Source organism: Bradyrhizobium sp. SZCCHNRI1029 (assembly GCF_032487555.1).
Taxonomy (GTDB): Bacteria; Pseudomonadota; Alphaproteobacteria; order Rhizobiales; family Xanthobacteraceae; genus Bradyrhizobium.
This window is the reverse complement of sequence record NZ_JAUEUK010000002.1, coordinates 449,116-564,458: the sequence shown is the minus strand read 5'-3', so window position 1 is coordinate 564,458 and position 115,343 is coordinate 449,116. Positions and strand designations below refer to the sequence as shown.

The 115,343-nt window shown below is 64.2% G+C and carries 104 protein-coding genes and 1 pseudogene (2 of these 105 only partly in view); 53 read left to right on the top strand and 52 right to left on the bottom strand.

Features of this window, described 5'->3' with window-relative positions:
- The 3 genes from QW861_RS08385 to QW861_RS08375 all read left to right on the top strand — a co-directional run.
- Positions 1-2,289, top strand: the 3' portion of a protein-coding gene (locus QW861_RS08385; protein ID WP_316192906.1) for a TonB-dependent receptor. Its footprint begins 213 nt before the window's first position; 2,289 of the gene's 2,502 nt are visible here — the last part of the coding sequence; its start codon lies beyond the left edge, outside the window; its stop codon occupies positions 2,287-2,289.
- Positions 2,290-2,556: 267 nt separating this feature from the next.
- Positions 2,557-2,835 carry a PepSY domain-containing protein gene (locus tag QW861_RS08380; RefSeq protein WP_316173051.1) on the top strand — a complete coding sequence of 93 codons (279 nt, stop codon included), beginning with the start codon at positions 2,557-2,559 and terminating at the stop codon, positions 2,833-2,835.
- A 47-nt stretch (positions 2,836-2,882) separates the two neighbouring features.
- On the top strand, positions 2,883-3,458 hold the full coding sequence (locus QW861_RS08375) for a cytochrome b/b6 domain-containing protein (protein ID WP_316192905.1): 576 nt from the start codon (positions 2,883-2,885) through the stop codon (positions 3,456-3,458).
- Between the two features lie 9 nt (positions 3,459-3,467).
- Here QW861_RS08375 and QW861_RS08370 read toward each other — a convergent pair whose 3' ends face one another.
- Positions 3,468-3,647, bottom strand: coding sequence for a hypothetical protein (locus QW861_RS08370; protein WP_315712886.1), 180 nt, complete (start codon positions 3,645-3,647; stop codon positions 3,468-3,470).
- Positions 3,648-3,941: 294 nt separating this feature from the next.
- On the opposite strand from QW861_RS08370, the gene QW861_RS08365 reads away from it, so the two are divergent.
- Complete coding sequence (locus tag QW861_RS08365) at positions 3,942-4,964, top strand: hypothetical protein (protein ID WP_315712887.1); 1,023 nt, start codon at positions 3,942-3,944, stop codon at positions 4,962-4,964.
- Positions 4,965-5,246: 282 nt separating this feature from the next.
- Here QW861_RS08365 and ahcY read toward each other — a convergent pair whose 3' ends face one another.
- The 3 genes from ahcY to QW861_RS08350 form a co-directional block, all read right to left on the bottom strand.
- Positions 5,247-6,668, bottom strand: a complete 1,422-nt coding sequence (ahcY, locus tag QW861_RS08360; protein ID WP_315712889.1) for an adenosylhomocysteinase — start codon at positions 6,666-6,668, stop codon at positions 5,247-5,249.
- A 121-nt stretch (positions 6,669-6,789) separates the two neighbouring features.
- A complete protein-coding gene (gene metK, locus QW861_RS08355; protein WP_315712890.1) occupies positions 6,790-7,986 on the bottom strand; it encodes a methionine adenosyltransferase in 1,197 nt (398 codons plus the stop codon).
- 57 nt (positions 7,987-8,043) lie between these two features.
- Positions 8,044-9,393 (bottom strand): hypothetical protein, encoded by a 1,350-nt coding sequence (locus tag QW861_RS08350; RefSeq protein WP_316192904.1) that lies wholly within the window; start codon positions 9,391-9,393, stop codon positions 8,044-8,046.
- A 155-nt stretch (positions 9,394-9,548) separates the two neighbouring features.
- Here QW861_RS08350 and QW861_RS08345 point away from each other — a divergent pair, with 155 nt between their 5' ends.
- The 4 genes from QW861_RS08345 to QW861_RS08330 all read left to right on the top strand — a co-directional run bounded on the left by QW861_RS08345 (position 9,549) and on the right by QW861_RS08330 (position 13,743).
- Positions 9,549-11,216, top strand: coding sequence for a caspase family protein (locus tag QW861_RS08345; protein WP_316192903.1), 1,668 nt, complete (start codon positions 9,549-9,551; stop codon positions 11,214-11,216).
- 183 nt (positions 11,217-11,399) lie between these two features.
- Positions 11,400-11,777, top strand: coding sequence for a DUF2147 domain-containing protein (locus QW861_RS08340; RefSeq protein WP_315712895.1), 378 nt, complete (start codon positions 11,400-11,402; stop codon positions 11,775-11,777).
- A 57-nt stretch (positions 11,778-11,834) separates the two neighbouring features.
- Positions 11,835-12,527 (top strand): SGNH/GDSL hydrolase family protein, encoded by a 693-nt coding sequence (locus QW861_RS08335; RefSeq protein ID WP_316191402.1) that lies wholly within the window; start codon positions 11,835-11,837, stop codon positions 12,525-12,527.
- A gap of 85 nt (positions 12,528-12,612) precedes the next feature.
- On the top strand, positions 12,613-13,743 hold the full coding sequence (locus QW861_RS08330) for an acyltransferase (protein WP_316187624.1): 1,131 nt from the start codon (positions 12,613-12,615) through the stop codon (positions 13,741-13,743).
- Between the two features lie 42 nt (positions 13,744-13,785).
- Here QW861_RS08330 and QW861_RS08325 read toward each other — a convergent pair whose 3' ends face one another.
- The 6 genes from QW861_RS08325 to QW861_RS08300 all read right to left on the bottom strand — a co-directional run bounded on the left by QW861_RS08325 (position 13,786) and on the right by QW861_RS08300 (position 20,144).
- Entirely contained in the window at positions 13,786-14,904 is a 1,119-nt protein-coding gene (locus QW861_RS08325; protein ID WP_315712900.1) for a cobalamin-independent methionine synthase II family protein, read from the bottom strand.
- 448 nt (positions 14,905-15,352) lie between these two features.
- Positions 15,353-16,069 carry an ABC transporter ATP-binding protein gene (locus tag QW861_RS08320; RefSeq protein ID WP_316192902.1) on the bottom strand — a complete coding sequence of 239 codons (717 nt, stop codon included), beginning with the start codon at positions 16,067-16,069 and terminating at the stop codon, positions 15,353-15,355.
- Positions 16,069-16,815, bottom strand: a complete 747-nt coding sequence (locus tag QW861_RS08315; protein ID WP_315712902.1) for an ABC transporter ATP-binding protein — start codon at positions 16,813-16,815, stop codon at positions 16,069-16,071. Before QW861_RS08315 ends, QW861_RS08320 begins: the two co-directional genes overlap by 1 nt.
- Complete coding sequence (locus QW861_RS08310) at positions 16,812-17,849, bottom strand: branched-chain amino acid ABC transporter permease (RefSeq protein ID WP_315712904.1); 1,038 nt, start codon at positions 17,847-17,849, stop codon at positions 16,812-16,814. Before QW861_RS08310 ends, QW861_RS08315 begins: the two co-directional genes overlap by 4 nt.
- A 7-nt stretch (positions 17,850-17,856) precedes the next feature.
- Positions 17,857-18,726: a branched-chain amino acid ABC transporter permease gene (locus QW861_RS08305; protein ID WP_315712905.1), complete on the bottom strand. Its 870-nt coding sequence runs from the start codon at positions 18,724-18,726 to the stop codon at positions 17,857-17,859.
- A gap of 239 nt (positions 18,727-18,965) precedes the next feature.
- Positions 18,966-20,144 carry an ABC transporter substrate-binding protein gene (locus QW861_RS08300; RefSeq protein WP_316192901.1) on the bottom strand — a complete coding sequence of 393 codons (1,179 nt, stop codon included), beginning with the start codon at positions 20,142-20,144 and terminating at the stop codon, positions 18,966-18,968.
- A 344-nt stretch (positions 20,145-20,488) separates the two neighbouring features.
- Between QW861_RS08300 and QW861_RS08295 the strand changes: the two genes are divergently transcribed.
- Positions 20,489-20,728 (top strand): hypothetical protein, encoded by a 240-nt coding sequence (locus QW861_RS08295; protein ID WP_315753582.1) that lies wholly within the window; start codon positions 20,489-20,491, stop codon positions 20,726-20,728.
- A 15-nt stretch (positions 20,729-20,743) separates the two neighbouring features.
- Here QW861_RS08295 and purU read toward each other — a convergent pair whose 3' ends face one another.
- On the bottom strand, positions 20,744-21,607 hold the full coding sequence (gene purU, locus QW861_RS08290) for a formyltetrahydrofolate deformylase (protein ID WP_315738990.1): 864 nt from the start codon (positions 21,605-21,607) through the stop codon (positions 20,744-20,746).
- 155 nt (positions 21,608-21,762) lie between these two features.
- Between purU and QW861_RS08285 the strand changes: the two genes are divergently transcribed.
- Positions 21,763-22,605, top strand: coding sequence for a uroporphyrinogen-III synthase (locus QW861_RS08285; protein WP_315753580.1), 843 nt, complete (start codon positions 21,763-21,765; stop codon positions 22,603-22,605).
- Positions 22,606-22,735: 130 nt separating this feature from the next.
- Here the strand turns inward: QW861_RS08285 and QW861_RS08280 are convergent, their stop codons facing one another.
- The 3 genes from QW861_RS08280 to QW861_RS08270 form a co-directional block, all read right to left on the bottom strand.
- Entirely contained in the window at positions 22,736-23,689 is a 954-nt protein-coding gene (locus QW861_RS08280) for a GDP-L-fucose synthase (RefSeq protein WP_315753578.1), read from the bottom strand.
- Positions 23,673-24,755 carry a GDP-mannose 4,6-dehydratase gene (gmd, locus tag QW861_RS08275; RefSeq protein WP_315768775.1) on the bottom strand — a complete coding sequence of 361 codons (1,083 nt, stop codon included), beginning with the start codon at positions 24,753-24,755 and terminating at the stop codon, positions 23,673-23,675. Before gmd ends, QW861_RS08280 begins: the two co-directional genes overlap by 17 nt.
- Before the next feature lie 132 nt (positions 24,756-24,887).
- Complete coding sequence (locus QW861_RS08270; protein ID WP_315753574.1) at positions 24,888-25,562, bottom strand: Crp/Fnr family transcriptional regulator; 675 nt, start codon at positions 25,560-25,562, stop codon at positions 24,888-24,890.
- Between the two features lie 329 nt (positions 25,563-25,891).
- Here QW861_RS08270 and QW861_RS08265 point away from each other — a divergent pair, with 329 nt between their 5' ends.
- From QW861_RS08265 to QW861_RS08220, 10 genes are all read left to right on the top strand, one after another.
- Positions 25,892-26,713, top strand: coding sequence for an ABC transporter ATP-binding protein (locus tag QW861_RS08265; protein WP_315712912.1), 822 nt, complete (start codon positions 25,892-25,894; stop codon positions 26,711-26,713).
- Positions 26,710-28,641, top strand: a complete 1,932-nt coding sequence (locus QW861_RS08260) for a long-chain fatty acid--CoA ligase (protein WP_316174085.1) — start codon at positions 26,710-26,712, stop codon at positions 28,639-28,641. Before QW861_RS08265 ends, QW861_RS08260 begins: the two co-directional genes overlap by 4 nt.
- 121 nt (positions 28,642-28,762) lie before the next feature.
- On the top strand, positions 28,763-29,656 hold the full coding sequence (locus tag QW861_RS08255) for a branched-chain amino acid ABC transporter permease (RefSeq protein WP_316166153.1): 894 nt from the start codon (positions 28,763-28,765) through the stop codon (positions 29,654-29,656).
- Between the two features lie 3 nt (positions 29,657-29,659).
- The gene (locus tag QW861_RS08250) at positions 29,660-30,733 is read left to right on the top strand and encodes a branched-chain amino acid ABC transporter permease (protein ID WP_315712915.1); all 1,074 of its coding nucleotides are present in this window, start codon (positions 29,660-29,662) and stop codon (positions 30,731-30,733) included.
- A 58-nt stretch (positions 30,734-30,791) separates the two neighbouring features.
- Positions 30,792-32,078: an ABC transporter substrate-binding protein gene (locus tag QW861_RS08245; RefSeq protein ID WP_315712916.1), complete on the top strand. Its 1,287-nt coding sequence runs from the start codon at positions 30,792-30,794 to the stop codon at positions 32,076-32,078.
- Positions 32,079-32,244: 166 nt separating this feature from the next.
- Entirely contained in the window at positions 32,245-33,081 is an 837-nt protein-coding gene (locus tag QW861_RS08240) for an ABC transporter ATP-binding protein (protein WP_316192900.1), read from the top strand.
- Positions 33,082-33,207: 126 nt separating this feature from the next.
- Positions 33,208-34,428, top strand: coding sequence for a phenylacetate--CoA ligase family protein (locus QW861_RS08235; protein WP_316192949.1), 1,221 nt, complete (start codon positions 33,208-33,210; stop codon positions 34,426-34,428).
- A 137-nt stretch (positions 34,429-34,565) separates the two neighbouring features.
- Positions 34,566-35,756: a CaiB/BaiF CoA-transferase family protein gene (locus tag QW861_RS08230; RefSeq protein WP_315753562.1), complete on the top strand. Its 1,191-nt coding sequence runs from the start codon at positions 34,566-34,568 to the stop codon at positions 35,754-35,756.
- Positions 35,757-35,923: 167 nt separating this feature from the next.
- Positions 35,924-36,085 carry a hypothetical protein gene (locus tag QW861_RS08225; RefSeq protein ID WP_315712919.1) on the top strand — a complete coding sequence of 54 codons (162 nt, stop codon included), beginning with the start codon at positions 35,924-35,926 and terminating at the stop codon, positions 36,083-36,085.
- An 896-nt stretch (positions 36,086-36,981) separates the two neighbouring features.
- Complete coding sequence (locus tag QW861_RS08220; protein WP_315753560.1) at positions 36,982-40,041, top strand: autotransporter domain-containing protein; 3,060 nt, start codon at positions 36,982-36,984, stop codon at positions 40,039-40,041.
- Positions 40,042-40,107: 66 nt separating this feature from the next.
- Here QW861_RS08220 and QW861_RS08215 read toward each other — a convergent pair whose 3' ends face one another.
- The 6 genes from QW861_RS08215 to QW861_RS08190 all read right to left on the bottom strand — a co-directional run bounded on the left by QW861_RS08215 (position 40,108) and on the right by QW861_RS08190 (position 46,847).
- A complete protein-coding gene (locus QW861_RS08215) occupies positions 40,108-41,628 on the bottom strand; it encodes a tripartite tricarboxylate transporter permease (RefSeq protein WP_315712921.1) in 1,521 nt (506 codons plus the stop codon).
- A gap of 120 nt (positions 41,629-41,748) precedes the next feature.
- Positions 41,749-42,291 (bottom strand): tripartite tricarboxylate transporter TctB family protein, encoded by a 543-nt coding sequence (locus tag QW861_RS08210; protein ID WP_315753558.1) that lies wholly within the window; start codon positions 42,289-42,291, stop codon positions 41,749-41,751.
- 32 nt (positions 42,292-42,323) lie between these two features.
- Positions 42,324-43,310, bottom strand: a complete 987-nt coding sequence (locus QW861_RS08205) for a tripartite tricarboxylate transporter substrate binding protein (RefSeq protein ID WP_315825115.1) — start codon at positions 43,308-43,310, stop codon at positions 42,324-42,326.
- Between the two features lie 132 nt (positions 43,311-43,442).
- Entirely contained in the window at positions 43,443-44,240 is a 798-nt protein-coding gene (locus QW861_RS08200; protein WP_315753554.1) for an enoyl-CoA hydratase/isomerase family protein, read from the bottom strand.
- Positions 44,240-45,433 (bottom strand): pyridoxal-phosphate-dependent aminotransferase family protein, encoded by a 1,194-nt coding sequence (locus tag QW861_RS08195; protein ID WP_315753552.1) that lies wholly within the window; start codon positions 45,431-45,433, stop codon positions 44,240-44,242. Before QW861_RS08195 ends, QW861_RS08200 begins: the two co-directional genes overlap by 1 nt.
- Before the next feature lie 208 nt (positions 45,434-45,641).
- Positions 45,642-46,847, bottom strand: a complete 1,206-nt coding sequence (locus QW861_RS08190) for an alanine--glyoxylate aminotransferase family protein (protein WP_315753550.1) — start codon at positions 46,845-46,847, stop codon at positions 45,642-45,644.
- A gap of 127 nt (positions 46,848-46,974) precedes the next feature.
- On the opposite strand from QW861_RS08190, the gene QW861_RS08185 reads away from it, so the two are divergent.
- The 5 genes from QW861_RS08185 to QW861_RS08165 all read left to right on the top strand — a co-directional run bounded on the left by QW861_RS08185 (position 46,975) and on the right by QW861_RS08165 (position 53,061).
- Complete coding sequence (locus tag QW861_RS08185; RefSeq protein WP_315753548.1) at positions 46,975-47,733, top strand: GntR family transcriptional regulator; 759 nt, start codon at positions 46,975-46,977, stop codon at positions 47,731-47,733.
- A gap of 113 nt (positions 47,734-47,846) precedes the next feature.
- The gene (locus tag QW861_RS08180) at positions 47,847-50,804 is read left to right on the top strand and encodes an FAD-binding and (Fe-S)-binding domain-containing protein (RefSeq protein WP_315753546.1); all 2,958 of its coding nucleotides are present in this window, start codon (positions 47,847-47,849) and stop codon (positions 50,802-50,804) included.
- A 167-nt stretch (positions 50,805-50,971) separates the two neighbouring features.
- Positions 50,972-51,400, top strand: a complete 429-nt coding sequence (locus QW861_RS08175) for a GlcG/HbpS family heme-binding protein (RefSeq protein WP_315753544.1) — start codon at positions 50,972-50,974, stop codon at positions 51,398-51,400.
- A gap of 206 nt (positions 51,401-51,606) precedes the next feature.
- On the top strand, positions 51,607-52,611 hold the full coding sequence (locus QW861_RS08170; RefSeq protein ID WP_315753542.1) for an SDR family oxidoreductase: 1,005 nt from the start codon (positions 51,607-51,609) through the stop codon (positions 52,609-52,611).
- An 87-nt stretch (positions 52,612-52,698) separates the two neighbouring features.
- The gene (locus tag QW861_RS08165; protein WP_315753540.1) at positions 52,699-53,061 is read left to right on the top strand and encodes a VOC family protein; all 363 of its coding nucleotides are present in this window, start codon (positions 52,699-52,701) and stop codon (positions 53,059-53,061) included.
- Between the two features lies 1 nt (position 53,062).
- On the opposite strand, the gene QW861_RS08160 is transcribed toward QW861_RS08165, so the two are convergent.
- Positions 53,063-53,887 (bottom strand): GNAT family N-acetyltransferase, encoded by an 825-nt coding sequence (locus tag QW861_RS08160; protein WP_315753538.1) that lies wholly within the window; start codon positions 53,885-53,887, stop codon positions 53,063-53,065.
- Between the two features lie 211 nt (positions 53,888-54,098).
- Here QW861_RS08160 and QW861_RS08155 point away from each other — a divergent pair, with 211 nt between their 5' ends.
- Both QW861_RS08155 and QW861_RS08150 read left to right on the top strand, forming a co-directional pair.
- Positions 54,099-54,584 (top strand): hypothetical protein, encoded by a 486-nt coding sequence (locus QW861_RS08155; protein WP_315753536.1) that lies wholly within the window; start codon positions 54,099-54,101, stop codon positions 54,582-54,584.
- A gap of 145 nt (positions 54,585-54,729) precedes the next feature.
- Complete coding sequence (locus QW861_RS08150) at positions 54,730-55,839, top strand: DUF418 domain-containing protein (protein ID WP_315753534.1); 1,110 nt, start codon at positions 54,730-54,732, stop codon at positions 55,837-55,839.
- 698 nt (positions 55,840-56,537) lie between these two features.
- Here QW861_RS08150 and QW861_RS08145 read toward each other — a convergent pair.
- From QW861_RS08145 to QW861_RS08125, 5 genes are all read right to left on the bottom strand, one after another.
- A complete protein-coding gene (locus QW861_RS08145) occupies positions 56,538-57,317 on the bottom strand; it encodes an enoyl-CoA hydratase/isomerase family protein (RefSeq protein WP_315753532.1) in 780 nt (259 codons plus the stop codon).
- Positions 57,318-57,389: 72 nt separating this feature from the next.
- Positions 57,390-58,127, bottom strand: coding sequence for an esterase/lipase family protein (locus QW861_RS08140; protein ID WP_315753624.1), 738 nt, complete (start codon positions 58,125-58,127; stop codon positions 57,390-57,392).
- The gene (locus QW861_RS08135; protein WP_315753529.1) at positions 58,127-61,552 is read right to left on the bottom strand and encodes an acyl-[ACP]--phospholipid O-acyltransferase; all 3,426 of its coding nucleotides are present in this window, start codon (positions 61,550-61,552) and stop codon (positions 58,127-58,129) included. The genes QW861_RS08140 and QW861_RS08135 overlap by 1 nt, the downstream gene beginning before the upstream one ends.
- Positions 61,553-61,820: 268 nt before the next feature.
- Positions 61,821-62,087 carry a hypothetical protein gene (locus QW861_RS08130; protein ID WP_315753528.1) on the bottom strand — a complete coding sequence of 89 codons (267 nt, stop codon included), beginning with the start codon at positions 62,085-62,087 and terminating at the stop codon, positions 61,821-61,823.
- Between the two features lie 188 nt (positions 62,088-62,275).
- Positions 62,276-64,363, bottom strand: coding sequence for a molybdopterin oxidoreductase family protein (locus tag QW861_RS08125; protein ID WP_316192899.1), 2,088 nt, complete (start codon positions 64,361-64,363; stop codon positions 62,276-62,278).
- 361 nt (positions 64,364-64,724) lie between these two features.
- On the opposite strand from QW861_RS08125, the gene QW861_RS08120 reads away from it, so the two are divergent.
- From QW861_RS08120 to QW861_RS08110, 3 genes are all read left to right on the top strand, one after another.
- On the top strand, positions 64,725-65,411 hold the full coding sequence (locus QW861_RS08120; RefSeq protein WP_315713634.1) for a GntR family transcriptional regulator: 687 nt from the start codon (positions 64,725-64,727) through the stop codon (positions 65,409-65,411).
- A 55-nt stretch (positions 65,412-65,466) separates the two neighbouring features.
- Entirely contained in the window at positions 65,467-66,465 is a 999-nt protein-coding gene (locus QW861_RS08115; RefSeq protein WP_315753524.1) for a TRAP transporter substrate-binding protein, read from the top strand.
- A gap of 206 nt (positions 66,466-66,671) precedes the next feature.
- The gene (locus QW861_RS08110; protein ID WP_315753523.1) at positions 66,672-66,860 is read left to right on the top strand and encodes a TRAP transporter large permease subunit; all 189 of its coding nucleotides are present in this window, start codon (positions 66,672-66,674) and stop codon (positions 66,858-66,860) included.
- A gap of 29 nt (positions 66,861-66,889) precedes the next feature.
- On the opposite strand, the gene QW861_RS08105 is transcribed toward QW861_RS08110, so the two are convergent.
- Together QW861_RS08105 and QW861_RS08100 are read right to left on the bottom strand one after the other, a co-directional pair.
- A complete protein-coding gene (locus QW861_RS08105) occupies positions 66,890-67,621 on the bottom strand; it encodes a Crp/Fnr family transcriptional regulator (RefSeq protein ID WP_315753521.1) in 732 nt (243 codons plus the stop codon).
- A gap of 570 nt (positions 67,622-68,191) precedes the next feature.
- On the bottom strand, positions 68,192-68,905 hold the full coding sequence (locus QW861_RS08100) for a helix-turn-helix domain-containing protein (RefSeq protein WP_315712941.1): 714 nt from the start codon (positions 68,903-68,905) through the stop codon (positions 68,192-68,194).
- 138 nt (positions 68,906-69,043) lie between these two features.
- Between QW861_RS08100 and QW861_RS08095 the strand changes: the two genes are divergently transcribed.
- Positions 69,044-69,361, top strand: coding sequence for a cytochrome c (locus QW861_RS08095; protein ID WP_315712942.1), 318 nt, complete (start codon positions 69,044-69,046; stop codon positions 69,359-69,361).
- Positions 69,362-69,371: 10 nt separating this feature from the next.
- On the opposite strand, the gene QW861_RS08090 is transcribed toward QW861_RS08095, so the two are convergent.
- From QW861_RS08090 to QW861_RS08080, 3 genes are read right to left on the bottom strand one after another with little or no spacing between them, the layout of a single operon-like run.
- Positions 69,372-70,472, bottom strand: a complete 1,101-nt coding sequence (locus QW861_RS08090) for an ABC-type transport auxiliary lipoprotein family protein (RefSeq protein ID WP_315753519.1) — start codon at positions 70,470-70,472, stop codon at positions 69,372-69,374.
- 3 nt (positions 70,473-70,475) lie between these two features.
- On the bottom strand, positions 70,476-71,255 hold the full coding sequence (locus tag QW861_RS08085) for an ABC transporter ATP-binding protein (RefSeq protein ID WP_315712944.1): 780 nt from the start codon (positions 71,253-71,255) through the stop codon (positions 70,476-70,478).
- Between the two features lie 2 nt (positions 71,256-71,257).
- The gene (locus tag QW861_RS08080; RefSeq protein ID WP_315753517.1) at positions 71,258-72,394 is read right to left on the bottom strand and encodes an ABC transporter permease; all 1,137 of its coding nucleotides are present in this window, start codon (positions 72,392-72,394) and stop codon (positions 71,258-71,260) included.
- Between the two features lie 161 nt (positions 72,395-72,555).
- On the opposite strand from QW861_RS08080, the gene QW861_RS08075 reads away from it, so the two are divergent.
- On the top strand, positions 72,556-72,828 hold the full coding sequence (locus tag QW861_RS08075) for a hypothetical protein (RefSeq protein WP_315753516.1): 273 nt from the start codon (positions 72,556-72,558) through the stop codon (positions 72,826-72,828).
- Positions 72,829-73,335, top strand: coding sequence for a phage holin family protein (locus QW861_RS08070; RefSeq protein ID WP_315712946.1), 507 nt, complete (start codon positions 72,829-72,831; stop codon positions 73,333-73,335).
- 38 nt (positions 73,336-73,373) lie between these two features.
- Here QW861_RS08070 and QW861_RS08065 read toward each other — a convergent pair whose 3' ends face one another.
- Positions 73,374-76,067 carry a bifunctional acetate--CoA ligase family protein/GNAT family N-acetyltransferase gene (locus tag QW861_RS08065; protein WP_315712948.1) on the bottom strand — a complete coding sequence of 898 codons (2,694 nt, stop codon included), beginning with the start codon at positions 76,065-76,067 and terminating at the stop codon, positions 73,374-73,376.
- A 250-nt stretch (positions 76,068-76,317) separates the two neighbouring features.
- Between QW861_RS08065 and QW861_RS08060 the strand changes: the two genes are divergently transcribed.
- Positions 76,318-77,307, top strand: coding sequence for a zinc-dependent alcohol dehydrogenase family protein (locus QW861_RS08060; protein ID WP_315753513.1), 990 nt, complete (start codon positions 76,318-76,320; stop codon positions 77,305-77,307).
- 22 nt (positions 77,308-77,329) lie between these two features.
- Entirely contained in the window at positions 77,330-78,874 is a 1,545-nt protein-coding gene (locus QW861_RS08055) for an AAA family ATPase (RefSeq protein ID WP_315753511.1), read from the top strand.
- Positions 78,875-78,914: 40 nt separating this feature from the next.
- Here the strand turns inward: QW861_RS08055 and QW861_RS08050 are convergent, their stop codons facing one another.
- Both QW861_RS08050 and QW861_RS08045 read right to left on the bottom strand, forming a co-directional pair.
- A complete protein-coding gene (locus QW861_RS08050; protein ID WP_409998682.1) occupies positions 78,915-80,588 on the bottom strand; it encodes a PHA/PHB synthase family protein in 1,674 nt (557 codons plus the stop codon).
- A gap of 209 nt (positions 80,589-80,797) precedes the next feature.
- On the bottom strand, positions 80,798-81,160 hold the full coding sequence (locus QW861_RS08045; protein WP_315753508.1) for a hypothetical protein: 363 nt from the start codon (positions 81,158-81,160) through the stop codon (positions 80,798-80,800).
- A 162-nt stretch (positions 81,161-81,322) separates the two neighbouring features.
- Here QW861_RS08045 and QW861_RS08040 point away from each other — a divergent pair, with 162 nt between their 5' ends.
- Positions 81,323-82,051, top strand: a complete 729-nt coding sequence (locus tag QW861_RS08040; protein WP_315753506.1) for a CBS domain-containing protein — start codon at positions 81,323-81,325, stop codon at positions 82,049-82,051.
- 55 nt (positions 82,052-82,106) lie between these two features.
- Here QW861_RS08040 and QW861_RS08035 read toward each other — a convergent pair whose 3' ends face one another.
- From QW861_RS08035 to QW861_RS08020, 4 genes and pseudogenes are all read right to left on the bottom strand, one after another.
- A complete protein-coding gene (locus QW861_RS08035) occupies positions 82,107-83,369 on the bottom strand; it encodes a CoA transferase (protein WP_315712958.1) in 1,263 nt (420 codons plus the stop codon).
- Between the two features lie 193 nt (positions 83,370-83,562).
- Complete coding sequence (locus tag QW861_RS08030; RefSeq protein ID WP_315753505.1) at positions 83,563-84,024, bottom strand: GNAT family N-acetyltransferase; 462 nt, start codon at positions 84,022-84,024, stop codon at positions 83,563-83,565.
- A 412-nt stretch (positions 84,025-84,436) separates the two neighbouring features.
- Positions 84,437-84,961, bottom strand: a pseudogene (locus tag QW861_RS08025) (phage terminase large subunit); the annotation flags it as partial.
- A gap of 33 nt (positions 84,962-84,994) precedes the next feature.
- Entirely contained in the window at positions 84,995-85,846 is an 852-nt protein-coding gene (locus QW861_RS08020) for a hypothetical protein (protein ID WP_316192898.1), read from the bottom strand.
- Between the two features lie 95 nt (positions 85,847-85,941).
- Here QW861_RS08020 and QW861_RS08015 point away from each other — a divergent pair, with 95 nt between their 5' ends.
- Positions 85,942-86,343 carry a hypothetical protein gene (locus tag QW861_RS08015; RefSeq protein WP_316192897.1) on the top strand — a complete coding sequence of 134 codons (402 nt, stop codon included), beginning with the start codon at positions 85,942-85,944 and terminating at the stop codon, positions 86,341-86,343.
- Between the two features lie 289 nt (positions 86,344-86,632).
- Here the strand turns inward: QW861_RS08015 and QW861_RS08010 are convergent, their stop codons facing one another.
- Positions 86,633-87,058 (bottom strand): hypothetical protein, encoded by a 426-nt coding sequence (locus QW861_RS08010; RefSeq protein ID WP_316192896.1) that lies wholly within the window; start codon positions 87,056-87,058, stop codon positions 86,633-86,635.
- 337 nt (positions 87,059-87,395) lie between these two features.
- Positions 87,396-87,659: a hypothetical protein gene (locus QW861_RS08005; protein WP_316169731.1), complete on the bottom strand. Its 264-nt coding sequence runs from the start codon at positions 87,657-87,659 to the stop codon at positions 87,396-87,398.
- A 679-nt stretch (positions 87,660-88,338) separates the two neighbouring features.
- On the opposite strand from QW861_RS08005, the gene QW861_RS08000 reads away from it, so the two are divergent.
- The gene (locus tag QW861_RS08000) at positions 88,339-88,524 is read left to right on the top strand and encodes a hypothetical protein (protein ID WP_315753501.1); all 186 of its coding nucleotides are present in this window, start codon (positions 88,339-88,341) and stop codon (positions 88,522-88,524) included.
- 31 nt (positions 88,525-88,555) lie between these two features.
- On the opposite strand, the gene QW861_RS07995 is transcribed toward QW861_RS08000, so the two are convergent.
- Positions 88,556-89,494 carry a hypothetical protein gene (locus QW861_RS07995; protein ID WP_315753499.1) on the bottom strand — a complete coding sequence of 313 codons (939 nt, stop codon included), beginning with the start codon at positions 89,492-89,494 and terminating at the stop codon, positions 88,556-88,558.
- A 100-nt stretch (positions 89,495-89,594) separates the two neighbouring features.
- Positions 89,595-93,452, bottom strand: a complete 3,858-nt coding sequence (locus QW861_RS07990; protein ID WP_316192895.1) for an ATP-binding protein — start codon at positions 93,450-93,452, stop codon at positions 89,595-89,597.
- A 165-nt stretch (positions 93,453-93,617) separates the two neighbouring features.
- Between QW861_RS07990 and QW861_RS07985 the strand changes: the two genes are divergently transcribed.
- Positions 93,618-94,922 carry a divalent metal cation transporter gene (locus QW861_RS07985; protein WP_316192894.1) on the top strand — a complete coding sequence of 435 codons (1,305 nt, stop codon included), beginning with the start codon at positions 93,618-93,620 and terminating at the stop codon, positions 94,920-94,922.
- Between the two features lie 196 nt (positions 94,923-95,118).
- On the top strand, positions 95,119-96,750 hold the full coding sequence (locus QW861_RS07980; RefSeq protein ID WP_316192948.1) for an NAD-dependent malic enzyme: 1,632 nt from the start codon (positions 95,119-95,121) through the stop codon (positions 96,748-96,750).
- A gap of 55 nt (positions 96,751-96,805) precedes the next feature.
- On the opposite strand, the gene rocF is transcribed toward QW861_RS07980, so the two are convergent.
- Positions 96,806-97,780 carry an arginase gene (rocF, locus tag QW861_RS07975; protein ID WP_316192893.1) on the bottom strand — a complete coding sequence of 325 codons (975 nt, stop codon included), beginning with the start codon at positions 97,778-97,780 and terminating at the stop codon, positions 96,806-96,808.
- A gap of 194 nt (positions 97,781-97,974) precedes the next feature.
- Between rocF and QW861_RS07970 the strand changes: the two genes are divergently transcribed.
- The gene (locus QW861_RS07970; RefSeq protein ID WP_315712969.1) at positions 97,975-98,235 is read left to right on the top strand and encodes a hypothetical protein; all 261 of its coding nucleotides are present in this window, start codon (positions 97,975-97,977) and stop codon (positions 98,233-98,235) included.
- A gap of 10 nt (positions 98,236-98,245) precedes the next feature.
- On the opposite strand, the gene QW861_RS07965 is transcribed toward QW861_RS07970, so the two are convergent.
- On the bottom strand, positions 98,246-99,436 hold the full coding sequence (locus tag QW861_RS07965) for an OpgC domain-containing protein (RefSeq protein ID WP_409998681.1): 1,191 nt from the start codon (positions 99,434-99,436) through the stop codon (positions 98,246-98,248).
- Positions 99,437-100,301: 865 nt separating this feature from the next.
- Here QW861_RS07965 and QW861_RS07960 point away from each other — a divergent pair.
- Positions 100,302-100,454 carry a hypothetical protein gene (locus QW861_RS07960; RefSeq protein ID WP_315712972.1) on the top strand — a complete coding sequence of 51 codons (153 nt, stop codon included), beginning with the start codon at positions 100,302-100,304 and terminating at the stop codon, positions 100,452-100,454.
- Positions 100,455-100,605: 151 nt separating this feature from the next.
- Positions 100,606-100,920, top strand: a complete 315-nt coding sequence (locus QW861_RS07955; RefSeq protein ID WP_315712974.1) for a c-type cytochrome — start codon at positions 100,606-100,608, stop codon at positions 100,918-100,920.
- 108 nt (positions 100,921-101,028) lie between these two features.
- Here QW861_RS07955 and QW861_RS07950 read toward each other — a convergent pair whose 3' ends face one another.
- The 3 genes from QW861_RS07950 to QW861_RS07940 all read right to left on the bottom strand — a co-directional run bounded on the left by QW861_RS07950 (position 101,029) and on the right by QW861_RS07940 (position 102,990).
- On the bottom strand, positions 101,029-101,382 hold the full coding sequence (locus QW861_RS07950; protein WP_315713636.1) for a phasin: 354 nt from the start codon (positions 101,380-101,382) through the stop codon (positions 101,029-101,031).
- Between the two features lie 100 nt (positions 101,383-101,482).
- Positions 101,483-101,773 carry a hypothetical protein gene (locus tag QW861_RS07945; protein WP_315712976.1) on the bottom strand — a complete coding sequence of 97 codons (291 nt, stop codon included), beginning with the start codon at positions 101,771-101,773 and terminating at the stop codon, positions 101,483-101,485.
- A 197-nt stretch (positions 101,774-101,970) separates the two neighbouring features.
- The gene (locus QW861_RS07940; RefSeq protein WP_315753489.1) at positions 101,971-102,990 is read right to left on the bottom strand and encodes a GlxA family transcriptional regulator; all 1,020 of its coding nucleotides are present in this window, start codon (positions 102,988-102,990) and stop codon (positions 101,971-101,973) included.
- A gap of 65 nt (positions 102,991-103,055) precedes the next feature.
- Between QW861_RS07940 and QW861_RS07935 the strand changes: the two genes are divergently transcribed.
- The 4 genes from QW861_RS07935 (at position 103,056) to QW861_RS07920 (ending at position 106,160) form a co-directional block, all read left to right on the top strand.
- Positions 103,056-103,766, top strand: a complete 711-nt coding sequence (locus QW861_RS07935; protein WP_315825136.1) for a hypothetical protein — start codon at positions 103,056-103,058, stop codon at positions 103,764-103,766.
- A complete protein-coding gene (locus tag QW861_RS07930; RefSeq protein WP_316192892.1) occupies positions 103,766-105,058 on the top strand; it encodes an MFS transporter in 1,293 nt (430 codons plus the stop codon). Before QW861_RS07935 ends, QW861_RS07930 begins: the two co-directional genes overlap by 1 nt.
- Positions 105,059-105,174: 116 nt before the next feature.
- Positions 105,175-105,837 (top strand): YqcI/YcgG family protein, encoded by a 663-nt coding sequence (locus QW861_RS07925; RefSeq protein WP_409977957.1) that lies wholly within the window; start codon positions 105,175-105,177, stop codon positions 105,835-105,837.
- Positions 105,834-106,160 (top strand): cupin domain-containing protein, encoded by a 327-nt coding sequence (locus tag QW861_RS07920; RefSeq protein ID WP_316166115.1) that lies wholly within the window; start codon positions 105,834-105,836, stop codon positions 106,158-106,160. Before QW861_RS07925 ends, QW861_RS07920 begins: the two co-directional genes overlap by 4 nt.
- 2 nt (positions 106,161-106,162) lie before the next feature.
- On the opposite strand, the gene QW861_RS07915 is transcribed toward QW861_RS07920, so the two are convergent.
- Positions 106,163-106,351, bottom strand: a complete 189-nt coding sequence (locus QW861_RS07915) for a hypothetical protein (RefSeq protein WP_315712988.1) — start codon at positions 106,349-106,351, stop codon at positions 106,163-106,165.
- On the opposite strand from QW861_RS07915, the gene QW861_RS07910 reads away from it, so the two are divergent.
- Together QW861_RS07910 and QW861_RS07905 are read left to right on the top strand one after the other, a co-directional pair.
- Positions 106,332-106,562 (top strand): hypothetical protein, encoded by a 231-nt coding sequence (locus QW861_RS07910; RefSeq protein ID WP_315712990.1) that lies wholly within the window; start codon positions 106,332-106,334, stop codon positions 106,560-106,562. The genes QW861_RS07915 and QW861_RS07910 overlap by 20 nt on opposite strands.
- 223 nt (positions 106,563-106,785) lie before the next feature.
- Positions 106,786-107,019 (top strand): DUF6894 family protein, encoded by a 234-nt coding sequence (locus QW861_RS07905; protein ID WP_316174114.1) that lies wholly within the window; start codon positions 106,786-106,788, stop codon positions 107,017-107,019.
- A gap of 223 nt (positions 107,020-107,242) precedes the next feature.
- On the opposite strand, the gene QW861_RS07900 is transcribed toward QW861_RS07905, so the two are convergent.
- The gene (locus tag QW861_RS07900; RefSeq protein WP_315825140.1) at positions 107,243-108,298 is read right to left on the bottom strand and encodes a hypothetical protein; all 1,056 of its coding nucleotides are present in this window, start codon (positions 108,296-108,298) and stop codon (positions 107,243-107,245) included.
- 231 nt (positions 108,299-108,529) lie between these two features.
- Between QW861_RS07900 and bamA the strand changes: the two genes are divergently transcribed.
- Positions 108,530-110,851 (top strand): outer membrane protein assembly factor BamA, encoded by a 2,322-nt coding sequence (bamA, locus tag QW861_RS07895; RefSeq protein WP_316192891.1) that lies wholly within the window; start codon positions 108,530-108,532, stop codon positions 110,849-110,851.
- Positions 110,852-110,887: 36 nt separating this feature from the next.
- Here the strand turns inward: bamA and QW861_RS07890 are convergent, their stop codons facing one another.
- Positions 110,888-111,304, bottom strand: coding sequence for a hypothetical protein (locus QW861_RS07890; protein ID WP_316192890.1), 417 nt, complete (start codon positions 111,302-111,304; stop codon positions 110,888-110,890).
- A 249-nt stretch (positions 111,305-111,553) separates the two neighbouring features.
- Here QW861_RS07890 and QW861_RS07885 point away from each other — a divergent pair, with 249 nt between their 5' ends.
- Entirely contained in the window at positions 111,554-111,910 is a 357-nt protein-coding gene (locus tag QW861_RS07885; protein ID WP_315825142.1) for a hypothetical protein, read from the top strand.
- A 68-nt stretch (positions 111,911-111,978) separates the two neighbouring features.
- On the opposite strand, the gene QW861_RS07880 is transcribed toward QW861_RS07885, so the two are convergent.
- Both QW861_RS07880 and QW861_RS07875 read right to left on the bottom strand, forming a co-directional pair.
- Positions 111,979-112,578: a DUF6456 domain-containing protein gene (locus QW861_RS07880; protein WP_315825143.1), complete on the bottom strand. Its 600-nt coding sequence runs from the start codon at positions 112,576-112,578 to the stop codon at positions 111,979-111,981.
- A gap of 52 nt (positions 112,579-112,630) precedes the next feature.
- Positions 112,631-113,161, bottom strand: a complete 531-nt coding sequence (locus tag QW861_RS07875) for a GcrA family cell cycle regulator (protein ID WP_315825144.1) — start codon at positions 113,159-113,161, stop codon at positions 112,631-112,633.
- Positions 113,162-113,311: 150 nt separating this feature from the next.
- On the opposite strand from QW861_RS07875, the gene QW861_RS07870 reads away from it, so the two are divergent.
- Both QW861_RS07870 and QW861_RS07865 read left to right on the top strand, forming a co-directional pair.
- Entirely contained in the window at positions 113,312-113,929 is a 618-nt protein-coding gene (locus QW861_RS07870) for a helix-turn-helix transcriptional regulator (RefSeq protein ID WP_315713004.1), read from the top strand.
- Positions 113,930-114,874: 945 nt separating this feature from the next.
- Positions 114,875-115,343, top strand: the 5' end (the start) of a protein-coding gene (locus tag QW861_RS07865; RefSeq protein ID WP_316192889.1) for a hypothetical protein. It continues 521 nt past the right edge of the window; 469 of the gene's 990 nt are visible here — the first part of the coding sequence; the start codon lies at positions 114,875-114,877; its stop codon lies beyond the right edge, outside the window.

Here is a 115,343-nt window from a genome sequence, read left to right as displayed (position 1 = left end):
GCGGCGGCGACCAATCCGGCAGTTGCGCCACCGCCGCAGGCGGCCTCATCCGACGCCGTCGACGCGCCTCCCGGCGCCACTTCGGTTGCGCCGGGTGACATCCTGGCGAAGCGCGCCATCACGAACGACACCGCTGCGCTGTTTGCCGATGTGCCCGGCGTCAGCCTCTATTCGGCCGGCGGGGCCTCGAGCCTGCCGGCGATCCATGGCCTCGCCGACGACCGCCTGCGCGTCAAGGTCGACGGCATGGACACCATCGCCTCATGTCCCAATCACATGAATCCGGCGCTGTCCTACATCGATCCGGCCCAGGTCGCCGCGGCCAAGGTCTGGGCGGGCATCACGCCCGTGAGCGTCGGCGGCGATTCGATCGGCGGCACCGTCGCCGTCAGCTCGCCGGCGGCTCTGTTCGCGGCGCCGGGGCAGAGCCTGCTGACCAAAGGCAGCGTCGGCACCTTCTACCGCAGCAACGGCAACGTGCGCGGCGTCAACCTGTCGGCCACCATGGCCACCGAGAACTACAGCGTCAGCTACAGCGGCGCTGCGGTCAAGGCCGACAACTATACGGCCGGCGGCAACTTCAAGAACTTCACCCTGAGGAGCTCCATCACGCCGGTGCTTCCCCTCGATCAGGTCGGCTCATCCGCCTACGAGACCAGGAATCATCTGATGGGCATCGCCTGGAGCAAGGACGGCCAGCTCATCGAGCTGAAGGCGGGAGTGCAGGAGGTGCCCTATCAGCTCTACCCGAACCAGCGCATGGACATGCTGGGCAACGATGCCTACAGCTTCAACCTGCACCATCTCGGCCGGTTCGACTGGGGCGATCTGGACACCCGCCTCTATCACCAGTCCGTCGATCACTACATGAACTTCGGCGGTGATCGGCTGTTCTCGTATGGCACGCTGAGCCCGCCGAACACGACGGGTGCGCGCTATCCGGTCAACGGCATGCCGATGTATACGCGCACCAAGACCAACGGCCTGACCTCCAAGGCCGACATCACGCTGTCGCCCCGCGACGTGGTCCGCGTCGGCGTCGACCTGCAGACCTACCGTCTCGACGACTGGTGGCCGCCGGCCCCCGATTGCGGCGTCGGCAACTGCATCGGCGGCATGGCGCCGCTGACGTTCTGGAACATCAACGGCGGCAAGCGCGACCGGGCCGGCGTGTTCAGCGAGTGGGAGGCGAAGTGGAGCCCGTCCTGGCTGTCGCTGCTGGGCGTGCGGTTCGAACGCGTCGAGACCGACACCGGACCGGTCGTCGGCTACAACACCAGCACCACGCCGCTGACATCGGGGTTCATGTCCGGCATGTACGAGACGAGTTCGGTCGGCTCCCGCGCGGCGTTCAACGCCATGGATCGCTCGCGAAAGGACAACAATGTCGATCTGACGGCGCTGTTCCGAAACACGCCGAGCGCCCATCTCACCTTCGAGTTCGGCGCGATGCAGAAGACCCGCTCGCCGAATCTCTACGAGCGCTATTCCTGGTCGCGCAACACCATGGCGCTGGAGATGAACAACTTCGTCGGCGACGGCAACGGCTATCTCGGAAACCCCAATCTGAGACCCGAGGTCGCCCATACCGTGAGCTTCACCGGCGCCTGGCACAGCGCCGACCATGAGGCCGAGATCCGGCTCACGCCCTACTACACCCATGTACGCGACTACATCGATGCGGTGCAGTGGAAGGCCGCCACCAACACCGCCGCCGTGCCTGCCGTCGCCAACCAGTTCGTGATCATGAAATACATGAACCAGCAGGCGCGGCTGTACGGGTTCGATCTGTCCGGCAAAGTGCCGCTGGGCACGACGTCGATCGGCGATTTCGGCCTGAAGGGAGTCCTGAGCTATACCAACGGCCGGAATCTCGACACCGGAAGCGGTCTCTACAACATCATGCCGATCAACGGCAGACTGACGCTCACGCACCGGCTCGACGGCTGGGACAGCGGCCTCGAGCTGGTGATGGTGGGCCGCAAGTCCGACGTCTCCGTCGCGCGCAACGAGCTCAAGACCCCGGGCTACAGCCTGGTGAACCTGCGCAGCAACTACACCTGGCAGAGGCTGCGCATCAGCTTCGGCGTCGAGAACCTGTTCAACAAGCTCTACTACCTGCCGCTCGGCGGCGCCTATATCGGCGAGGGCGCATCGATGTCGTTCAACAAGGAGGCCGGCACCGTCGCGGCCACCGGCGGCGGCGTATCGGGCACCGCGACGATGTGGGGCACCGCCGTTCCCGGCCCCGGACGTTCGTTCTATCTGGGTGCGAACCTGGAATTCTGACGCCGGCATTCGCATCTCGCCCTGTCCCGCCAGCGGGACAGGGCGAGAGCGGGCGCCAGACGACACGGCGTCGCGACGAGCGGCACGAGCGAGACGTAACGTCGCGCATCACGCCGTCTGCGATTCTCGGCCGAAATCGCCGCTCTCACGAACTTGGAAAAGCTCTAAGAGCGATTCCAGCCGCCGCTCCGTTGACACATCGGGGCGGTTGCCGTCTCCACTGATCCCACGATGCATCGTATTTGAATTTGCTCATTGGAGGGATTGATGAGACTGACCATCGCGGCCGTGATCGGTGCCGCACTCGCCGGCTTCGCCATCTCGCCGGCCATGGCCGACGGCTACAAGGATTGCACCAAGCTCGACAAGGCCCAGTGGAAGCCGGCCGCCGAGGCGGAAGCCAAGGCCAAGGAAGCGGGCTACGAGGTGCGCCGCTCGAAGGTCGAAGGCTCCTGCTACGAGGTCTACGGCGTTAAGGGCGGCAAGCTGTATGAGCTGTTCTACAGCCCGGAGGATCTCAGCCTGAAGCACACGATCGCCAAGTAGTTGGCGCAAGTGTCGTCCAGCGTGCTGGATGACGTGACGTGAGAGCCATGCACGGCACAGCCCCCCGAGCCAGCCTGAAACGCCAGGACACCGCCGACACCGTGCAGGTCTGGGACCTGCCGCTGCGGCTGTGGCACTGGATGCTGGTCGTGCTGGTGCTCATCGCCTGGGTGACGCCGAACGTCCATGACGGCCTGCACCGGATCGCGGGCTACGCGATCCTCGGCTTGCTCGCCTTTCGCCTGATCTGGGGCATCATGGGTACGCGCCATTCGCGCTTCCGCAGTCTCAAGCCCCGGCTGCGCGCGACGCCGGCCTACCTGTGGAATCTGCGGCGCGGCAAGACCGGGCGCTATCTCGGGCTGAATCCCGCGGGCACGGCGATGCAACTCGCACTGCTGCTTCTGCTCATCGTCTCCGCGATGACCGGCGCGATGCAGGTGACCGTGCGCTTCTTCGGCATCTGGTGGGTCGAGGACACCCACGAGGTGACGTCATATCTCCTGATCCCGCTGGTGGTGCTGCATGTCGCCGGCGTCGTGCTGGTGAGCCGCCTGCAGCGCGAGAATCTCGCCCGCGCCATGCTGACGGGGCGCAAGCTGCTGCGGCGCGGCTCGCGCTGACCGGGCGGCTCAGCCGCGCACGGCGTAGGGCGTCTGCGCCAGATGGTCGGCCCCCACGGCGAGATCGCGCTGCGCATCGGCCAGCGCCTTGCGTTCGCGCTTTTCCTCGGGCAGCGACCAGATCGAGTCCTCGGGCGCGTAGTCCCGGATCAACCTCGTGCCACCGACGATGATCTCGATGGTGCTCATGTAGCCAGCTCCACGAACGAGTTCCAAGAGAGTACGCGGCGCGGCTGGCGTTGGCAACCGAGCGTCGGCCGAAGGCCCTGCGGTCTCCGCCACCTGTCATCGCTGAACGATCGTTCGCAGCGAGTCGCGCCACACACGGAACTCACGATCGTTGCACGCAGGCCACAGTTCTCGCAAAAGCTGCGCGGGCGCGGAGATGCGTTATTGCGCCGGGCCGTCTTGCGCCGAACAATCGCAGGTCTCGGATGCCTGACCGCCCCTCACCAGCAGGGGCTCGGATTTTGGGGAGGCCGGATGATGAGCTCGCAGCAGCTTTTGGCGCGTGCGTTGTGTCGGTCCGTTGTCCTGGTAGCTTGTGCGGCGGCATGGCCCGCGGCCGCCGCCGAGATCGAGGCAGCGACGCCGCCCGTCGCCGCGGAGCCGATCGCGACGTCGCCGCAGCCGACCGCAGCCGAGACTGCGCTGACGACCGCGTCGATCACTCCATCGGCTGTCCTGCCGGCGGACGAACAGGCCGCGCCCGGCGCGGCGACCGAACCGCCCCGGCCCACTGTCGCCAGCGCCGACCGCATCGAGATCCTCGACGAGTGCCCCGACATCGATGCCTGCATCGATCGCTATCTGTGGGCGCTGTACGAGCGCGCGCCGAAGCTCGACAAGATCCGCGAGACCGAGCGCCGCGTCGTCACGGTCAAGCGCAAGGGACGCATGGTGAAGGTGACGCGCAGCTTCACCAAGCTCGTCGACAACGACTTCACCTGGAAGGATCCGAAGGCGGCCGAGCGCATCGGCCGCAGCATGATGGAGTATGTGATCGGCGGCATGGACCGCGGCTTCAAGCTGAAGCTGTTCCACACCTTGCATGCCGCCGAGGCCGCAGGGCTCGCGCCCGGCATCACCAGCGGCTTCCGCGACGACTACCGGCAGGAGATCGCGAGCGGCCTGAAGGCCGCCAGCAACCGCTCCTATCACGGCGGCAGCCTGCGCGGCGGCTACGGCCACGGACTCGCGGCCGACATCGTCAGCGTCAACGGCGCGACGCGCGCACAGCGCTGGGTGGCGACCGAGGCGCTGTGGAAATGGGTCGATGCCAACGGCAAGACGTTCGGCATCGGCCGGCCCTATCTCGATCACGACCCGCCGCATGTCGGCCCGGTCGACGGCGAGGAATATGCCAAGCATCGCGCGCCGGCCGTGAAGGTGGCAGCGGCGGAGACGAAGAAGCACAAGCGGATCGCGGCACGGCCTGAGCATCATGCGGCGAAGCGTACGAAGGCGATCCGCGCGTCGGCGCTGGCCTCGCGGCGAACGAGCTGATTGTCACGTTCACCGCAGGTCGCGGCGTTCCGCTGATTTCATAGAGCGCGCCGCGATCTCCGTCATTGCGAGGAGCAAAGCGACGAAGCAATCCAGAGTCCCGTCCACGACTCTGGATTGCTTCGCGGAGCTTGTCATCGGGCCGCGCACCTGCGGGGACAAGGTGGCTCGCAATGCCGATCGGAGGCAGGCGCAGATTCAACTCACAACTACGCCGAAGCAAGCAAAAGGCCGGGGCAATGCCCCGGCCTTCGCCATGTCAGCCGCGCGGTGCGCCGGATATCAGTAGCGGTAGTGGTCCGACTTGAACGGGCCTTCCGGCTTGACGCCGATGTAGGAGGCCTGGTCGGGGCGCAGCTTGGTGAGATTCACGCCGATCTTGGCGAGATGCAGCATCGCCACCTTCTCGTCCAGCGACTTCGGCAGCACGTAGACTTCCTTCTTGTACTTGCCGTCCTTGTTGTTGGCGTAGAGCTCGATCTGGGCCAAGGTCTGGTTGGTGAAGGACGCCGACATCACGAAGGACGGGTGGCCCATCGCATTGCCGAGGTTCACGAGGCGGCCTTCGGACAGCAGGATCATGCGCTTGCCGTCGGGGAAGGTGATCTCGTCGACCTGCGGCTTGATGTTGGTCCACTTCAGGTTCTTCAGCGAGGCGACCTGGATCTCGTTGTCGAAGTGGCCGATGTTGCAGACGATGGCGCGATCCTTCATCGCGCGCATGTGCTCGATGGTGATGATGTCCTTGTTGCCGGTGGCGGTCACGAAGATGTCGGCGCGCGGCGCGGCGTCCTCCATCGTCACCACCTCATAGCCCTCCATTGCCGCCTGCAGCGCACAGATCGGGTCGATCTCGGACACCATGACGCGGCAGCCGGCCTGGCGCAGCGAGGCGGCCGAGCCCTTGCCGACGTCGCCGAAGCCGGCGACCATCGCGACCTTGCCCGACATCATCACGTCGGTACCGCGGCGGATGCCGTCGACCAGCGACTCGCGGCAGCCATAGAGGTTGTCGAACTTCGACTTGGTGACGCTGTCGTTGACGTTGATCGCGGGCCACAGCAGCGTGCCGGCCTTCTGCATGTCGTACAGGCGGTGCACGCCCGTGGTGGTCTCTTCCGAGACGCCCTTGATCGACTTGGCGATCTCGGCGAAGTAGCCCTTCGGCTTCTCCTTGAGCTGCTTCTTCAGCAGCGCGAAGAACACCTCCTCTTCCTCGGACGCCGGCTTGTCGAGGAACGCCGTGTCGCCGTTCTCGGCGCGCAGGCCGAGATGGACATACATGGTGGCGTCGCCACCGTCATCGAGGATCATGTTGGGATGGCCGCCGCCGTGCCAGTCGAACAGCTTGGCGGTGTAGTCCCAATAGTCGACAAGCGTCTCGCCCTTGACGGCGAACACCGGAATTCCGGCGGCGGCGATCGCGGCCGCCGCGTGGTCCTGGGTCGAATAGATGTTGCAGGAGACCCAGCGGATGTCGGCGCCGAGCGCCTTCAGCGTCTCGATCAGCACCGCGGTCTGGATGGTCATGTGCAGCGAGCCTGCGATGCGCGCGCCCTTCAGCGGCTGCTTCGGGCCATACTCCTCGCGCGTCGCCATCAGGCCGGGCATCTCGGTCTCAGCGAGCGAGATCTCCTTGCGTCCGAACTCGGCGAGCGAAATGTCCTTGACGATGTAGTCGTTGAAACCTGGCTTGGCGGTCATGTGGGGTTCCTGTCTGTAAAAGGCGTCATTCCGGGCGCGCGTCAGCGCGAACCCGGAATCCATCACTTCGAGATTCCGGGTTCAGCGCTGTCGCGCGGCCCCGGAATGACGGCACTAAGAGCTACACCGCACGCTTGAGCGCCTCGACGAGGTCGGTCTTCTCCCAGGAGAAGCCGCCCTCATTGTCCGGCGTACGGCCGAAATGGCCGTAGGACGAGGTGCGCGCATAGATCGGGCGATTGAGGTCGAGGTGGGTGCGAATGCCGCGCGGGGTCAGGTCCATCGCCTGAGCGGCCGCCTTCTCGAGCACCTCCTCCGGCACCTTGCCGGTGCCGTGGGTGTCGATATAGATCGACAGCGGCCGCGCCACGCCGATCGCATAGGCGAGCTGCAGGGTGCAGCGGTCGGCGAGACCAGCGGCGACGATGTTCTTTGCGACGTAGCGCGCGGCATAGGCGGCGGAGCGGTCGACCTTGGTCGGATCCTTGCCGGAGAACGCGCCGCCGCCATGCGGGGCAGCACCGCCATAGGTATCGACGATGATCTTGCGGCCGGTCAGACCAGCGTCGCCATCGGGACCGCCGATGTAGAACTTGCCGGTCGGGTTGATGTGCCAGATCGTCTTCGGCGTGATCCAGCCTTCCGGCAGCGCCTTGCGCACATAGGGCTCGACGCGCTCGCGGACCTGCGCCGAAGTCATGTCCTCGACCAGATGCTGGTGCGACACCACGATCTCGCGCACGCCGACCGGCTTGCCGTTCTCATACTGCACGGTGACCTGGCTCTTGGAATCCGGACCGAGCACCTTCTCGACACCGGCGTGGCGGGCTTCCGAGATCAGCCGCAGGATCTTGTGGGCATAGAAGATCGGCGCCGGCATCAAATCCGGCGTTTCATTGGTCGCGTAACCGAACATGATGCCCTGGTCGCCGGCGCCCTCTTCCTTGACTTCGCCGGGCTGCAGCGCGTCGACGCCCTGGGCGATGTCGGCCGACTGCGGATGCAGCAGGATCTCGATGTCGCAGGTCTTCCAGTGAAAACCTTCCTGCTCGTAGCCGATGTCCTTGATGGCCTCGCGGACGACGTGCTCGATGTGCTCGTTGGTGACCGAAGCCGGGCCGCGGGTCTCACCGGCGATCACGACCTTGTTGGTGGTGGCGAGCGTCTCGCAGGCGGCGCGGATCTGCCAGGGGTCGATGCCGGCCTTCGGCCCTTCACGGTAGAACAGGTCGACGATCTCGTCGGAAATACGGTCGCAGACCTTGTCCGGGTGGCCTTCGGACACCGACTCCGAGGTGAACAGATATGACGCGCGCATCAAGCAACCCCTTCTTCGCCGCCCACGGCGGTCGTTTGTATTGATCCCTAAGGAATGTCAGTCGCGACGCCGCGAGATGACGTAGGATTCATCGTAGAACCACAGCCCGTTGTGCTTTCGCAGAACCTCTCTGGCGGCGTCGAGCGCGCGGGACGAGTGGGCCACCTCGGTCAGGCGGTCTTCCTCGATCTGCGCGACATACACCGCCGCGTTCCAGGCTGCAAAGGCCGTCGAGGTTCCGATCGCACCGGTGACCTCGTTGGGCAGAGCCTCCATCTCATACCTGAAAATCGAGCGATTGTCCGCATAGGCGTTAAAATTTAAGTCCCGCCCACTGGAGCCGAGCTCGTATTTCACGGCGCGCAATAGCTCATGGCGGCTGACCGAGAAAGGATTTTCTCCCGGCCAGACCGCCTGGATGATGTCCAGGCCCGGATCCTGGCCGTGGGAGTGGATTCCGATCAGCCGGCCGCCCGGCTTCAGCGCCCGCGCCAGCGGTGCGATGATGCGCTTGGCGCGGAAATTGACCGAGGACCGGGCCCGGTAGGGCTGCGAGGCGATGATCAGGTCGAAATTGGCCTCGACCCGACCGGCCCGCGGGATGATGCCGTCGAGCAGGAAGCGGTGATCCTCGCGATACAGCACCAGGGCGATCGGCCGCTCATAGACCGGCATGCCGGTGCGCGGGGAGACGTTGGCGCGCCAGTTCTGCTCCAGAAACGGCTTCAGCGCCGTGATCTGGGCCTCGAAATCCCCGGACGAATCGCCCTGCAGCACGACCTCGTGCCAGATCATCGAGGCGGCCACCGCCGGCGACGCCGGGGTCAGCCACGGCGCCTCGGCATAGTTCATGTTGGTGAACACGAACACGCTGGCGGGATGCTCGAACAGCCGGTCCGGCACCTTCTCGAGCGTCAGCCGGACATCCTCCAGGCTCAGCTCCTTGCCGGCGACATAGAACGGGATGTGCGGAAAGCGGCCGTGCATGGTCCGCAGCACCTTCGACAGCACGGTGCCGTCGCCGACGCCGGCATCGAACAGGCGCAGCGCCGGCGGCCGCGGATGGATGCTGGCGAGCTCGAGGCCGACGCGTTCCGCCACCACCCGCTTCTCGCTGCAGGTATGCACGAACAGGAGATATTTCTGGCGGTTCTCGAAGAAACGGAAATTGCTCTTAGGGTCGCGCTTCTCGGGAACGACATCGAGCCGCGGCGGCGGCAGCGTGCCGGTGGATGCCGCGATATAGGCCTGGATGCGGTCGAGCGTGTCGATCGTGATGCGCTTGCCCTCGCGCAGCCGCTGCACCAGCTTGCCGTCGTTGACCGCGCGCCGGCCGAACGTCGACTCCGCCATGTCCGACTGGCGGCAGAACTCCGTGATCTGGGCGAGCAGCTGGTCGTTCTTCATTCGGCCCGACGGGTGGGAAATAGGAGTGGGCAACGCGCCCTTGGCCCAACCTCCTAGCACCATCTGCCCACCATTGGAAAGAGCCTGAACCCGGAACCTTCCGGACGCAACAAACCGGATAGGTTCCCGCCTCTCGTCCCCCACGGTCCGTGCCGATGCGCCGCTCCCTCCTGCTGCTGATACCGCTGCTGGCTGCCCTCTGGGCGTCTCCCGGCCTCGCCCAGTCGAAGTCCCAGCTTGGCCCCCTCTGTACCACCGAGACGACGCCGGCCGACCAGATGATCGCCGCCTGCACCAAGATCATCGCGCTGAAGGTGTTCTCCGGCAGCCAGCTCGCCACGATCTATTTCTGGCACGCGGTCGGCTGGAACAAGAAGGGCGACTACACCCACGTCATCGCCGATGCCACCGAGGCGCTGCGGCTGCAGCCGGCGCAGGCGATCTACAATCTGCGCGGCTCGGCCTATTACGACAAGGGCGAGTACGAGATCGCGATCGCCGACTTCAACGACGCCATCAAGAGCGGCGCGCCGAGCGGCACGCTCTTCCACAACCGCGGCAACGCCTATCGCGGCACCGGCGACTACGCCAGGGCGATTGCCGACTATGACCAGGCGATCAGGCTGACGCCGAAATCCGCGCTGTCCTGGCAGAATCGCGGCATTTCCAAGGAAGCGACCGGCGACCTCGACGGCGCGCTCGGCGACATCAACGAGGCGATCCGGCTCGATCCGGCGCTGGCCTCGCCGCTGATCAACCGCAGCGTGATCTGGCGCGCCAAGGGCCATCTCGACCGCGCCGTTGCCGACGCCTCCGAGGCGGTCCGGCTGGCGCAGAATCCGCCGGCCAACGTGATGACACCGCCGGGCAGCGTCGTCATCTCAGCCCACGTGCATCGCGCGCTGGCCTATGAGGCCAAGGGCGAGTTCGATGCGGCCAAGGCGGATTACGCCGCGGCGCTGAAGCCCACCGCATCCGATGCCGGCAGCAAGGCCAGCCAGGCCACCGCCAGGGTGCGGCTGTCGCTGCTGTCGGAGCCGGCGGCGCGCCCCCAGCAGCGGCCGGAATCCCCGGCCCCCTCCTCGGCCGCAGCGGTGCCGACCGGGCAGCGCATGGCGCTGGTCATCGGCAACGGCGCCTACACGCACGTGCAGCCGCTGCCCAATCCGCCGCGCGACGCGCGAGCCATCGCCAGGAGCCTGCGCGACATCGGCTTCACGGTGACGGAGGGCCTCGATCTCGACCGCGCGGCGATGCAGGCGAAGACGCGCGACTTCCTGCGCGAGGCGGCGCGGGCGCAGGTCGCCGTGGTGTTCTATGCCGGCCACGGCGTGCAGATCGACGGCCGCAACTATCTCGTCCCCACCGACATTGCGCCGTCTGCAGGCAGCGACGTGGTCACGGCGATGGTCGACATGGACCAGATCCTGGCCGGGCTCGACGACCAGGTCCGCACCAACATCCTGATCCTCGATGCCTGCCGCAACAATCCGTTCGCCCCGCCGGAGACGGCAGGCGCCGGCCCCGGCCGGGGTCTCAGCGCCAGCGGGCTCGCCGCACCAACGTCGCTCGGTACCGGCGCGACGTCCGGGGCCGGCACGCTGATCGCGTTCGCGACGGCGCCGGGCAAGGTCGCGCTCGACGGCGACGGCGACAACAGCCCGTTCTCGGCGGCGCTGACCCGCCACATCGGCACGCCCGGTCTCGAGGTACAGCAGATGCTGACGCGCGTTCGCGCCGAGGTCGTGGCCGGCACCAAGAACAAGCAGGTGCCGTGGTCGAACTCCTCGCTGCTCGGTGAGGTCTATCTGGCGGCGAGATAGATCTGCGGCTGGGCAGGCGCTGCTCCAGCCCGACCGTCACGGCCCTCGGGGAGTCAGGTGCAGCATGCCCGAATCCTGATATGCTGCCGCACAATGGAGACGAAGCGTATCGCCGTCGGCCCGCCCAATCGCCGACACGATCCGCCGGCAACAAGCTCGTCTCGAAGGATCAGGGAGGCTCGCATGATCGGTCGTTTCGTTGTTGGACTTGGTCTGTCAGTCGTGCTGGCCGCAGGCCCGGCGCTCGCCGACGATGTCACCGGCGTCTGGCTGCGCGAAAGCGGCGCCTCCAAGGTCAAATTCGCGCCCTGCGGCGGCGCCGTCTGCGGCACGCTGGTCTGGATCAAGGAAGGCACCGACACTCCCGCCAAGGTCGGACAGCGGCTGTTCTCCGGGATGAAGCCGACCGGCCCCAATGCCTGGGCCGGCAGCTACAGCAATCCCGATGACGGCAAGACCTATGATGCCAAGATGACGCTCACCGGCGGCACCCTGACGACCGCCGGTTGCGCCTTTGGCGGCGTCATCTGCCGTTCCTCGACCTGGACGCGGGCGAATTAGAGCTCCGTTTGCGAATTCAGACTACGGTCGGGTCGCATCAAGGCATCGATCGTCCATATGGCAGCAAAGACGCAGGCGCGGCTGGGATTCGTGCTGTTTGCGGTGATTGCCGCAGCAGCCGCGACGTTCGTGCTGGCGCGCCGCTCCGCGACGCCGTCGGGCAGCGACCACCGCACGGTTCGCCAGCTCATCGTCCACTACAACCTGATGGCGCGCTCCGATGACCCGATCGTCGTGCTCGGCGACAGCATCGTCGAGGCGGCGACGCTGCCGGCCAGCGCCTGCGGACATCCGATCGTCAACGCCGGTCTCGCCGGCGCCGGGACGCGCAGCGACCTGGCCGGCTGGCTCAAGCCCGCACTCGGCCCGAAACGGCCGTTCGCGATCATCGTCTCCCTCGGCGTGAACGATGCGCTGACCGCCAAGTCCGACTCCGGCGAGGCCTTCGCCGGGCGCTACGAGGCCCTGCTGCGCGAGCTATCAAACCTCACCACGCGCATCTTCGTCACCGAGTTTCCCTCCGTCGAGGCGCGCGGGCCATTCACGCCGGCCATGGAGAAGGCCGCCATGGCGAACATCACCGGCTATCGCGCCATGCTGCCGGACCTCGCGAGGCGCACCGGCGCGACCTTCCTGCCCCTGCCGCCGATGGAATCGCCGTTCACGCTCGAAGGCATCCACCTGAATGCCATGGGCTATCGGTCCTGGGACCAGGCGATCCTGCAGGGAACCGAGCTCGCCTGCCGCTGATCCCGCAGGCTGCGAAAACAATCCTTCACTTCGCGCCGGCTAGGATGGGGGCGCACATCCCGTCGAGACGGTTAACGATCACCGCATGGCCCCGCTTCACACATCGACATCGCCTGGGACTCACAAGCTGCTCGGACTGGAGCTGCTGCGTTTCCTCGCCACGATCTCGGTGCTGCTGTGGCACTACCCGCACTTCGCCTACATCGCCGATGCCCCTGTCGATCTCGTCCGCAGCGAGCTGCCGTTCTACAATGTCCTGTTTCCGTTCTATGAGCTCGGCGAATACGGCGTGGTGATCTTCTGGTGCATCTCGGGCTTCATCTTCTTCTGGAAGTACAGCGCGATCATCCCGGATGGCACGGTCGATGGCTGGACCTTCTTCGTCAACCGGGTGTCGCGGCTCTATCCGCTGCATCTCGCAACGCTGCTGCTGGTCGCGGGGCTGCAGGCCCTCTATGCCGCGCAGCACGGCGTCTTCTTCGTCTACCAGAGCAACGATCTCGCTCATTTCGTCACCCAGCTTTTCATGGCGAGCGACTGGCTGCCGCCGACCGGGGTCAGCTTCAACGGCCCGATCTGGTCGGTCTCGATCGAGGTTCTGGTCTATGCGGCCTTCTTCCTGGCGCTGCGTTTCGTCACCACATCACCGCTGTTGAACCTGGCGATGATCCTGGCCGGCATCGCGAGCGGGACACTGGTCGGCAAGTGTTTCGTGTTCTTCTATGCCGGCGGACTGGCCGCCATGGTGCGGCAGAGCGTCGCCGATGCCCCGTACCGCGCGCGGCTGGAAGCGTTCGCCGCGTGCGCCGTCGTTACAATTCCGCCGGCCCTCTGGCTCTCCGGCGTTGAGCTTGCCGAGCGCTCCGCAGCGCTCCTGCTCGTTTATACACCCATCCTCTTGTTCGTCTGCGCGACGCCCATCACGCTGCCGCGGCGCACCGAAGTCCTGCTGCAGGCCGCCGGCAACATGACTTATTCGTGCTACCTGTTGCACTTCCCGATCCAGCTCACGATCGCGCTGGCTTTCGGCGCGCTTGGACGAGCGATCCCCTACGGCAGCCCCTCGTTCTGGGTCGGCTTCATGGGGCTGACCCTGACCGCGGCGTATCTCACCTATTCCGGGTTCGAGGCCCCGGCACAGCGGCTGATCCGCCGCGCGCTGCTGCGCAAAAAAGAAGCGGAGCGGATTGCTCCGGCCCCGCTTCCGCATCACTGATCAGCACGCCCCATGTCGAGGCGTGCAGTGTTCACGGCGCGCTTACTTCCCCCAGATCTCCTCGGCAAGCTCGACGCAGAGGCGCAGCTTGGCCCACTGCTCTTCCTCGGAGAGGATGTTGCCTTCCTCGGTCGAGGCGAAGCCGCATTGCGGCGACAGCGCGAGCTGGTCGAGCGGGGCGAACTTCGAGGCCTCTTCCAGGCGGCGCTTGATGTCGTCCTTCTTCTCGAGCTCGCCGACCTTCGAGGTCACGAGACCGACGACGACGACCTTGTTGCCCTTGGGCAGGAAGCGCAGCGGCTCGAAGCCGCCAGCGCGCTCGCTGTCATACTCCAGGAAATAGCCGTCGTAATTGGTATTGGCGAGCATGGTCTCGGCGACCGGCTCGTAGCCGCCCGAGGAAATCCAGGTCGAACGGAAATTGCCGCGGCAGACATGCGTGGTGATCGTCATGTCGGCGGGCCGCTCGGCGATCGCGTAGTTGATGATGCGCGAATAGATCTGCTGCAGACCGTCGGGATTGTCGCCGCGCTCGCGCGCCTTCTTGAGCTCGTCCTGCGAGCACAGATAAGCCCAGACCGTATCGTCGAACTGCAGGTAGCGGCAGCCGGCGTCGTAGAAGGCCTTCACGGCCTTGCGATAGGTCTTGCCGAGATCCTCGTAGAAGGCGTCGAGATCGGGATAGACGTCCTTGGAGATCGACTTGCGGCCGCCACGGAAGTGCAGCACCGCCGGTGACGGGATCGTCATCTTCGCCGTGACATGCGCGGTGTCGGCGTGCTTCTTGAGGAAGCGGAAGTGGTCGAGCATCGGATGACTATCCGGGAAGTCGAGCTTGCCGATCACGCGCACCGCGTCATGACGGGTCTGCACGCCGGTGAACTGGATGCCGGTGTCCGGGTGAAACAGCTCGCATCCGGTCAGCTTGGCGAGAAAGTCGAAGTGCCACCAGGAGCGACGGAACTCTCCGTCGGTGGCGAGCTTGAGACCGGTCGAGGCCTGGCGATGCACGACCTTCTCAATCTCCATGTCCTCGATCTTTCGGAGATCGTCGGCCGAGATCTCGCCCTTCTCGAGCTTGGCGCGGGCTTCCTTGATCTTCTGCGGCCGCAAGAGGCTGCCGACTTCGTCGGCGCGGAATGGGGGCTTGGTGCGTTGCATGTGCTCACTCCTTGGAAGGCGTCGATTCGTTGGATAGGGTTGTTGGACCGGCTGCGATCTGTCCTGGCTGGTTACCTGGGCAAAGCGTGATGGACTGGGTCCATCCCCTACCCCGTATCCGGTCGGTATACAATTCTATCGAGGAGAGATCGTGGAGGGGCATGGCGCAATCCATGGCCCGTGCAATGGGCTGACCTACCCTGACCTCGTTCAATGGGGCATCCTGAGGTGAACCCATCAAATCCGCCTCCAGGTGAAGTGCCATCGCGACAACGGCGCTGGCCAGCCTTCCTGCTGTAACGACCGGATCCTGCATACCGGTGTCCACGGCGGCCGCACCATACCGCCGGATCTTCCGGCATGGCCTTCACGCTGACTGCGCGAGCCACACCGTCCCTGCAACCAAGGATGACGCTTCGCCCCGTAGCGTTCAAGCCCGACGATCAGGTCAATGCGCGGCCGCGCTCGCGACGCCGAGGTGCCGCTCCAATGGCGCCGGATCGGCCTTCAAGGCGCTCGACGGCGCGTCATGCACGATGGTGCCACGCTCCAGGATGACGACGCGGTCAGCCAGCGCGAGCAGCTTCTGCGCGTGCTGCTCGACGATCACGGAGCACAGGCCGCCGGCGCGGCTGATGGTGCCGATCGCGACCAGCAGCTCCTCGACGATGATCGGCGCGAGGCCCTCGGTCGGCTCGTCGAGCAGCAGCACCTTGGGATTCAGGGTGAGCGCGCGGCCGATCGCCAGCATCTGCTGCTCGCCGCCGGAGAGCTGATTGCCGAAATTGTTGCGTCGCTCCTTGAGCCGCGGAAACATCTGGTAGACGCGCTCGATCGACCAGGGTCCCGGCTGCGCCACCGCCGTCATGTTCTCCTCCACCGTGAGCGAGCGGAAGATGTTGCGCTCCTGCGGCACCCAGCCGATGCCGGCGCGGGCGCGCTGGTCGGCGCGAAGAGCCGTGATGTCGGTGCCGGCGAGCGCAAGCTTGCCGGAGAAGCGGCGGGTGACGCCGACGATGGAGTTGATCAACGTGGTCTTGCCAGTGCCGTTGCGGCCGAGCAGCGCCAGCACCTGGCCCTCGGGCAGCTTGAGCGACATGTTCGGCAGCACGACCGCCTGGCCGTAGCCGGCGCGAAGATTTTCAATCGCGAGCAGATCGGTCATCACGCAGCCTCGCCGAGGTAGACCGCCTTGACCTGCGGATCACGCGCAACCTCGTCGGGCGTGCCTTCAACCAGCAGAGCGCCGGAGACCAGGACCGAGATGCGGTCGGCAAAGGAGAAGACGAGGTCCATGTCGTGCTCGATCAGCAGCACCGTGACGTCGCGCGGCAGCGCGGCGACGGCGGCGAGGATGTCCTTGCGCTCGCCCTCGGGCACGCCGGCGGCGGGCTCGTCGAGCAGCAGCACGCGCGGGCGCGCGGCGATCGCGACCGCGATCTCCAGCAGGCGCTGCTTGCCATAGGGCAAGGTCGAGGTGCGGTCGTTCATCACGTCGAGCAGCCGGAAGCGCTCGAGCGTCTCGGCGATCTCGGCATTGATGTCGTCGCGCGTGCCCATGCGCCGCCACCAATTGCCGCCGCCGCCGAGCCGCTCGGAGACCGCAAGCCCGATGGTCTCCAACGGCGTCAGGTCGGGATACAGCTGGTTGATCTGGAAGGTGCGCGACAGGCCGCGCAGCACGCGCTTGTGCACCGGCAGATCGGTGATGTCCTGGCCTTCGAGCAGGATGCGGCCGGCGCTCGGCTCCAGCACGCCGGTGAGCTGATTGATGACCGTGGTCTTGCCGGCGCCGTTCGGACCGATCAGCGCGTGGCGCGCGCCGGGCGCGATCTGCAGCGACAGATCGCGGGTGACGTGAAGGCCGCCGAAATGCTTGTCGAGGCCGCGGGTTTCCAATGCGTAGGTCATGGCGCCTCGTTATCGGTGAGGGCCACCGCGGCCTTGCGGCCGGCGATCTGGCGCAGGACGAGGTTGGGCAACCACAGCGCATAGGCGTGGATGCGGTGGCGGCCGACCAGCACGATGACGACCAGCACCAGGCCGATCCAGAACATCCAGTACTGCGGCGTGATCCACTGGAACAGTTCCTGCAACATCCGGAACACGGCGGCGCCGATCAGCCCGCCATAGAGATAGCCGGAGCCGCCGATGACCAGCATCAGCACCAGATCAGCAGAGCGCTCGAACGCGAACACGTCGAGCGAGGCGAGCGCCGTGGTCTGGGTGAACAGTGCCCCCGCAATGCCGGCATAGAACGCCGCGACGGTGTAGATCGCGATCAGGCGCTTGTTGACGGGAATGCCGACGGCGGCGGCGCGCAAAGGATTGTTCTTGATCGCGCGCAGCGACAGGCCGAACGGCGAGTGGACGATGGTCCGCGCCAACAGGAACAGCACGAACAGCACCGCAAGCGAATAGAAGAAGCCGGTCCTGCCGAACATGTCGAAGGCGAACACGCCGAAGATCGGCTGGATGTCGATGCCCTGGAGACCGTCGGTACCGCCGGTGATGTTGGAGAAGCGCTCCGCCAGCGCCTCCATCAACAGCGCGATGCCGAGCGTCACCATCAGCCGCGTCAGGTCGACGCCGCGGATGACCAGGAAGCTGGTGGCGAAGCCAAGCACGGTGGCGGCGAGGCCGGCCACGATCAGCGCCAGCACCGGCTCGTTGATGATGCCGTGCACCGAGAGCAGGCCCGCGCAATAGGCTCCGACGCCGAAGAAGGCGGCGTGGCCGAGCGAGACGATGCCGGCATAGCCGAGGATCAGGTCGAGCGAGAGCGCGAACAGCGCCAGCCGCAGGATCTCGGTCATGATCAGGTAGCGCGAGGGAAACGCCAGTCCGACCGCCAGCACGACGATCCAGAAGGCGAACTCGCTCCAGTGCCAGCGGCCATGCTGCCTGGCGTGAAATCCGACCTCGGCTTGTGCGTTCGTGGTCATGCGATCCTCACCGCGTCGCCGTGCGACCGAACAGGCCGTTCGGACGCCAGATCAGGATCACGATCATGATGGTGTAGATGACGAAGGGGCCGAGCTTCGGCACGTAGTATTTGCCGGCGACGTCGCCGATGCCGAGCAGCAGCGAGGCCAGGAACGGCCCGGTGATCGAGGACGAGCCGCCCACGGTGACCACGATCAGGAAGTAGATCATGAACTTCAGCGGGAAGTACGGATCGAGGCCGAGGATCTCGGCGCTGAGCGCGCCGCCCAGGCCAGCGAGCCCGCAGCCGAACGCGAAGGTGAAGGCGAACACCTGCGGCACGTTGATGCCGAGGCCGCTCGCCGCGCGGGGATCATCGACGGCGGCGCGCAGTCGGCTGCCGAACCGGGTCTTGGAGAGCACCAGCTGCAGCCCCACCGTGAGCAGCCCGCAGATCACGATGATCATCAGCCGATAGCGGCCGATGCCGACGCCGAAGACGTCGAACTGGCCCTGCAGCACGTCGGGCAGATTGATGAAGATTCGCGAGGAGCCCATGATGTAGTCGACCGCGGCCACCGTCATGAAGACGAGCCCGATCGAGAACAGCACCTGGTCGAGATGGCTGCGCGCATAGAGATGCTGATAGAGCGTCCGCTCCAGCAGCGCGCCGATCATGGCGCTCGCGACGAAGGCCAGCGGCAGCGCCGCGAAGAACGGCCATCCCATCCGGTTGACGAGCACGGCGCAGACATAGCCGCCGGCCATGGCGAAGGCGCCATGGGCGAGGTTGACGAAGTTCATCAGGCCGAGCGTCACGGCGAGCCCGCAGGCCAGCACGAACAGCAGCATGCCGTAGGCGACGCCGTCGAACAGGTTGGTGAGGATGGCGGTCATGGAGTCTAGTTTCAGTCCCCGGTCATCCCTTCATCCGAAGGGCATGCATACAACGCTTGCTCGGTCTGCGCCTCTCCCGCTTGCGGGGGAGGTCGGATCGCATCGGAACGATGTGATCCGGGTGGGGGAAATCTCTCCACATGACGCGTGTGCCGTGGGGTGCCCCCTCCCCAGCCCTCCCCCGCGGGCGGGGGAGGGAGCGCACGGTCCTTGCGCGTCCCTCGATGACGCCTATCGCGTCACTTCTTCGCCTTGCCCGGATCCTTGACGGCCTCGAAGGTCTGGAATTCGACGTTGTAGAGCTCGCCGTCGACCTTCTCGACCTTGCGGATGTAGACGTTCTGAACGATGTCGCGCGTCTCCGGATCGATCGAGATGGGACCGCGCGGGCTCTCCCACGCCATGCCCTTCATCGCAGCAATCAGGGAATCGCCGTCGGTCTTGCCACCGGTCTTCTTCAGCGCCTCGTAGATCAGATGGATGCCGTCATAGCCGCCGACCGCCATGAAGCCTGGACGGCTGTTGAACGCCTTCTTGTAGGCCGCGACGAACTCCTTGTTCTTCGCCGACGGATGCGCCGCCGAATAGATGTGCGCGGTGACGGCGCCGAGCACGGCGTCGCCCATGTCGTTGAGCAGGTCGTCGTCGGTGACGTCACCCGGTCCGATCACCTTGATGCCGCTCTTGTCGAGGCCGCGCTCGGCATATTGTTTCATGAAGTTGCCGCCCTGGCCGGCCGGCACGAACACGAACATGGCGTCCGGCTTGGCGTCCTTCATGCGCTGCAGGAAGGGAGCGAAGTCGGGGTTCGCCAGCGGAACCTTGATTTCCTCGACGATCTCGCCACCGCCAGCGGTGAAATGCTCCTTGAACGAGGCCAGCGCGTCGTTGCCGGGCGCGTAGTCCGAGGTCAGCGTGGCGACCTTCTTGATGCCGTTCTTGACCGCCCAGTCGCCGATGATGGTGGAGGACTGCGGCAGCGTGAAGCTGGTGCGGACGATGTAGGGCGACTTCTCGGTGATGATGGAGGTGCCGGCCGCCATGACGACTTCCGGGATCTTGCCCTGGGTGGCGAGCGGCGCGGCGGCGAAGGCCGCCGGCGTCACGCCAAAGCCGGCGATCACGTTGACCTTGTCGTTGACGATCAGCTCCTGCGCCAGACGCTTGGTGTTGTCGGGCAGCGCCGCGTCGTCCTTGAGGATGACCTGGATCTTCTTGCCGGCGACGGTGTCGCCGTTCTGCTGCATGTACAGCTTGATCGCATTGTCGATCTGCTTGCCGGTCGACGCCTGGCCGCCGGTCATCGGCACGATCAGGCCGATCTTGAACACGTCTTCGGCCCGCGCCGCACCCGACGCGAGCGCAGCCGCGGCAAGAGCCGCACTGGCGAGCGTCAGTGTCTTGTTTCGCACGAACATTGAAACTACCTCCCTGGTCGGATCAGGACCGCAGCCCCCGGCCATTGTTGTCTTAACCGTGCGATCTCGTTCGCGATATCGCGGGCGCATCGCTGCGGACTCGGGACCCCGTTGTCAATGGCGATCATGGGAGGCTTCGTGAACGGTAGGTTTCCGCAACGGACCACCAATCCGTGATAGGTATATTAATACCCCAATCATCGAACGGCCAAATTTTGCCAATTGATGGCAAGTCGTTAGGGTCCGGGCCGCGGATCTCCCGCAGCACGAAAGGTCCCCCGTCAATGCCGGCCAGACACCCCCACCGGACCAGACTGTTTCCGGCCGCGATGATGCTTCTGGCCATGGCTGGGCCGATCCTCGCCGGCTGCTCGTCGATCAATGAGAAGGTCGGCGCGGGGATGGGCGACCTGATGCCGCAATGGGCCGGCGGCCTGCCGGCCGGTGCGCCGCCCCGTCCAGGAACCCCGGAATACGACCGTTTCATGCAGGAGCGCGAGCGGCAGCGGCAGATGCCGGCCGCCGAACGCGACAAGGAGACGCAGTCGAACGCCAACGCGCAGGCGACCGTCCCCGGCCGCTGACGGGCGGTCGCGACATCAATCCATGAAGACGACGGTCTTGCGCCCGTTGAGGATGACGCGATCCTCGAGGTGATAACGGATCGCCCGCGCCAGCACGCGCCGCTCGATGTCGCGGCCCTTGCGCACGAGGTCCTCCGGCGTGTCGCGATGGCTGATGCGCTCGACATCCTGGTCGATGATCGGACCCTCGTCGAGATCCCGGGTCACGTAATGAGCTGTGGCGCCGATCAGCTTGACGCCGCGCTCATAGGCCTGGTGATAGGGTTTTGCGCCCTTGAAGCCCGGCAGGAACGAATGATGGATGTTGATGCAGCGGCCCGACAAGCTCGCCGACATCTCGTCCGACAGGATCTGCATATAGCGCGCCAGCACGACGAGATCGGTCTTCGTCTCATCGACCAGCTTCAGGATCGCCTGTTCCTGGTCGCGCTTGGTGTCCTTGGTCACCGGCATGTGGTGGAACGGGATGTCGCCGAAATCGAGCCCGGCATAGGTCTCGCGCGGATGGTTGGAGACGATGGCGGTCGGAATCATCGCGAGGTCGCGGGTGCGCCAGCGATAGAGGATGTCGACCAGACAATGGTCGAACTTCGACACCAGCAGCATCACCCGGCGCTGCCCGGCGCGGTCGCGCATCTGCCAGTCCATCGCAAAGCGCTCGGCGATCGCGGCGAAGCCGGTCTGCAGCGCCGGCAGGTTGACGGCGAGATCGGCGGCCGTGAACACCACCCGCATGAAGAAGTGACCCGTCTCGAAGTCGCCGAACTGCTGGGCATCGAGAATGTTCTGGCCATTGTGGGCGAGGAAGGTCGAAACGGCCGAGACGATCCCGGGACGATCCGGGCAGGACAGGGTCAGGACATATTGGTGGTCGGACATGGCGATGACGTACCGGGCGGATGATATGAGGGGAATGATGCGGCAGGCTTGGCGCCCGTTCGGGCCCTGCTCTACCACCCTCCGCGCGCTTGCGCCAACGCCCGGCGCGGGGGCAGGATGAACAAAACATCAACTCTCAAACTTCGAGCATCGCCATGGCTGACAGGCTGACCGGCAACCGCATCCTGATCCTGGAAACCCGCGAGGAGGCGCAGTTCTCGCGACTGCTCGCCGAGCAGGGCGCCGACGTGCTGCAATGTCCGATGTTCACGATCGAGGATGCGCCGGACCCGGTGCCGATCGAGGCCTGGATCCGCCGCTGCATCGAGCGGCCGTTCGATGACGTGGTGCTGATGACCGGCGAAGGCCTGCGGCGGCTGATGACCGTGGTGCGCCGGATCGGCCTCCAAGCGGAGTTCATCGCCGCGCTCGGCAAAACACGCAAGTTCACCCGTGGCCCGAAGCCGGGTCGCGCTTTGCGCGAGCTCGGGCTCGAGCCGCAGGTCACGACCGAGAAGCCGACATCCGAAGGCGTGGCTGAGCTGCTGTCGCGCTACGATCTCCAGGGTCATCGGCTCGGCCTGCAGCTCTATCCCGACAAGGACCATTCGGCACTGATCGGCGCCATCAAGGCCGCGGGCGCCGAGGTCGATCCCGTGCTGCCCTACGTCTATGACGCCAAGGCGGCGGATGCGAACATCCTCACCGCGATCGACGAGATGATCGCCGGCAAGGTCGATGCGATCGCGCTGACGAGCTCCGGCCAGCCGCGGCGGCTGTTCGACGTGGCCAGGGCGCACGGCGTCGAGGCACGCCTGCGCGAGGGGCTGGCACGCACGCAGATCGCCTCGGTCGGGCCCGTGGTGACGGAGGAGCTGGCTGCGCATGGGCTGGCGCCGTCGATCACGCCGGCGGGCGAGGCCTATTTCATGAAGCCGCTGATTTCGGCGATGGCCACGGCGCTGGGCGTGAAAGTGCCACGCGCTTCACCAAACTAATGGTGTCGTCCCGGCGAACGCCGGGACCCGTACCGCGTGATGTCTGACATGGGCAAACGGCACATTCCGCGCGTCTCACAGCATTCGGTGGTTATGGGTCGCGGCTCAAGGCCGGGACGACAGCGGAGGGTTACGCTTGCGCGTGCCCCCTCTCCTGCAGGAACGCTTGATACGCGCGCGCGATGCCGTCCTTCAGCGACGTCGTCGCGCGCCAGCCGAGCGCGGCGAGGCGCGACACGTCGAGCAGCTTGCGCGGCGTGCCGTCTGGCCGCGAGGTGTCGAAGCTGATCCGTCCCTGATAGCCGACCGTTGCCGCGACCACACGGGCGAAATCGGCAATCGTGATGTCCTCGCCGGTGCCGATGTTGACCAGCCCGGCGTCGGAATAGGTCTTCATCAGGTGCACGCAGGCATCCGCCATGTCGTCGACATAGAGGAATTCGCGCCGCGGCGTTCCCGTGCCCCAGACGACCACCTCGGGCGCATCGGCGAGCCGGGCCTCGTGGAAACGGCGGATCAGCGCCGCGACGACGTGGCTGTATTCAGGATGGTAGTTGTCGCCGGGACCGTAGAGATTGGTCGGCATCACGTTGATGAAGTCGGCGCCGTACTGGCTGCGATAGGCCTCGACCATCTTGATGCCGGCGATCTTGGCGATCGCATAGGGCTCGTTGGTCGGCTCCAGCGGCCCGGTCAGCATGGCGTCCTCGCGCAGTGGCTGCGCGGCAAGCTTCGGATAGATGCAGGAGGAACCGAGAAACATCAGCTTCTCGGCGCCATTCACATGCGCGGCGTGGATGACATTGGCAGCAATGGCAATGTTGTCGTAGATGAACTCGGCGCGCAGCGTGTTGTTGGCGACGATGCCGCCGACCTTCGCCGCAGCAAGGAACACGACCTGCGGCCTGGCGCGCGCGAACCATGCGAACACCGCCGCCTGGTCGCGCAGATCGACCTCGCCACGCGGCACCGTGAGCAACTCGACGCCTTCGCTCGCCAACCGCCGCACCAGCGCGCTGCCGACCATCCCGCGATGGCCGGCGACGAAGACACGCTTGCCGCGGAGATCAAACGGCGTGGCCACTGCTCGCCTCCCGCCGCGCGGCGCACAGATCGCTGGCGACCATCTCCTTGACCAGTTGGGCGAAGCTCGTCCTTGGTTTCCATCCGAGCTTGTCGCGCGCCTTGCTGCAATCGCCGATCAAGAGGTCGACCTCGGTCGGTCGGAAATAGGTCGGGTCGATCCGCACCACCGCCTTGCCGGACTTGGCGTCGATCCCGGTCTCCTCGACCCCCTCGCCGCGCCATTCGATGCGGCGACCGACCTCGGCGAAGGCGAGTTCGACCAGTTCGCGCACCGAATGGGTCTCACCGGTCGCCAGCACGAAATCGTCGGGCGTATCGGCCTGCAGGATGCGATGCATGCCCTCGACATAGTCGCGCGCATGGCCCCAGTCGCGTTTGGCCTCGAGATTGCCGAGATAGATCGTCTCCTCCAGGCCGGTTTCGATGCGGGCGACGCCGCGGGTGATCTTGCGGGTCACGAAGGTCTCGCCACGGATCGGGCTCTCGTGGTTGAACAGGATGCCGTTGCAGGCGAACATCCCGTAGGCCTCGCGATAGTTCACCGTGATCCAGTAGCCGTAGAGCTTGGCGCAGCCATAGGGCGAGCGCGGATAGAACGGCGTGGTCTCCCGTTGCGGGATCTCCTGCACCAGGCCGTACAGCTCCGAGGTCGAGGCCTGGTAGAAGCGCGTCTGCTTCTCCATGCCGAGAATGCGAATGGCTTCCAACAAGCGCAGGACCCCGAGCGCGTCGGCATTGGCGGTGTATTCCGGACTCTCGAAGCTGACGCCGACGTGGCTCTGGGCGGCGAGATTGTAGATCTCGTCGGGGCGGATCTGCTGCACCAGCCGGATCAGGTTGGTGGAATCGGTCATGTCGCCGTAGTGCAGCAGGAACGGCACGTTGCCTTCGTGCGGATCCTGGTAGAGATGGTCGATCCGCGCGGTATTGAAGGACGATGACCGCCGCTTGATCCCGTGCACGGTGTAGCCGAGACCGAGCAGATATTCGGCCAGATACGCGCCGTCCTGGCCCGTGACGCCCGTGATCAGCGCCACGCGGCCGCTGCAATCCTTCCCCGCCATGCTCACTCCAACACCGTCGCGCCCCCTCGGGCCGAAGTTCCCGGCGAGCAGTCCACAGCCGAAGCCGCCGGTCAAGCTCAACGGAAAACAGGCGTTGGATCAATCCCGTATCGGCGCAACGAAAAGCAGGACCTAATCCCCGTAGCAGCGCAGGCGGTCGAGATCGAGCACCGTCACCCCGCCATACTCCACCCGCAGCAGGCCCTCGCGCTCCAGCGTCTTGAGACACTGATTGGCGTTCTGCCGCGACAGGCCCGACAGCGCGCCGATCTCCTCCTGGGTGATCTCCAGATGGCGGGTCGTATTCGGGTAGAGGATCGGATTGAACAGCGAGGCAATGCTGCGGGCGAGCCGCGCCGTCGCATCCAGCGTGCGGCCGACCTCGACGAGGCCAATGAACTGGCCGAGCCGCTCGTTGAGCTGGGTGACGAGGAAGCGGTTGAAGCCGACGCTGTTCTCGAACAGCCGCATGAAGGTCGGCCGCTCCATCAGCGCGACGCGCGTATCGCGCAGCGCCACGACGTCATAGCGGCGCAGCTCGTTCTTCAGCACGCTGCCCTCGCCGAACCAGGCGCCCGCCGACATGCCGGCGAATGTCGTCGCCTTGCCGCCGCGCGACACCGTGCTCATCCGCGCGAGACCGGTGACGATCCCGGTCCAGTAGTCGAATTGATCGCCGCGAAGGAAGATGTGCTCGTTGGCCGCAAACGACCGCTCGACGATGCCGGCCGCAGCCGTGTCGATTTCCTCGGGCTTCAGATGGCGGGACCAGGGCGCGATGCGCAGAAGGGTATCGGGAGAGATCAAGCCGGCATCTCGTCTCGTCGAAGCTCGCGGCGACCATATTGCATCGCAACAATCCTGCAGTGAATATTGCCTGGGAATTGTCAGGCGCAAGACAATTCCTGATAGCGCTTTCCCCTATCGAGGACCACCGTCTTCGACTCGCGCCTCTGGACACGGACGAGGCGCATCGAGATGCGGCAAAATGCGCCCGCCCGGGTGGCCCGTCATTCGTCGGATGGCGCGGAACCGATGCCCGGGATAGGATTGCACCCAATGCGACGAACTCAACGTCGCGCGACACGATGCCTTGAAGAGCGCGCCAAGCGCCGAAGACAGTTCGGGAGGACGACTTGGACTATACGTTGGAAGCGCGCGGAGTGTCGCTGCGTTTCGGTGGGGTGCGAGCCCTGACCGACGTCAGCTTCGGCGTGCGCGAGGGCGAGTTGTTCTCGATCATCGGCCCGAACGGCGCCGGCAAGACCTCGATCGTCAACTGCATCTCCGGCCGCTACAAGCCGACCGAGGGCCGCCTGTTCCATCGCGGCCGCGACATCACCGGCCTGCCACCGAGCGCGCGCGCCAACATCGGCATCGGCCGCACCTTCCAGAACCTCGCGCTGTTCCACCACATGAGCGTGCTCGACAATATCATGGTCGGGCGCCATCACCTGCTGAAGAACAATTTCCTCACCGGCTCTCTGTATTGGCTCACCGGCGCGCGGCGCGAGGAGCTGAAGCATCGCGAGAAGGTCGAGCAGATCATCGACTTCCTCGACCTGCAGTCGGTGCGCAAGGCGCCCGCCGGCACCCTCTCCTACGGTTTGCGCAAGCGCGTCGAACTGGCGCGCGCCATGGCGCTGGAGCCGCATCTGATCCTCCTCGACGAGCCGATGGCCGGCATGAACTTCGAGGAGAAAGAGGACATGGCGCGCTACATCGTCGACCTCAACGAGGAATTCGGCATGACGGTCGTGATGATCGAACACGACATGGGCGTGGTCATGGACATCTCCCATCGCGTCATGGTGCTCGATTTCGGCCGCAAGATCGCCGAGGGCGACCCGGCCGCCGTGCTCGCCGATCCTCACGTCAAGCGTGCCTATCTCGGCGAGGAGGACGAACTGCTGGTCGATCCCGACGAGGCGCCGTCCATCGCGGAGGACGCGGCATGATGGACTATGCGGGTCGCGTCAAGCAGGCCGACACCTATCCGAAGCTGCTACGGCTGAACGCGAAAGAGCACGGGACGGAGATCGCGCTGCGCGAGAAGAATCTCGGGCTGTGGCGCACCTTCACCTGGGCCGACTACCAGGCGCGCGTGCGCGATTTCGCGCTCGGCATGGTGGAGCTCGGCCTCGGCAAGGACGACGTGATCGGCATCATCGGCGACAACCGGCCGGACTGGGTTGCCGCGGAGGTCGCGACGCATGCGATCCGGGCCATGAGCCTCGGGCTCTATCGGGACGTGCTCGACGACGAGGCCGCCTACCTGCTCAATTACGGCGAGGCGCGACTGGTGTTCGCTGAGGATGAGGAGCAGGTCGACAAGCTGCTCAACCTCGCCGAGCGCGTGCCGGCGCTCAAGCACATCGTCTATTCCGATCCGCGCGGCATGCGCAAATATGACGATCCCAGGCTGCTGCCGGCGGACAAGCTCGCCGAGCTCGGCCGCAACCGGGCGGCGCGCGAGCCCGATCTCTACGACCGCATGGTCGATGCAACCGTCGGCGACGACGTCGCCATCCTCTGCACCACCTCGGGCACGACCTCGCATCCAAAGCTCGCGATGCTCTCGGCCGCGCGCGTGCTCAAGCATTGCGCCACCTATCTCGCCTTCGATCCCAAGGGACCGGAGGACGAATACGTCTCGGTGCTGCCGCTGCCCTGGATCATGGAACAGGTCTATGTGCTCGGCAAAGGTCTGCTCTGCCGGATGAAGGTCAACTTCGTCGAAGAGCCCGATACGATGATGAACGACTTCCGCGAGATCGCGCCGACCTTCGTGCTGTTCGCACCGAGGGTGTGGGAGCAGATCGCGGCCGACGTCCGTGCCGCCGTCATGGACGCCTCGCCGCTGAAGCAGCGGCTGTATCATCTGGGCATGTCGACCGGCCTTGCCGCGCTGGAGAGGGGCCAGCATTCGAGCCTTGCCGACATGCTGCTGTTCCGGGCACTGCGCGACCGGCTCGGCTTCACCCGGTTGCGCTCGGCCGCCACCGGCGGCGCCGCGCTCGGGCCCGACACGTTCAAGTTCTTCCGCGCCATGGGCGTGCCCTTGCGCACGCTCTACGGCCAGACCGAGCTGCTCGGGGCCTACACGCTGCACCCGGCCGACAAGGTCGATCCGGACACGACGGGCGTGCCGATGGCTGAGGACATCGAGATCAAGATCGACCAGCCCGACAGCCAGGGGATCGGCGAGATCCTGGTACGCCATCCGAACATGTTCCTGGGCTACTACAAGGCCCCGGAAGCCTCGGCCGCCGACGTCAAGGACGGCTGGATGCATTCGGGCGACGCCGGCTATTTCAACGAGGCGAAGCAGCTCGTCGTCATCGACCGCATCAAGGATCTCGCCGAGACCGCGCGCGGCGAACGCTTCTCGCCGCAATATATCGAGAACAAGCTGAAGTTCTCGCCGTATATTGCCGAGGCCGTCGTGCTCGGCGCCGGCCGCGAGCATCTCGCCGCGATGATCTGCATCCGCTACTCGATCATCTCGAAATGGGCGGAGAAGAACCGCATCGCGTTCACCACCTACTCCGATCTCGCCTCGCGCAACGAGGTCTACGCGCTGTTGCAGAAGGAGGTCGAGACCGTCAACGCCCACCTGCCGCCGGCGCAGCGCATCGCCCGCTTCCTCCTGCTCTACAAGGAGCTCGACGCCGACGACGGCGAGCTCACACGTACGCGCAAGGTGCGTCGCAGCGTCATCAACGAGAAGTACGCCGATATCATCGACGGCATCTATGGCGGCAAGCCTGCCATCCCCGTCGATACCGTCATCCGCTTCCAGGACGGCACCACCCAGCGCATCCGCACGACGCTGAAGGTGGTGGATCTGGGTGGACATGGCGCCATGGCGGAGGCCGCGGAGTGATGCGCCTTCTGCCACATGAGGTCGTCATGCGCGGGCTTGACCCGCGCATCCATCCTCTTCCGAAAATCTCCTTCGCGATGGATCGCCGGGTCAAGCCCGGCGGTGACGAGTGAGAACGATCATGAACACCGCCTTCCTCATCCAGCTCCTGGTCAACGGCCTCGTCGTCGGAACGCTCTATGGCGTGGTCGCGATGTCGTTCGTGCTGATCTACAAGGCGACCCAGGTCGTCAATTTCGCGCAAGGCGAGCTGCTGCTGATCGGCGCCTGGGTGTGCTGGGCATTGCTGACGAAATATCAGGTGCCGTTCTGGGTCGGCATGCCGCTGACGCTGGTCTTCATGTTCGCGTTCGGCATCGCGATCCAGGTCGTGATCCTCCGTCCGATGATCGGGGAGCCGATCATCTCCGTCATCATGGTCACGATCGGCCTTTCGACCGTGTTTCAGGCGGCGCTGAAATGGATGTTCGGCGTCAACCCCCAGCCGTTCCCGCCAGTGTTCGCCAGCACGTCCGTCGACCTGTTCGGACTTCAAATCCAGACGGTCTACGTCATGAGCCTCGTGGTATCGGTCCTGATGATGCTCGGCATGGCTTGGTTCTTCAAGGCCTCCAAATATGGCCTGGCGATGCGGGCGACCGCCTTCAACCAGCAGGTCGCGCAGTCGCTCGGCATCTCCGTCAAGAACGTGTTCGCGATGGCCTGGGCCATCTCGGCAACGGTCTCGGCCGTGGCCGGTGTTGTCGTCGCCGTGGTCAACGGCGTCTCCTCCGGCCTGTCGGCCTACGGCATCAAGGTTTTTCCGGCGGCGATCCTCGGCGGCCTCGACTCGGTCGGTGGCGCCGTGCTCGGCGGCATCATCATCGGCCTCCTCGAGAACATCGCGCAGTATGTCGACAGCCAGTATCTGCACTGGGGCAATCTGTACGAGATCGCGCCATTCTACGTGCTGATCATCATCCTGATGATCAAGCCCTACGGCCTGTTCGGCACCAAAGACATCGAGCGGATCTGAATCATGGTTGCGCGCTCCACGATACCCGCCGGCGACTTCCGCACCTCTTACGCGGCCGACACCACGATCTTCCCGACCAGAACCAGCCGCAATTTCGCGATCGCCGGCGTGATCCTCCTGTGCTTCGCGCCGCAGGTGTTCTCCGAATACTGGCTGTCGGTCTCGATCCAGATCGGCATCTTCGCCATCGCCGCACTAGGCCTCAACATCCTGGTCGGCTTCACCGGCCAGATCTCGATCGGACAGGCCGGCTTCTTCCTGCTCGGCGCCTTCACCTCGGCCTATATCAACAACACCTACGCGATCCCGGTGTTCTTCGCGATCCCGCTCGCCGGGGTGATCACAGCACTCGTCGGGCTGATTTTCGGACTTCCGGCGGCGCGGCTGAAGGGTCTCTATCTCGTCATCGCCACCCTCGCCGCGCAATACATCCTGCTCGACTTCTTCTCCCGCGCCGAGTGGTTCTCCGGCGGCTCGGTGCCGGCCTCCGCCAATCCGTTCTCGATTTTCGGCTATACGCTGCGCGGCGACCGGCAATATTTCTACGTCGTGCTGGCCTATGTCGTGGTGTGCTACCTCCTGGTCACCAACCTGATGCGCACCCGCGACGGCCGCGCGCTGATCGCAATCCGCGACCACTATCTCTCGGCCGAGATCATGGGCATCAACCTGACGAAGTACCGGACGCTGTCGTTCGGCCTCGCCGCGTTCTTCGCCGGCATTGCCGGCGCGCTCTACGCGCACTACCAGCTGGTGATCTCGCAGGAAGGCTTTGGCATCGAGCGCTCGATCCTGTTTCTCGCCATGATCATCATCGGCGGCACCGGTTCGATCATGGGCACCCTGATGGGGACAGCATTCGTCGTTCTGCTGCCGGAATCGATGGAATGGCTGAGCCACCACCTCAAGGGCGGCGCGATCGACAAGGCGCTCGCGCTCAACAACAACATCACTTTTTTGCGCGAGATCGCGATCGGCCTGATCATCATCGCCTTCCTGATGTTCGAGCCCGACGGGCTGGCGCATCGCTGGCGCCAGATCAAGACATACTGGAAGCTCTATCCGTTCTCACATTGAACTCAACCAACAGGGACCGGCGACAATCCGGCCCGAACGCATCACAGGAGGAAGCACTATGACGATGAAATCATTGCTCGGCTCGGCGGCGCTGGCGCTGCTCGCAGGCGCCTTCGCCTCAACGGCGCAGGCGCAGCAGATCGCAATCGGACATCTGCAGGATCTCTCGGGCGGCACGTCCGACGTCGGCACGCCCTATGGCCAGGCCGTGATGGACACCTTCGCCTGGGTCAACAAGAACGGCGGCATCGGCGGCAAGCAGCTCGCGGTCGACAGCAACGACTACGGCTACCAGGTGCCGCGCGCGATCGCGCTGTACAAGAAGTGGTCGGCCCCGGACAACAAGGTCGCGGCGATCATGGGCTGGGGCACCGCGGACACCGAGGCGCTGACCGGCTTCCTCGCCAACGACAAGATCCCTGACATGTCCGGCTCCTACGCCGCCGCGCTGACCGACCCTGAAGGCACCAGCGGCAAGGCCAAGGCCGCGCCGTACAACTTCTTCTACGGCCCAAGCTACTCGGACGCACTGCGCGCCGAGCTGACCTGGGCGGCCGAGGACTGGAAGGCCAAGGGCAAGCCCGGCAAGCCGAAATTCGTGCACATGGGCGCCAACCATCCCTATCCCAACGCGCCGAAGGCCGCGGGCGAAGCGCTCGCCACCGAGCTCGGCTTCGAGGTGCTGCCGCCGCTGGTGTTCGCGCTGGCGCCCGGCGACTACAGCGCGCAGTGCCTGAGCCTGAAGAGCTCCGGCGCCAACTACGCCTATCTGGGCAACACCGCGGCCTCCAACATCTCGGTGATGAAGGCCTGCAAGAATGCCGGCGTCGACGTCCAATTCCTGTCCAACGTCTGGGGCATGGACGAGAACGCCGCCAAGACCGCGGGCGATGCCGCCGACGGCGTCGTCTTTCCGCTGCGCACCTCGGTGGCCTGGGGCGGCGATGCGCCGGGCATGAAGACGGTGCAGGAGATCTCCAAGATGTCCGACCCGACCGGCAAGGTCTATCGACCGGTGCACTATGTCGCCGCGGTCTGCTCGTCGCTCTACATGAAGGAGGCGATCGAGTGGGCTGCGAAGAATGGCGGCGCCACCGGCGAGAACGTCGCCAAGGGCTTCTACCAGAAGAAGGACTGGGTGCCCGCAGGGATGGAAGGCGTCTGCAGCCCCTCGACCTGGACCGACAAGGATCACCGCGGCACGATGAAGGTCGACCTCTATCGCGCCAAGGTGACCGGCCCGACCGATGGCGACCTCAACGATCTCATGGCCAAGGGCACGATCAAGCTCGAGAAGGTCAAGACCATCGAGCTGCCGCGCAAGGCGGAATGGGCGGGTTGGTAGGTTGCCAGGCGGCCGCTGAATCAACTCAGCAGCCGCTCCGCACGCCATCGTCATCCCCCGCGAAAGCGGGGGATCCGGTACGCCGCGGCTTCTCCACCGAGCATCGGCGGCTCTGGAATACTGGGCCCCCCGCCTCCCGCGGGGGACGACAGTGAGGTGAACGGATATGGTTGAGACCCTCGATAAGCCCAATGCAAATGCGACCGCGAGCGCAGCCCCCCTGCTCTCCGTCCGCAACATCGAGGTCGTCTATGACGACGTCATCCTGGTGCTGCGCGGCCTCAGCCTCGACGTGTCCAAGGGCGCGATCGTTGCGCTGCTCGGCGCCAACGGCGCCGGCAAGTCGACGACGCTGAAGGCGATCTCCGGCCTGTTGAAGACCGAGGACGGCGAGGTCACGCGCGGCGAGATCATGTTCGACGGCACGCGCATCGACGGCATCGATCCGGAGAAGATCGTCCGCCGCGGCATCTTCCAGGTCATGGAGGGCCGCCGCATCGTCTCCGACATGACGTCGCTGGAGAACCTCAAGCTCGGGGCGTTCACGCGATCCGATCGCGAGGTCAACAGTGACATCGAGATGGTGTTCAACTATTTCCCGCGGCTGAAGGAACGCACCGGCCTTGCGGGTTATCTTTCCGGCGGCGAACAGCAGATGCTGGCGATCGGACGGGCGCTGATGGCGCGGCCGAAGATGATCCTGATGGATGAGCCGTCGATGGGCCTGTCGCCGCTGCTGGTGAAGGAAGTGTTCGCGATCATCAAGGAGATCAACAGGGATCTCGGCGTCACCATCCTGCTGGTCGAACAGAATGCGCGCGCGGCGCTGTCGGTGGCCAGCCACGGCTACATCATGGAACAGGGAAAGGTGGTGCTCGACGGCACCGCCGACAGCTTGCGCGACAACGAGGACGTCAAGGAATTCTACCTCGGCGGCGCCGGCGACCAGCGCAAGAGCTTCAAGAACCTGAAGAGCTTCAAGCGGCGGAAGCGGTGGCTGTAGCCGAACTCTCTCCTCGTCATGGCCGGGCTTGACCCGGCCATCCACGCACGAGCCGCAACGATGAACGACGTGGATGCCCAGGACAAGCCCGGGCATGACGACCGCAAGATTCAAGGACTGGGTACGATGACCCACTACGACGCCCTCGAAACCCGTGATCCCGCAGCCCGCGAGCAGGATCTGTTCGGCCGCCTGCCCGACGTGCTGCACGCGGCGATGAAGGCGCCGGCCTATGCCGCGCTGCTGCAGGGCATCGATCCCCAGGACATCACGACGCGCGCTGCGCTCGCGCAACTGCCGGTGCTGCGCAAATCCGAGCTGCCTGCCCTGCACAAGGCGGCCCCGCCATTCGGCGGCTTCGTCGCGCAGGCGCCCGGCGCGTTCTCGCGTCTGTTCACGTCGCCCGGGCCGATCTTCGAACCGGAGGCGGCGCACAGCGATCCCTGGCGCGGCGCCCGCGCCCTGTTCGCCTCGGGCTTCCGCAGCGGCGATATCGTGCTCAATACCTTCAGCTATCACCTCACGCCCGGCGGCTTCATCTTCGACGCCTCGGCGCGCGCGCTCGGCTGCGCGGTGATCCCGGCTGGCCCCGGCAACACCGAGGCGCAGTTCGAGTTGATCGAGGCCTATCGCCCGATCGGCTACAGCGGCACGCCCGACTTCCTGAAGATCCTGCTCGACAGCGCCGCCAGCGCCGGCCGCGACGTGTCCTCGCTCAAGCGCGCGCTGGTGTCGGGCGCGGCGTTCCCGCCGTCACTGCAGGCCGAGATGAAGGCGCGCGGCATCGATGCCTATCAGGCGTTCGGCACCGCCGATCTCGGCATCGTCGCCTATGAGACCGCAGCGCGCGACGGCATGGTCGTCAACGAGGACCTGATCTTGGAGATCGTCCGCCCCGGCACCGGCGATCCGGTGGCGCCAGGCGATGTCGGCGAGATCGTCGTCACCTCGCTCGATCGCCACCATCCCTGGATTCGCCTTGCCCTCGGCGACCTCACCGCCGCCCTGCCCGGCACCAGCGCCTGCGGCCGCACCAACATGCGCATCAAGGGCTGGATGGGCCGCGCCGACCAGACGACCAAGATCAAGGGCATGTTCGTGCGCCCCGAGCAGGTCGCCGAGATCGGCAAGCGCCACCCGGAGCTCGGCCGCCTCCGCCTAGTCGTCACCCGCGCCGGCGAGACCGATGCGATGACGCTGAAGGCGGAATGCGCCTCGCCATCAGATGGCCTGCAGGACGCGCTCGCCGCCAGCCTGCGCAACATCACCAAGCTCGGCGGCAGCATCGAGCTGATCGCACCAGGCACGCTGCCCAACGACGGCAAGGTGATCGCCGACGAGCGGTGAATTCCTCGTGTTGTTCCCGTAGCAGGAAGCCCTGCGCCAGCGGCATGAGCGGGGCGGCCCGCACCGCCCGCACGCAATTGTCGCCTCCCGCGCGCTCTCCTATACAACCATGTCACGTTCTCTCGGAGTTCGTCCGCATGGCCTTTCCGCGCGCGTCCAAAGCCCTGTCCCGCTTCACTGTCCTCGATTTGACGCGGGTGCGCGCCGGCCCGACCTGCGCACGGCAGTTCGCCGATTGGGGCGCCAACGTCATCAAGATCGACGCCATGATGGAGGATGGTGGCGAGGCCCTGGGCGGCCCGCGCCGCGGTTCCGACTTCCAGAACCTGCATCGCAACAAGCGCGCGATGACGCTCAACTTGAAAGACCCAAAGGGCGTCGAGGTGTTCATGCGGCTGGCCAAGCGGGCCGATGTCGTCATCGAGAACTATCGCCCTGATGTGAAGACCAAGCTCGGCATCGACTACGAGGCCGTGCGCAACGTCAATCCGCGCATCGTCTATGGCAGCATCTCCGGTTTCGGCCAGGACGGCCCCTATGCGAAGCGGCCGGGCTTCGATCAGATCGCGCAGGGCATGGGCGGGCTGATGTCGATCACCGGCGCGCCTGGCGAGGGCCCGATGCGCGCGGGCATCCCGATCGCCGATCTCTCCGCAGGCCTGTCCTGCGCGATGGGCATCCTCACCGCACTGCTCGAGCGCGAGGTCTCCGGTGAGGGCCAGTGGGTGCAGACGTCGTTGTTGCAGGCGCAGATCTTCATGCTCGACTTCCAGGCCGCACGCTGGCTGATGGAGAAGGAGGTCGCCCCTCAAGCCGGCAACAACCATCCGACCAGCATTCCGACCGGCGTGTTCAAGACTTCCGACGGCTACATCAACATCGCCGCCACGGGGGGACGGATCTGGGAGCGGCTGTGCCAGACGCTCGGCGCGCCCGAATGGATCGACAATCCGGACTACGCGACCGCGCCGGCGCGCTCCAAGAACCGCGATGCGCTCAACGCCGAGATCAATGCGCGCACGCTGGCGAAGACGAGCGAGCAATGGGTCGCCGAGCTCAATGCCGCCGGCGTGCCCTGCGGGCCGATCTACGCGATCGATCAGATGTTCGAGGACCCGCAGGTGAAGCATCTCGGCATGGCGCAGCAGGTCGCCAGCGACGACGGCCGCGACATCACGCTGGTGGCGCAGCCCTTCACCTTGTCGCGCACGCCGAGCCGGATGGCGGCACGGCCGCCGGAGTTCGGCGAGCAGACCGAGGAGATCCTCTCCGAGTTCGGCTTCACCGATGGCGAGATCGCCGATCTCCGGCTGCACCGCGTCGTGTGAGCAGGTGCAATATGACCAAGCTGCGGCATCCCGCCGCTGTGGCCCAGATGTCACCACGTTGGAACTTCGACCTGGGCGGGATTGAGGCCAGAGGGAGACCGCGTTAATCTCTTCGCATCAGTTGATCGCGGACCCCTTCGGCCCGCGCGTGTGAGGAGTAGCCTTCCATGAGCGCGACGGAATTGAACGAGTTTCTGACGGCGATGGACATGGTGCGCGACGTCAACGCGGCCGCTCTGAATCACGTCGGCGTTCTGCCGTTCGACGAAACGATGCTCGACAACGAGTCCGACTGGTACCACATGCCGGTTGCGGAGAAGGCCCACTGAGGCTGACTCGCCTCGGGTCCGCGCGCCCGCTGACCTGCATCATCTTTGCTCGAAGCCTTCGTTCCGAAAGCCGGACGGAGGCTTTTTCTTTTCGAGGGCGACGGGATGAGCTGCGAACTCTGATCCACCGAACGCAAAAAAAAGCCCGACGCACGCGCCGGGCAAGGTGATCGTCTCGGGAGGAAACATCAGGGCGCGATGACCAGAGATCAGGCACCGCGCGTGAGCAGAACGATATCTGCCCATGAATGGAGCCTATCACCGCTCTGCCTAAAATGCTGTCATCGCAAAGACACAACCTCTGGAGAAGCACCGGACGGCTTCGAACATCGGTACGATTGTTTTGGTGTTCCCAGCCAAGTCCTATCCACCACAATCCGCGAACCAATTACGGCATGGTCCCAATCAGAAACTCGCAACTGATGCCGATGGTCGTGGGAGCCTCAGCGTGTGGCCTGTTCACCCGCCGCGTTTGGTCTGCTCGGTCCGCGAGGCTGACGCGCAGGGAGAATCTGGGCAATTCAGGTGCTCGTCGCGGTCTATCCGCAGCGTTTGAGGCAGGATCGCTGATGCCACAGCCCATGCTGCACAAGCCCGCCGCATGCGCGCCATTCGGTTGCGGAACGACCACGCACAACCGGAGGCGGAGGCTGGTTCGTATCGAATGTTGCACGACGGTCACAGGCAGCGACGAACTTAGGCCGTCTCGAAATCCACCCAAAAAATCACAGTACCCGCCGAGGCGATCTTGGCTGCGATATGCCGTCTGGCACGATTGGAGGCGCCTGACGGCGCCTGCACGACATGGATTCAATCGCGAAGATGCAAAGGCTGACGTGCTGATCGCAAACCGATCCGGTCCCCATACGGTCTCGCGCTCGAGGCGGTTGTGCTGGTTGTCAGCGGCCGCGCTGGTCACCCCGGTGCTTGCGGCGGCGCCAGCCGTTGCGCAGGCCACCAGAGGCGGCGCCGGCGGCAGCAGCCAGGACACCTTCGCCAATGGCGGTGCCAGCTCGGCCACGGCCGTTGGAAATGTCGGCGCCAATGCACCTATTCCTACCCGAGGCGGCGGCGGTGGCGGCGCCGGCACACTCGGCGGGGCCGGCGGCAGCGATTCGACCGGTGCCGCACCGGGTGGCAGCGGCGGGATCGGTCCGGGCGCCAACGGACTAAGCGGTCAAAGCGGCTTCTCGATTCACAGCGGAGGCGGAGGTGGCGGTGGCGCACATGGCGCCGTCGTAACCACGGACACGAGCAACTCCGCAGCGCTGTCCGGCGGCAATGGTGGACGTGGCGGCGCCACCACCGGGGATTTCGGCGGTGGCGGCGGCGGCGCCGGCGGATACGGGGTGGTCGTCGATGGCAACGGGCTCACCTACAGCAATGGCAGCAGCATCACGGGAGGCAAGGGCGGCAATGGCGGCGCGGCTGCCTCGCTAAATGTCGTCGTGAATGGCTGGGGCGGCAATGGCGGCCAGGGCGGTTACGGTATCTTTCTGACGGGAAGCAGCGTCGTGCTGAACAACGCCGGCACCATCAAAGGCGGTGGCGGCGGAAATGGTGGTGACGCGCCATCCAGCACCCAACCGAATGCGAGTGGCGACGGTGGTAGTGGTGCCGCCGGCGTCGCCTTCGCCGCGGGCGGCACGCTGATCAACTCCGGCACCATCACCGGCGGCGACGCAGGCGTGGCCGGCGCGACGGATACCAGTCACTCCGGCACGGCTGGAACGGCCGGTGCGGGCGTCATCGGCGCCAATCTCGCGATCATCAACAGCGGCACGATCTCGCGCGGTAACGGCTTCGGATTGTTCGCAGCCCCCGCCGCCATCAGCTTCACCGGCGGCAGCAACGTGCTGGAGATCTGGGCGAGCTCGATCATCAATGGCAACGTCGTCGGCACCGGCACCGATACGTTCCGGCTCGGTGGCGCCGCGAACGGCAGCTTCGACGTTTCCACGATCGGCGCGACCGCACAATTCCAGGGCTTCTCGAGTTTCGTGAAGACGGGCACCGCGACCTGGACGCTGGCCGGCACGACGACCGCGGTTACGCCGTGGAGCATCAACCAGGGCGCGCTCGCGGTGTCATCAGATGCCAATCTCGGCGATGCTTCCGGCAGCATGTCGTTCGGTGGCGGCACGCTGCAATATCTCGCCGGCTTCAGCTCCAGCCGGACCGTGACCCTCAATGCCGGCGGCGGCACGTTCGATACCAACGGCAACAACGCGACACTCAGCGGGACGATTTCGGGCACGGGGGGGCTCACCAAGGTCGGCGTAGGCATCCTGACCTTGTCAGGCACCAGCAGCTACACCGGGGCGACGACCATCGACGGCGGCGTGCTCGACGTCGAAGGTGCGATCACGAACACCTCTGGGGTGACCGTGAATGCCGGCGGCACCCTGACGGGTGCGGGTCTCGTCGATCCGCCGATGACGGTCGGCATCAATGCCGGCGGCACGCTGGCGCCGGGCAATGGCACCGCCGGCTCGTCGATGACCATCGTCGGCAATCTCGCCTTCCAGTCCGGTGCGTACTATCTGGTGCAGCTCGATCCGACCACGGCCTCATTCGCGAGCGTCACCGGAACGGCCACCCTCGGCGGCGCCACCGTCAACGCCGTGTTCGGCACCGGCGGCGGCTATATCGACAAGCGCTACACCATCCTGACCACGAGCGGCGGCATCTCGGGCGGCTTCGGATCGGTGGTGAAGACCAACCTGCCCTCCGGCTTCAAGACCAGCCTGAGCTACGACGCCAACAACGTCTATCTCGATCTGATCCTCGCCTTCGCCGTGCCCGGCGGACTCAACGGCAATCAGAAGACGGTCGGCGATACGCTGTCGGCGTTCTTCGATCGCACCGGCGATATTCCCGTCGTGTTCGGCAAGTTGAACCAGGCGGGCCTCACGCAAGCGTCCGGCGAGAGCGCCACCGGCGTGCAACAGACCACGTTCAACGCCATGAGCCAGTTCGCCAGCCTGCTGACCGATCCCTTCGCACAAGGTCAAGCCAGCGGCGGGGGCGCGATCAGCTATGCTGACACATCCCGCAAGCGCACCGATGCTTTCGCGATGCTGACTGACGACAGGCCGGCCGAGTTTGCGCAGCGCTGGAATGTCTGGGCGGCGGGCTTCGGCGGCTCGCAAACGACCAGCGGCAATGCAGTCGTCGGCTCCAACGATACCACCAGCCGCATCGCCGGCACCGCCGTCGGCGCCGACTACCGGATCGCACCGCGCACGATTGCGGGCTTCGCGCTCGGCGGCGGCGGCACCAGCTTCAGCGTCAACGGCCTCGGCTCCGGCCGCTCCGATCTGTTCCAGGCCGGCGCCTATCTGCATCATCATATCGGCCCGAGCTATCTGAGAGCGGCCCTGGCCTATGGCTGGCAGGACGTCACCGCGGATCGCACCGTCACCATCTCCGGTGTCGACCGGCTGCGCGCGACCTATCAAGCCAATGCCTGGATCGGCCGCATCGAGGGCGGCACGCGCTTCGTCGCTCCCATAGGCGGCATCGGCCTGACGCCTTACGCGGCTGCGCAGGTGACGAGCCTGCGCCTACCGGCCTATGTGGAGCAGGCCATCTCCGGCACGTCGACCTTCGCACTGAGCTACACCGGCAAGACCGTCACCGACACACGCACCGAGTTCGGCCTGCGCACCGACAAGTCCTACGCGCTGGCAGACGGCGCCCTCACCTTGCGCGGCCGCCTCGCCTGGGCGCACGACTTCAATCCCGATCGTTCGGTCGCGGCGACGTTCCAGACGCTGCAGGGCGCAAGCTTCGTCGTCAACGGCGCCGCGCAGGCGCGCGACTCCGCGCTGACGACGACCTCGGTCGAGATGAGCTGGCAGAACGGCTGGAGCGCCATGGCGACGTTCGAAGGCGAGTTCTCGAGCGTCACCCGTTCCTATGCCGGCAAGGGCAGCGTGCGCTACTCGTGGTAGGAGCGGCGTAGCCGATCGAGCGCAGGCGTCCAGCTGGCAGGGCACGGGTGATCAGCGACAACCGTACTAAGCCTCGGCCTTCGCGGCCGGCGCTCCCGACTTGCTGAAGGTCGCGATCACACGATCGATCAGCGGCCAGAACAGCAGCACGATCGCCAGCGTCGTGATGGTGCCCACCAGCCCGTTCGCCCAGAACACCTTCATGTTGCCGCCGGAGATGATCATCGACTGCCGGAACGCGTCCTCGGCACGGCTGCCGAGCACCAGCGCCAAGGTGAACGGCGCCAGCGGGATCTTGATCTTCTTGAAGACATAGCCGACGACGCCGAAGCCGAGCATCAGCCAGACGTCGAACATCGCGTTCTGGATCGCGTAGGCGCCGATGGCGCAGGACACCACGATCATCGGCGCCACGGCCGCGAACGGCACGCGCAGGATCGAGGCGAAGATCGGCACGGTGGAAAGCACGAGCACGAGGCCGACGACATTGCCGAGATACATCGACGCGATCAGGCCCCAGACGAAGTCCTTGTGCTCCACGAACAGCAGCGGGCCGGGATTGAGGCCCCACACCATCAGGCCTCCGAGCAGGATCGCCGCGGTGCCCGAGCCGGGGATGCCGAGCGCCAGCATCGGCAGCAGCGCCGCGGTGCCCGAGGCATGCGCGGCCGTCTCAGGCGCGAACACGCCCTCGATGCGTCCCTTGCCAAAACTGTCCGGATTCTTGGAGAAGCGCTTGGCGAGGTTGTAGCCCATGAAGGAGGCTGCGATCGCGCCGCCCGGCGTGATGCCGAGCCAGCAGCCGATCACCGAGGAACGCAGCAGGGTCATCCAGTATTTCGGCAGGTCCTTCCAGACGGCGAGCACCGTGCGCAAGGAGATCGCTGCGGCGTGACCGCGCAGCGCCAGGCGTTCCTCCATCGTCAGCAGGATCTCGCTGATGCCGAACAGGCCGATGACCGCGACCAGGAAGTTGATGCCGCGCAACAGATCGGTCGAGCCGAAGGTCATCCGCAACTGACCGGACACGGTGTCCATGCCGACGCCGGCAAGCAGCAGACCGAGCGCCATCGCAATGACCGTCTTGTGCTTGTCCTCGCGTCCCAAGCCCACGAACGAGCAGAAGGTCAGGAGATACACGGCGAAGAATTCAGGCGGACCGAACTTCAGCGCAAACGACGAGATCCAGGGCGCCAGGAAGGTGATCAGCATCACCGCGACCAGCGAGCCGATGAACGACGAGGTGAAGGCGGCCGTCAGCGCCTCCGCTGCCTTGCCCTGCTGCGCCATGGGATAGCCGTCGAAAGTAGTCGCCACCGACCACGCCTCGCCGGGAATGTTGAACAGGATCGAGGTGATGGCGCCGCCGAACAGCGCGCCCCAGTAGATGCAGGACAGCATCACGATGGCCGAGGTCGGGTCCATCGAGAAGGTCAGCGGCAGCAGGATGGCGACGCCGTTGGGCCCCCCCAGCCCGGGCAGCACGCCGACGAAGACGCCGAGCACGAGCCCAACCATCATCAGCAGCAGCGTCTTCCAGGTCAGGAGGACCGCGAACCCGTGCAGCAGCAGACCCAAGGCTTCCATGATTTCATTCCAACTGTTTCCTCGTCATTGCGAGCGCAGCGAAGCAATCCAGAGTCGAGTGCGCAGCCCTGGATTGCGTCGTCGCGTTGCTCCTCGCAATGACGGGGGGAGAGACCGGTGTCAGTACCCGAACGCCGCTTCGAGCGGGCCCTTCGGCATGATCACGTCGAACACGACATCGAACGTCACGAACATCACAGCGCTGAACAGGAACGCCGTGAGCAGCGATTTCCAGATCGCGATCTTGCCGACGAGACGCATGAACCCGGCGATGAGCAGGAAGCTCGCGACATAGATGCCGAGAAACTGCATCGCGATGCAGAACAACAAGGTCGGCACGAACACGGCCATCACGCGCCGCAGCTGCGCGCGCGTCACGAAGGTCTCGACCGCTTCCTTGCTCGACAGGAAGGCGGCACCGATCCCGTAAAGGCTGGCGCCGCCGAGGATCACCGACAGATAGAACGGAAAGTAGCCGGGCTCCGGACCGGTCGAGTCCCAGGACGCGCCGGTCCGCCAATTGTCCCAGGCGAGTACGGACGCGAGCGCGAGCAGCAGCAGCGACACCGCGACGTCGACGGTCCGGGTAGAGGTGACGGCCGGAGAATTCTCCTCCGGCGCGGTCGGATCGTCGACGGCAATCTCGAGCTCAGCGTTGGACATCGATCCTCCTCATCCCCTCGCCCCGCCCAGCCTCACTTGGCGACGAAGCCGGCTTCCGTCATCAGCTGCTTGTTGAGCGAGCCGTCCTCTTCGAGGAACTGCAGCATGTCCTTGCCGGTGAGGAAGATCGGCTTCAGCGCCTGCTTCTCCATGTAGTCCTTGTACTCCGGTGTCTGCACCAGCTTGCTGAACAGGTCGACGTAGAACTCCTGCTGTTCCTGCGTCACCTTGCCCGGCAGGAACATCGCGCGCAGCATCAGGTATTGCACGTCCAGCCCCTCCTCCTTGCAGGTCGGAATGTCGTTCCAGGACTGCGTCTCCGTGACCTTGGTCGTGTAGGAGATGCGCTCCTTGTCGAACACGCAGAGCGGACGCACCTGGCCGGCGCGCCAGACTTCGAGATTCTCGGAAGGATTGTTGACGTTCGCTTCGGTGTGCCCGCCGACCAGTTGGGTCGCAGCCTCGCCGCCCGACTTGTAGGGCAGATAGGAGAACTTGGCTCCGGTCTTCTTCTCCATGAAGACCGTGAGCACGTGATCTTCGCGCTTGGAGCCGGTGCCGCCCAACTTGAACGGCGAGCTCGACGCCTTGGCAGCCTCGATGAACTCCTTCACCGTCTTGGGGCCGTTGACGTTGTCCCACAGCACGAACTGATCGAGTGCGATCACCGCGACCGGCGACAGCTCGTGCCAGTCGAACGGCAGCTTGGCCGACAGCGGCAGCATGTAGATCAGCGAATAGGCGATCAGGATCTTGTTCGGATCGCCGTCGCTGGACTTCATGTACATCAGGGCTTCGGCGCCCGACGCGCCGCCCTTCAGCGACACGACAACCGGCTGCTTCAGAAGATTGTTCTTCTGAATGGCAGCCTGCATCATCCGCGCCATCTGGTCTGATGCACCGCCGGCGCCTGCGGCGACGACAATCTCGACCGGCTTGGTCGGCTCCCAGCCGGCAAAGGCGGGCGCAGTTGCGAAAAAGGCCGCCGTTGCGGCCGCGATCTTGATGAGTTTGCGCACGTGTTTCTTCCCCGTTCGAAGCGCCAGCTTGCATCCTACCAGGATACTGCTGGCTTATTGTGGTCAGTTCAAGAACACAAGCATGATGCGGCCTCATGTTCCTCGGCATAAGGTCGCAAGCACGGCATTGGACTACTTGCCTTTCCAGTTCGGCGTCCGCTTGTTGAGGAACGCCTCCATGCCCTCGCGGAAATCCTCACTCATATAGGCGCGCAGGATCAAATCCTCGCCCTCGTCCCGCGACAGGGTCCGGCGAATGCGGCGCACCGCCTCCTTGGTCACCTCGAGGGTGATCGGCGCGTGCGAGGCGATGAGCCTCGCGGTCTCCAGCGCGCGTGTCTGCAGCGTCTCGACGTCAGGCACGATCTCGTTGAGCAGACCGAGCGCGAGCGCCTCCGGCGCCTCGACCAACCGTGCCTTGAAGATCAGATCCTTGGTGCGCGCCGGTCCGATCAAGGAGACCACGCGCGAGATGTTCGACATCGACAGGCAGTTGCCGAGCGTGCGCGCGATCGGAAAACCGATACGTGCCGTCTCGGTGCCGATGCGAATGTCGCAGCAGGCGGCAATGCCGGCGCCGCCGCCGGTGCAGGCGCCCGCAATCGCCGCAATCACCGGCACACGGCACAGCTCCAGCGTGCCGAGCACGCGGTCGATCCGCGCCTCGTAGTCGAGCGCATCCTGCGCGGTCTTGAAGGCGCGGAATTGCGAGATATCGGTGCCGGAGGCAAACGCCTTGTCGCCCGCACCGGTCAGGATCAGCGCCTTGATCGACCGATCGGCGTTGATGGCCTCGCAGATCGAGGCCATCCGGTCGTACATCGCGAAGGTCATCGCGTTGCGCGCCTGCGGCCGGTTGAAGGTGATCTTGGCGATGCCGTCGTCGACGGCATAGATCAGATCGTCGGAGCCGGTCACAGGCGCGGTCATCAGGCCACCTTCGGGATTGGCGCCGCCTCGCGCGCCTTCAGGACGTCCATTGCCGCGAGCACGCCACCGGCACGATGCGGCACATTGGCGAGCGCAAGGCCCATCTCGACGCCGGCGAGCGTCCCCATCAGCATCAGGTCGTTGAAATGACCGATGTGGCCGATGCGGAACACCTTGCCCTTGATCTTGTTGAGGCCGGTGCCGAGCGACATGTCGAAGTTTTCCAGCACGGTCTTGCGGAACTGATCGGCGTCATGGCCTTCGGGCATGACCACGCCGGTCAGCGCCGGCGAATGCGCCTGCGGATCGGCGCATTGCGTGTCGAGGCCCCACGCCTTCACGGCGGCGCGCGTCGCAAGGCTGTGGCGGCGGTGGCGGGCGAACACGTTCTCGTGCCCCTCCTCCTCCAGCATCTTCAGCGCCTCGTTGAGGCCCATCAGCAGATTGCAGGCCGGCGTGTACGGGAAGGTGCCGAGCTTGTTGAAGGTGATGATCTCCTGCCAGTCCCAGTAGGAGCGCATGCCGGGATTGGCCTTGGCGGCGGCGAGCGCCTTCTCCGAGACGGCGTTGAAGCCGAGGCCCGGCGGCAGCATCAGGCCCTTCTGCGAGCCCGCAACGGAGACGTCGATGCCCCACGCGTCGTGCTCATACTCCATCGAGCCGAGGCCGGAGATGGTGTCGACCATCAGGAGTGCCGGGTGGCCGGACCGGTCGAGCGCCTTGCGCACCTCGAGCGGCGGCGTTAGGCAGCCGGTCGAGGTCTCGTTGTGCACGACGCAGACGGCCTTGATCTTGTGCGCCTTGTCGTCGACCAGACGCTGCTCGATCGCCGCGATGTCGGCGCCATGACGCCAGTCGCCGGGGATGAAGTCGACGTCGAGCTTGAACTTGTCGGCGATGCCCCGCCACAGCACAGCGAACTGGCCGGTCTCAACCATCAGCACCCTGTCGCCGGGCGCGAGCGCGTTGACGATCGCGGCTTCCCACGCGCCGGTGCCCGACGACGGATAGATGATCACCGGCTGCTTGGTGCGGAAGATGCGCTGGCTGGCCGCCAGCACGGCGAAGCCGAGCTCCGCGAACTCCGGACCGCGATGGTCCAAGGTCGGCATGTCCATCGCGCGCAGCACGCGGTCGGGCACGTTGGTCGGTCCCGGAATCTGAAGAAAATGCCGTCCCGTGTGCACAGTCATTGGCGTCCATCCCCGGTCATTTGGTTGGTGCGCGGACGTGGCATCCCACGCGCTGGCCGCGCTTTTCTCCCGCCAGACCGCTGGCGTCAATAAAGAAGACGCAAGCACCGATCGCTCCGGGCTGACATCCCTCAGATGCACACAAATCCCCTTCTTCTGTGCAGTGCGGCATAGCGGGACGCCCCAGCTTGCTGCACGCGGTTTGGCCTCATTTCACCGCCGCAAGCTGGCGCGGCGCATTGCCCTGCGATGGCTCATCCAGCAGCACCATCGCGGCATCGACACCGCCCGCGCGATGCGGCACGCCGACCGCACGCAGCCCCATCTCGACTCCACTCAGCGCCGCCATCAGGGTCAGCGCATTGCACTCGCCGAGATGGCCGATGCGAAACACCTTGCCCGCGACCTTGGACAGGCCCGAGCCGAGCGACATGTTGTAATTGTCGAGCACGACCTGGCGGAACTGATCGGCGTCATGGCCCGGCGGCATCAGCACGGCGGTCAGCACCGGGGAAAAATCCTTCGGCTCCTGGCACAGCACCTCGAGACCCCAATGCTCGACCGCGGCGCGGGTCGCGGCCGCAAGCCGCTGGTGGCGCGCGAACACCTGGTCGAGTCCCTCCTCGAGCAGCATGGCAATCGCTTCGCGCAGGCCATAGAGCAGGTTCGTCGCCGGGGTATAGGGGAAGAAGCCGTTCGCGTTCAGCTTCAGCATGTCCTCCCAATCCCAGAACGAGCGCGGCATCTTGTTGGCCTTGGCAACAAGGCGCGCCTTGTCCGAGACGGCGTTGAAGCCGAGCCCCGGCGGCAGCATGAAGCCCTTCTGCGAGCAGGACACGGCGACATCGACCTTCCACTCGTCGAAGCGGAAGTCGGCCGAGGCGAGACCGGAGATGGTGTCGACCATCAGCAGCGCCGGATGCTTGGCGCGGTCCATCGCGGCGCGCACCTCACCGATCCGGCTGGTCGCGCCGGTCGAGGTTTCGTTGTGCACGACCATCACCGCCTTGAGCCGATGACCGGCGTCGGCGACCAACGCCTCCTCGATGACGGCAGGGTCGACGCCACGGCGCCAGTCGCCGGGAATGAAGTCGACCTCGATTCCCCACCGCGCCGCCATCTGCCGCCACAGCGTGGCGAAGTGGCCGGTCTCGACCATCAGCACCTTGTCGCCCGGCGACAACGTGTTGACGATGGCAGCCTCCCAGGCGCCGGTGCCCGAAGACGGATAGATGATCACCGGGCTCGTGGTCTTGAAGATCGCCTGCGAGCCGCCGAGCACGGCCTTGCCGAGTTCGGCGAACTCGGCGCTGCGGTGATCGATCACCGGCATGTCCATCGCCCGCAGCACCCGCTCGGGCACCGGACTCGGGCCCGGAATATGCAAGAAATGACGGCCTTGGGGACGGGTCACGACAGAGCTCCGGGCGACGACGGCATTCTGGCACCCATGATTGCATTCAATTCTTCAGCATGCAAGAGCTCAATCGCATGCACGCACGAGGTCGACCACATCTGTAACTACCGCTACAATGCGTAAGATGAATTCCACGATTCCCGATATCGAGACGCCACCCTTGGCAGGGCCAAGCGGTCGATCCGTGCCTGCGCGGGACGAGACCTCGCTGCATGACGAGATCCTGGCGCGGCTGCGCGACTACATCGTCGAGGGCCATGTCGCCGACGGCGGACGCCTGTCCGAGCGGCAGCTTTGCGAAATGCTGGGGGTGTCCCGCACCCCCTTGCGCGAAGCGCTCAAGGTGCTCGCAGCCGAGGGGCTGGTCGAGCTGCTGCCCAATCGCGGCGCCCGGGTGCGCCCGCTCAGCGCCGCCGACATCCACGAACTGTTCGACCTGATGGGAGGCCTGGAAGGCCTCGCCGGACGCCTCGCCTGCGAGAAGATTTCAGATGAAGCGATCGCGGAAATCGAGCAATTTCATCATGATATGTACGGATTCTACATGCGGCAGGACATGCAGGGCTATTTCCGCATGAACCAGTTGATCCACCGGGCGATCGTCGACGCCGCCGCCAACGCCACCCTTCATGCGACCTATGAGAGCCTGGCGGGCCGCATCCGCCGGGTGCGCTTCTCGGCCAATTTCGCCCGCAAGCGCGAACGCTGGAGCGAGGCCATGCGCGAGCATGAGCTGATCCTCGATGCCCTGCGCCGGCGCGCCGGAAGCGAGCTGTCCGACATCCTGTTCCAGCATCTGCGCAACAAGGGCGCGGCTGCGATCGCGTACTTCGCCGAGAGCCAGCCGCCGCTGGCGGCAGCCAAGCCAGACAAGGTCGAATAACGCCGGGGATTGCGCAAATTTGCATGCAATCAGATTGACGCATTTGCGGAAATGAATGACACCGGGCGGAACAGCGCCCGCCGGACGACAGCCGGGCCCCACCAGGGATCACCATGCCGAACGCCAAAGCCGGTCCGTCCAGGCTCGAACAGAAGCTCCGCGCCGAGATGACAGGCGACGTCTTCTTCGACCGCTTCAACCGCGGCCGCTACGCCACAGACGCCTCGTTCTACCAAGTCATTCCGGCGGGCGTGGTCGTGCCGCGCACGATGGACGAGGCGCTGCGTGCGCTCGCCATCGCCCGCGACGACGGCCGCATCGTCACGCCCCGCGGCGGCGGCACCTCGCAATGCGGCCAGACGGTCAACGAGGGGATCGTCGTCGACTTCTCCAAGCACCTGAACCGCATCGTCTCGCTCGATGTCGAGGGGCGGACCTGCGTGGTCGAGCCGGGCATCGTGCTCGACGACCTCAATCGCCAGCTCAAGAAGCACGGCCTTTGGTTTCCGGTCGACGTCTCCACGGCGTCCCGCGCCACGATCGGCGGCATGGCCGGCAACAATTCCTGCGGCGGCCGCTCGCTGCGCTACGGCACGATGCGCGACAACACCATCGCCATCGACGCCGCGCTGGCCGACGGCACGCTGGCGCATTTCGGCGAGGTGGCGCGAGACCTTCGTGACGTCAGCGCGCCGGACAGCGCGCGCAGGTTGTTTCGCGACATGCTGGCGCTGGGCGAGCGCGAGGCCGCGGAGATCGCCGACAGGTTTCCCAAGGTGCAGCGCCGCGTCGGCGGCTACAATCTCGACGCACTGACGCCGCGCAACGCCGCCAACAACCTGGCCCATCTGCTGGTCGGCTCCGAGGGCACGCTGGCCTTCTCCACCCGGATCGAGCTCAAGCTGTGGCCGCTGATCCGCACCAAGGTGCTCGGCGTCTGTCATTTCGGCAGCTTCTATCAGGCGATGGATGCGGCCCAGCATCTGGTCAAGCTGAAGCCGATCGCGGTCGAGCTGGTCGACCGCACCATGATCGGGCTGGGCCGCGACATCGCGATGTTCCAGCCGGTGATCGCGGCGGCGGTGCGCGGCGATCCCGACGCGATCCTGGTGGTCGAGTTCGCGGAGGAGACGAAGGACGAGAACCTCGCCAAGCTGAAGCAGCTCTCCGAGTTGATGGGTGATCTCGGCTTCTCCTGGAGCAACGAGATCTGCAAATGGGGCGGCGTCGTCGAGATATCAGACCCTGCGCTTCAGACCGCCGTCGCCGACTTCCGCGCCGCCGGCCTCAACGTGATGATGTCGATGAAGGAGGCCGGCAAGCCGGTGTCGTTCGTCGAGGACTGCGCCGTGCCGCTGCCCCACCTCGCCGACTACACCGCGCGGCTCAACGAGGTGTTCGCCAGGCACGGCACGCGCGGCACGATGTACGCGCACGCCTCCGAGGGCTGCCTGCATGTGCGCCCGGTGCTGAACCTGAAGCTGGAGAAGGACGTCAAGGCGATGCGCGCCATCGCCGAGGAAGCTTTCGCCATGGTGCGCGAGTACAAGGGTTCGCATTCCGGCGAGCATGGCGATGGCATCGTGCGCTCGGAATTCCACGAGCAGATGTTCGGCAGCCGCATCGTCGCCGACTTCAAGGAGGTCAAGCAGCGCTTCGATCCGGCGAACGTGCTCAATCCTGGCCGCATCGTCGATCCACCCAGGATGGACGACCGCTCGCTGTTCCGCTATCCGCCGGACTACCGCATCGTCGACGACATCAAGCCGGTGCTCGACTGGTCGGCCTATCCGGGTGCCGCCGGCGGCTTCCAGGGCGCGGTCGAGATGTGCAACAACAACGGCGCCTGCCGCAAGCTCGACGGCGGCGTGATGTGCCCGTCCTATCGCGCCACCCGCGACGAGAAGGATGTCACGCGCGGCCGTGCCAATACCTTGCGGCTCGCGATCTCCGGCCAGCTCGGTCCCGGCGCGCTGTCGTCCGACGAGATGATGGAGACCTTGAAGCTCTGCGTCTCCTGCAAGGCCTGCCGCCGCGAGTGCCCGACCGGCGTTGACATGGCCAAGATGAAGATCGAGGTGCTGGCGGCCCGGGCGACGACGCATGGCCTCACGCTGCGCGACCGGCTCGTCGCCTATCTGCCGCGCTATGCCGATATGGCTGCCCGCATCGCGCCGCTCGTGAACCTGCGCAATCATGTTGCGCCCCTGCGCGTGCTGATGGAGCGCGTTGCGGGCATCAGCGCCAAGCGCAAGCTTCCGGCCTTCCGCACCGACACCTTCCGCGTCGACGCCGACGCGTTCGGTCCGGCTGATGGCCGCGAGGTCGTGCTGTTCGGCGACACCTTCAACCGCGTCTATGAGCGCGAAAATCTCGACGCCGCGCTGCGCGTGCTGATCGCCGGCGGCTATCGCGTCTACGTGCCCAAGCCGGCCGATGGCGGCCGCGCCCTGTGCTGCGGCCGCACCTTCCTCTCCGCCGGCCTCGTCGACGAGGCCCAGTCCGAGCTGCAGCGCCTGGTCGAGACCTACGCGCCGTTCGCCTCGCGCGGCGTGCCGATCATTGGCCTCGAGCCAAGCTGTCTGCTGACGCTGCGCGACGAACTGCTGTCGCTGCGCAACGACGCCACCGCGAAAACGATCAGCGCACACGCGCTGCTGCTGGAAGAGTTTCTGGCGCGCGAGGCCGAGAGCGGCAGGCTGGCGCTGCCGCTCGCCCCCCTGCCCGGTAAGGCCTTGTTGCACGGCCATTGCCATCAGAAATCCTTCGCCGCTTTCAAGCCTGTCGAGCAGGTGCTACGACTCATTCCGGAGCTCACGGTCGAGACCATCGAATCCTCCTGCTGCGGCATGGCCGGCGCGTTCGGCTATGGCGCGGAGACCTACGAGGTCTCGCAGCAGATGGCGGAGGCGTCGCTGCTGCCCGCCGTGCGCAACGCCGACGCCGCAACGTTCATCGTTGCCGACGGCACCTCCTGCCGCCACCAGATCCAGGACGGCGCCGCCCGCGGTGCCGTTCACGCCGCGCAGCTCCTGGCGATGAGCCTGGAGCGGGCGCAAGCATCAACGTAGGTCACGAGAGACCGGACGCCGCGGAGCGCGACCTCAATGTTCGTCATTGCGAGGAGCGTAGCGACGAAGCAATCCAGACCTTTTCTTTCGTCCTGGATTGCTTCGCTTCGCTCGCAATGACGGATGATAGAGCCGACTTTTCATCACAAATCGCAAAGGACACCGACATGGCCGATCTCAAGCTCGACGCCGCTCGCAAGATTCTGGATGCCACGCTCGCGAAGGGCATCGAGAAGAAGCTCAAGCCGCTCGCCGTGATGGTGCTCGACGCCCGCGGCTGCCTGAAGGCGGCCGCCGCCCAGGACGGCACCAGCCTGATGCGGGCCGAGGTCGCGCATGGCAAGGCTTATGGCGCGCTGGCGCTCGGCCTCGGCTCCCGCGCCCTGTTCCAGCGCGCCCAGGAGCAGGCCTATTTCATCGACGCCGTGAACACGCTGGCCCAGGGCCGCATGGTCCCGGTGCCCGGCGGCGTGCTGATCATGGACGGCACGACGCTCGTCGGCGCCGTCGGCGTCTCCGGCGACAGCTCCGACAATGACGAGATCTGCGCCGTCGCCGGTATCGAGGCCGCCGGCCTCAAGGCCAATCCGGGCTGAGCTCCGGTCGCACCTGCAAAGCTCAGCGAGCTTTTCCGTCCCACAATCTCGAGGGGGCTGGCCGCCCTCTCGAAGCCTGATCGATCATGCGTCGAATTCCACGGCTCAGATCGCGGCTGACGGAGAATTCATTCGGCCGGCTTGACCGGCCCGAAACATTGCCGGCTGCTGCACGTTTGTACGACGGGGCGCGTGGAGAACCGGACATGCCTCGCAGACGAGCTCGCACCATCATCATCACTGGCGCCTCCGCCGGCGTCGGCCGTGCCATCGCGAACCGCTTCGGCGAGGCCGGCGATCGCATCGGCCTGATCGCGCGCGATGAGCATGCGCTGCGCGACGTCCAGCGCGAGCTGCAGGCGCGGTTTGCCCATGCCGAATACGAGGCCGTCGATGTCGCCGATGCGCAGGCCCTGTTCGACGCTGCCGAGCGGCTCGAGCAGCGCCTGGGTCCGGTCGACATCTGGATCAATGACGCCATGGAAACGGTGTTCTCGACCGTGGCCGACATCACACCGGAGGAATTCCGCCGCGTCACCGAGGTGACCTATCTCGGTTTCGTGCACGGCACGATGGCGGCGCTGCGATCGATGCGCCGACGCGGCGAAGGCCGCATCATCCAGATCGGTTCGGCGCTCGCCTATCGCGGCATTCCGCTACAGGCGGCCTATTGCGGCGCCAAACATGCGATCCGGGGCTTCACCGACTCGCTGCGGGCCGAGCTGATGCACGAGCGCTCAGGCATCACGCTCTGCATCGTCGATCTGCCCGCGGTGAACACACCGCAATTCGACTGGGCTCGCGCGCACCTTGCGCATACGCCACGGCCAATGGGCCGGCCGGTGGAGCCTGAGGTGATCGCTGACGCCGTCTATCGCGTTGCCGATGGCGGCTTCCGCGAATATTGGATCGGCTGGCCGACGCTGCTGACCATCCTCGGCAACGCCATCGCCCCGGCTTTGCTCGACCGCTACCTCGCCGCCAAGGCGATCGCCGGGCAGCAGACCGACGTGCCGCTGGTGCCCGACCGCACCGACAATCTCGATCACCCGGTTACACGCCTGCACCGTACCCGCGGCTCGTTCAGCCGTGGCGCGGCCCTGCACGCGATGCTCGTGCCCGGCGATGTGGCCCGCGCCGCGACCGTCGCAATCGGGGCCGCTGTCTTCTTTGCGCTGGGAGCGACGCTGAGCCGGCGGGGGAGGCGCTAGGCCGCGCGTTGCAACGCGGTGCTTGCGTGACACCGGCGAGATGCGCTTTTCTGCTCCGCGCTATCCATTCCCGTCCGGAGCGCCTGCATGACCATCGAAAGCATCAGCGCGATCACCATTGCCACCCATGACATGGCCCGCGCGGTCGCCTTCTATCGCGCGCTCGGCTTCGACGACATCCCGTATGGCGGCGCCGACACCCCGTTCACGACCTTCCGAGTCGGCGCGGGCTATCTCAACCTGATCGCTATGCCGGAGGACAAGCAGTGGAGCTGGTGGGGCCGCATCATCTTTCATGTCTCGGACGTCGACGCCGTCTACGCCAAGGCGCTGGCCGCCGGCTTCTCGCCCTCCACCACGCCGCGCGACGCCGAATGGGGCGAGCGCTACTTCCATCTCACCGATCCCGACGGTCACGAATTGAGCTTCGCGCGGCCGCTCGACAAATGAGCTAGCCGAGCTCGAAAGTGGTGACGCCGAACAGCCGCTCGATGCGTAGTGGCGCGATCGGGCGGGTGTACATGCGCGCGGTCTCGAACACCGGCTTCAGCCCGAGACTCTCCGCCAGCGCCACCGCCTCCGGGTTGATCGCCGGCACATCGAGGAAGACCTCGGAGTCGCCGATCTCGCTCAGCAGCGCCGAGACGATGGCCTCGGCATCGGCCCGGCTGTGCGCGACCAGCGGACCGATCTTAGAGCCGGTGCGGCACGGCCGGATCACGCCCCAGGCGGCAAGCGCGCCATCACGGATGACAGCGCGGCCGACATGGCCGGGGGCTCCGATCCAGGCCTGCAGGAACGCGCGGCGCGACGCCGGAAACACAGCCGCGTCGGAGGCCTCGATGTCGGCCAGCGGCACGTCGCTCAGCGCAACGAAGTCCGATCGCGCAGCAGCGGGCAGCACCGTAGCGGCCTTCCCACTGTAGCGGACATTGGCATAGGCATATTTGAAGCCGGACTTTCGATAATTGTCCTGCTGCGCGACGACACCGTCGAGGCCGACGACACGCGATCCCGCATGCGCCATCGCAGCCTGCCAGAGCCGCAGGCCATAGCCATGCCCGCGCAGATCAGGACGTACGATGTAGAAGCCCAGAAACGCGAAGCGTTCGTCGTAGTTGACGCAGGACACCGTCGCGACCGGCACACCGTCACGTTCGGCGATGAGAAATCCCTGCGGATCGACCACGGAAAAGCACGCGGCATCGGACAGGCCGGGATTCCAGCCCTCGGCCGCCGCCCAGTCGATGGCCAGCGGAATCTCTTCCGGCCGCATCGGCCGGATGAGAAGGCCGTCGGTTGCAATTGGGCCACTTTGCATCATCTCACAACGCTAGCGCCAACTGCCGTCCTTCGCAGCAACAAAGATGCCCTTGGGCGGGAATATTGCGATCGTTGCGCACAACGCTGCGCAGGGCTAACGTTCATCTCCCATGATACGACGAAACGCACAAACCGATCGCATGCGCCCTCGGTGGCTGACATGGATGCTGCGTGGCCTCATGGCCAGTGCCGCATTGCTCGCGACGGGGTCAGCTTTCATCGCCATCTTCAATCCACCGGCCGCCGTTCTATTTCTTTCAATACTCACCTCGCCGCTGTTCATGAATACACGGCCACCTCCGATGTTCGAGAACGACGTTGCGGACTCCTGGCTCAAATCAGTGGAGAGCGGAAAACGGCTCACGGCCCACCTTCAGGCGGAATTCCCATCCGGAACACCAGCCGCGATGTTGACAGCAACGCTGCTGAAGCAAGGATTCGAACCGTTCCCGGATTGCGTCCGCGACGGACATATCGTGGTGCGGCTGGGAGAGATTCATGCACCATGCCGAACGTCCGAGACCGCCAATGTCCATTTCTATCGATGGGGCAATCCAGCCTGTGTGCAGACGATCGACGTGACCTGGAAGTCAGACGATGCAGGAGCGATCACAGAGGTGACAGCAAGCCATCATGACGCCTGCCTGTGAACGCGGAAGTCAGTCCATTCCCTGCTTATGAGTTCTCAGCCCTATGACTGCGACGATCGGATCAGCTAATCCGACGGGGCCTGCCTCTGGTGGCGACCGGCTGCCAGCCATCGACATCCTCCGGGGCCTCGCCCTCTTTGGCGTCATGGCCATCAACGTCGTATTTGAGTTCCGTATCTCGATCTTCCAGCAATTTCTGCCGACGCCGAGAGCGCACGAAGCGGGCACGACCTTCTTCGCCGGATCGTCATCACCGGAGACGGTCAAGCTTTTGTGGGCCATCGTCGGAGACTCGCCCTTCAATCGCGCCATCGAAGATGGTCTCGCGCGCGCCGTCTCCATGAAGGCGCTTGCCCTGTTCTCGCTGCTGTTCGGCATCGGGCTGGCCATGCAGTTCGACCGGATCGCTCCGGAGCGACGTATCCCCCTGCTGCTCCGGCGGCTGCTCGTCCTGCTCGCGATCGGCATTTTGCACCTGACGCTGCTGTGGAATGGTGACATCCTGACCGAATATGCGCTTGCCGGACTGCTCGTGCTGCCGTTCCTGTTCGCGCCAAGCTGGCTGGTGATCGCGAGCAGCCTCACCCTGCTCGGGCTGTACTTCACCAGCTGGCTTATTCCCGTGCTGCCGCTACTAAGCTCCTCCTGGATGATGCAGCATGTTGTCGATGCCAATCGCATCTATGCCAACGGCAACTTCTCGCAGATCCTGGTGTTCCGGCTGTCCGAAATCAGCGCCATCGCGCCGCTGCATTTGTGGATCTTTCCGCGCACGCTCGGACTTTTCCTCGCCGGCATCGTCATCTGGCGATCCGGCCTTCTGCGCGATATGCCGCATCACCGCGTCATGCTGCTGCTGACGGCCCTGGCCGCACTCGCTGTCACGATCGACGCCGGCGCATCGCTTGCGACTGTGAGCCTGGCGCTTGCCTATGGTGCGCTGATCCTTTCGGCTGCAAGCACCATCTGGGGCGCCCGCCTGCTAGGCTGGGCGGCTCCCGTCGGCCGGATGGCCTTCACCAACTATCTCATGCAGTCCGTCATCTTCGGCGTCGTGTTCTACGGCTATGGCCTCGGCCTGTTCGGCCGGCTCAGCGTCTCGCTCGCACTTGGCATCGGCGTGGTCGTCTATGTGCTCCAGGTGATCGCGAGCTGGTGCTGGCTGAGGCTGTTTCAGTTCGGCCCCATCGAATGGCTGTGGCGCAGCCTGATGTACAACAAGCTGCAGCCGATGCGGCTTCGGCCGCACTCCTGACGCGACTTTGCCCGTCGGGTTACTATGTCGCACCCCGGTGGGTGTTGTCTTGTCGGGCAAATCAGCTGCACATTTCACGGCGTCGCGGCTTACGAGAGGGGGCGCCTCGCGATCGTCACAAGCGTTGGGCCGGTGATGCGATGGCCGTCGCGGCATCAGGCGCGTTTGCGCAAGACGACTGGTGGCGTGGCGGACGGCGAAATCGTGTGGTCCTGACATCCCGACGCTGATGTCAACTCGCGACGAGGCTTTGCTTCGCGCGGGGATGGTGGCCAGAAAGCCCGGCGCACCAGGGAGATCACGTATAAGCCGTAAGCCCGTCGCGCAGGGAAGGCCGGTAGTTGCGGCCAAACCTGTGGTCACTGCCGCCTGCTTTTCTTCCTGCAGGCGGGCATGGGGGCGGCGAGCGCCCGGCCTTCCCTGCGCCCTCTTCGTTCAGAGGGCGAAATCTGACGCAAGACTCGGACGCGAAGCGTCGCGAGATCGCGGATCCATGTATCACCCTATGTGGACAAATATTGTTGGAGCAAAGAACCTTTCCACCCCTCCACTGTCATCGCCCGCGAAAGCCGGCTATCCAGTATTCCAGAGGCCGTGGTCATCGAACCGGGAGGCCTCGGCATACTGGATGCTCCGCCTTCGCGGAGCATGACAGCGGCAACAACAGAGCCGCCGTCACACACTCTACCCGCAGCGAGCTACTTCCCCGGCCACACCGGCTTGCGCTTCTCGGCAAACGCCCTCAGGCCCTCCTTGGCATCCTCGGTCATCGCCAGCAGCGCGATCTGGCTTTCGAGATAGGCGATGGACTCGTCGAACGACATCGAGGCGATGGCGCGCATGGCGTATTTGCCGCGGCGGATGGCGGTCGGCGACTTGTCGACGAGACGGCCGATCAGCCAGTCCATCTTGCCGTCGAGCTCGGCGGCGGGAACGACATGGTTGAGCAGCCCGGCAGCCTGTGCAGTCTTGGCGTCGAACGGCTCGCCCGTGAGCGCCCATTCGTTGACGAGACGCGGCGGCGCGATACTCTGCAAGAGGCTCAGGACCTGCATCGGGAACACGCCGACCTTCACCTCCGGCAGGCCGAAGACGACGTGATCGGCTGCGACCGCCATGTCGGTCATGCACAGCAAGCCCATGCCGCCGGCCATACAGACGCCGCCGACGCGCGCAATCGCCGGCTTGGTGGAATTCTGCGACAGCCGGAGCAAGTCCGCGTAATCGACATTCGGGCGGGAGAAATCCATCGCGAAGGCCGCGCCGGAGTTCTGCAGGTCGGCGCCGGCGCAGAACGCCTTGTCTCCTGCGCCGGTCAGCACGATCACGCGCACCTCGGGATCGTCATGTGCCGTGCGATAGCCGCGCGAGATCCCGGCGATCACGTCGCCATTCAGCGCGTTGCGCTTCTCCGGACGATTGATGGTGATCCAGAGGGCCTGCCCGCGCTTGTCGAGAATCACGCTGTCGTCGGTCATCGCCTTGCCTGTCGCTTGATGTCGGATGCGAGATTGTCGCGGGATAGCTGCCGCGGGCAAGGAAAACTTGCGTCAAGAGGCCGCGCGGCGGCCGATCTCGGCGATGACCCCGTGCAGCAGCGGACGCACCGGCTCGAACTGGCCAGTGCGCAGGAACGCGATGGTCTGCCGGAACGACGTCGGATGCACCAGCAGGCCCATGTGCGACGCCTTGATGGTGGTGTGGTCCGTCATCCCGGCGAGCTTGCAGCTCTCGACGGAGACGCGGCCGTCGTTCGGCCACGGCAGCAGGAACAGCCCGGCGATCGGATCGAGGAAGCGGTTGCCGGCGATCACGCCGATCTCGTAGTCGGCGGGTGGCAGAGAGGCGAGCGTGACGTCCTTCGTGGTCACCAATTGCAGGCCGGCTGGACCGAAATAAGCGCGATAGAGCCCGACGTTCTGCAGCCGGTCGGCAAGCTCGCTGCCGCCATTGGGCGTTCCCAACATGACGACACGGCCGAGCCGCGCCGGCCGATGCTTCGCAATCGCGACCCGTGCCAGCAGCCCGCCCATCGAGTGGGTGACGAAGTGGATCGGACCGTCGATCCTGGCGGTGAAATCGGCGATCGCCGGGCGGATGTCGTCGGCAAGAAACTCGAGCGGTTTCTTGCGGCTTTCATAGTCGAGGTTCAGCGTCGCAAAACCTGCGCGCTGCAACCGCTTTTCCAGTGGACGCAGCATCAATGATCGGCCGGCGATGCCATGCAGCAGCACAACCCCCGCGCCGCGGGGGCCACTGTGCTGAGAACGCCGGCGCAGCGATGCGATCACGCGACTTCCCGCTCCTCCGGCTCGCGCTCCGTCGTAGCGGTTGCCGCACTCGCCTCGGCAAGTGCCTTGGCGCCGACATAGTCGGTCTTGCCGGAACCGAGCAGCGGGATCTTGTCGACCACCATCACGACGGCCGGCACCGCAAGCTCCGGCGCACCTTGGCCCTTGGCCTGGCGCTGCATCGCGGAGCGCTCGGCATCCTTCTGCGTCGTGATCAGCACGATGCGCTCGCCCTTGCGCTGATCGGGGATCGACACCGCGACCGAAGCCGCCTGCGGCCACAAGGTCGCGGCGATCTGCTCGACCACCGTCAGCGACACCATCTCACCGGCGATCTTGGCAAAGCGCTTGGCGCGGCCCTTGATCGTGATGAAGCCCTGCGCGTCGATGGTGACGATGTCGCCGGTGTCGTGCCAGCCCTCCGGCAGCGCCTCGAGCACGCCGGGATTTTCGGCCCTGACATAGCCGAGCATGACATTGGGCCCCCGGACCGAAAGCCGCCCGCCCTCCTCGATGCCCGGCACCTTGTCGAGCCGGTACTCCATCAGCGGCGACAGGCGCCCGACGGTGCCGACCCGGTTGGCCATCGGCGTGTTCATCGCCAGCACCGGCGCGGTCTCGGTGACGCCATAGCCTTCGAGCAGGCGGATGCCATAACGCTCCATGTAGATCTGCCGTGTCCGATCCTTGACCGGCTCGGCGCCGGCGATGACCAGCCGCAGCGTGCGGAAATCATAGGCATGAGCGGAGCGTGCGTAACCAGTCAGGAAGGTGTCGGTGCCGAACAAGATCGTGGCGCCAGTCTGATAGATCAGTTCGGGCACGATCCGGTAATGCAGCGGCGACGGGTACATATAGATCGGAATGCCCGCCAACATGGGCATCATCATGCCGCCGGTGAGGCCGAAGGAGTGGAACACCGGCAAAACATTGAACACAAGATCGTTAGCGTTGGCATCGACCCTCGCCAATGCCTGGGCGGCGTTCGCGAGAATGTTGCGATGGGACAGGACGACGCCCTTTGGCGTGCCTTCGGAGCCGGACGTGAACAGAATCACGGCGGGGTGGTCGGCATTGCGGGCGACGCGCGGCCTGGTGCCGTCGATCATTCCCTTGATCTTGTCGGCCAGGCTGACCGAGGCCTTGACGTCCTCGAGATAGACCAGACGGGCCTGCCCCTCGATCGCCGCGATCAGCTTGTCGAGCTTGCCCTTCTCGATGAAGGCCCGCGACGTCAGAACGGTCGTGACCTGCGCCGCCTTCATCGCCGCCAGCACGTTCACCGGGCCGGCGGAGAAGTTCAGCATGGCCGGCACGCGGCCGATCGACTGCAGCGCCATGAAGACCACGGCGACGCCAGCGGAGTTCGGCAGCAACAGGCCGATGTTCTCGCCCACCATCGTGCCCTGCTCGAGCTTGCGGCTGAGCACCTGCGAGCCCAGCAGCAGCTTGCGATAGGTCAGCTTGGTGCCGAGCGGATCCTCGATCATCACCTTGCCGGTGTCGTGGTCGCGATGGGCATGGGCGAGCGCCTCGAACAGCGTTCGATCCAGCATGGCGTTCTTCACCATGGCTTCGATCATCACGTCCTGCAGCGCAGCGCCAGCTGCATTGCGGCGGGTCTTGCCCTTGAGAGCCGCATCGATGGTGAGCTTCACCGGCGGCAGGATCGTCACCGTCACCTTGGGAAACCACGAGCGCTTGATCTGGCCATCCTTGAGATAGCTGAGATGCGAGCGCTGCGCACCCTCGATGCGGACCGGCACCACGACGGCGTCGGCCTTGTCGGCGATCATCGCGGTGCCGTCATAGACCTTCATCAGCGAGCCCGACACCGTGATGCGGCCCTCCGGGAAGATCACCACCGGTTCCTGGCTGGCGACCAGCTTGATCAGATCGCGAGCACCGAGCGGCTTGGTCGGGTCGATCGTGATGTGGCTTACAAGTTTCAGGAAGACCTTCGCCCACCAGGCCTTGGAGATCCCGGTGTCGACGGCAAAGGTGGCATCGATCGGCAGCACCGCGTGGAGCAGCGGACCGTCGATCAGGCTGACATGGTTCGGCGCGATCAGCATGCGGGTGCCGGCCGGCGGCAGGTTCTCCAGCCCACGCACCTCAGTGCGGAACAGCGCGCGGAACAGCATCGCGCCGAAGTCGCGCACGCCCTCCCTGCCCCATTTGTTGAGCACGAACCAAACGGCGCCGAAGCTCGCCAAAGCCAGACCGAAGAAGATCCAGGCGATCGAGAGGCCTGCGGCCTGCAGACCGGCCACGCCCAGCGAGCCGACCACCATGAAGGCGGCCTGCAGCACGTTGCCGGCAGCGATGACCCGGGCGCGCTCAGTCGGCTCCGACCAGGCCTGCACCGCGGCGAAGGCAGGAACCACGAACAGGCCGCCACCAAAGGCGAAAACCGCGAAATCAATCAGCATGCGCGCTCCCGCCCAGGAGCCGACGAAGGCGAGCGGCGAGAGGTCCTTCGCGGTCGCTGTCGTCCCGATCGTCCAGGACAGATCGAGACCGAGCACGCCCATGAGGATTGCGCCGATCGGCACCAGCGCGAGATTCGGCCTGACGTGGCTGAGATGCGCCGCGAACAGCGAGCCGATGGCGATGCCGATCGCGAAGACGGCGAGGCACAAGGTGACCACCCCCTCGGTGCCGCCGACGACATCCTTGACCAGCGCGGGCAGCAGCGACAGCACGACGGCGCCGACCAGCCAGAACCACGACACGATCACCATGCCGTCCCACAGCCGGGGCATGGCATGCAACGACTTCAGAAGGTGCGAGGTCGATGTCCAAGGGTTGGCCGTGATGCGCAGATCCGGTGCCGACGGCGAAGTGTGCGGAATGCGCGACGCCGAAGCCCAGGAGATCACCGCGAGGCCGATGACGGCGAGAGCGACCCATCCCATATGCGACGAGCCGGAGACGAGCTGGCCGCCGGCGATGGTGCCGATCAGGATGGCCATGAAGGTCGCACCTTCTACCAGCGCGTTGCCAGTAGCGAGTTCACCGACCGTCAATTGATCCGGCAGCATCGCGTATTTCACGGGGCCGAACAGCGCGGCGATGACACCGAACATGCCGAGGGCGACGAACAGAAGCGGGATCGAATGCAGAAAGAAGCCCAGCGCCGCGAAGCCTGCGGCAAAGATTTCCGCGAACTTGAGCCGGCGCGCCACGATTCCCTTGACGTATCGATCCGCCAGCTCGCCGCCGAGCCCGGACAGGATGAAGAATGGGAAGATGAAGACGGCGCCCGCCACGGTCACAAGCGCGTCGCCATGCGTTGCCACGGCGCCGTAGAGCAGCATGATGACCAACGCATTCTTCAAAACGTTGTCGTTCAGCGCCGAGGAGAATTGGGCCCAGAACAGCGGGGCAAAACGACGCGACGACATCAACTGCTTGATCATGATCGATTCCTGGTGTGCTGCAGCGGCTTGGCCGCAAGGACCGCAAGAGCCTGGGTTGGTGATGAAATGAAGTGGTGCCGGTGATGCATCCCGTTAGACGCGGTCATGCGGTTTCGCGTTCTGCTGTTGGTCGCCGACCAGCACGAAGAGTAGCGCGTAGGTCGTGTGCAAAAGGCTTATCCAGACCTGTAGGAGCTGGAGGGGATGTATGGAACGCAAGGACATGGTGACCGCTTCGTTGCGCCTGAGATGGGGATTCGAGACAAGGTCAGGTCAGTTCGCTCAGGTAGCGGAAGCAGCCGAATAGGCCGCCACGGCGAAGCCGGCGCCCTTCGCGCCCGGCGGCACGAAAAAGACGTTGTCCGGCCAGCCGCCTCGCTCGTCGCGCAGCGAGCAGACCGGCAACATCACAGGCATTTGCGATGCGCTCGACGCGCGCCGTCAAAAGGTGAGACGCGGACCGCGCCAGACCGTTCAGCATCACCATGGGATTGATCGAAAAAAGTTGCGGAGCGCGAGAGCTGAGAACCTGCATGGGACTTCTCCACGTTTTTGAGCGTTGCTCAAAATGCTTACAACAAATTTGAGCGACGCTCAAGCGGGGAATGCAAGAGGCCCGATAAAGGTAAAATAATCCTGTGAACGGCCCGCTCCTAGGCGTGAGAGGTGAATAACGCCTTGGAATCAAAAGGGATGTTGATAACTCGGCTTTTGCCGAGCTGGTCAGCCCGCCGATTTGCGCAGCCAGACCTTGTTGTCGTGGAAGGCAGCGCCCCCGATCGGAGCGACGGTGTCGGCTGCGGTGAGCACGTTGATGCCCCGTCCACCGATATGGGCGCGATTGGGATGGATCGATTCGGCGATCAGCACCCCGCGTTGAACTCCGTCGAACAGCCGGGCGGCAAGCGAGGTCTGTCCGCGCTCATTGCCGAGCGTGACGATGTCGCCGTCGACAATGCCGAGCGGGGCTGCATCCAGTGGATGGATCATGACGGAGGGGCCCCCTTCCCGCGCCTGCGACGATGGCGTCTCGTTGAAGGAGGTGTTGAGGAACGAGCGAGCCGGACTTGTCGCAAGCCGGAACGGATGCTGCTGATCGACCTCTTCGGTCACCGCCCAATGGTCGGGCAATGACGGCATGCGCTCCGGATTGCCCATGACGCGGCCGAATGGCGGATGAGCCCAGTCGGCCTTGAAGTGGAATTTACCGTCCCTGTGCGCGAAACCGTCGAGATAGTGCGAGGTGCGAAAGTCCGGCTGAAGGTCACGCCAGACATCGGCCTCGAGCCCGGCGATATCGCCATGGCCGCTCTTCTTCAACGTCGCATCGATCAGCTCGCGCGGCGACATCTCGAAGCCCGGATGCACCGCCCGCAACCGGCGCGCTAGGCCCTGCAGCACCTCATGATTGGACCGGCACTCGCCGGGCGGGTCGATCAGCTTCGGTCCGACCGAAATGTGCTGATGGCCGCCGCCGTAATAGAGATCGTCATGCTCCATGAACATCGTGGCGGGCAGCACGATGTCCGCCATCAGCGCCGTCTCGGTCATGAACTGCTCGTGGACGGCGACGAAAAGGTCTTCGCGCGCAAATCCGTTGCGAACCAGCTCCTGCTCGGGTGCCACCGTCATCGGATTGGTGTTCTGGATCAGCATCGCCTTGACTGGCGGGCCGCCACAGAGGGCCACCGCGTCTCCCGTCAGGATGCGCCCGATCTGGGACTGATCGAGAAAGCGAGTGGAATGATCCACGGCGTCGTGGCCCTCGATGATGGACTCGTCGAAATGCCACAGCGCCGCGTTGTTGAAGAAGGCACCGCCTCCTTCGTATTGCCAGGCGCCCGTCACCGCGGGAATGCAGGATGCCGCATGCATCTGCGTCGCGCCGTTCCTGCTGCGGGTGAAGCCATAACCCAGTCGGAAGAAGGTCCGCTTCGTCTCTCCGACCAGACGGGCGAACGCCTCGATCTCGGCCACGGGAACGCCGGAGATTTGCGATGCCCATTGCGGCGTCCGCGTCTGCAGATGCGCTTCGAGTTCCGCAGGACAGTCCGTGTACTTCTCCATATAGGCGCGGTCGGCAAAGCCATCGCGAAACAGCACGTGCATCACGCCGCAGGCAAAGGCGCCGTCTGTGCCCGGGCGCAGGATGATCTTGATGTCGGCCTGCTTCATCGTCTCATTGTCGTAGACATCGATCGCCGCGATCTTGGCGGCCCGCTCTTTTCGGGCGCGCGCGGCATGAGTCATGACATTGACCTGCGTGTTCACCGGGTTCGTGCCCCAAATCACGACCAGGTCCGAGAGCGCCATCTCCCGCGGATCGACGCCGGCGATCTTCCCAGTGCCGATGGCAAAGCCGATACGCGCGACATTGGCGCAGATCGTCGAGTAGAACCGCGAATACTTCTTCACATGGGTGAGACGATTGAGGCCATCGCGCATCACGAGCCCCATCGTGCCCGCGTAATAATACGGCCATACCGACTGAGCGCCAAAATCCTGCTCCGCCTGGAGAAATCGCTCCGCGATCTCGTCCAATGCCTCGTCCCAGGAGATGCGTGCGAATTGCCCTGAGCCTTTCGGACCGGTGCGACGCATCGGATGCATCAGCCTTTCAGGATGATGAATCCGCTCGGCATATCTCGCGACCTTGGCGCAAACCACGCCAGCCGTATAGGTCTGCCGTTTCGAGCCGCGAACGCGGCCGATCGTCTTCCGATCGAGCACTTCGACGTCGAGCGCGCAGGCCGACGGACAATCGTGCGGGCAGGTAGAATGGCGGATATCGACCCGAGTCTGCTGGTTCATGCCCGATTGGTAGCATCAAAGAATGCATCCGCCGAGAGCATTCGCGAGGCATTCGCATGAACGAGATCCGTGCGTGTCTGCTTCACCGCAGATTTGCTTCTGGATGTGGACAAGTCGCCGCCGACAACGGCCGATCCGCCGTTAGGGGCGAGATGAAGACGGCAAGAAAAGACGATAGGCTTTGTTGCGTGCCCGTGGTTGCTGCCTGCGTACATCGCATTGCACCATCACGCGCCCTCAGCTGACGGCAATTTCGGTTGCAAAGCCAGTTTCATATACTAATATATCAGTTGAGGAAACGAAGATGTCCGGTCGACCCCCGAGGAAATTGGCCGCAGCGCCACGGCCCGTGGTCGCCCGCATGCGCCGCAATGGTCGCCCCCGCGGCGCGACAGCAGCGTCACGCATCTACACCGATCTCAGGTCCGAACTCGTGTCGCTCGTGCGCCTGCCGGGCGAACCGATTTCGGAAGCGCAGATCGCGACGGCCTATGGCGTCAGCAGGACACCGGTCCGCGAGGCCATTCTGAAACTCGCGGACGAAGGGCTGGTCGAGATATTTCCGCAGTCCGGCATCTTCGTCTCGCGCATTCCGGTCGCAGCACTCCCCGAGACCATCATCATCCGAAAGTCTCTCGAAGAGACGACCGCACGGATGGCGGCCGAGCATGCGACATCGAGCCAGTTGCTCAACCTGCATGCGACCCTCGAACGTCAGCGCGAGGCCTGCGCCGCAAAGGATCGCGAAGCCTTCCACCAGGCGGACGAGATGTTTCACGCTGGCATCGCCGAGGTCGCCGGCTATCCCGGGATCTGGAAGCTGATCGTTCAGGTCAAGGTTCACGTCGACCGCTATCGTCGACTGACCCTGCCGCAGATCGGACGGATGGCCGAAGTGATCGCAGAGCACGAACCAATTCTCCAGGCCATCGAACGGCGCGATCCGGATCGTGCCAGGGCTGCCATGGCGAGTCATCTGGAACGCCTGCTCGACGACATCTCTGAAATTCAGACCAAGAATCCGGAGTATTTCGATCAACCAGGCTAACGAGATGATCGCATCGAACCTTGCGGCGACACGATCATTCCGTCGGAGAGACGCCATGAAAAGACGCGATTTCATCAGACTGAGCGTGGGCTTTGCGGGCGTTGCAACGCTGCCGCCGATCTCGGCCGCCCTTGCGCAATCGAAGGCGGTGTTCAAGGCATCCGACGTTCAGCCGCCGGGTTATCCGACGGTTGCAGCAACAGAAAACCTCGGCAAGAAGCTTGCAGCGGCAACCAACGGCAGGCTGTCGATCCAGATGTATCCCTCCGCTCAGCTCGGCGGCGAGAAAGAGACTATCGAGCAGACCCAGATCGGGGCGATCCAGATACTGCGGGTCAGCGCCGGCGCGCTCGGTCCGATCGTCGACGACGTCAACGTCGTCAACATGCCATTCCTGTTCAAGAGCATCGAACATTCTGAAAAGATGATGGACGGTCCGATCGGTCAGGACCTTCTGGACCGCGTCAGCGCCAATGCCAGCGCAAATCTCGTCGCACTCTGCTGGATGAATTCTGGCGCGCGCAGCATCTACAACACCAAGAAGCCCATCAGGACGGTCGAGGACGTCAAGGGGCTCAAGATCCGCGTGATCGGCAATCCCATCTTCATCGACATGATGAACGCGCTCGGCGGCAACGGCGTCGCGATGGGCTACGATCAGGTCTTCAGCGCGCTGCAGACCGGCGTGATCGATGGGGCCGAAAACAATCCGCCGAGCTACGTCTCCAGCAATCATTATACGGCCGCGAAGTACTATTCGCTCACCCAGCATCTCGTCATTCCGGAAATCCTCGTGTTCTCGAAGCGGTCCTGGGCAAACCTGTCGACCGACGACCAGACCTTGATCAAGAAGTTCGCGCGCGAAGCGCAGATGGAGGAGCGCGAACTCTGGAAGGCCTACGAGCGGGAAGCGATTGAGAAGGCCAAGGCCGGTGGCTCCGAGATCGTCGAAATCGCCGACAAGGCGCCGTTCCAGAAGGCCGTGAAGCCGGTCTGGGACAAATACGGTCCGAAGTACCAAGAAATGATCAAGCGCATTCAGGACATCGCATAGACCGCATGCTCGGTTCGGACGATCAAGAGGCTTACGATGGCCGGACTCTATCGCCGGGCGATCGATGCACTGTATCCCGCTTGCGTCATCGTGGGCGTAACGGCGCTCGTGCTGATCTCAGCCGTCATCCCTTGGGCGGTCTTCACCCGCTACGTCCAGAACGGCGCCGCTTCCTGGCCCGAAGCGATGGCCGTCCTGTTGTGCTGGTGCCACCAAGCCATAACGCCGTCCTTCACGCGCTCGCGCCCGGCGGAACGATCTCGATCAGCGCACTGTTCATGGCGGGTGTATTCCCGGGGCCACTGCTCGGCCTCTCGCTGATCCTGCTCTGCATCGTGATCGCCTATCGTGAGGGCCATCCCCCACGGCCAGCGGGTCCGGCCATCATCGGCTAGGTAGGACGCCGGAAACTGCCGCGCCGCCCCTACTCGTCTTCGTCTTGACCAGCCTCCGCCAATCCGCGTAGCGGCTCGGGGTTCAGAAGCACGATCGCCCCGTGCTCGAGGCGGACCCAGTCCCGCGCGGCCCATGCACGCAACTGCTTGTTGATGCTCTCCCGCGTCATGCCGACCATTTCGCTGATCTCCTGCTGCGTGATGGCTATGGTGCGGCTCGCGGCATCCAGCTTGCGCTTGTCGGTCAGGCCGAGCAGCGCACTGGCAAGGCGGCGGGGAAGATCCTGAAGGATGACCTGCTCGACCTGGTCGCTGGTCCAGCGCAGCCGATCGCAAAGCAGCTCGATGAACTTCATTGCCAGCACCGGCTGGCTCTTTACGAACGGCAGGAATTCGCGCCGATCGATGACCAGGATCTCGCAGTTCGTATTGGCCGTTGCATCGGCTGTACGTTCTCGTCCGTCGAGCACGGCGACTTCGCCGAATATCTCGCCGGCGCTGATCAGGTTCAGGATAGCATTGCGACCGTCGGGCGACGAGACACTGATTTTGACGGTGCCACTGATCACGGCATACAAGCTCGAGCCGGGATCGCCTTTTGAGAAGATGGTTGCACCGCGCTTGAGCGATGTCGGCTTGGCGTAGCGGCAGAGCTGATCGACCGCATCAGCCTCGAGTTCACAAAAAATCGGGTGCTGACGCAGCACCGACAGCTTGCCGTTGTTGGTAGGTCGGACGCTCGCCCGCTTTTCCTCAGCCACACCGCATCTCCCAGGCGTCCGAATACCGCCGCCCAAGGGAGAGGTCCAAAGCCGGTGGCCAAGGCCCCGCAAATGTCAGGGGACTATGGACACGCCTACAGCCACCAGCAAAGACGATCCCTCGGACTTGCGACCACCGATCCTCGATTTCATTGCACCTCGGAATACGGCAGATCGGCGGATTGTCCAGGAAAATGCGGCGAACGCTCAACGGCGAAGCCAGTGCCAATCGACGCCGGGGGCGTTTCCGCCGCCGAGACGGGGCCGGCATACATTGTGCAACGCGTGAGCGTCGTCCAGCCGCCCCGTCGGACCAGCAGCGCTACTCTTCTGAGCGCAAGATGCCGCAGTCCAAGGGCAGCCTGTACCTCACACCCGATGCCTTGTCTGTGAATCAGCCCAAAGCAGGACCGCAGCGAACCCGACAAAAACCCCCACAACTGCAAAGCTGACGATCATAGCGTCGAGCGGCATGTCTCTCTCCCCTGTTCGAGTTTGAGACACAGTTCCCTACGGGCTGCGCGACAGTCCTTGATCCAGATCAATGCAATGCGGATTTCGCCAACGATGTCAGGCAGCAGCCATTGCTTCGGCTCGCGCCGAGTCCCGAAGCGAGACGCCCCCGGGCAGGATCGCGATGATGCCCTCCCGTTCGAGCTTCGTGAACGTTCGACTGACGGTCTCGATGGTGAGCCCGAGATAGTCGGCGATATCCTGCCGACTCATCGGCAACGGTACCATGTTAGAGGGTCCCCGAAGCTCCACCAGCCGATCCCTCCAGCCAACGAGGAATGTCGCGACCTTCTCCTCGGCTGATCGGCGCCCAAGAAGTACCATGTGATCACGCGCCTGATTCAGCTCCTGCACGGCCAGTTCGTTCATCCGGCGCAGCAGATTCGGCTTGTCCTCGGCAAAGCGTCCGAACGGTCCCTTCGCGAACTGGCAGACGGTGACGGGACCGATCGCGTCAGCCGAAAATCCGTGCCGTTCCTCCGTCGTCATGCCGACGAAGTCACCGGGGAGCGCAAATCCGACGATCTGCCTGCGTCCGTCGGGGAGAAGCTTGTAGAGCCTCATGACCCCATCCAATAAATTGTAGAAGCAGGACGACGTGTCTTCCTGCGCGAAAACCGTCTCGCAGGTCGCAAAATGCGCTCGGCGGCTGAGGTGCTCGAATTCGCGCATTTCGAACTGGTCGAGCGACGCACAGACACTGAATCCCCGCACGGCACAATCGGCACAGGCCTGCCCGTGGAAATCGATTGCAACAAGAGACGTCTTCATACGGGGGCTCCGGTGGGCCAAGCGCAAAGAGAATGATTGCATTCTAACGGACGCTCGAAGTTCCGATTGATTCAAATCAAACGAACCAACAATCCGGGCCCTATCGTGGCCGCCACTCCCAACCAATGGATATCGTGAATGCAGCGGCTTGTTCTGTGCCACCTTCTCGCCGCGATTGCGTTAGCGACCCCGTCATACGCGGCGTCGACGGCGCAGCAACGCGGACAGGCTTTCGCGAAGGCCCACTGCGCACGATGTCACGCCATTGGTCGAACGGGAGATAGCCCGTTCGAACCGGCTCCTCCGTTCCGAAGCCTCCATCTCCGCTACCCGATCGAATCTTTGGGCGAAGCGCTCGCGGAGGGGATCATGACTGGTCACCCGGCCATGCCCCAATTCCAGCTTGCGCCGCCGCAGATCCACGATCTGCTCTCGTATTTGAAGAGCTTGGAATAGCCCGATCGATTCAGAGCGCCTGTATCGTCCAGGTCAGAATCGATTTGGCAATCCGGCCGAAGGCCTCATCGAAGGCGGACACGGCATCAGCAGGATCAAGCCGGGCAACGGGCTGGTTTTCGTCAAACAGCCGAGACGCGATGGCCTTGCCGTTCTTGTCGACGAGGCGAGCCGACAGGCCAATTTCCACCGCGGCGGTATCGCCATTGATCCGGAAACGGCGGACATCGATCAGCAGCTGAAAATCCGGCTGGCCCAGATCGGATGTCCGCAGCGGAGCGTGGGCCACATCGTAGTTCTCGAAGGCATCGATCAGACGTGATTGCAACAACTTGGGGATGCTGTCAGCCCACAGGAAATCACCGAACCCGGGGTAGTCCTTTGTGGGCGTGAACAGCATGCGCTGAGTCTGCAGCATCGCCACGGCCGTGGGCTCAGGTATCGAGAGCTGACCCTTGATGGTCTTGTTGACCGGCCCCAGTTCTCTTGGCGCGCTCAGATCATAGGTGACTTTCTGTGCTGGAGCACCGCCTCCCGTCATTTTCTCCAGACCCGAGACGATTCCATCGAGCTTGCCGGTATTCCGCGCGAGGCCGTCCGAGAATGTCTTGAGGTTGGCGATCGTATCTTTGAGCGGCCCGGCATTCTCCGCAAGAACTGCGTCGACACGCCGCAGGGCGTCCCGGGCGGCCTGCGTCATGCTTTGTCCGGCGCCTGGTTCTGCAATCAAGGTCGATACGGCACTCGCCGCTCCTGCAGACGCGCCGCCCTCCAGCGCGATCACCGGCACTCCGGTCAGCCCCTGAAATTCCAACCCTACTTTGGTGTCGGCGCGCACCGGGGTCGTCGACGCCACGGAAATCGTTGCGTTGACCCGACGCGGATCGTTCGGCGCCAGACCGAGCTCAGTCACCTCGCCGACCCGGATTCCGTTGAACAGAACGGCAGCCCCGACCAGCAGGCCGGGCACCGAGCCCTCGAACTGCACGTGATAGGTCGTGCGAGGCCCGAGTCCTCCGGTGTTGTTGAGCCAGTAAACGAAGCCAAAGATCGCGACGATGGCCGCCAGCACGAAGCCGCCGATGACAGCGAAGGGCGCACGGGTTTCCATCTTTCAACTCGCTTTTGGTTGCAGCATCTGGGATCGCTTGCCGTGAAAATAGGCTTTGACCCATGGATGTTCTGATCGGAGGAGGTCGCTCATAGGACCAATCGCCACGATCCTGCCATCGGCCAACGCAGCGACACGGTCGCAGACCGTGTTGAGGCTGGCGAGGTCATGGGTCACCATGAACACCGTCAATCCCAACGTCAGCTGGAGCGTCTTGATCAGGGCGTCGAAGTCGCCGGCGGAGATCGGATCGAGGCCGGAGGTCGGCTCATCAAGAAATACGATCGCCGGATCGAGAGCGAGGGCGCGCGCCAGCGCGGCGCGCTTCGTCATGCCGCCGGATAGCTCGGCTGGGAATTTATCACCGTCCTCTGCGCGAAGGCCGACCATTTCGAGCTTGGCTATCGCGATCTCATCCATCAACTCCTGCGACATCTGCAGGCTCTCGCGCAGCGGAAACTGTACGTTCTGTTTGACCGTCAGTGACGAGAACAGAGCACCCTGCTGAAACAGAATTCCCCAGCGCTTCGCTGCAGCCTGCGTCGTCCGCTCCTCGGCGCCCCCAACGGTTGTCCCCATGACCTCAATGGTCCCGCTGCGCCGAGGAATGAGTCCGATGATCGTCCGCATCAGGACGGATTTTCCGCCGCCTGACGCGCCAACCAACCCGAGAATCTCACCGCGACGAACGTCGAGCGAAAGATTGTTCAGAACGAGCTGCCGGCCGAACCCGACAACGAGATCGGTCACGCGGATCGCGCTGGACACGCCAAGATCATCCATCGCTACATTCCAATGGACGCAAAAAACACGGCGAAAAGACCATCGAGCACGATGACCAGGAAAATGGATTTCACCACGGATGTCGTAGTCTGTTGCCCCAGCGATTCGGCACTACCTTTCACACGAAGTCCCTCACTGCAGGCAACAATGCCGATCACCAGGGCCATGAACGGCGCCTTCAATATTCCCACTTCGAAGTGCGTCACCGAGATGGCATCGTGTAGCCGGGCGATGAAGATTGCCGGTCCCATGCCGCCATAGAGCTGGGCCACCAGCCCTCCTCCATACAGGCCAGCCATCGAGCCGATGAAGGCGAGAATTGGCAAGGTCAAGATCAACGCAACGATACGGGGCAGAATCAGCACCTCGACAGGGTCAAGTCCCATCGTCACCAGCGCGTCGATCTCCTCGCGCATCTTCATCGATCCAAGCTCGGCCGTGTAGGCGCTTCCCGACCGCCCTGCCACCATGATCGCGACGATCAGAACGCCAAGCTCGCGCAGGACCAGAATTCCGACCATGTCGACGACGTAAGACTCGGCACCGAAACGTCGAAAATGGAAGATCCCCTGCTGGGCGATGATGGCGCCGATCAGGAATGTGATCAACACCACGATTGGAATGGCCTGCCACCCGATGCGGTACATCTGATAGACGAGGGAGGTCACGCGCAGAGATTGAGGCCGGCGCAGCGTGCGCAGCAGCGCAAAGAACAGCGCGGCCAACATGTCCAGAAACACCTTGATGTCCTGGGCGGCCCCCAGACTCGAACGACCGAGGTCGGTGAGTTTGGCGAGGATCGGGTTCAGTCTCGGTGCCGGCTCGACGACTCGTCGATTGACCTGCCGGACCTCCTCGACGAGGCCGACGTAGTTTTCTGCTACCCCGATCATCTCGACCCGACGATCGCCCGCAGCAGCCCGGCGGCCGAGCTTCTCAAGCAACCAAGCACCGACGGTATCGATTTCGCTGACGGCCCCAAGATCGAGCTTCACGGCGGTCGCGCTGTTGATGCTGTTGCCGACAGAGCTGGTCAAGCTCTCGAGCTCTGCCACGTTCAGGGACACCCATGATCCGCTCGGACGAAGCTCGAGCACATCCTCCGTCGTCGCCGCGGTCAGTCCCGGATGAGCACGCAATTGGATGTCTCCCTCAGTCGGCGTGCCGAGGCACACCCGTTCCTAAATCGCGCCGATCTGCCTCGCTTGATCTGCGTCAATCCCGTCAGCGCAACGGGTTGAGCGAAATCAAGCATCGTGCCGAGCTACGTTCTACAGTGATTTTGACGCAAGGACAAAACATGGCCATCGACCCGACGACCCTCCGGACCGAGCTGGAGAGCCTGACGCGAGAGCTAAGCCAGCTGTTGCGGGGCGCGGGTACGCCGCGTGACAACCCGGACGCGCAACCAGCCGCCGCCGGAATGCTCGCTGCAGCGATCGAGGTGCTAGACATGCGTCTAAGCGAGACAGACGTTCAGGTGGAACGAATGATCAGGGATCGTCCGATCGTGGCGACGGCTTCGGCCTTCGCCCTCGGGCTTGCCGTTGGCCTCCTGCTGCGGAGAACTTAAGTGGATACCGAAAATGTCGTTAAACATTTACGCCTTCTCTGGCGGACGGACCGGGTCATTGCCGACATCAGGCTTCGGCACTTGCTCGTCGGGCTTGGCCTCCGGGCCTTTGCGGCGCTGATCGCCGTCTTTGGCCTCCTGATGTTCGAGCTGGCGGCCTATCTTGCATTGGTCCAGGTCACCTCCGCGGTCGTGGCAGCCGCGGCACTCGGAGCCTGCAATATCGCGATTGCGGCGATCCTGCTGATCATCGCATCCCGTGCACCGTCCGGCCGGGAACTCGAACTAGCCAACGAGATTCACTCCTCGGCGATGGACTCGCTGCAATTGGAAGCACGAGCTTTGCAGTCCCGAATCTCGAGCGTGGTCAACCATCCGCTCAACAGCCTCATTCCGCTGCTCATCGTTCCCATTGCGACGATGATCATCAGAACTCTCCGCTCGCATGGCGCTTCCGAAGGCGAGGCGGCGAGTCCGCCGTCCAATGACGACCACCATCCGACCTGAACCGATGGACCGGGTGAGAGGACACCGAAGATCTGAGCTTAGAGCCTGAGTTTGACATTGCAAAGGTCGCGCTCGGTTGGATCGGTTTTGACCTCGAAACCGAGATTCCTACACATCTCCAGCATGACGACATTCTCCTGCAGGACGTCGCCGGAGATCATCTTCAGGCCCTCCGACTTGGCGTATTCGATGATCAGCTGCATCAATGCCCAGCCGAGTCCGCGTCCCTTGAGATCCGACCGCAACAGGATCGCGTATTCCCCGCTCTCGTAAACCGAGTCGGAGTGAATCCTCACGACGCCGACCAGTTCGTTTGTCGCTTCATCGAGAGCCACAAAAGCCATCGCGCGCGCATAGTCGAGCTGCGTCAGGCGCGCGATGAACTCGTGCGTGAACTCCTTCATTGGAGCAAAGAATCGAAGACGCAGGTCTTCCGCAGTGACATGCTTGAGGAACTCATGAATGGTTGGCTCATCCTCGGGTCGGATCGGCCGCGCAAGGATCCGCCAGCCGTCCTTGACCTGGAGATGCCGTTCCCATTGGCTCGGATAGGGCCGAACGGCGAAATTCGACGGACCAGAGCCTTTGAATTTCGGCGGAACCCTGCCGACGGCGACGCGCGCATCGACGGCCATGACGCCGCTCTCGTCGGCGAGCAGCGGATTGATATCGAGTTCGCGAATCTCCGGAACGTCTGCTGCAAGCTGCGCAAGCTTGACCAGCACCAGTGCGACTGCATCGGGCTTGACCGCTGGGACATCACGATAGGCGCGCAGCAATCGTGAGACGCGCGTCCGCTCGATGAGGTTTCGCGCCAGATGGAGATCGAGCGGAGGCAGACCGAGCGCTTTGTCGTTGATGATCTCGACGGCGGTACCGCCCCTGCCGAACACGATCACGGTTCCGAAGGTCGGATCGTCGGCAATGCCCATGATCAGCTCCCTCGCCTTGGCGCGGACGATCATGGCTTGCACGATCACGCCGGAAATCCGTGCGTCGGGCCGGACGGCCTTCGCGCGGGCCATGATCTCGTTCGCGGCGTTACGCACGGCCTCGGCCGTAGTGAGATTGAGCACGACACCGCCGACGTCGGATTTGTGAATGATATCTCTCGACAAGATCTTGAGCACGACAGTTGTGCCTTGAGCGAACAACTGCTCCGCATATCCGACCGCCTCGTCGACCGAGGACGCAGCGAACGTCGGAACCATCGCAATATCATAGGCCTCCAGCAGGCGACTGATCTCGACCGGATCGAGCCAGGTCCGCCCGTCGGCGAGGGCTGTCGCTACAATTCTGCGGGCTGCCTCGACGTCAGGCGCAAAAGAGCTCGGCATGGCCGGCGGCACAGCGGCAAGCGATTCGACCACCTCCCGATGACGAACGAGATGCATGAAGCCGCGAACGGCATCATCCTCCGTTGGGTAGTTCGGAATTCCTGCCCCGCTCAAGGTCTCGATGACCGACTGCTCCGCACCGACCCATGCCGCCAGAACCGGCTTTGCCCAGCGCCGGTGCTGCTTTCGATAGGTACTGACGAACTCGGTGACAGCCGTGGCAATGGCGCTCGCGGATGCAATCGCGGTCTGAACGTTCATGACGAGAATTGCATCGTTGGCTCGATCGGCGAGCAGCGCCTCAAGCGCGAGCGTGTAGCGTGCAGCATCGGCATCGCCGACAATGTCGACCGGGTTGGATCCGGACCAGGTCGGCGGCAGGATGGCGTCGAGTTTGTCGTGGACGACCGGCGAGAGTGCGGCAGGCACGCCTCCGAGCTCGACCAGTCGGTCCACGGCGAGCACGCCGATCCCGCCGCCATTCGTGAGAATGGCGAGCCTCTTGCCCATGGGCGACTCCACGCGCCCCAGCGTTTCGGCGCAGTCGAACAACTCGCGCAGATCGGAGACCCGCAGAACGCCGGCCCGGCGAAAAGCCGCATCGTAGACGGCATCCGCTCCCGCCAGCGCGCCCGTATGTGTCGCCGCAGCTTGCGCACCGACGGCACCGCGGCCCGATTTCACAACCACAACCGGCTTGACCCTTGCCGCCGCTCGCGCCGCGGACATGAACTTTCGAGCGTCCTTGACGGCTTCGATGTAGAGCAGGATCGCGCGGGTCCCACCGTCCAGCGCGAAGTGGTCCAGTAGATCTGCGAGATCGACGTCCAACTGATCGCCGATCGAGACGATTCCAGAAAACCCAACACCGCGCTGAGCAGCCCAATCTACCATCCCCGCCGCGATAGCGCCGGACTGTGAAATGAGCGCCAGGCTGCCTGCAACCGGCATGTGCGCCGAAAAGCTCGCATTGAGCTTGATGGTCGGCATCATGATGCCGAGACAGTTCGGCCCAATGAGACGCATGCCGTATTTCTGCGCTGCCTTCTCGGCCTGGTCAGCGAGCGACCCCTCTCCATGCCCGAGACCCGAGGTAATGATCAGAGCCCCTGCCGTCCCCAACGCGCCTGCGCGATGAATGAGATCCGGGATCGAAGGGGGTGGCGTCGTGATCACCACAAGTTCCGGCACAAACGCCAATTCGGCGAGACTGCCAACGGCTGCGATGTTGGATATTTCCCGATAGCGGGAATTGACCAGGCCAAGCTTGCCCTCGAACCGCGCCTTGACGATATTGTCGAGAATGGCCTTCCCTACCGAGTTCGGTCGCGGACTCCCTCCGATCAGAGCGATGGAGCGAGGCAAAAGCAGGTTCCGCAATCGGTAGGTCGACATTTGCACGTCCAACATCAGTTGGTGAAAGGCGGGTGAATCCCGGAGATTGATCTTAGTTTCAATCCGCAGCGGGTCTAGCGCGACTTATCATCCCAGCATAGTGACGGATGCAATACCGCTCCGTTCCCCGACCGCACCTGCCGGCTCTGCTCGGTAGGCCGCAGTATTCGAACCAAGTCCTTGATGAGCATCAAACGATTGCCGGGCTGATTATCTTATTACCCTGCAAATTCGTCCGGGAGGCTCTCCGATGCGAGCGATGGTTCTGCGAAAGCCTGGAGCGCCTCTGCAGCCCGAGACACTCGCGGACCCCGATCCTGGTCCCGGTGAGATCCGCGTCAAGGTCAGGGCATGCGGTGTGTGTCGCACTGACCTGCATGTGTTCGACGGTGAGCTCCCCGACATCCGGTATCCGATCATCCCCGGACACGAGATCGTCGGTCATGTCGATCAGATTGGTCCTGGTGTGACGACGCACAGGCTCGGCGAGCGCGTCGGAATTCCATGGCTGGGGCACACATGCGGCCACTGCACGTTCTGCGCACGTGGCATGGAAAATCTCTGCGACCAGCCGACGTTTACCGGCTATACGCGCGATGGCGGCTATGCGACCCACACCGTCGTCGACGCAAATTATGCGTTCCCGCTCGGAGGTCTGGAGGATGACGTCGCCACCGCACCGCTGTTGTGCGCCGGCCTGATCGGCTGGCGATCCCTGGTCATGGCAGGGAACGCCGAGAGGCTTGGCATCTACGGATTCGGCGCGGCCGGTCACATCGTTGCCCAGGTGGCCCGCTGGCAGGGGCGCCAGATCTATGCGTTCACCCGCGAGCACGACGAGGCTGCGCAGGATTTGGCGCGCCAACTTGGCGCCACATGGGCCGGAGCGGCGGGCCAGCGTCCCGATGTTGCTCTGGATGCGGCCGTCATCTACGCGCCGGCTGGCGAGCTTGTTCCGGCCGCTCTGCGGGCTGTTCGGAAGGGCGGCCGGGTGGTCTGCGCAGGTATCCATATGAGCGACATTCCGACGTTCCCGTATTCCCTCCTCTGGGGAGAACGCCAGGTGGTGTCCGTCGCCAACCTGACGCGGCAAGACGGTCTCGATTTCCTGCGAGTCGCGCAGCAGGCTCAAATACGGACCCATACGACGCCCTATCCGCTGTCCGACGCAAATGACGTTCTGGCTCGCCTGAGGCGGGGTGACGTCGTCGGCGCGGCGGTGCTCATCCCGGACTTTTGAATTGAACGTGGCAACACCGCCCATGGCATCACCATCCGATCAGGAACTGGTCTTCTCCTTCTTGGGCAATACCGCCCGACATCCAGGTGTCCGCCGGATCGACACGCACGCGGCTTCCGTGTTTCTGATCGGCGACCGCGCCCTGAAGATCAAGCGCGCCGTTCGGCTGCCATTTCTGGACTATTCGACGCTCGATCGGCGCAAGGCCGCGTGCGTAAAGGAAATGGAGATCAATCACCCGTTTGCTCCGGACATCTATCTGCGTGTCGTCGCCATCACCAAGGCGCCAGACGGGTCATTCGATGTCGGTGGATCCGGCACTCCGGTCGAATATGCCGTCGAGATGCGTCGCTTCGATGACAGCCAGACGCTTGATCATCTTTCTCGCCGCCAGCAGTTGGACGTCGGATTGGGCGAGCGTCTGGCAGAGACGATCGCAGCGTCGCATGCAGTCGCCGTTCGGAGCTCCTCCAATCTGTGGACGGAGTCCATTCCAATCTGGATCGACGCATTCGTCGCCAGCTTTCGGACAGTCTCGCGATTTGGCGAAACGGAGGTCGAAGAACTCCGCGTCCTTTGCCACTCGGCCTTCGCGCGGCTCCGCCCCCTGCTCGAGCAACGTGCAAAGGACGGGCACGTGAAACGCTGCCATGGCGACCTCCATCTGGCCAACATTGTCCTCATTGACGACAAGCCGGTGCTGTTCGACGCCATCGAGTTCGACGACCGAATAGCCACGATCGACGTCCTGTACGACCTCGCCTTTCCACTGATGGACCTCTTGCACTTCGCGCAGCCGGTCGCTGCAAGCCACCTCTTGAACCGCTACCTCTCGACCGCAGCGCCCGACCAGACCGAAGGATTGGCTGCTCTGCCTCTGTTCATGGCGATCCGGGCCGCCATCCGTGCACAAGTCTTTGTCGCAAGGTTCGACCGCCTTGATGCTGAACACTCGGACGCAGATCGCTCCGCAACGATCGAGACCGCAGAGAGCTACTTTCAACTTGCGCGCAGCCTGATTCGGCCGGCGGAGCCGAGGATGATCGCGGTCGGAGGCCTGTCCGGAACGGGGAAATCTGCGCTCGCCCGGGCTCTCGCTCCTCTCTTGGTTCCTCCACCGGGAGCAATCGTGTTGCGCAGCGATGTGCTGCGCAAGCAACTGTCTGGCGTGAAGGAAACCGAACGCCTCCCAGCTGAGGCCTATACGCCGGAATCGAGTGCACGAGTCTATCGAGAGTTGACGACGCGGGCCAGCCGCGTGCTCTCACAAGGTTTCACGGTGATCATCGACGCCGTGTTTGCACGTTCGGATGAACGGCAGGAGATCCATGATCTCGCGAAACGGCTGAAGGTGCCCTTTGCCGGCCTCTTCCTCGTTGCAGATTTGCGCAGCCGGCAGGAGCGGATTCACCATCGAGTCGCCGATGCGTCCGATGCAACGGTCGGGGTTGCCGAGGATCAGGAACACTACGATATCGGTGGTCTCGATTGGCTCCAGGTCGATGCGTCAGGCACGGCTGAGACGACATTGGACCGAAGCCTTTCATTGCTCCGGGCCAGCGCCTAAGTCCGACGGGATGGTGCTCCTTGGCCGCAACATGCGGCGATCACGTGTGCACGTAGTCGCCCGGCGCGTCTCCAAGATCATTCGAACGATCTGTCCCGACTTGCGGCGGCGCGCCCGGCGCTCCCGACTGCTGTCCGAGCCATGTTGTCCAGGCCGGCCACCACGATCCCTCCAGCTTTGGAGAGCTGCTCTGCCACTCGTCCGGCCCGAGATAAGGAGCGTCGGCAGCCTTGGTCCGCATCTGATGGGAGCGCCCCTGCTCGCCCGGCGGCGACACGATGCCGGCATTGTGGCCGCCGCTCGCGAGCACGAAAGTGACGTCAGCATCAACCTCGTAATGGACCTTGTACGTCGATTTCCAAGGCGCAACGTGATCACGCAGCGTCCCGACGACGAACATCGGCGTGTGGATATCGGAGAGCGAAACAGGCTTCCCCTCGACCCGATACCGCCCCTCGGCGAGATCGTTGTTCAGGAAGAGCTTGCGCAGATATTCGGAGTGCATCCGATACGGCAGCCGCGTCGCATCTGCGTTCCATGCCATCAAGTCGCTCGGGTTTGCGCGCTCGCCGAGAAGATAGTCGCGCGAGACACGAGACCAGATCAGATCGTTGGAGCGCAGCAATTGAAATGCGCCCGCCATCTGGGTGGTATCGAGATATCCACGCTCCCACATCATGTCTTCGAGAAAGGCGACCTGGCTTTCATTGATGAAGAGCGTCAGCTCTCCCGCTTCCGTGAAATCGGTCTGGGCCGCAAACAGCGTGATTGTCTTCAGACGCTGGTCGCCATCCCGTGCCATGGCTGCCGCCGTGATCGAAAGAAGCGTTCCCCCGAGACAATAGCCTGCGGCATGGACCGGCGTATTCGGAATGATCGTTCCGATCATGTCCAGGGCAGCCATGACGCCCAGCGAGCGGTAGTCGTCAAACGCAAGATCCCGGTCTTCCGCTCCGGGGTTTCGCCAGGAGATCATGAAAACCGTAAAGCCCTGGTCGGTCAGGTATCGGACCAGCGAATTGTGCGGCGACAGATCCAGGATGTAATACTTCATGATCCAAGCCGGTACGATCAGGACCGGCTCTGGTCGCACCTTCTCGGTCGTCGGCATGTATTGAATCAGCTCAATCAACTGATTGCGAAGCACAACCTTGCCCGGTGCGGTCGCGACAGTCTTGCCGACGACGAACTCACCATTGCTCGATATCTTTCCCGGCTGCATCACCTGCATGATATCGGCGAGCCAGTTCTGCCAGCCGAAGATCAGGTTCTCGCCACCGCTTTGAAACGTCCTTTCCAGAACTTCCGGGTTGGTCGCTGCAAAGTTCGATGGCGCTAAAATGTCGAGCAGTTGACGAATTGAAAAGTCAACGACGGCTTCGTTGGCGGGGTCGACACCACGAATGCCGGTGGTCGCCTTGTGCCACCAATCTTCTCCGAGCAGGAACGCCTGGGCGAACAAGTTGAACGGTTGGGCCGTCCATTGCGGCTTGGAAAAGCGATGATCGTTGGCCTGCGGCCTGATCAGATCCCAAGGACCGCGATTGGGATCCGCAAAATGCAATGACCGTTCGGCAACCAGCTTCGCGCCGTTCCAGGCGTCTCGGACGATCTCGATTTGACGCTGAGGCGCAGCCGCCAGATGGCAAACCCAATCCAGATACGCCATCGACAGAGCAGCCGGCGATATCCCCGCGGTGAGTCGAGCCAGCATCGCGCTGAACGCCTTGTCCAGCTCGTGGTCCTCGCGCCGAAATGCCCCGGAGCCCGCGTCGGCTTCCTGACAGAGCGACCTTGCGTTCGATGTAGCGAGCCCCCCCGCCGGCTTCAAAGAGGTCTCTACGGAGACAACGGCCTTGCTCCGGTCGTTGTCGGTTGTTCTCTCACGCTCCCGCGCCTCGAGACGCGACACACCCGCACTCTTCAGTTTCGCCACCGTTGCCCCATAAGATTCGCGCTGGCATCAATCAGGCGTTGCCCGTGCTTGAAGAGTCGATCGCAATCCCGCCTGACGAAATCAATCTGATGCCGTCCACATTCCTGAACCATCGCCTGGATTCCCGTCACGGAATGCACGCCAGCCAGCTTCGACACGAACTCGGCCAGCAGATGCGTCTCCGTGCGCGCGCGATCCAGCACTTCGTTGCTGGCAAACAGAACCTCCTCCATGACGATCTGCTGCGAACCAACTAGCAGCTCAAGTGCGTGCTTGTTGGAGAGAGCGACACGTTCGGACAGTTCGGCCGTTTCGTCGGCCAGGATCTTGGTCCCGGAGAACTCGGACATAGGCACCTCTCCTCGCGCTGGATCAGATTGTCTTATAGCTGCAATTCAATGCCAAGACCTTGAGCTGCGTCAATGACGGCGGCGGCATCTCCTTTGACCTGCGTCAATTCAAGACCGTCGCAGCGGGTTACTTTTTCTTAGCTTTTGACATTGGAGTTCGCCATGCGCGCCCATCAGATCATGACCCGTCCCGTCATCACTGTCACCCCTGACACTTCCATCGTGGATGCGGCAAATATCATGCTTCAACGGCACGTCAGCGGCCTTCCAGTGGTCGACCCCGGCGGGAAGCTGGTGGGCGTCGTCTCGGAAGGCGATTTCATTCGCCGAACGGAGATCGGCACTGGGCGAAAGCGCGGCCGCTGGCTGCGATTCATTCTCGGGCCCGGAAAGTCGGCCGCCGACTTCGTCCACGAGCATGGTCGCAAAGTGTCAGAGGTGATGACCAAGTCTCCCTTGACGATCACCGAAGACGCCGCGCTGGCTGAGATCGTGGAACTGATGGAAAAGAACCACGTGAAGCGGTTGCCCGTGGTCAAGGGAGACCGGGTGATCGGCATCGTGTCACGGGCGAACCTGCTGCAAGCGGTTGCCGCGCTCGGGCGGCAGGTTCCAGATCCAACGGCCGACGACGATCACATCCGCAACCGCGTGATCGACGCCCTCGAGAAGAACGACTGGTGCCCGTTCGGATTGTCCGTCATCGTCAAGGACGGTATCGTTCATCTGAGCGGCGTCATTACCGAAGAGCGGTCGCGGCAGGCGGCGATCGTTGCCACCGAGAACATCTCTGGCGTCAAGAAGGTGCATGATCATCTGTGCTGGGTCGACACCATGTCGGGCATGTATCTGAACTCACCGGAAGACGATGAGATGGCCAAAGCCGGCTGATGGCTGCTGAGGACGCTGCCGCTCTTCTTCCGTGTCCGGCACCAGTGACGATGCCTTAGGCTCCCGGATCGTTGCGTCCGAACGCCCCTACCTGACGCAGGGCTTCGATCTCCTGCTCGGTGTACCGAAGCCTGTCGCGCAGAATTGCGGCCGTATGCTCTCCCAGCCGCGGCGCCGCCGTGGGCTCGACGGTCGGTGTGAGCTTCATGGTGATTGCCGGCTCGACGTTGGGTATCGAGCCTGCCGTCGGGTGCGGAATACGACAGGTGCGGTCGCGCATCCGGACCTCGGCCGCGTTGAACGCCTGTTCGACCGTTCGAACGTGTCCAACCGGAACTCCAGCCTGGTTCATCCGAGATATCCAGACATCCATCCGTTCCGCGGCAAGGATGTCGGCGATGAGGCCGCGCAGTTGCGCACGGTTGACCCATCTCGCTCTTCGCGTGGCAAAGCGAGGATCGCTCAGGAGATCCGGACGACCAAGTACCTCCGTTGCCAACCGGCGGTAGAGTCGATCGTTGGCACATGCGATGTAGAGCGGGCCATCTGACGCTTCAAAGACGCCGACCGTCGGAGAGTCGTTCGGCGAATTGCCCGTTCGCGTGGGGTTCACGCCGCTCATCAAATACGCCATTCCGGAGAAGCCCGTCATCGCCAAGGCGATGTCGAACAGCGCCACTTCGACGTGCTGCCCGCGACCGAGCCGCTGCCGGGCGGCAAGTGCCAGCAGGATGGCATTGCAGGCGGACATGCCGGTGGCCAGATCAACGATCGGAGGACCGGTCCGCACCGGCGGACCGTCGGCGAAACCGTTGAGGGACATGAACCCGCTTTCCGCCTGGGTGATTGGATCGAACCCTGATCGCCACGCGAATGGACCTGAGCGTCCGTAGGCCGAGATCGAGCAATAGATCAGCCCGGGATTGGTGCTGGACAGTGTTTGATAGTCCAGCCCGAACCTCTCCATGACGGACGACGAGAAATTCTCCACGACGATGTCGGCCTTGGCGATCAGCGCACGAGCGACGTCTCTGGCCTGCGGTATCGTGAGATCCAACACCATACCGCGCTTGTTCCGGTTGAGGCTGAGGAACGCCGCGCTCTCTCCGCCGAGCTCGGCGTGCTCGTATGCGCGGGTATCGTCTCCCGTGAGCGGCTGCTCGATCTTGATCACCTCGGCGCCGAAATCGGCCAGCGTCTGTGTACACGCCGGCCCTGCGACAACGCGCGTGAAGTCGATCACCAGCAGACCCGCCAGCGCGGTTGGCGCGTCAGGCGGCCGTGGCGCACGCTCTGGCAGGGTGACCTCGGCCGGCATCCCAGAGTCCTTCCCGCTGCTTTGATCGTCTGAAGCGATCTTCCGTTAACTGCCGGGCGCGGCTTGTCTCCAACGTCCGACAACGCATGGTTAGCTCAACGACGGCCGCAAAAAAAGGCCCGGGTCGGAGCTGTCGGACCGGCTTAATTCTGCTGCAGCGCAATGCAATCTGCATGAGGCGTCGGTCGACAGCTCACCGGCCGATCATCTTGCGCCAATAGAGCGAGTTCCCCCAGGCCCAGGGCCGGCCCGGTTGGAACAACACATATCCGCACCGAATGGAATTGTTCGCGGAGACAATGTTGCAGGTCGTGTCCGAAACGATGCAATCCAGGCCCGAGCGACGCGCGCGCAGTTCGATCGCACGCATCAGCCGCCGCTGCAGGCCGTAACCACATCGCTCTTGGAGAACACCAACCCTCGAAAGATAGGCTATGCCTTTGCCGAGGGATGACGGCACCATTCCTGCAAAGGCGACGGGCCGTCCGAGCTCGGTCGATATCCACCATTGTCCGCTCTCGAAATCGGGCAGAGGCGCGCAATCGAGGAATGTGCGCGCATGGAGCTCCTTCAAGGTGTCGAGGACGTCAGGCTCGCAAGCGTCGACCTCCCTGATGCGGAAGCGGCGGCCTCGCCGTGAGATCCTGGCTGGCACGGCATCACCTTCCGAGCACGACTTTGATGCCGAGCCAGATCGCACCGATCAGACCGGTCGCGATGACCGTGATGACGGCCTTGAACGTATAGCTCTGAGCCTGCTCCACGCTCTTGCGCCAGCGCCGCAGGTGCTGGAAATCGGCTCTCATTTCGTTGCCGACCCACTGAACGATCCAGATCGTGAACGCGTCGGCTGTGGCGCCGGCGCCCCCGATATCGACGAAGGCGCGCAACGGCAGCAGCGGATCCGCCGCCAGCTTGCCGATCCGCCCGTCGCGCTTCGCTTGCGCCAGCAGATCGGCGAAATAGGCTCCTTCGAACGCGCGCACGTAGTCGCCCTCCCAAATGTGCTCGTAACGGTCGGGATAGAGCGCGAGGTCGAGTCGGCGCTCTTCGTCAAGCACCGCCGGAAGCCACGGGTTGTCGCGCCAATTCGCCTTCACCACGACCGCCCCGTCCGGCTTGCGGCTGCGCAGGAAATCGTCGACGGCATCCGACTTGCGGCGCGGATTCCAGCTCGCCCACAGTTCCGAGCGCGGCGCGCGGATCGTCGGCCGCAGCAGCGCCAGCGAGCGCGCGCTCAGGGTCTGCGCCTCGTCGATCCAGGCGATGCGAAATCCCTCCAGCGACTTGATCGATTCCGCGGTGTGATCCTGCATGCCGCGAAAGATGATGAGCCCGTCGCCCGGCGTCGCGATGCGGTCGCTGAACGAGCGAAAGCCTTGGCCGAGGCCGAGCGCCGCGATCTTGTCCTCGATCAGCCGCTTGGATGATTGCGCCAAGGTGCGTTGCGCCTCGCGAATGCAGACGGCGAGCGTACCTCGATCGGCCTGGCAGGTCTCGACCAGCAGTTCGCCGAAGAAGTGCGACTTGCCCGAGCCACGCCCACCGAACGCGCCCTTGTAGCGAGCCGGCGCGAGCAGTGGCTCGAACACTCTTGCGGTGAGGATTTTCAGCGTAGACAATGATCACCTGCTTCTGCCGGGCGGCTGCGCGGTCCACGGGCCCGACAGGAAGGGCACGGGCGGAGCCCCAGCATCGAATACGGATTGATCCGTCGGAGTCGACTGCCGCGATCGAAGACGGCGTACGGGCTGACGCTTGTCCTCGATGGTGAAGCCCGACTCGGCCTGCCTTGGCACGGCGGCTCCTTCCACCGGATTGATCCAGTCTCCAAACCGCTCATCGAAGAGGGCGGCGGGCACGGATCGCGCGCCGCTGTTTGATTGTCCGGGAAACCGTCCCAATCGCTCGGAAGGAGTGTCCGCTCCACCGCCGACGTAGGCGTAGTCCTTCTGAATTCCACGAAGGGCGTCAGGAACTGGCAATCCGGTTCGTGCCAATCTCCGCGCTTTTGGATCCTTCGCCAACGTGTCGGCTATGTCGGATAGATACTCGTAGTTGGCTTGCGGAACCGGATAGAGGTGCTTTCCGAGACCTGCAGCTTCGGTGATCCGGTTCACGATCGAAGTACAGATGCGGGGGTCTTGTGAAAAACGAGCAAGATCCCAGCCATTGTAAAAGAGAGGCTCGGCACTGAGCTTTGCGATCTCGCCACGGGCGAGATCCGCTTGCCGTTCGGTGATTGGAACTGTGAACGTTGCGTATTGCCCCTCATCCGCAACGCTGGAAAAGTCGTTCGGTGGCGCCTTTCCATCCTGCATCGTATGAGCGTCGAATCTTCCCTTGTCAGAAATCGAACCATGATGCTCTGGCCCGAATCCCGCATACACCTGCCCGGTCGGATCATTGACGACGACGGCGGCGTGCCCCGGCAGGCCGGGATTGATCTGAAATGTGAGCGAGTGTCGAGCGGCCATAGTCGCCTCCATTTGTGTTGATAGAGATTGTTGAATGAACGCTGCGTGCTCGCTGCGAGCGAAGTTGGACGCGACATGGTGGCGCAGCTATCCATATGACGACGCCGGCGGCTCAGCGTCGGGCTCATTCATCTTGCGACCGCGAAATGTTGGAGCGGGCAGTCTGTCCTGCGCGCCGCTATGCGGATCGGCGCTCGCCGCGCAACGAGGCCACCGGTCGTCGCGTCGTGCGACTAATCCCGATGGAATCGTTTGATCAAACGGGCGTCGATCCGGTCCAGGCCAGGACCAATGCGTCTGACAGCCAGACGCCAGAGACTATGAAGCATCCATCCGAAAAGATACGACACAAGCAGGCTTACGGGGAAATAGAAGAGATAGCTATTCATCCAACTATCGATATCGAAGGGCGGATCGTGAAGACCCAAGGCTGGCCACAACCAACCAAGGATCATCCCGGCCGGAAGAACAGCCATTTCGGCCAGCAATACGCTTGACTTCAAGCCGGCGAAATATGACAGGCAGCTGAACACCAGAAAGTGCACGGCGTAGAGGGCCGAAGCGATCAGTCCCCCCTTATTAGGTCGCACAATACGCCTCCTCTACCGCGCAACGCATGCGGGCTACCGAAGTGCTGAGGCTGGTCGCGACAAGTGTCATCCGACGGCCTCCAGCCTCTGAGGCGAGGGGCGAACGAGGACAGTCGCACGAGCTGAGCTCCCCTGGAACAAAAACAGAACATCAGATTACGGAGGAATTGTCAACGGCCAGCTCCCGCGCGCCCGATTACTTCGCCAAGCGCTTTTGTGAGAATGCGAGATAGACGGTTCCAATCCGTCCATTCCAGGAGAATGGGGTCCTGACGAAATCATCGTGCGGTGACCACATGCGCTGATAGATCTCCAACCGCGTCAGGCCGGGTTTGATGGTCGCTCGAAATTGCTCTTTGGCCTCGAAGGTATAACAGCAGTCAGGCGGTCCTTTGACAATCATCTCCAGCATGGCAACGCCTGCTTCTGAATAGAGGACGATTTCAACGTCCAGACCGGCAGCGTGGAAGCGGCATACGCCGACCTTTTCGCAATCGTTGAGATTGCCGCTATCCGTCTCTCCCTTGGCTTCAACCGCATAGCTGATGAGGACATCGCTTGCGACAGCCGCGCGGCACGATAATCCGAAGAGCAACAGCCAGAGAGCAAGCAGCCGCTTCAAGACACTCACAACTCGCGCCTGCCGAGACCATGCTGATGCAATCATGTTGATGACCCGAAGATATCCAGACTGCGATTTCCCACGGAAAGAAACGACGCGGGGCGACGTTCGCATCGAGAACAAAGCTCGAACAAACGCGCATCGGCGTCAAGTCGGCCGGCTCCGACTTTTCCTACTTGTTTGGGCGCTGAGTCCGTCTTGACACACTATTTCGGGCCGACGCGTTTTGATCTGGTTTCGCCACCGTCGCGGAAGCCGGGGTGAACAGCAAGCCGCCACTCAATTGAACGTCGATCTTCCGATCGTACGAGCGCACACGCCTCACCCACCACCGGGATCACTCATCCTCCTGTGCATCGTCCTCTCCATCCGGATGCACGATGACACGCTCGATGCGGTGGATCAGCTCGAGGGCGCCGTCCTCGCTGTTCTGCAGCGCCTGAGGCGCCTTCCCCCAACCGCGGTCGAGGATGGCGTTGGCGGCGGACACGCGCGCGGCATGTGTCGCCTTCGGCGAGCGCATCACGCCAACCAGCGTATTGATCGCCGTCTTGGTGTGGCTGCGGGCCATCGAGCGAATTTCGGTGATCGTCTTCGACATGGTCAAGTCCGGTATCATGGATGGTGAATGCGAGGTTGGTGATCGTCACGAGATCGCATCGGCGGCTGCGATCATCACCAGGCCGATCAGGGCGAGCGCGATGAGATAGGCGGTCATCTTCCTCTCTCTCCTGGGCGAAGGAAAAGTGCGGCAGATCGCAGCCGAACGCGCGATCGTTTCAGGCGCGAACCCTATCCCTCGGCTCAAGCAAGAGACCGCTGCGGGCGGAGCGACGGTCGCCACGCCCACGCGCCGGCCCGTTCGCGCAGGCCAGCGAGTAACCGGATGTTCGAAGTTGTCTTCGCGCCGGCGCGCGATGAATTGCCGGCGATCATGGTCGACAGACGATGCCGGCCTGCGCTGCTCACGTCAAATGCCCGCGGACAACCCGGCATCATATTTTCGGAAAATTCGATAATAACACTATGCCGGTGATTTGCCCGACGTGTCAAATTTGATCGAAATGCAGCAGTCAGGCCTTGCGATTTCGATAACCGCCGCTCCAAATCCGGTCCGAGCGAACAAAAAGCCCGCTGCCGAGTTCGCGGCGCGGGCTCTATGATTTCTTCGACGATGGCAAAATGCGCCTGATTTGCCCGACGTGTCAAGCGCAGATAGTTGCGCCGGCCGGCAACGCAACTTCAGCCCGTCGGGCGCGGCCGGCGGAGGAGATCTTCCGATGTATGTCGTTGCGGTCGTGCTCGCCGGCTTGTCCGCCCTGTTCTATGTGGCGAGCCAGCACCAGCTCGGAGCGGTCGGCGCCGATGTCTGTCAATATGGCAGCCTGTTCTGCGACAAGCCGCACTACATGATGACGGGCGCGTTGCTGGCCGCCCTCTGGGGCAAGTTCGTGAGCATGCGCTGACACGAGCCGGCGCGAAGCTTCGATCAACCCGTCAGTTCTTGATCGCGTAGAGCGGCGTTCTCACCGTCAGCTGGTAGACCGGCTTCGGCGCCCAGGCGATCTGCGCGGTGATGCCGAACAGCCGGTTGTCGTCATCGTCCATGCGGTCGAGATCCAGCCTGACCAGCGGCTGCGTGTAGGGCGCGATCGGCGTGACAGCAAGCAGCTGCGCACCGCCGAACGACTGGAGGCCGACGCGCGCGGAGACCTTCCAGTTGTTCTCCCACTGATAGAAGCCGCCGACATAGCCCGCCGTCGTGCTGCCGACATGCGCTAGCACTGAGTCGACCTCGACATGGGTATATTGAACGCCGGCGAGCCAGCCTTTCATCTCATCCGGATCGAGCGCGTATTTGGCTTCGATGACGGTGTTGAACGAGGTCGTCGCCAACGGCGCGTCCGGCACCGACCGGGTCAGCGTCGACTGCAAGGTGAGCGTCGGAAGCGCGCCGCCGTTCTGCTGATAGACATCGGCCTGGAAGCCGAGGAACCAGCTCGTGACCGCCACGTCGGACCAGCCGGACAGGCCGTTGTACGACGTGCTGCCGGTGAAGCCCGCGTAGAGCGACAACGCGTCGCCGAGATCGACCGTGAGCGGGACGTCGACGCCAAGGCCCTGGTTGGTCGGAGCCGACAGTTGCGGCCGTCCTGGCAAGGCTGGACGGTCGAGCAGCTTGCGCAAGGTCGCGAGCTGCGACAGAGTTCCGAACAGGGAGGTGTCGCCAAGGCCCGTCGACAATGCTCCGCCGGGCACATAGGCGTAGTTCGTGCGGAAATCGATGTAGACGTTGGCAAGGCCCGGCGCCGGCGCGTCCGCCTCATCGTCCTTGGCAAGGGCGCCGCCGCTCGTCACCAGCGCCGCGCCCGAGACAAGAGCGAATATCCGCCGCTGCGCCCGACCGCCACGCAGCCGCCATTTCTCGTCTGCCATGAGACTTCCCCCGGAGACCGAAAATACGCCGGTCCGGCGCGATCCTTCAAGTGCGGATCGCGCGAGGCCCACCATGGTCAGGGGAAAGCTGCCGCGGTTCTCATGCCGACGACGCCGGCTTCGCGCCTGCGGCTCGCGCGGCCATGACCTGCCGCAGCACGCGCGACAGCTCGTCGACCGAGTAAGGCTTCTGGATCAGGCTGAAACCGTGGCGGTCGCCGTCGGCGAGGACATGGCTGTAGCCGCTGTTGAGCACGATCGGGATCATCGGCAGCCGCCGGCGGATTTCCTGGCCGAGCGTCACCCCGTCCATGCCGGGCATCACGACGTCGCTGAGCACGAGATCGAAGCTCTCGGGATCCTCGTCGATCATCCGCAACGCATCCGTTCCGCTGCGCGCGAGCACCGTTCGGTAGCCGAGATCCTCGAGCAACTGCGTGGAGAACTCGCCGATTTCCGGATTGTCCTCGACGACCAGCACATTCCAGCGCGCGGCGAGCTGTTCGGGACCCTGCTCGCTCCGCTCGCGCGGTCCCAGCGGCTTGTGCGTCAGCGGGAGTAACAATGTCAGCTTCGTGCCCTTGCCGAGCTCACTGTCGACCAGCACCCGTCCGCCGGACTGATGAACGAAGCCGTAGACCTGAGACAGGCCGAGGCCGGTGCCGCGCCCAACCCCTTTGGTGGTGAAAAACGGCTCGAAGATCCGGTCGATCTGATCTGGAGGAATGCCGGATCCGGTGTCGCTGACGGCAATGGAGACGAACGACGACTGCCCGGACCGACCGTCCTCTCGGACGATCTCGCCGCGAATGGTCAGGACGCCCTGCCCCTCCATCGCATCACGCGCATTGGCGACGAGGTTCACGAGCGCCGTCTCGAACTGATTGATGTCGACGTCGACCGGAAGCGGCCGCAATGCGAGGTCGAGTTCGATCACGGCCGGCGCTCCGAGGACGGTCTGCAGCATCTCTTCGATCCGCTCGATATGCCCCGCGGCATCGAAGACGCGGCGCTCCATCGGCGTCCGCCGCGCGAAAGCGAGCAACTGTCCGGTGAGCTTGGCGGCGCGATCCGCCGTGTCCGAGATCGCATCCACGTAGCGCCGCATGCGCTCCGGGGACAGCTGGCGCCGGCGCAACAGGTCGGCCGACGACCGGATCACGGTCAGCAGATTGTTGAAGTCGTGCGCGACGCCGCCGGTGAGCTGGCCGATCGCCTCCATCTTCTGGGCCTGGCGGAATGCCTCCTCCGCCTTGCGCCGTTCGGTCAGCTCGACCGCCTCGGGCACGATGGCGGCCACCTGTCCGGTCTCGTCCCGCACCGGCCGCATCTGGAAGTCGAACCAGCGCGAGCCGCCGACCGGCAGTTCGAGCTGCAGCTCCTGGCGCGCCCCGTCGCCGCGAGCGACGGCGTCGACCAGGGATCTGATCACCTCGGGCATGCCGGGCGTACCCGCAAACCACGGCGTCTCCCAGAATGGCAGCCCTGCGACCTCGTGCAGCGGCGCAGCGATCGCTTCGAGCGAGGTCGCATTGGCGTCCAGAAGCGTCCCATCGGACGAGAGCAGCGCTTGGAACGTGTAGCTCGCCTCGAAGATCGTCCGCAGCCGCGCCTCCTTGGCCTGCAGCTCCGCGGTACGCTCGGAGACCTGCGTCTCCAGACGCTCGTTCAGCTCACGCAGCGTGATCTCGGCCTCGTGCCGCACCCGCGACAGATCGATATTGGCGCGCACCCGCGCCAGCAGCTCGCGCGCGCTGAACGGCTTGGTGAGATAGTCGCTCGCCCCGGCATCAAGCCCCTCGACCTTGGCCTCCTCTCCGGCGCGCGCCGACAGCATGACCACAGGAATGTCGCGAAGCTGCGCATCGCTACGCAGCGCTTTCAGCAGGCCGAAGCCGTCGAGCCCCGGCATCATGACGTCGGTCAGCACGAGATCGGGGCGGCGCTGTCGGACGGCCTCCAGGGCAGACATGCCATCGCTGACCGCCTCCACGTCATAATCCTCGCCGAGCAGACGGCGGACGTAGTCGCGCATATCAGGATTGTCGTCCGCGAGCACCACGCGATCACGGGCCGATGCCGTCGCGGAGCGAACTCCCAGGTCGTCGGATGATGACGGGTGAGGAAGCTCGAACGGCACACCGCCGTTCAACCACCCGAGCGCCTCCTCGATGTAGGCTTCGGCACGGACGTTGGTAACGGCCAGGACACGGGAAGGTCCGATCTGGCCCGCTGGCAGATGCGCCGAGCCTAGCGGAATTCGCACGGTGAAAACCGAGCCGCGACCGAGCTCGCTGTCTACAGCGATCTCCCCTCCATGAAGCCTCACCAGCTCCTGCACGAGAGCGAGACCGATGCCGCTGCCCTCGAAGGATCGGCCGCGCGCGCCTTCGATGCGACGGAACCGTTCGAACAGGTGCGGCAGTTCACTGGGCGGGATGCCGGTGCCGGTGTCGCGAACCCTGAGCTCGGCATGATTGCCGTCAGTGGACAAGCCGATCGACACCGCGATTTCACCTTCGAAGGTGAACTTGAACGCATTCGACACCAGATTGAGAACGATCTTCTCCCACATGTCGCGGTCGACATACACCGACTCGGACAGCGGCGTTGGGTCGATGGTGAGACGCAGGCCGGCAGGATCCGTCGCCGAGCGGAAGTTGGACACGAGCTCGGCCGTGAAAACCGCAAGATCGATCGGCTCGAAGTGCGCGGTCATGCGGCCGGCCTCGATGCGCGAAAAGTCGAGCAGAGTGTTCACGAGCTTCAACAGGCGAATGCCGTTGCGGTGGATCAGGCTGAGGACGGATCGCGCGTCGGAGGTGAGTTGGGCCTCGTCGCGGCCGAGCAGGTCTTCCAGCGGGCTCAACATCAGCGTCAGCGGCGTGCGAAACTCGTGGCTGATGTTGGAAAAGAACGTCGTCTTGGCGCGGTCGATTTCGGCCAGCGCTTCCGCCCGACGGCGCTCTGCCTGATAGGCCCCGCCATTGCTGACGGCCGCTGCAATCTGCCCCGCGACGAGGTTCAGGAAGCGGGCATAGCTCTCGTCGTAGAGACGGAACGGATTGAGACCTGCGATGAGGAATCCGCCCCGTCCGGCTTCCCCCGACGCGGGCAGCGGAAGCACAACGGCGTGCTGTGGCGGCTGACGCCATCCGCCGGTCGGAAAACTGAGGCCGAACCGCCGCGGAAGGTCACGAACCAGCACCGCATCCTGCAGCTTCAGCGCTTCAGCCAGAGGCCACGTTCCCTCCGGCTGAATTCTCAGCCTCGGCTGAACGGCAGGATGATCGCGGTCGATGCCGGTCAGGGCCTCCAGTCGCGCCGCCTCGCCGTCCGGGTCGGTCATGTAGATCATTGCGAACGGCAGGTCGCGCGACTCCCGCGCCAAGGCGTCCGCGCAGCTTGCGCAGGCCTGATCGATGCTGCGGGCCCCGGCCCCGGCATTTGCCAGTTCGCGCAGCAACGAGAGCTGGCGCTCGCTGATCACGCGCTGAGTGTCATCGGTGTTCGCGCAGAAGATTCCTCCGGGTGATCCATCGTCGTCCGGAATGGGACTGTAGGAAAATGTGTAGTACGTCTCCTCGGGAAAGCCGTTGCGCTCCATGATCAGGAGTTGCGCCTCGACATAGGTGCCCTGATCACCGCCGCCGGCCTTGGCCAGCAACGGACCGATGTCCTCCCAGATCTCGTGCCAGACTGCAGAGATCGGTCGGCCGAGAGCCCACGGATGTTTGCCGCCGATGATGGTCTTGTAAGCATCGTTGTAGAGATAGATCAGCTCCCTGCCCCAACCGATCCAGATCGGCTGTTGGGATGTCAACATGATCCTGACGGCCGTCTTCAGGCTCTGCGGCCAACGCGCCGGCGGTCCGATCGAGGTGCTCTCCCAATCGAACCGCAACATCAGTCCGGCCAGCTCACTGCCTCCGGAAAAAAGCCTCTCGCGCTCGGCCATGCCGAGCTCCTGATCGTGCCCTGTTTGTCGCTGGTCCGGCACGCGCTCCCCCTGGTCGAAATCCGACGTGATCTGGAACGCTGGTAATCTCCTCCGGTTCCGGAGCCGGGAACAAAAAGGGGTCGTGCGACTTCGAGAGACATACACCGCCGGGGGAGCGCTGCCATGACCACGACCATCGGATCTGAACCGAACAAGCCGAAACGGTCGCTCTGGAGCGTATTCCGGCTGTTGGGTCCAGGTCTCGTGACCGGTGCCGCCGACGACGATCCGTCGGGAATAGCGACGTACTCTCAGGCCGGCGCGCAGTTCGGCTACGGGCTGTTGTGGACGGTCTTTCTGACAGCGCCTTTCATGATCGCGATCCAGCTGGTGAGCGCGCGCATTGGCCGTGTCACCGGCAAAGGGCTGGCGGCCAACATCACCGCGCTTGCGCCACGCGGCATCGTCTTCGGCCTCGTCGCGCTCCTGGTCGGCGCCAACACCTTCAACATCGCAGCCGACATTGCGGCGATGGCGGAGTCGCTGTCGCTGGTGATCGGCGGTCTCAATCATGAGCACGCGCTGATCTTCGCCGCCGGCTCGACGCTGCTCCAAGTATTCCTGCCCTACCGCCGCTACGCACCCTTCATCAAGGTGCTGACCCTCAGCCTGTTCGCCTACGTCGCGACCGCCTTGATGGTCAAAGTGCCCTGGAGCACGGCGCTGCTCGCGGCGGTTTGGCCCAGCTTCTCGACGGAGGCCAACTATCTGCTGACGGTGGTGGCTGTGCTCGGCACCACCATCAGCCCCTACCTGTTCTTCTGGCAGGCCTCGCAGGAGGTCGAGGAGATGAACCAGGGCAAGGTCGACCGTCCCTTGCGCGAGCTGTCGAAGAAGGACCACCCCGACCTCCGACGGATCAGGATCGACACCACGATCGGCATGATCTTCTCGAACGCGATCGCGTTCTTCATCATCGTGACGACCGCCACGGTGCTGCACGCGCATGGCATCACCAGGATCGACTCGGCGACGCAGGCGGCCGAAGCCCTACGCCCGCTCGCGGGCGACTTCACCTTCCTGTTGTTCGCGCTCGGCATCATCGGGACCGGCATGCTGGCGATCCCGGTGCTGGCGGGCTCGGCGGCATACGCCGTCGCCGAGATCTTCGGCTGGCACGCGACCCTGGAGGCCAAGCCGGACGAGGCGGTCGGCTTCTACAGCATCATCGCTGCCGCCACGATCATCGGCTTCGGGCTCGGCTTCACCGGCATCGACCCGATCCATATGCTGGTGTGGAGCGCCGTGCTCAACGGCATCGCCGCTGTGCCGATCATGGCGATGATGATGGTGATCGTGTCCAATCCCAGGCTGATGGGCCGCTTCCGCGGACGGACCTGGCTGATCGCCCTGGGGTGGATGGGGACAGGTATCATGGCCATCGCCGTGCTGGCGCTGCTTTGGTCATTCGTCACGGGCCGCGCCTAGCGGCCATCGCATTTTCCTTTGCGTGGGCTGCAACGCAGTTGCACAACGTCATTGGTGCAATGCGGAACGTAAACTGTGTTAACAGTCCCGTTCCCGCCATCCCGCCGCGATTGATGCCGATCAACGCCGGGCGCGCTCCGGTATGGCGGTGCTCGAACAAAGGACCTCGGAGACTGCCTTGACCCAGCCGCAACGCATGAGCGCATCGACGCTACCCCCCTATTCTCCGCGCGGACTCGCGCTGCTGCGCGATCCGCTGCTCAACAAGGGCACCGGCTTTACCGAGCAGGAGCGCGATGCGCTCGGCCTGCGCGGCTTCCTGCCCGCCGGGGTCATGTCGATGGAGGCCCAGGCCGAGCGGATCCTGGTCAATCTTCGCAGCCTGTCCAGCGACCTCGAGAAGTACGTCGCACTGAACGCACTGCATGACCGCAACGAAGCGCTGTTCTTCCGGGTGGTCTGCGACAACATCGACGAGATCCAGCCGCTGATCTACACGCCGACCGTCGGCCTCGCCTGCCAGAAATACGGTCTGATCTTCCAGCGTCCGCGCGGCCTGTTCATCTCGGCCAACGACCGCGGCCGGATCGCGGAGATCCTCGCCAACTGGCCATATCGCGCCAAGCTGATCGTCGTCACCGACGGTGAGCGCATTCTCGGGCTCGGCGATCTCGGCGCCAACGGCATGGGCATTCCGGTCGGCAAGCTGTCGCTGTACTCGGCCTGCGCCGGCATCCATCCGGAAGAGTGCCTGCCCGTCATGCTCGATGTCGGCACCAACAACGAAGAGCTTCTGGCCGACCCCTACTACATTGGGCTGCGCCAGAAGCGCCTTACGGGCGAAGCTTACGACACGTTCGTCGACGAGTTCATGACCGCGGCCCGCGCCGCCTTCCCGGGCGTGCTGATCCAGTTCGAGGACTTCGCCAACCACGCCGCATTCAAGCTGCTGCACAAATATCGCGACGACGCCTGCGTCTTCAACGACGACATCCAGGGCACGGCGGCGGTGGCGCTTGCCGGCCTGTTTTCGGCGCTGCGCATCACCGGCGGCAAGCTCCGCGACCAGACGGTGCTGTTCCTCGGGGCCGGCGAGGCGGCCACCGGCATCGCGGATCTCGTCGTCTCCGCCATGATGGCCGAGGGCCTGTCCGAAGCAGAGGCGCTGCGGCGCAACTGGCTGACGGACTCGCGCGGCCTCGTCATCAAGGGGCGAGAGAACCTGCACGGCCACAAGCTGCGCTATGCGCACGACCAGGCGCCGATCGCAGACTTCCTGACCGCGATCAGGACGCTGAAGCCGACCGCGATCATCGGCGTGGCGGCCGTCGGCGGCGCCTTCACGCCAGAAGTGCTGCAGGCCATGGCCGAACTGAACGAGCGACCCATCATCTTCGCGCTCTCCAACCCGACCTCGAAGGCGGAATGCTCCGCGGAGTCGGCCTATCGCTATACCCAGGGCCGCGCGCTGTTCGCCTGCGGCAGCCCCTACGATCCGGTCAAGCTCGACGGCAAGACCTTCGTGCCGCGCCAGGGCAACAACTCCTACATCTTTCCCGGCGTCGGCCTGGGTGCCATCGCCAGCGGCGCGCGGCTGGTGACCGACGAGATGTTCATGGCCGCCGCGCATACCCTGGCGAACTGCGTCACCGGCGCCGATCTCGAGCAGGGCAGCCTTTACCCGGCGCTGCCGCGCATCCGCGAGGTGTCTGCCTATATCGGCGCCGCGGTAGCCGGCGTTGCCTATCAGAACGGGCTCGCCACAGGGCCTGCGCCGAACGATCTGCTCGGCTTCGTCGAGTCGAAGATGTACGACGCACGCTACTGAGCCCGAGATTGCGGATGCCTCGGGCTCACCGAGGTCGAGTGAGGAGGCATCCGCTCTATTGATCCGGAACGATCGCATTGCTCGGCGTCGGCCGGTCCGTGATCTGCTGACCGAACAGGCTGGCGACCAGTTCGACGGCGACGCGCGCGGTCTTGCCGCGCTCGTCGAGGAACGGGTTGAGCTCGACGATGTCGACCGAACGGACCAGGCCGGAATCGTGCAGCATCTCCATGATGAGATGCGCCTCGCGATAGGTCGCGCCGCCCGGTACGGTCGTGCCGACGCCGGGGGCGACCTCGGGGTCGAGGAAGTCGACATCGAAGCTCACATGCAGGACGCCGTTCCGCGCACGAACCTTGTCGAGGATCCGGCGCATCAGCACGCCGACGCCGAATTCGTCGATGGCGCGCATGTCGGCGATGCTGATACGCCGGAGACGCAGCAGTTCCTTTTCCGCTCTGTCGATCGAGCGGATGCCGAACAGCTCCAACTGATCTGGGGTGATGGACGTGCGTGCCTCGTCGCCGAGCAGACCATCGAGACCCGGCTCGCCGCACAAGAACGCGGCGGACATGCCGTGCATGTTCGCCGTGATGGTGGTTTCAGGCGTGTTGTAGTCGGCATGTGCGTCGAGCCAGAGCACGAACAGCTCCCGCCCGATCTCGTGGCAATGGCGCGCGATCCCGTTCACAGACCCCATCGACAGCGAATGGTCGCCGCCGAGAAACACCGGGATGGCGCCGGTCTGCGCCAGCTCTTGACTGCGACGCGCCAGCACCAGCGACCAGCGCTGGATCTGGCGATAGTGCTTGGCCTTCATCGGCGGCTCGTCAACCTGCTCCGTGATGTCGGCGATGCCGACATCGCCGTAGTCGGTGACGTCGAGCCCGAGACTTTCCAGCACGGTGACGAGACCTGCGGTGCGCAGCGCAGCAGGCCCCATCAGCGTACCGCGGACCGACGCGCCGAGATCGATCGGCGCACCAAGGACGGCGATGCGATGTGGCGCTGTAAGGTCTGGAGAAGCCAAGACGGAATCCTTTCATCGACGGCCGGTCGCCCAGCGTAGCGCGATTTTGCACCGCATGCTTCGCCAGCGACGTCTCGGTCCATGGGAACCAATCGCATCAGCCGGCATTTTCAGGAGCATTACATTCGCCCTCGGCCGAATCGCGTCGGCACGGGGGTGCCAATCCGACGAGCCGCGGCAAGAAGGCAACGACAGTGAACAGCGAAACGTTCGAAACACCTCCACAGCCGGGCGTTGCCGAACGCGCGCTCGACACCGCGACGGACATGTCACACACACTCGGCGAGGTGGTGGGCACGCTGGGAGCGGCCGTTGACCGACTGAGCGAAGCGGCAAGGGCCGCGCGGCGGCCGGGGACCGCCCTGTCGACCATCAGCGCGATCACCCGCGAGGCGCCGCTCGCGAGCCTGTTCGTCGCCTTCCTGCTCGGGGTCACCGTCGCACGCCGGCGTTGAGGAGCGGTGGTCAGAACAGCCGCGGCCCGCGCCGGTCGAGCTGTGATTCCCATGTCAGCAGCGTGGCCGCGATGGTCATGATCGCGATCCCGGCGACACTGATCAGCAGCTGCATCGCCAACCCGCTCGCCACGTCGGTCAGAATGACCTGGCCGAGGAAGGCCAGCAGCACACCCTGGCAATAGATCGGGAGCGAGTTCTCGCCGCACCTGATCATGGCCGTCATCAGCGGACGAATCGGCCCCTTCCAGTCCCGCGGCGCCAGCCGCGACACCACGAAGGCAAGCGCCAGGAAGTGCAAGAGCCGCACCGGCGCCAGGTGGCTCTTGTAGATCGGATAGATCAGGCCGTTGATGGCCGACGGGATCAGGTTCTCGAGACTCTTGAACTCCCAGCTGAGCGCCATCAACAGGCTGAACGCGAGATAGGTGATCGCCACGATCAACAGCGCTCGCGAGTCGAGGAGCGGACGCAGGCGCGTGGTGCCGGCACAGCCGTACCAGGCGCCGATCACGAACAGGAACTGCCAGGCGAACGGATTGAAATACAGTTCGCCGCTCGGCCACGCCGGCACCTGCCAGCTGAACAGCTGAACCATCATGTAGAGCAGGAATGAAAGCACCAGCGTCAACGTCGCGCTGGTGATCATCAGCCACAGGATGACGGGAAAGCAGATGTGCAGGATTGCGAACGTCAGCAGGATGTCGGTGTTGACGGGCGCGAATTGCAGCAGCGCCACATGCACCAGCGTGGGCCCGGGCTCGCGAAAGAAGAAGCCGGTGTTGGTCTCGTCGACGAAGCGCGTGCCGCCGCCGATCACCCAGACCAGCGCCGCATAGGCGAGCAGCAGCACCAGGAACGCCGCATAGATCTCCCAGGCGCGCCGCAGCGCCCGCACCACCGTGGTCGCCCAGCCCTGCTTCGGCAGCGCTCCGCCATAGGCGAGCATGCAGGTGTAGCCGGAGACGAAGACGAACACCTCGGAGGTGTCGCTGAAGCCGTAGTTGCGCAGCGTCAGCCACGCCAGCGAATTGTCCGGAACATGATCGATGAAGATGAACCAAAGGGCGAGCCCCCGGAACGCGTCGACCCGGAGGTCACGACCTCCGTTGCCGTTACCGGCTGCCACGCTATCTGTCTTCGCCAGTTCTTGATCATCGGCAAGCAAGATGGACCTCGTCTCGGGATGGCGGACTAACATCGACTCCGGCATGTCGTGCCTTGATATCTCCTGCCGGCCATCGATCGGAACTCGAATCCGCCACACGCGTCGTCCGCCCTTCTGGCAGATTTCGGGCCCTTGAACGCAGCCCCCGTCTGCGTCTTCAGGCTGCCCCGCGATTTCCGCCGATTGTGCACGGCCGATATCCGCACCGGAAAAGTGTGCACGGAAGCCGGGCACCTGCGGAACATTGTCGGCATGGTGGTGTTAACCCTCTAACCACCGCGGAGCTGGCAATTGTTCCAGTCCCGTATTTGCCCGGATTGATTGTAGATTGGTTAGACATTGACTTTGAGTGGAAGTGTTGACAGGGGGGGTTCCGTGATCCACCGAGGTGTTCAATATACCGTCGTGGCGACTGCTGAACCGGACATTTGGGAATGGCGGTACGAGTTTGGCGATCAGATCAAGACCGGACGCACCCAGACCAGACTCGCTGCGCTCGCAGCGCGGCGCGTGAAGTCGAAGATCGATGCGGCCCTCCGTGCGGCCCAGACGGGTTCCGTGTCCACGGTAAACGTTGCCGAACGGATCGGCAGGGCGAAGGCCGCATCGCATAGCCTGACCTGACATTCTGTCCTCCGGCAGTCCGGCACGCGCCGGTCGCCTCATCGTCTGTTGAGACAGATCAAGGCATCGATGCCGGCATTTGTCATGTTTAGATGATGGAAACTCTCGTTTTTCGCTGCTCCCAGACGGGATCGAACGTTCAGATCGACTTGGCCGCACCGGTTCTTGCCGACCAGTTCGATGCCTATGAGGCGGCCGCATGCCCAGCATGTGGCGGTACGCATCTCGTCAACAGGCTGAGCGGAAAGATGCTGAGCGACAGGGAGGGCTCGACATGTCCTACGTTGCGGAAGAGTTGACGATCACCGCCTCGACCGACGTGTCTCGCCCGGCCGATATGTCTTGGCTGCGCCGCGCGACCGCGCTCCTGAAGGCAATCGTCAGCCGGATCGACCTGTCCCACTTTCCCAAATCATGCTGTAATTGACGTCGAGATTCATCGACGTGCCGCGCGTGCCTGCGAGACGGAGCCGCCAAGATCGCTCCTCTCCGGGGGCGAAACATTCCTTCGTGAGCCACCCGCCGTCACTCCGGCGAGGTATGCCACCACCCAACAGACAAAGATCAGGAGTTCCTTGATGCACGCCTCGGTGATGAGAGTTATGGCGATCGCGATCGCGGCTGCGGCATCGACACCGGCCTGGGCCGCCGATCCGGATCACGGCGGAGATCTGGCCCGTCGCTGGTGCGCCTCGTGCCACCTCATCGAGGGGACGCAGAAGCAGGCCAGCGCGGACGTTCCCTCCTTCGCCCAGATTGCTCAGAGAACGGATTTCACGCCGGAGAAGGTCGCGTTTTTCCTGCTCGACCCGCATCCGAAGATGCCAAGCTTCCCGCTCAACCGGCTGGAGGCAGCCGACATCGCCGCCTATATCGGCAGCCTGCGAAAATAGGGCTGGGCTCTTTCGCCCGTCTCGTCCGCTCGCATCCATTCGGCGGCAGCACTGCCGCCGAGTTCCGTCCATGCAGACCGTCGCTCCTGCGACGGCGAGGCTCGCGCTTCAGCTCTTGGGCTCGGTCGCCTTGCTCGCGGCCGACATGATGCTCGCCGTGATCGTCTTCATGTGTTCACCGGCGTTGGTGAACTGGCTGCGCAGGAACTCGGACTGGATCCGCATCGCCTCCTCGAGCTCGGTGGCGTGAACGAGCTTTCGAGCGTGCTCGAAGGCCGTCTTGATGTTCTGCTCGGTAAGAGTGAGCGCCTGCTTGGACATGTCGGCGGCAGGCCCGGGAACTGTGCCGATCGACTTGCCGGCTGCGTCGAAGAACATCTCGAATGCTTTTTCAGCCTGCGAGATGGTCTTTTCGGCCAGGTCCCGCAGTTCAGCGGGCACTTCCAGTTTGGTTTGGGTCATCGTTGCTTCCTCCACGACAGATCCAACTACCACATCCGACTCCCTGCGTCGCCGTACAAATGGATGCGGAGGAAAGCCGCCAGCGGCTGTCAGAATGCGGCTATACGTTGACGCGCAATCTGCAAAGCGTATTCGATCGAAGCGAGGTGACGATCATAGATCCGTCGCGCGCGCTCGTCCGCAACAGGCCCGAGAGCTCTCGCGCATGCTGCAGGGCAAGATCGAGGAGGAGGACAGTTTTTCTCGCATCCTCCCTGACGCTGAATGCACCGACTCGCACGGTGTCCATGAGGCCAGCACCGGCCACCACAACCACCGCCTTCTGCTCAGCGCTCGCAAAGGCGGCCTCAGGAGAGAGTGTCCTCGTGCGAAAGGGAACGATGTTGGTCATTGGCCTTTCCCCTCGGCGGAGGCGGATCTGCATCAAATTTTCAGCATTATACACGTGGCCTTTTACGGAAGGCTTTGAGCGCTCGCATAAGGCATGGCCGCACCGGCCTCAAAGCGAGCGGCGGGATTGACCCGAAAGCAAAGGAAAGGGCGCCGAGTCCGGCGAGTCTTGTCAGCCCCGGTTGCGGCAAGCGCCGCTCAGCCCGAGAAGCGGCGCCGATACTCCGACGGCGACACACCGAGATGCCGCAGGAACGCCCGCCGCATGCGCTCGTCGTCGCCAAAGCCCGCCCGTTTGGCGATTTCGACCACGTTTTCGATCTGGCGGCTTTCGAGTAGGAGGCGCGCCGTCTCGACCCTGAGCGCCTCGACTCCCTGTGCCGGGGTCATGCCGGTGCGGCTGACATAGGTGCGCGCAAAGGTGCGCGGCGTCATGCCGGCTCGCGCGGCCAGCGCCTCGACCCGCAAGTCGCTGGCGATGTTCTCGATGATCCAGGCATGCAGCGCACTGAACCGACCCTCGACGTCGGACGCCTGCGCCGCCAGGACGGTCGAAAACTGACTCTGGCCACCAGGACGTTTCAGAAAGACGACGAGCCGGCGCGCCACGTCGAGCGCGATCGTATGGCCGAAATCCTCCTCGATCATCGCCAGCGCGAGATCGATGCCGGCGCTCACGCCTGCGGATGACCAGACCCGGCCATCCTGCACAAAGATCGCGTCGGGCTCGACCTTCACGTTCGGAAAACTGTCCTGCAGACGGGGGCAGTAGCGCCAATGTGTCGCGGCCCGCCTGCCCTCCAGCGCGCCGACCCAGGCCAGCGCAAAGGCGCCCAGGCAGACGGATGCGATGCGCCGGGCACCGGGGAGCACCTGGCCGATCCACTGCATCACCATCTCGTCCTGCCGCAGCTTCCAGATGCCGGGCCCCCCCGGGATCAGCAGCGTATCGACCTCCTCAGGCTTCAGGGACGAGAGTGGCGCAGTGTCGATCATCAGGCCGACATCGGTCGGCACCAGTCCGCCCTCCTTGGACACGTAGCTCAGCGCATAGCCCGGCCCTGGCAGCTCGATCTCGCTGAGTTCGGCGAACACCTGCGCCGGGCCGGAAACGTCGAGCAACGTCACTCCGGGAAAGGCAAAGATGGCCAGCCGCCTTTCGGCACTATCTCGACGCACCGCAGCACGCCGGGGAGAGTTGGCAGAATTCGAGGGCATATTGTCCTTTAAGCCATCGGAGGACCGCCTGTATAGCTCGACCTTGCAGTGGTGGAGTTCACGCGATGTCGCGCAATTTGGACGGTCGATACAGGACCATCGCCTCGCCCTGGGACGACTACACCGTCTACAGCTTTTCCGACGCGTCGGAGATCGAGCTGCCTGATCGGCAGCCGATCATGGATGCAATGAATTCGATCATTGCCATTAACTGGAAAGCAATCGAACCGCATTGGACCGCGGCCTCGTCGCCATTCACCGGCAAATACGGCCTCGTTCTGGTCTACGATCACGTCGGACTGGTCGCGTTCTCAGTCTATCGCGTGATGACCATCGCGCAGCGGCCGGCCATTTATCGCAGTGGGACCGAAGTATTACCCGCACATCAGGGTCGTGGCCTGTATGGGTTCTTTACGTCGCAGATCCTCAAGCATCACGGCTCGGCCACACCCGGCGAAGAAATTCTTTACGGATGGCGTACGCGCAACCCGATCGTGTGGGCTGCCAACGCCAAGATCTGCGAGAGAGTCGCGCCGTCGCTGCTCGATGAGACGGCGGATGCCGAGTTGCAGGCCGCCTGCGTCGAGATGTGCGCGACGATCTATCCGGGCAAGCCGCTCGAGGTGCCCCGCATGATCATGCGCGGCGCCTACGGACACATCCAGCACATCAGGCAAGACTATCACGGCAGAGCCTCGCTGGTCGAGACCGCGATGTCGCGGATCATCCCGGATTCCGCCGACGCCCTGTTCTCCGTCGGCTATGCGAGGGTGTGATGGCGGCGCTCGGACAACAAGCGGTCGCATCCTCTCCGCTCCGGTTCCTCGATCGCGCCTATGTTGCGTGGGGTACGGTCGCGCTCGCCTACGCCGTCGCCTTCCTGCAGCGGATGTCGCCGCAGACCGTGGGCCTCGACTTCATGCGCGACTTCGGCACCGACGCCTCCGGCGTCGCGATGCTCGCCTCCAGCTACTTCTGGGGCTACACCTTGATGCAGATCCCCGCGGGCGTTCTGGTCGACCGCTACGGTGTGAAGCGCGTCGTGCTGTGCAGCATGACGGCGTCGGTGCTCGGCAGTGCCGCCTTCGCCCTGTCGCCCAGCCTGCTCGACGTCTTCGTCGCGCGCGTGGTCGTGGCCTGCGGCGACGCGCTGGTGTTCACGGCGCTGCTGAAGCTCGTCGCGCAGAGCTTTTCCGACCAGCGTTTCGGCTTGATGTCCGGCATCTCCCAGGTGTCGGGCTATGTCGGCGGCGTCCTCGCCACGACCCCGCTCGCCGCTGCGGTCAGCGGCTTCGGCTGGCGCGCCTGTTTTCTCTTCATCGCCTGCGTCGGCGTCGCGAACTTTGCCTGCGCGTTCGCGACCTTGAAATCGGCACCGGCGAACTACACCAGCCGGACGCTGAAGAGCGTCCTGGTCACAAGCTGGCATGCGCTCGGATCGGCCGCGACCTGGGGCTGCGCCATGAGCTTCGCTGCCCATTTCGCGGTCGTGACCACGCTCGCCGGGGTATGGGGCATCCCGATGGTCGCGCATTATTTCGGCATCTCGCCTTCGGCGGCCGGCGGTCCCCTGCTCGCTTTCATGGTCGGCAACGCCATCGGATCGATCTTTCTCGGCCATGCCGCGGACCGGATGCAGTCGCTCAATGCAGCTCTGATCTCCATCACCTTGCTGCGCATGCTGCTCGTCGTGATGCTGTTGCCGGCACTGGCGCACAGCTTCGGCTTCTTCTATGTCGGCGCGGTGTTCGCCGTGCTCGGTCTGATGGCCGGGGGCACCGTGCCGCTGATCCTGAAAAGCACCAAGCATCTCTACACGGCGGAGCGCATCGGCGTCGGCGCATCGATCAATACGACGGCCGCCGGCATTTTTGCCGGACTGGCTCAGCCGGTGATCGCCTTTGCCATGGTGAGTGCGAGCGGCCTCAACCCCGACATCGGATCAAGCCTGCGCAGTGCCGCCAGCGATTCCGGCTACGCAGCCCTGATCGAAATTCTCGTTCTGATGTCGCTTCCTGGACTCCTTGGGCCGCTGATGATGAGGCGCAAATTGATACTTCGTACTTAAGCATAAGAACAGAGAGGGTCAGTATGTCGCGTTTGTATTTGAGAAGGGACGAAGCCCGATCCGGCCATCAGGCCGGCACCTGGCAAAGTGTCCTGTTTTCGGAATTCGAGGCTCAGATGAGCAGCGAAGCAAGACCCTTTCCGTGCGTATTCGGCGTCGCGGGCTATCGTCACGATCAGCTTCGTTATCTGTTTCTCGACCCCATCGACATCGACGTGCTCGGCCAGCAGCTCGCCTTGTTCGTCTCGGAGAGCCGCTCGCACGGACCCAACACCTCGCTGGTGCTGTTCACGCGCCCGCGCCCGGTCCAGACCATCAACTCTTACTACAAGAAGTTCTGGCACATCCTCGATCAGCTGGCGCGCGTCGACAGCCAGCCGTGGCCCGCCGAAATTCCCGAGACCGTCGATCATCCGATGTGGGAGTTTTCGTTTGCCGGAGAGCCGATCTTCGTCGTCTGCAGCACGCCCGCGCATGTGATGCGGCAAAGCCGCCGCTCGAGCGCATTCATGCTGACCTTCCAGCCGCGCTGGGTGTTCGAACGGATGCTCGGCACGGAGGAGGCCGCCGCCAAGGCCTTCGGCGAGGTGCGCAAACGGCTGGTCCCATTCGACACGACGGCGCCTTCGCCCCAGCTCGGACGCTACGGCAATCCGGAGGGCCGGGAGTTCAAACAGTACTTCCTCTACGACGACAACCAGCCGCCGCCGGCCTGTCCCTTCCACAAGCTGGCGCAGACCAAGCCATCGTCCATTGCAGACAAGGAGCAGGCCGCATGACCCAGATCATCGCTGGAACGAAGACCAGCTTCGCGATCGATCCCGACATCCTGGCGCTGTTGCCGACGCAGGGCTGCATCGAGCTGCAGCACGATGCGGCCGGCAAGGTTCACGCCTTCCATACCCACCCCGTCGACGAAATCCTCGTCGTGATCCAGGGACGACTCACGTTTCGTTGGGAAGGTGGCGAGCGCATCTGCACGGCCGGCGACAAGATTCTGCTGCCGGCCGGGACGCTGCACGAATCGGAAGCGCTGGATGATGCAATCTATGCGATTGCGACGCGACCTCCCGCAACCATTGCAGGTAATCGGGAGGGATGAGCTCAGGACAGAGGGCGATCGGTCTCCGAAAGGGACTCCGCGGTCAACCGCTCAACCATCTCGATCACCTCGATGCGCTGGCCCGGAGCCAGCTTCAGGAATGCCTTCAGCAGACGAAGGCTTTCCACGGCTTCGCTCGATGGGGCTCCGAGCTTCGTGTGCAGCTCCGCGATGAATGTTGAATTCTTCATCTCGCACCTTTGGCAGGAAACAGTAATGCCAGTCCTTAGCAAACGTGAAGGCCTTGCACGCAAGGTAGATACTGCAGCAATCGAGGCTGAAAGTCTCGGTCTGACGACTGCGACCCTGATCCTCAGGATGGCCCGCCTGGAAATCGACCGTGCGGAACCCGACGAGGTTGAAAGTATGCCAGCGAACAACTCTTGCAGCAAGCCGAACTGACCGGTTGGTTGATTTCGGCGTCACAATTTGAGCCTTCTGGCAGTTTCCGGCTGACGATACCAGTGGAAACGGTCGTTTACCGAACGAGGCGGGGGGATTACGGCAGCGGTAAGCTTGTCCTCCACATTAGAGGTCTTCTATAGTTTGCTTGGGGGAAGAATGGGTTGCGGATCTCGCTCGGGATCCGTGCCCACTCCCGCGACACAGCGGCTGCAGGAAGACCATGCGCACTTATTATTTCGATATGAAGGATGGCATACCGACCAGAGACCGGACCGGCCTGGAATTTGCGACGAGTGCAGGGGCGATCGAGCACAGCCGGGATTTGGCCCGGCGCCTCCGGCACGACCCGCGCATCACCGACCGCAGGCTGTCCATCGTCGTCGTCGACGAATCTGGCGCGGAGGTTCACCGCGAGCCGGTTTATCCGGCTGCAGTGAAAGTCAGCCTGTCCTGATTTTTTCATAGGCGTGCCGGCAGTGACTGCGCGCTGACTGCCTTTTCTACTTTTCGTAGAGGAAACGAAAAGCCGAACAACTCTTGAGTGTGCATATCGGGCACGCGATCGGGCCGCTTCCGCAGCAAGAGCACCTTGAGGGCTAGACGCCCCGCCGATCCACTCCACCGGCTCTCCCCTTCCCTCGGCCGCCAACGAACGCCTCCGCTGCGCCACCGAGGGTCTATTGCTGCTTCTCCCAGAACGAGAGCAGGCCCTGGGAGGCCGAGCCGCCGATCACGCAAGGGATGCCGACGGCGACCTGCCCCAGCGCGGCGGCCGAGACACAACCGAGCGCAAGGGCGCCGACGCCGAGCTGTCCCCAGAAATCCATGTTGCGCCGGGCGTCAGAGCCCCTGGTCTTCAGCTCCTCGACGGCGGCGACGGCATCCTTGCGGACGGCGCCGAGCTGCACCGTATCGGCGGCCTCAACCACCTCCCTGAGCGGCTCCTTGACCGGTCCCGACTGCCGCGCCAGCTCCTCCCGGAGATAGTCGCGCAGGCTGGCATCGCGCACCGAATAGCTGGCAAGCGTATAGCGCGCCATGCTGCCGATCGTCAGCTTGTCGACCGTGTCGCGGCTCTTCGACCACGGCAGCATCTGCACGATGCGCTGGATCGGTACGCGCGAGCCGGTTGCGAAGTAATAACCCCAGAGGATGTCGAGCAGATCCTGGTGGGTCGCGTAGCTGAGCCGCGTGTCGAGCTTGCGCTCCTCCTTCTTGAACGGATTCTGCGTCAATGCGCCACGCAGCTTGTCCATCACGCCAGGCTTCGTTTCCTCCAAGGGGATGTCCATCAAGGTCGGCTGTGCGCCGCTCAGATAGCCGTCGATCATCACGCGGCGGCCCGGCATCTTCGGCGCGACCCTGCGCATGAGATTGCGCCAATCCGGCAGACCCGAATAAGCGATGGCACGCACGACCACCCACTCCTCCTCGGGAGGCACGGGAAAGAAGCTGTTGACGAGTTGTTCGGCCTTGGCGGGATTGGAGCCGATCGCCCCCGCGATGAAGCCGAGATAGATGCCCGCGTTCTCCGGCTCCTTGAACGTCTGCGAATGAAACAGCACCCGGACCGCCGCCGGCACATGGGCGTAGTCGGGTTTGGTGCGATAGTTGTAGATCCAATTCTGGACGACACCGAGCGACGCGCGTGGGTCGATCTCTGGGACGACCGCAGCAGCAAGGGCTGATTGAACGAAAGTGCAAGCGATGAGGGCCAAGGCGATCGCGCGCATGGTCTGCTCCCGACAAACGTTCGCCGCATCAGCATCTGCTGGCGCGTACGGATGAGGACGATGCTGCACGCCGTTTGAATCGACTCTGCGTCGATTCTGCGGCCGCGCTCGGTTCCCTGCCGGCCACCCTTCGCAGGCGTGATCGCAGGCCCCCGAGTCTCCACGGCCTCGACATGATTTGGCCGCCCACCGGCTCTTGCATCCCGGCATGACGAGCAGGCAGACGCGCGCATGTTGACCCAAAACAGCCGTCACCGCGGAGACAGCAGATCGCGACACGTCGCATTGATCGTTGCGACGCTGTCGGTGCTGACGTCCGCGCCGCCGGCGGTGGCGGGCGAAGCCCTTGCAGTACAGGGCAATCGGCGCGTCGATGCCGACACCGTGCGATCCTATTTTCGCGCTGACGCCAACGGGCGCTACGACGCCGCCGCGCTCGACGCCGGCTTGAAGGCGCTGGTTGCGAGCGGACTGTTCGACGACGTGAAGATCAGCCGCGCCGACGGACGGACCGTGGTCCGCGTCTCGGAAGCAAAAGTGCTCGATCGCGTCGCCTTCGAAGGTAACAAGAAGGTGAAGGACGCGGAGCTCACGGGCGCGGTGCTATCAAAGCCGCGAGCCGGCCTGCAACGCGCAACTGTCCAGGGCGACGTCGCCCGCATCATCCAGGCGTATCATCGTGCGGGACGCGACGACGTCCGCGTCGTCCCGGAGATCATCGATCGCGGAAACGACCGCGTCGATCTCGTCTTCACCATCACCGAAGGCAGGAAGACGCCGGTCAGGGCGATCAACTTCACAGGCAACCGCGCCTATGGCGCCCGACAATTGCACGCGGTGATCAAGACCTCGGCCACCAACGTGCTGAGCTTCGTGACCGGGGGCAACGTCTACGACGCAGATCGTGTCAACGAGGACCGCGAGCTGCTGCGGCGATATTACCGTGACCACGGCTACGCCGATGCCGAGGTCACGAACGTGAGCGTCGACTATGACGCGGCAAATGGCGGCTACAACCTCACCTTTGCGATCGAGGAAGGCGGCCTCTATAAATTCGCCGCAGTCGACGTCTCCTGCAACGTGCAGGGGCTGGCCTGCGACCGCCTGCGCACATTGTTGCTGACGCAGCAGGGCGACACCTTCGACCAGAGCAAGATCGACAAGACCTCGGACGTCCTGGCGGCCGAACTTGGCAAGCTCGGCTTTCCGTTTGCGCAGGTCGAGCCCAGGATCGATCGGCATGCGCAGGATCGGCAGGCCGACGTCACCTTCCAGATCGAGCAGGGACGGCGCAGCTATGTCGAGCGCATCGAGATCCACGGCAACACGCGCACGCATGACGACGTGATTCGACGCGAGTTCGACGTCAGCGAGGGCGACGCCTACAACCGGACGCTGATCGACCGCGCCGAACGTCGCCTGCGCAACCTCAACTACTTCAAGACCGTCAAGATCTCGACGCGGCCGGGCTCGGCCAGGGATCGCGTGGTGCTGGATGTCGAGGCAGTCGATCAGGCGACCGGGGACTTCAACGTCTCCGGCGGCTATTCGTCCACGGACGGATTGCTCGCCGAGGTGAAGATCGGTGACCGCAACGTACTCGGCACCGGCAACACTGCGCAGGCCACTTTCACCTACGGGCAGTTCGCGCGAGGCGCCAGCCTGTCCTTCACCTCGCCCTACGCCCTCGGTCGAACGACACCCGGCATGGAGCTGTTCGCGCGACAGAGCATGGTCAGCACATTCCAATCGTTCGGCAGCAACACCTATGGCGGTGCCCTCACCCTGGGCATGCCGGTCAGCGAGCAGACTGCCATGCTGTGGCGCTATTCGCTCTACGACCAAAGGGTGGTGCTCGCGCCGGGGATCTCGCCGGCGGCGGTGTCCCTGCCGGTTCGCCAGGCGGTCGCAGCCGGACGGCAGACGGTGTCCTCGCTCGGCAATACCGTCACCTACAGCTCGCTCGACAACAACAAGGTGCCGACCAGCGGCATTCGTTCGCAGTTGACGCAGGATCTCGCCGGTCTCGGCGGCGACGTTCGCTTCTTACGGACCACGGGCGACGTCCGCTATTATCGGTCGATCAACAGCGACCTGACCGGCATGGTGCGCGCGCAAGGCGGCTATATCACCGGATGGGGCGGCCAGCAGGCGCCGCTGCTCAACAGCTTCTTCGGCGGTCCCACCATGGTGCGCGGCTTCGCGCCGGGCGGCTTTGGGCCGCGCGATCTGACGCCAGGATCGACGATGGACAATGTCGGCGGCAGCCTGTTTTGGGCGACCACGGCGGAGCTGCAGGGCAACATTCCCGGATTGCCGCAGGAATACGGCCTGCGTGCATCGGCCTTCGTCGACGCCGGAACCGTGTTCGGCTATCGCGGCCCGACCCAGAATGCCCAAGTGGCGAACAGGAACGTGCTGCGCTCCTCGGTCGGCGTCGGCATGACCTGGGCATCACCGTTCGGACCGCTTACCGTCGACTACGCGGTCCCGATCAGCAAGGCGGCGTACGACGTCGTGCAGCCGCTCCGTTTCAGCGCCGGCGGCTTCTGAGCCGACACCACAACATGGACGGAGCGCCGCGTCACGTCAGTACGGACTGTAGTAGTAACCGGGCGGCCCGTAGTACGGACGAACATAATATGGCCGCGGTGCGTAGTACACCCTTGGCGGCCCGTAATAGCCGGGTCCGGGATAATAGCCGGGCCCATAGTAATAATAGTCGTCGTGCTGATGCGCGGCGATTGCGCCGATGGTGCCGATCATTGCACCCATGATGGCCAAGCCGGCGGCCGGATTGCCCCTGTAGACGCGGCGATAGCGCCGACGAGCGCTGAGATCGGTCAAATCGCCGGATGTCGCCGTCGCGACCGCCGACTTGTTGGCCGGACCCGCCGCCCCCGCATGGGCTGGCGCCGGCGCGCTCGCCACCGCGGCGATGGCCGCGACGGCCGCAATCGCGATTTTTCCACCGGCCGAAGGAGATCGATATTTCCCGCTGAACATGGCATCACCCTTCACTTCACTCGTTCCCAAATACGACATGCCCGGGCGTGCAGCTTGACCTGTGTCAACTCAGGACCAACCCGGCCGTCCGGCGGCACGTACGCATCCCGCAATCGTGCTTAGACGCGACGTCACGCCCCCTGGTTCAGCCCACCGCCGCATCGATTTCTTCGAACCGACGGCCCCCCGTCGGGAACCAATGGCTGCACGCCGACGCCGTCCATCATGCCGTCGGCAACAGGAGTCCTCATGCCTTCCAGACTGACACGCCCATTCTTCAGCGCCGTCGCCACGCTGGCGCTCACCGCTTCGATGGCGAGCGCCGGTGACAGCGCGACCTCGCTGTTCAAGGTGGTGACCGTCAAGGACGAGATCGTCATCGGTCTCAATAGCGACGAGCTGGCGACGATCGGCGGCAGCGATGCCAGCGCCGTTGCGCGCGCACTGGCGCAGAAAGGCGACCTCTCAGCCTGGCAGTACAACGTTCATCGCGGCCCGAACGGCGAGCTGCAGATGGCACCTTCGGCCAAGATCGGTCTGCTGTCGCATGCCTCGCTGCGCGTCGAGCCCTACAGCACCACTTATGTCGTGACGCCGCATCCCTGAGGGAAAACGATTGTCCGACCGGCGCTCGTACCCGTCGACGACGGAACGAGTGCCGGTCGTACCGGCCGTTAGCTCTCGCCCCGATGGCCCGATCGCACGGCCCCATCGCATTTCCTGGAGACCCTGTCGGTGGACAACCCGTAGACCACGGCCAGCCGGTCCAGGCACTCCTTGAAGCGCCGGGCAAAATAATCATTCCAGCGCTGGCTGGCGAGCCCCCGCTTGTGTCCGACCTGCTCCATGGTCAGGCCGTGCACCAGGACGTCATGGGTGATCGCCGCGCCGTCGGCGCCGAGCTCGCGCTCGGCGCGGTTGAGCCGCAGCACCGCCTGCCTCTGGCCTTCGGTGACCGGCTCACGCCCGCGGGCGCCGTCAACGTGCTCGCGCGAGGGATCGACCGCCTGCGGGCCTCGCTCGGCCCGCTCCCAATCGTTCTGGAACGCCCGTCCGGCCCGGTATTGGGCGTCATCCAGCTGCTTGTGCGCGTGCAGCCGGCCGAGCGGGTCGCTGCGGACCGATCGCAACGCGACGATCTTATCGCCGGGCTCGAGCGCCAGCGGATCGTCGATCTCCACGGGAATCACGTCTGCATTTCGCGGCAGGTCGTGAGCTCTCCGGTCGTGGGTCTTGGACATGCGATGGGGCTTGCTGCGTCTGGGGCGCACCATGTCTCGTCTCCGGAAAATGGATGGGGTCGGTTCGGGTCGGGTTTGCCGCGCTCTACGCGGCGGCAACCAGCCGCAGGATCAAAGGGCCGGCGGAGCGCACGGCGGCCTCCTCGGGCGGAAGCCGCGTGAGATGGTAGTGCGGCGTGCAGTAGCAGGAGCCGGGCTGGCGCGGATGACCACAAAAGGTGATGGGATCGTCGTCCCGGTCACCGCCATAGGGGTAGCGGCAATCGTTGCGCTCGAGCTGGTCCAGGGACAGCAGGCGCGGGCTGATGCCGACGCAACGCAGCTTGACGGCCGCGGCGGGCTTCGCCGGGGACGGCATCGGCCGCACCGCCGCGTCGGCGCCTCGCCGTCCGGTTCGGGGCGCCGCGGACATCGACCGGGGCGCGGATCGCGCGGCTTTCGGCCCGCCCGGCGCGGCCAGCCCGATCCGCTTGCCGCGGCCAAGCGTCGCGTTCCGCGTATAGGCGGTTCCGAACTGCGCATTGAGGGCGCGCGCGATCTCGGCATAGGACCGCCCCTGGGCATGAAGCTCGCACAGCATCTTGGAATGCTGGTCTGGCCAATCTGTGGATTGCATTCTCGCCTCTTCCTTCTGGGTCGGGGCCGCCGGATCCGCCGGCTCACCCGACGGCCAAATCTTCCGATATTCCGAAGAAAAAGTCAAGCTTGAGTTCTGATTATTCGAAACATATAATCCCTTCCGAGATTCGCAAAAGAGGTCAAAGCCATGTTGGACGTTGCCATGATCGAGCGTGCACTCGAGAAGCCGGGAAAGACGAAAGGAGGGTTGGCCCGCGCCATGGGCGTGCGGCCGGGCGCGGTCTCCGAGATCCTCGGCGGCCAGCGCCTGATCAAGGCGGCCGAGATTCCGCTCATCACGGAATATCTGGAGCTCAATTCCGTCCCCATCATGGGGCGGGTCGGCGCCGGCTCGGTGATCGAGCCGGATTACGAGCAGGTGCCCGTCGAGGGCCTCGGCGAGGTCGCCCTGCCCTTCCCGATCTCCGAGGAGACCATCGCCTTCGAGGTCACGGGCGATTCGATGCTGCCGAAATACGAGAATGGCGACGTGATCGTGGTCTACCGCGAGCAGCGGCACCCGCTGTCGAGCTTCTACGGCGAGGAGGCGGTGGTACGCCTCAAGTCCGGCGAGCGCTACCTGAAGACGATTGAACGCGGCAAATCGCCGTCCGTGGTCAATCTGAAGAGCTTCAACGCCAAGCCGATCGTGGGGGTCAAGCTGGACTGGATCGGCGAGATCTTCGTCACCCTGCCACGCGGCCAGATCTCGCGGATCCGCGCCAAGGCGGCCGCCAAGTCGCGCGCCCGCGCGGCGAACAAGTAAGACTCGACGCCGGATGCAGGGGGAACGCCGCGGCGTTCTCCCTGCATCCCGCCTCCAAGGGAGGGTAGGCCCCGCGCCTGTGGCGCCGTCGTGATCAACAATTCTGAGCGACATATGGGGATGTGCGTCCTTAGCCTCGCGGCGCCCAGGCGTCCGAGTGATACAGTGGTCTCACCCTCTTCAAACGAGAGGGTGCAGGGAAGGCCGGACCTCGACTGAGGCCCGTGGCCCGCCTGCTCAAAAAACGCGGGCGGCAGGTACCACAGGTCCAGCCGGAACGATCCGGCCCTCCCTGCGCGATGGTTTTCACGGCTGCTTCGCGTTCTCCCCGGTGCGCCGGGCTTGTTGGTCACCGTCACCCACGCGGCGCTGTCAGCGCCGGCGCAGGCTTGATACCGGCATCGGGGTATCAGGACCACGCGACTTGACCGTACGAGCCGGTGTTGTTCGTCGGCGCGAATGACCACGCTGCAAACCGGCTCGCCCATCACTCCCCGCCTCCACGTGTCGTGACGACCGCGATACGCCCCTCTCCATGAGGCGGGATGCGCGTAGACAATCATGAATTCTGAAAAAGAGAAAGAAGAATCTTTCGGCCCGGCGGGCCAGACCGGGGCAATGCGTTGAAGCCTCGCCCAAAACAAGCGTTTCCGCACACGTCGTCTGCAGGCGATCGAAGGCCATGAACGGACCATCGTGCGGGCGCATCGACCCTGATTCGCCCGACGGGCGTGACGCCTTGCCACCAGCCGCGCCCGGCGCCCGGATCAGTCCTCGACCCGCAGCTCATCGCGATGGACGTAGCAGTCGGCATTCGGAGGCGGCGGTGGGACAGGCTGGTCTTCCGCTATCTCGGCTCCAAGCGGTGACCCGCCCCGACGATCCACGGGCCGCCAGCGAGCGGACCCGCTGTGCCATCGCGTCATCGCCGACGTCCGGCCGGCGTTGACGGCGTCGCGCAAGCGGATTGATCCCGATCAACGACCAGGCGCCGCGCCGGAGCAAACTCATCTTCAACCTGTGGCTGCACAGGCAGGACATGGGGGAAACGCCATCATGGGAAACGCCATGCGGAGATATCTTCTTGCCTTTACCTTGGTGATCGCCGCACTCGGCTTTACGTCGTCGGCGCGTGCGGGATGCTGGCCGAACGAAAACTTCCACCTCGTGTGCTGGCTGGATACCTATGGAACGGCGTGCGAAGCGCACCACGCGCTGACCAGCGTCAGAGCCGTGCTGTATCCAGAGCCGCGCTACTCGTACTATGAATTCGAGGTTTCGCACTGGTGGACGGCCCACAAGACCGTGGCCTGTCCGCCGAATCAAAAGACGACGTTCAGCGGTGTCTGGGACCGGGAAACCGGAAAGGCGGAGGAAACGGCGACCACCGGCATTTCGTCGGTGACGAGGCGCG

Bases quoted from the DNA above. Each gene is read 5' to 3' on its own strand.
- QW861_RS07905 (WP_316174114.1), top strand. From the start codon at position 106,786: ATGCGCACTTATTATTTCGATATGAAGGATGGCATACCGACCAGAGAC.
- QW861_RS08150 (WP_315753534.1), top strand. From the start codon at position 54,730: ATGGCCATCAACGTCGTATTTGAGTTCCGTATCTCGATCTTCCAGCAA.
- QW861_RS08075 (WP_315753516.1), top strand. From the start codon at position 72,556: ATGGCCATCGACCCGACGACCCTCCGGACCGAGCTGGAGAGCCTGACG.
- QW861_RS08135 (WP_315753529.1), bottom strand. From the start codon at position 61,552: ATGATCAAGCAGTTGATGTCGTCGCGTCGTTTTGCCCCGCTGTTCTGG.
- QW861_RS08120 (WP_315713634.1), top strand. From the start codon at position 64,725: ATGCGCCGCAATGGTCGCCCCCGCGGCGCGACAGCAGCGTCACGCATC.
- QW861_RS07885 (WP_315825142.1), top strand. From the start codon at position 111,554: ATGCCTTCCAGACTGACACGCCCATTCTTCAGCGCCGTCGCCACGCTG.
- QW861_RS08375 (WP_316192905.1), top strand. From the start codon at position 2,883: ATGCACGGCACAGCCCCCCGAGCCAGCCTGAAACGCCAGGACACCGCC.
- QW861_RS08160 (WP_315753538.1), bottom strand. From the start codon at position 53,887: ATGCGGCCGGAAGAGATTCCGCTGGCCATCGACTGGGCGGCGGCCGAG.
- QW861_RS08115 (WP_315753524.1), top strand. From the start codon at position 65,467: ATGAAAAGACGCGATTTCATCAGACTGAGCGTGGGCTTTGCGGGCGTT.
- QW861_RS07935 (WP_315825136.1), top strand. From the start codon at position 103,056: ATGTCGCGCAATTTGGACGGTCGATACAGGACCATCGCCTCGCCCTGG.
- QW861_RS07930 (WP_316192892.1), top strand. From the start codon at position 103,766: ATGGCGGCGCTCGGACAACAAGCGGTCGCATCCTCTCCGCTCCGGTTC.
- QW861_RS08145 (WP_315753532.1), bottom strand. From the start codon at position 57,317: ATGACCGACGACAGCGTGATTCTCGACAAGCGCGGGCAGGCCCTCTGG.
- QW861_RS08165 (WP_315753540.1), top strand. From the start codon at position 52,699: ATGACCATCGAAAGCATCAGCGCGATCACCATTGCCACCCATGACATG.
- QW861_RS07985 (WP_316192894.1), top strand. From the start codon at position 93,618: ATGACCACGACCATCGGATCTGAACCGAACAAGCCGAAACGGTCGCTC.
- QW861_RS08180 (WP_315753546.1), top strand. From the start codon at position 47,847: ATGCCGAACGCCAAAGCCGGTCCGTCCAGGCTCGAACAGAAGCTCCGC.
- QW861_RS08060 (WP_315753513.1), top strand. From the start codon at position 76,318: ATGCGAGCGATGGTTCTGCGAAAGCCTGGAGCGCCTCTGCAGCCCGAG.
- bamA (WP_316192891.1), top strand. From the start codon at position 108,530: ATGTTGACCCAAAACAGCCGTCACCGCGGAGACAGCAGATCGCGACAC.
- QW861_RS08155 (WP_315753536.1), top strand. From the start codon at position 54,099: ATGCTGCGTGGCCTCATGGCCAGTGCCGCATTGCTCGCGACGGGGTCA.
- QW861_RS08225 (WP_315712919.1), top strand. From the start codon at position 35,924: ATGAGCGCGACGGAATTGAACGAGTTTCTGACGGCGATGGACATGGTG.
- QW861_RS07950 (WP_315713636.1), bottom strand. From the start codon at position 101,382: ATGACCCAAACCAAACTGGAAGTGCCCGCTGAACTGCGGGACCTGGCC.
- QW861_RS08185 (WP_315753548.1), top strand. From the start codon at position 46,975: ATGAATTCCACGATTCCCGATATCGAGACGCCACCCTTGGCAGGGCCA.
- QW861_RS08045 (WP_315753508.1), bottom strand. From the start codon at position 81,160: ATGTCCGAGTTCTCCGGGACCAAGATCCTGGCCGACGAAACGGCCGAA.
- QW861_RS07995 (WP_315753499.1), bottom strand. From the start codon at position 89,494: ATGGCAGACGAGAAATGGCGGCTGCGTGGCGGTCGGGCGCAGCGGCGG.
- QW861_RS08130 (WP_315753528.1), bottom strand. From the start codon at position 62,087: ATGCAGGTTCTCAGCTCTCGCGCTCCGCAACTTTTTTCGATCAATCCC.
- QW861_RS08020 (WP_316192898.1), bottom strand. From the start codon at position 85,846: ATGGCCGCTCGACACTCGCTCACATTTCAGATCAATCCCGGCCTGCCG.
- QW861_RS08240 (WP_316192900.1), top strand. From the start codon at position 32,245: ATGGTTGAGACCCTCGATAAGCCCAATGCAAATGCGACCGCGAGCGCA.
- QW861_RS08325 (WP_315712900.1), bottom strand. From the start codon at position 14,904: ATGCAACGCACCAAGCCCCCATTCCGCGCCGACGAAGTCGGCAGCCTC.
- QW861_RS08255 (WP_316166153.1), top strand. From the start codon at position 28,763: ATGAACACCGCCTTCCTCATCCAGCTCCTGGTCAACGGCCTCGTCGTC.
- QW861_RS08365 (WP_315712887.1), top strand. From the start codon at position 3,942: ATGATGAGCTCGCAGCAGCTTTTGGCGCGTGCGTTGTGTCGGTCCGTT.
- QW861_RS08050 (WP_409998682.1), bottom strand. From the start codon at position 80,588: ATGCTGGCTCGACTCACCGCGGGGATATCGCCGGCTGCTCTGTCGATG.
- QW861_RS08065 (WP_315712948.1), bottom strand. From the start codon at position 76,067: ATGTCGACCTACCGATTGCGGAACCTGCTTTTGCCTCGCTCCATCGCT.
- QW861_RS07990 (WP_316192895.1), bottom strand. From the start codon at position 93,452: ATGGCCGAGCGCGAGAGGCTTTTTTCCGGAGGCAGTGAGCTGGCCGGA.
- QW861_RS07920 (WP_316166115.1), top strand. From the start codon at position 105,834: ATGACCCAGATCATCGCTGGAACGAAGACCAGCTTCGCGATCGATCCC.
- QW861_RS08300 (WP_316192901.1), bottom strand. From the start codon at position 20,144: ATGTTCGTGCGAAACAAGACACTGACGCTCGCCAGTGCGGCTCTTGCC.
- QW861_RS08310 (WP_315712904.1), bottom strand. From the start codon at position 17,849: ATGACCACGAACGCACAAGCCGAGGTCGGATTTCACGCCAGGCAGCAT.
- purU (WP_315738990.1), bottom strand. From the start codon at position 21,607: ATGTCCGACCACCAATATGTCCTGACCCTGTCCTGCCCGGATCGTCCC.
- QW861_RS08235 (WP_316192949.1), top strand. From the start codon at position 33,208: ATGACCCACTACGACGCCCTCGAAACCCGTGATCCCGCAGCCCGCGAG.
- QW861_RS08215 (WP_315712921.1), bottom strand. From the start codon at position 41,628: ATGGAAGCCTTGGGTCTGCTGCTGCACGGGTTCGCGGTCCTCCTGACC.
- QW861_RS08195 (WP_315753552.1), bottom strand. From the start codon at position 45,433: ATGACTGTGCACACGGGACGGCATTTTCTTCAGATTCCGGGACCGACC.
- QW861_RS08340 (WP_315712895.1), top strand. From the start codon at position 11,400: ATGATCGGTCGTTTCGTTGTTGGACTTGGTCTGTCAGTCGTGCTGGCC.
- QW861_RS08305 (WP_315712905.1), bottom strand. From the start codon at position 18,726: ATGACCGCCATCCTCACCAACCTGTTCGACGGCGTCGCCTACGGCATG.
- QW861_RS08345 (WP_316192903.1), top strand. From the start codon at position 9,549: ATGCGCCGCTCCCTCCTGCTGCTGATACCGCTGCTGGCTGCCCTCTGG.
- QW861_RS08350 (WP_316192904.1), bottom strand. From the start codon at position 9,393: ATGAAGAACGACCAGCTGCTCGCCCAGATCACGGAGTTCTGCCGCCAG.
- QW861_RS08330 (WP_316187624.1), top strand. From the start codon at position 12,613: ATGGCCCCGCTTCACACATCGACATCGCCTGGGACTCACAAGCTGCTC.
- QW861_RS08295 (WP_315753582.1), top strand. From the start codon at position 20,489: ATGGCTGGGCCGATCCTCGCCGGCTGCTCGTCGATCAATGAGAAGGTC.
- QW861_RS08260 (WP_316174085.1), top strand. From the start codon at position 26,710: ATGATGGACTATGCGGGTCGCGTCAAGCAGGCCGACACCTATCCGAAG.
- QW861_RS07945 (WP_315712976.1), bottom strand. From the start codon at position 101,773: ATGACCAACATCGTTCCCTTTCGCACGAGGACACTCTCTCCTGAGGCC.
- QW861_RS07925 (WP_409977957.1), top strand. From the start codon at position 105,175: ATGAGCAGCGAAGCAAGACCCTTTCCGTGCGTATTCGGCGTCGCGGGC.
- QW861_RS07880 (WP_315825143.1), bottom strand. From the start codon at position 112,578: ATGGTGCGCCCCAGACGCAGCAAGCCCCATCGCATGTCCAAGACCCAC.
- QW861_RS08370 (WP_315712886.1), bottom strand. From the start codon at position 3,647: ATGAGCACCATCGAGATCATCGTCGGTGGCACGAGGTTGATCCGGGAC.
- QW861_RS07870 (WP_315713004.1), top strand. From the start codon at position 113,312: ATGTTGGACGTTGCCATGATCGAGCGTGCACTCGAGAAGCCGGGAAAG.
- QW861_RS08285 (WP_315753580.1), top strand. From the start codon at position 21,763: ATGGCTGACAGGCTGACCGGCAACCGCATCCTGATCCTGGAAACCCGC.
- QW861_RS07980 (WP_316192948.1), top strand. From the start codon at position 95,119: ATGAGCGCATCGACGCTACCCCCCTATTCTCCGCGCGGACTCGCGCTG.
- QW861_RS07910 (WP_315712990.1), top strand. From the start codon at position 106,332: ATGAATGTTGAATTCTTCATCTCGCACCTTTGGCAGGAAACAGTAATG.
- QW861_RS08320 (WP_316192902.1), bottom strand. From the start codon at position 16,069: ATGACCGATCTGCTCGCGATTGAAAATCTTCGCGCCGGCTACGGCCAG.
- QW861_RS08100 (WP_315712941.1), bottom strand. From the start codon at position 68,905: ATGAAGACGTCTCTTGTTGCAATCGATTTCCACGGGCAGGCCTGTGCC.
- QW861_RS08090 (WP_315753519.1), bottom strand. From the start codon at position 70,472: ATGGAAACCCGTGCGCCCTTCGCTGTCATCGGCGGCTTCGTGCTGGCG.
- QW861_RS08035 (WP_315712958.1), bottom strand. From the start codon at position 83,369: ATGCCGGCCGAGGTCACCCTGCCAGAGCGTGCGCCACGGCCGCCTGAC.
- QW861_RS08085 (WP_315712944.1), bottom strand. From the start codon at position 71,255: ATGGATGATCTTGGCGTGTCCAGCGCGATCCGCGTGACCGATCTCGTT.
- QW861_RS07965 (WP_409998681.1), bottom strand. From the start codon at position 99,436: ATGTTAGTCCGCCATCCCGAGACGAGGTCCATCTTGCTTGCCGATGAT.
- QW861_RS08095 (WP_315712942.1), top strand. From the start codon at position 69,044: ATGCAGCGGCTTGTTCTGTGCCACCTTCTCGCCGCGATTGCGTTAGCG.
- QW861_RS08335 (WP_316191402.1), top strand. From the start codon at position 11,835: ATGGCAGCAAAGACGCAGGCGCGGCTGGGATTCGTGCTGTTTGCGGTG.
- QW861_RS08245 (WP_315712916.1), top strand. From the start codon at position 30,792: ATGACGATGAAATCATTGCTCGGCTCGGCGGCGCTGGCGCTGCTCGCA.
- QW861_RS07890 (WP_316192890.1), bottom strand. From the start codon at position 111,304: ATGTTCAGCGGGAAATATCGATCTCCTTCGGCCGGTGGAAAAATCGCG.
- QW861_RS07875 (WP_315825144.1), bottom strand. From the start codon at position 113,161: ATGCAATCCACAGATTGGCCAGACCAGCATTCCAAGATGCTGTGCGAG.
- QW861_RS08230 (WP_315753562.1), top strand. From the start codon at position 34,566: ATGGCCTTTCCGCGCGCGTCCAAAGCCCTGTCCCGCTTCACTGTCCTC.
- QW861_RS07900 (WP_315825140.1), bottom strand. From the start codon at position 108,298: ATGCGCGCGATCGCCTTGGCCCTCATCGCTTGCACTTTCGTTCAATCA.
- QW861_RS08200 (WP_315753554.1), bottom strand. From the start codon at position 44,240: ATGACCGCGCCTGTGACCGGCTCCGACGATCTGATCTATGCCGTCGAC.
- QW861_RS08015 (WP_316192897.1), top strand. From the start codon at position 85,942: ATGACGACGCCGGCGGCTCAGCGTCGGGCTCATTCATCTTGCGACCGC.
- gmd (WP_315768775.1), bottom strand. From the start codon at position 24,755: ATGGCGGGGAAGGATTGCAGCGGCCGCGTGGCGCTGATCACGGGCGTC.
- QW861_RS07915 (WP_315712988.1), bottom strand. From the start codon at position 106,351: ATGAAGAATTCAACATTCATCGCGGAGCTGCACACGAAGCTCGGAGCC.
- QW861_RS08250 (WP_315712915.1), top strand. From the start codon at position 29,660: ATGGTTGCGCGCTCCACGATACCCGCCGGCGACTTCCGCACCTCTTAC.
- QW861_RS08380 (WP_316173051.1), top strand. From the start codon at position 2,557: ATGAGACTGACCATCGCGGCCGTGATCGGTGCCGCACTCGCCGGCTTC.
- ahcY (WP_315712889.1), bottom strand. From the start codon at position 6,668: ATGACCGCCAAGCCAGGTTTCAACGACTACATCGTCAAGGACATTTCG.
- QW861_RS08040 (WP_315753506.1), top strand. From the start codon at position 81,323: ATGCGCGCCCATCAGATCATGACCCGTCCCGTCATCACTGTCACCCCT.
- QW861_RS08210 (WP_315753558.1), bottom strand. From the start codon at position 42,291: ATGTCCAACGCTGAGCTCGAGATTGCCGTCGACGATCCGACCGCGCCG.
- metK (WP_315712890.1), bottom strand. From the start codon at position 7,986: ATGCGCGCGTCATATCTGTTCACCTCGGAGTCGGTGTCCGAAGGCCAC.
- QW861_RS07960 (WP_315712972.1), top strand. From the start codon at position 100,302: ATGTCCTACGTTGCGGAAGAGTTGACGATCACCGCCTCGACCGACGTG.
- QW861_RS08005 (WP_316169731.1), bottom strand. From the start codon at position 87,659: ATGTCGAAGACGATCACCGAAATTCGCTCGATGGCCCGCAGCCACACC.
- QW861_RS08315 (WP_315712902.1), bottom strand. From the start codon at position 16,815: ATGACCTACGCATTGGAAACCCGCGGCCTCGACAAGCATTTCGGCGGC.
- QW861_RS08175 (WP_315753544.1), top strand. From the start codon at position 50,972: ATGGCCGATCTCAAGCTCGACGCCGCTCGCAAGATTCTGGATGCCACG.
- QW861_RS08055 (WP_315753511.1), top strand. From the start codon at position 77,330: ATGGCATCACCATCCGATCAGGAACTGGTCTTCTCCTTCTTGGGCAAT.
- QW861_RS08125 (WP_316192899.1), bottom strand. From the start codon at position 64,363: ATGAACCAGCAGACTCGGGTCGATATCCGCCATTCTACCTGCCCGCAC.
- QW861_RS07955 (WP_315712974.1), top strand. From the start codon at position 100,606: ATGCACGCCTCGGTGATGAGAGTTATGGCGATCGCGATCGCGGCTGCG.
- QW861_RS07940 (WP_315753489.1), bottom strand. From the start codon at position 102,990: ATGCCCTCGAATTCTGCCAACTCTCCCCGGCGTGCTGCGGTGCGTCGA.
- QW861_RS08000 (WP_315753501.1), top strand. From the start codon at position 88,339: ATGTATGTCGTTGCGGTCGTGCTCGCCGGCTTGTCCGCCCTGTTCTAT.
- QW861_RS08170 (WP_315753542.1), top strand. From the start codon at position 51,607: ATGCCTCGCAGACGAGCTCGCACCATCATCATCACTGGCGCCTCCGCC.